The sequence below is a fragment of the Paenibacillus sp. YYML68 genome, from assembly GCF_027923405.1.
Lineage (GTDB): Bacteria > Bacillota > Bacilli > Paenibacillales > NBRC-103111 > Paenibacillus_G.
Genome location: NZ_BQYI01000001.1, coordinates 3,879,193 through 3,994,535 on the forward strand (window position 1 = coordinate 3,879,193; position 115,343 = coordinate 3,994,535).

95 protein-coding genes and 1 other annotated feature (2 of these 96 only partly in view) are annotated in these 115,343 nt (G+C 55.9%); of the genes, 17 read left to right on the plus strand and 78 right to left on the minus strand.

Annotation, left to right across the window (positions count from 1 at the left end; all coding sequences use genetic code 11):
• Nucleotides 1-294, minus strand: the 5' end (the start) of a protein-coding gene (locus PAE68_RS17440; RefSeq protein ID WP_281889060.1) for a Maf family protein. The gene continues 321 nt to the left of window position 1, outside the view; 294 of the gene's 615 nt are visible here — the first part of the coding sequence; it begins with the start codon at nucleotides 292-294; its stop codon lies off the left edge, out of view.
• A 30-nt stretch (nucleotides 295-324) separates the two neighbouring features.
• Nucleotides 325-567 (minus strand): DUF4321 domain-containing protein, encoded by a 243-nt coding sequence (locus PAE68_RS17445; RefSeq protein WP_281889062.1) that lies wholly within the window; start codon nucleotides 565-567, stop codon nucleotides 325-327.
• Between the two features lie 325 nt (nucleotides 568-892).
• On the opposite strand from PAE68_RS17445, the gene PAE68_RS17450 reads away from it, so the two are divergent.
• Nucleotides 893-2,278, plus strand: a complete 1,386-nt coding sequence (locus PAE68_RS17450) for an N-acetylmuramoyl-L-alanine amidase (protein ID WP_281889064.1) — start codon at nucleotides 893-895, stop codon at nucleotides 2,276-2,278.
• A gap of 92 nt (nucleotides 2,279-2,370) precedes the next feature.
• Here the strand turns inward: PAE68_RS17450 and PAE68_RS17455 are convergent, their stop codons facing one another.
• Entirely contained in the window at nucleotides 2,371-3,708 is a 1,338-nt protein-coding gene (locus tag PAE68_RS17455) for a hypothetical protein (protein WP_281889066.1), read from the minus strand.
• Between the two features lie 189 nt (nucleotides 3,709-3,897).
• Here PAE68_RS17455 and PAE68_RS17460 point away from each other — a divergent pair, with 189 nt between their 5' ends.
• Entirely contained in the window at nucleotides 3,898-4,533 is a 636-nt protein-coding gene (locus PAE68_RS17460) for a bifunctional 4-hydroxy-2-oxoglutarate aldolase/2-dehydro-3-deoxy-phosphogluconate aldolase (protein WP_281889068.1), read from the plus strand.
• An 83-nt stretch (nucleotides 4,534-4,616) separates the two neighbouring features.
• On the opposite strand, the gene murC is transcribed toward PAE68_RS17460, so the two are convergent.
• The 6 genes from murC to PAE68_RS17490 all read right to left on the minus strand — a co-directional run bounded on the left by murC (nucleotide 4,617) and on the right by PAE68_RS17490 (nucleotide 12,890).
• On the minus strand, nucleotides 4,617-6,002 hold the full coding sequence (gene murC / locus PAE68_RS17465) for a UDP-N-acetylmuramate--L-alanine ligase (RefSeq protein WP_281889070.1): 1,386 nt from the start codon (nucleotides 6,000-6,002) through the stop codon (nucleotides 4,617-4,619).
• 7 nt (nucleotides 6,003-6,009) lie between these two features.
• Nucleotides 6,010-7,389 carry a bifunctional folylpolyglutamate synthase/dihydrofolate synthase gene (locus PAE68_RS17470; RefSeq protein WP_281889072.1) on the minus strand — a complete coding sequence of 460 codons (1,380 nt, stop codon included), beginning with the start codon at nucleotides 7,387-7,389 and terminating at the stop codon, nucleotides 6,010-6,012.
• Between the two features lie 6 nt (nucleotides 7,390-7,395).
• On the minus strand, nucleotides 7,396-10,068 hold the full coding sequence (locus PAE68_RS17475; RefSeq protein ID WP_281889073.1) for a valine--tRNA ligase: 2,673 nt from the start codon (nucleotides 10,066-10,068) through the stop codon (nucleotides 7,396-7,398).
• 141 nt (nucleotides 10,069-10,209) lie between these two features.
• Nucleotides 10,210-10,478 (minus strand) — a binding site (T-box leader).
• Nucleotides 10,479-10,611: 133 nt separating this feature from the next.
• Nucleotides 10,612-11,739: a LysM peptidoglycan-binding domain-containing protein gene (locus PAE68_RS17480; protein WP_281889075.1), complete on the minus strand. Its 1,128-nt coding sequence runs from the start codon at nucleotides 11,737-11,739 to the stop codon at nucleotides 10,612-10,614.
• A gap of 102 nt (nucleotides 11,740-11,841) precedes the next feature.
• A complete protein-coding gene (locus PAE68_RS17485) occupies nucleotides 11,842-12,735 on the minus strand; it encodes an RluA family pseudouridine synthase (RefSeq protein ID WP_281889077.1) in 894 nt (297 codons plus the stop codon).
• Nucleotides 12,732-12,890, minus strand: coding sequence for a hypothetical protein (locus tag PAE68_RS17490; RefSeq protein ID WP_281889079.1), 159 nt, complete (start codon nucleotides 12,888-12,890; stop codon nucleotides 12,732-12,734). The genes PAE68_RS17485 and PAE68_RS17490 overlap by 4 nt, the downstream gene beginning before the upstream one ends.
• A 204-nt stretch (nucleotides 12,891-13,094) precedes the next feature.
• On the opposite strand from PAE68_RS17490, the gene PAE68_RS17495 reads away from it, so the two are divergent.
• Complete coding sequence (locus PAE68_RS17495) at nucleotides 13,095-14,798, plus strand: phosphodiester glycosidase family protein (RefSeq protein WP_281889081.1); 1,704 nt, start codon at nucleotides 13,095-13,097, stop codon at nucleotides 14,796-14,798.
• A 134-nt stretch (nucleotides 14,799-14,932) separates the two neighbouring features.
• On the opposite strand, the gene PAE68_RS17500 is transcribed toward PAE68_RS17495, so the two are convergent.
• Entirely contained in the window at nucleotides 14,933-15,763 is an 831-nt protein-coding gene (locus PAE68_RS17500) for a hypothetical protein (protein WP_281889083.1), read from the minus strand.
• Nucleotides 15,764-16,020: 257 nt separating this feature from the next.
• Nucleotides 16,021-17,322, minus strand: a complete 1,302-nt coding sequence (gene hemL / locus PAE68_RS17505; RefSeq protein WP_281889084.1) for a glutamate-1-semialdehyde 2,1-aminomutase — start codon at nucleotides 17,320-17,322, stop codon at nucleotides 16,021-16,023.
• Nucleotides 17,323-17,456: 134 nt separating this feature from the next.
• Here hemL and PAE68_RS17510 point away from each other — a divergent pair, with 134 nt between their 5' ends.
• Nucleotides 17,457-18,119 carry a Crp/Fnr family transcriptional regulator gene (locus PAE68_RS17510; RefSeq protein ID WP_281889086.1) on the plus strand — a complete coding sequence of 221 codons (663 nt, stop codon included), beginning with the start codon at nucleotides 17,457-17,459 and terminating at the stop codon, nucleotides 18,117-18,119.
• Nucleotides 18,120-18,189: 70 nt separating this feature from the next.
• Here PAE68_RS17510 and hemG read toward each other — a convergent pair whose 3' ends face one another.
• The 14 genes from hemG to lonB form a co-directional block, all read right to left on the minus strand.
• Nucleotides 18,190-19,704, minus strand: a complete 1,515-nt coding sequence (gene hemG, locus PAE68_RS17515) for a protoporphyrinogen oxidase (RefSeq protein WP_281889088.1) — start codon at nucleotides 19,702-19,704, stop codon at nucleotides 18,190-18,192.
• Complete coding sequence (gene hemH / locus PAE68_RS17520; protein ID WP_281889090.1) at nucleotides 19,704-20,657, minus strand: ferrochelatase; 954 nt, start codon at nucleotides 20,655-20,657, stop codon at nucleotides 19,704-19,706. The genes hemG and hemH overlap by 1 nt, the downstream gene beginning before the upstream one ends.
• Before the next feature lies 1 nt (nucleotide 20,658).
• Nucleotides 20,659-21,741, minus strand: coding sequence for a uroporphyrinogen decarboxylase (hemE, locus tag PAE68_RS17525; RefSeq protein WP_281889092.1), 1,083 nt, complete (start codon nucleotides 21,739-21,741; stop codon nucleotides 20,659-20,661).
• A gap of 183 nt (nucleotides 21,742-21,924) precedes the next feature.
• A complete protein-coding gene (gene hemB, locus PAE68_RS17530) occupies nucleotides 21,925-22,926 on the minus strand; it encodes a porphobilinogen synthase (protein ID WP_281889094.1) in 1,002 nt (333 codons plus the stop codon).
• Nucleotides 22,927-22,984: 58 nt separating this feature from the next.
• Entirely contained in the window at nucleotides 22,985-24,520 is a 1,536-nt protein-coding gene (cobA, locus tag PAE68_RS17535) for a uroporphyrinogen-III C-methyltransferase (protein WP_281889096.1), read from the minus strand.
• 141 nt (nucleotides 24,521-24,661) lie between these two features.
• A complete protein-coding gene (hemC, locus tag PAE68_RS17540) occupies nucleotides 24,662-25,609 on the minus strand; it encodes a hydroxymethylbilane synthase (RefSeq protein ID WP_281889098.1) in 948 nt (315 codons plus the stop codon).
• Between the two features lie 51 nt (nucleotides 25,610-25,660).
• Nucleotides 25,661-26,407 (minus strand): precorrin-2 dehydrogenase/sirohydrochlorin ferrochelatase family protein, encoded by a 747-nt coding sequence (locus PAE68_RS17545; RefSeq protein ID WP_281889100.1) that lies wholly within the window; start codon nucleotides 26,405-26,407, stop codon nucleotides 25,661-25,663.
• Between the two features lie 14 nt (nucleotides 26,408-26,421).
• Nucleotides 26,422-27,081 (minus strand): cytochrome c biogenesis protein CcsA, encoded by a 660-nt coding sequence (ccsA, locus tag PAE68_RS17550; RefSeq protein ID WP_281891119.1) that lies wholly within the window; start codon nucleotides 27,079-27,081, stop codon nucleotides 26,422-26,424.
• A 183-nt stretch (nucleotides 27,082-27,264) separates the two neighbouring features.
• Nucleotides 27,265-28,665, minus strand: a complete 1,401-nt coding sequence (gene hemA, locus PAE68_RS17555; protein ID WP_281889102.1) for a glutamyl-tRNA reductase — start codon at nucleotides 28,663-28,665, stop codon at nucleotides 27,265-27,267.
• 648 nt (nucleotides 28,666-29,313) lie between these two features.
• A complete protein-coding gene (gene speD / locus PAE68_RS17560; protein WP_281889104.1) occupies nucleotides 29,314-29,715 on the minus strand; it encodes an adenosylmethionine decarboxylase in 402 nt (133 codons plus the stop codon).
• A gap of 357 nt (nucleotides 29,716-30,072) precedes the next feature.
• Complete coding sequence (locus PAE68_RS17565) at nucleotides 30,073-30,660, minus strand: non-ribosomal peptide synthetase module (RefSeq protein ID WP_281889106.1); 588 nt, start codon at nucleotides 30,658-30,660, stop codon at nucleotides 30,073-30,075.
• 307 nt (nucleotides 30,661-30,967) lie between these two features.
• A complete protein-coding gene (gene yihA / locus PAE68_RS17570) occupies nucleotides 30,968-31,690 on the minus strand; it encodes a ribosome biogenesis GTP-binding protein YihA/YsxC (RefSeq protein WP_281889108.1) in 723 nt (240 codons plus the stop codon).
• 42 nt (nucleotides 31,691-31,732) lie between these two features.
• Nucleotides 31,733-34,066, minus strand: a complete 2,334-nt coding sequence (lon, locus tag PAE68_RS17575; protein ID WP_281889110.1) for an endopeptidase La — start codon at nucleotides 34,064-34,066, stop codon at nucleotides 31,733-31,735.
• A gap of 182 nt (nucleotides 34,067-34,248) precedes the next feature.
• Nucleotides 34,249-35,955, minus strand: a complete 1,707-nt coding sequence (gene lonB, locus PAE68_RS17580; RefSeq protein ID WP_281889112.1) for an ATP-dependent protease LonB — start codon at nucleotides 35,953-35,955, stop codon at nucleotides 34,249-34,251.
• 154 nt (nucleotides 35,956-36,109) lie between these two features.
• On the opposite strand from lonB, the gene PAE68_RS17585 reads away from it, so the two are divergent.
• A complete protein-coding gene (locus PAE68_RS17585; protein WP_281889114.1) occupies nucleotides 36,110-36,871 on the plus strand; it encodes an N-acetylmuramoyl-L-alanine amidase family protein in 762 nt (253 codons plus the stop codon).
• Nucleotides 36,872-36,908: 37 nt separating this feature from the next.
• Here PAE68_RS17585 and PAE68_RS17590 read toward each other — a convergent pair whose 3' ends face one another.
• The 9 genes from PAE68_RS17590 to PAE68_RS17630 form a co-directional block, all read right to left on the minus strand.
• On the minus strand, nucleotides 36,909-37,709 hold the full coding sequence (locus PAE68_RS17590; protein WP_281889116.1) for a divergent polysaccharide deacetylase family protein: 801 nt from the start codon (nucleotides 37,707-37,709) through the stop codon (nucleotides 36,909-36,911).
• 275 nt (nucleotides 37,710-37,984) lie between these two features.
• Nucleotides 37,985-38,848: a manganese catalase gene (locus tag PAE68_RS17595; RefSeq protein WP_281889117.1), complete on the minus strand. Its 864-nt coding sequence runs from the start codon at nucleotides 38,846-38,848 to the stop codon at nucleotides 37,985-37,987.
• A 135-nt stretch (nucleotides 38,849-38,983) separates the two neighbouring features.
• Nucleotides 38,984-39,406, minus strand: a complete 423-nt coding sequence (locus PAE68_RS17600) for a hypothetical protein (RefSeq protein ID WP_281889119.1) — start codon at nucleotides 39,404-39,406, stop codon at nucleotides 38,984-38,986.
• A 170-nt stretch (nucleotides 39,407-39,576) separates the two neighbouring features.
• Nucleotides 39,577-40,686, minus strand: coding sequence for a flavodoxin-dependent (E)-4-hydroxy-3-methylbut-2-enyl-diphosphate synthase (gene ispG / locus PAE68_RS17605; protein WP_281889121.1), 1,110 nt, complete (start codon nucleotides 40,684-40,686; stop codon nucleotides 39,577-39,579).
• A 116-nt stretch (nucleotides 40,687-40,802) separates the two neighbouring features.
• Entirely contained in the window at nucleotides 40,803-42,068 is a 1,266-nt protein-coding gene (gene clpX / locus PAE68_RS17610) for an ATP-dependent protease ATP-binding subunit ClpX (RefSeq protein ID WP_281889123.1), read from the minus strand.
• Between the two features lie 15 nt (nucleotides 42,069-42,083).
• Entirely contained in the window at nucleotides 42,084-42,674 is a 591-nt protein-coding gene (gene clpP / locus PAE68_RS17615; RefSeq protein WP_281889125.1) for an ATP-dependent Clp endopeptidase proteolytic subunit ClpP, read from the minus strand.
• Between the two features lie 294 nt (nucleotides 42,675-42,968).
• Nucleotides 42,969-44,258, minus strand: a complete 1,290-nt coding sequence (gene tig / locus PAE68_RS17620) for a trigger factor (protein ID WP_281889127.1) — start codon at nucleotides 44,256-44,258, stop codon at nucleotides 42,969-42,971.
• A gap of 152 nt (nucleotides 44,259-44,410) precedes the next feature.
• Complete coding sequence (locus PAE68_RS17625; RefSeq protein ID WP_281889129.1) at nucleotides 44,411-45,331, minus strand: hypothetical protein; 921 nt, start codon at nucleotides 45,329-45,331, stop codon at nucleotides 44,411-44,413.
• Nucleotides 45,332-45,415: 84 nt separating this feature from the next.
• Nucleotides 45,416-45,757, minus strand: a complete 342-nt coding sequence (locus PAE68_RS17630; RefSeq protein WP_281889131.1) for a hypothetical protein — start codon at nucleotides 45,755-45,757, stop codon at nucleotides 45,416-45,418.
• Between the two features lie 306 nt (nucleotides 45,758-46,063).
• On the opposite strand from PAE68_RS17630, the gene asnB reads away from it, so the two are divergent.
• The gene (asnB, locus tag PAE68_RS17635) at nucleotides 46,064-47,908 is read left to right on the plus strand and encodes an asparagine synthase (glutamine-hydrolyzing) (protein WP_281891121.1); all 1,845 of its coding nucleotides are present in this window, start codon (nucleotides 46,064-46,066) and stop codon (nucleotides 47,906-47,908) included.
• A gap of 96 nt (nucleotides 47,909-48,004) precedes the next feature.
• Here the strand turns inward: asnB and PAE68_RS17640 are convergent, their stop codons facing one another.
• From PAE68_RS17640 to PAE68_RS17650, 3 genes are all read right to left on the minus strand, one after another.
• On the minus strand, nucleotides 48,005-48,631 hold the full coding sequence (locus PAE68_RS17640) for an XTP/dITP diphosphatase (RefSeq protein WP_281889133.1): 627 nt from the start codon (nucleotides 48,629-48,631) through the stop codon (nucleotides 48,005-48,007).
• Entirely contained in the window at nucleotides 48,612-49,373 is a 762-nt protein-coding gene (gene rph / locus PAE68_RS17645) for a ribonuclease PH (protein ID WP_281889135.1), read from the minus strand. The genes PAE68_RS17640 and rph overlap by 20 nt, the downstream gene beginning before the upstream one ends.
• Nucleotides 49,374-49,581: 208 nt before the next feature.
• Nucleotides 49,582-50,622: a GerMN domain-containing protein gene (locus tag PAE68_RS17650; RefSeq protein ID WP_281889136.1), complete on the minus strand. Its 1,041-nt coding sequence runs from the start codon at nucleotides 50,620-50,622 to the stop codon at nucleotides 49,582-49,584.
• Between the two features lie 193 nt (nucleotides 50,623-50,815).
• Between PAE68_RS17650 and PAE68_RS17655 the strand changes: the two genes are divergently transcribed.
• On the plus strand, nucleotides 50,816-51,712 hold the full coding sequence (locus tag PAE68_RS17655; RefSeq protein WP_281889137.1) for a GGDEF domain-containing protein: 897 nt from the start codon (nucleotides 50,816-50,818) through the stop codon (nucleotides 51,710-51,712).
• A gap of 51 nt (nucleotides 51,713-51,763) precedes the next feature.
• Here PAE68_RS17655 and PAE68_RS17660 read toward each other — a convergent pair whose 3' ends face one another.
• The 3 genes from PAE68_RS17660 to PAE68_RS17670 all read right to left on the minus strand — a co-directional run bounded on the left by PAE68_RS17660 (nucleotide 51,764) and on the right by PAE68_RS17670 (nucleotide 54,533).
• Entirely contained in the window at nucleotides 51,764-52,567 is an 804-nt protein-coding gene (locus PAE68_RS17660; protein ID WP_281889139.1) for an HAD family hydrolase, read from the minus strand.
• A gap of 234 nt (nucleotides 52,568-52,801) precedes the next feature.
• Nucleotides 52,802-53,794 carry an MBL fold metallo-hydrolase gene (locus PAE68_RS17665; protein WP_281889141.1) on the minus strand — a complete coding sequence of 331 codons (993 nt, stop codon included), beginning with the start codon at nucleotides 53,792-53,794 and terminating at the stop codon, nucleotides 52,802-52,804.
• A 4-nt stretch (nucleotides 53,795-53,798) separates the two neighbouring features.
• Nucleotides 53,799-54,533, minus strand: a complete 735-nt coding sequence (locus tag PAE68_RS17670; RefSeq protein ID WP_281889142.1) for a class I SAM-dependent methyltransferase — start codon at nucleotides 54,531-54,533, stop codon at nucleotides 53,799-53,801.
• A 166-nt stretch (nucleotides 54,534-54,699) separates the two neighbouring features.
• Between PAE68_RS17670 and PAE68_RS17675 the strand changes: the two genes are divergently transcribed.
• The gene (locus tag PAE68_RS17675) at nucleotides 54,700-55,911 is read left to right on the plus strand and encodes an ROK family protein (RefSeq protein ID WP_281889144.1); all 1,212 of its coding nucleotides are present in this window, start codon (nucleotides 54,700-54,702) and stop codon (nucleotides 55,909-55,911) included.
• A 212-nt stretch (nucleotides 55,912-56,123) separates the two neighbouring features.
• Here PAE68_RS17675 and PAE68_RS17680 read toward each other — a convergent pair whose 3' ends face one another.
• The 3 genes from PAE68_RS17680 to PAE68_RS17690 all read right to left on the minus strand — a co-directional run bounded on the left by PAE68_RS17680 (nucleotide 56,124) and on the right by PAE68_RS17690 (nucleotide 59,411).
• Complete coding sequence (locus PAE68_RS17680) at nucleotides 56,124-57,296, minus strand: DNA sulfur modification protein DndB (protein WP_281889146.1); 1,173 nt, start codon at nucleotides 57,294-57,296, stop codon at nucleotides 56,124-56,126.
• Nucleotides 57,296-58,471, minus strand: a complete 1,176-nt coding sequence (locus PAE68_RS17685; protein ID WP_281889147.1) for a DNA sulfur modification protein DndB — start codon at nucleotides 58,469-58,471, stop codon at nucleotides 57,296-57,298. Before PAE68_RS17685 ends, PAE68_RS17680 begins: the two co-directional genes overlap by 1 nt.
• A gap of 166 nt (nucleotides 58,472-58,637) precedes the next feature.
• Entirely contained in the window at nucleotides 58,638-59,411 is a 774-nt protein-coding gene (locus PAE68_RS17690; protein ID WP_281889148.1) for a YqjF family protein, read from the minus strand.
• 364 nt (nucleotides 59,412-59,775) lie between these two features.
• Between PAE68_RS17690 and PAE68_RS17695 the strand changes: the two genes are divergently transcribed.
• Nucleotides 59,776-60,033 carry a cold-inducible protein YdjO-related protein gene (locus PAE68_RS17695; RefSeq protein ID WP_281889149.1) on the plus strand — a complete coding sequence of 86 codons (258 nt, stop codon included), beginning with the start codon at nucleotides 59,776-59,778 and terminating at the stop codon, nucleotides 60,031-60,033.
• A 123-nt stretch (nucleotides 60,034-60,156) separates the two neighbouring features.
• Here the strand turns inward: PAE68_RS17695 and PAE68_RS17700 are convergent, their stop codons facing one another.
• Together PAE68_RS17700 and PAE68_RS17705 are read right to left on the minus strand one after the other, a co-directional pair.
• Nucleotides 60,157-62,064, minus strand: a complete 1,908-nt coding sequence (locus PAE68_RS17700) for a copper amine oxidase N-terminal domain-containing protein (RefSeq protein WP_281889151.1) — start codon at nucleotides 62,062-62,064, stop codon at nucleotides 60,157-60,159.
• Between the two features lie 34 nt (nucleotides 62,065-62,098).
• On the minus strand, nucleotides 62,099-63,232 hold the full coding sequence (locus PAE68_RS17705) for a S1C family serine protease (protein ID WP_281889154.1): 1,134 nt from the start codon (nucleotides 63,230-63,232) through the stop codon (nucleotides 62,099-62,101).
• Between the two features lie 273 nt (nucleotides 63,233-63,505).
• Here PAE68_RS17705 and PAE68_RS17710 point away from each other — a divergent pair, with 273 nt between their 5' ends.
• Both PAE68_RS17710 and PAE68_RS17715 read left to right on the plus strand, forming a co-directional pair.
• Nucleotides 63,506-63,763 (plus strand): hypothetical protein, encoded by a 258-nt coding sequence (locus PAE68_RS17710; protein WP_281889155.1) that lies wholly within the window; start codon nucleotides 63,506-63,508, stop codon nucleotides 63,761-63,763.
• Nucleotides 63,763-64,149 (plus strand): pepsin/retropepsin-like aspartic protease family protein, encoded by a 387-nt coding sequence (locus PAE68_RS17715; protein WP_281889156.1) that lies wholly within the window; start codon nucleotides 63,763-63,765, stop codon nucleotides 64,147-64,149. Before PAE68_RS17710 ends, PAE68_RS17715 begins: the two co-directional genes overlap by 1 nt.
• Before the next feature lie 95 nt (nucleotides 64,150-64,244).
• Here PAE68_RS17715 and PAE68_RS17720 read toward each other — a convergent pair whose 3' ends face one another.
• The 10 genes from PAE68_RS17720 to PAE68_RS17765 all read right to left on the minus strand — a co-directional run bounded on the left by PAE68_RS17720 (nucleotide 64,245) and on the right by PAE68_RS17765 (nucleotide 75,691).
• Complete coding sequence (locus tag PAE68_RS17720; protein WP_281889158.1) at nucleotides 64,245-64,469, minus strand: helix-turn-helix domain-containing protein; 225 nt, start codon at nucleotides 64,467-64,469, stop codon at nucleotides 64,245-64,247.
• Nucleotides 64,470-64,720: 251 nt separating this feature from the next.
• Nucleotides 64,721-65,191, minus strand: a complete 471-nt coding sequence (gene mscL, locus PAE68_RS17725) for a large-conductance mechanosensitive channel protein MscL (RefSeq protein ID WP_281889160.1) — start codon at nucleotides 65,189-65,191, stop codon at nucleotides 64,721-64,723.
• A 124-nt stretch (nucleotides 65,192-65,315) separates the two neighbouring features.
• Entirely contained in the window at nucleotides 65,316-68,096 is a 2,781-nt protein-coding gene (locus tag PAE68_RS17730; protein ID WP_281889162.1) for a chemotaxis protein CheW, read from the minus strand.
• Nucleotides 68,097-68,147: 51 nt separating this feature from the next.
• On the minus strand, nucleotides 68,148-68,588 hold the full coding sequence (locus tag PAE68_RS17735; protein WP_281889164.1) for a chemotaxis protein CheW: 441 nt from the start codon (nucleotides 68,586-68,588) through the stop codon (nucleotides 68,148-68,150).
• A 14-nt stretch (nucleotides 68,589-68,602) separates the two neighbouring features.
• Entirely contained in the window at nucleotides 68,603-70,174 is a 1,572-nt protein-coding gene (locus PAE68_RS17740) for a methyl-accepting chemotaxis protein (RefSeq protein ID WP_281889165.1), read from the minus strand.
• Nucleotides 70,175-70,448: 274 nt separating this feature from the next.
• Complete coding sequence (locus tag PAE68_RS17745) at nucleotides 70,449-71,255, minus strand: CAP domain-containing protein (RefSeq protein ID WP_281889167.1); 807 nt, start codon at nucleotides 71,253-71,255, stop codon at nucleotides 70,449-70,451.
• 306 nt (nucleotides 71,256-71,561) lie between these two features.
• The gene (locus PAE68_RS17750) at nucleotides 71,562-72,203 is read right to left on the minus strand and encodes a YcnI family copper-binding membrane protein (RefSeq protein WP_281889169.1); all 642 of its coding nucleotides are present in this window, start codon (nucleotides 72,201-72,203) and stop codon (nucleotides 71,562-71,564) included.
• Between the two features lie 89 nt (nucleotides 72,204-72,292).
• A complete protein-coding gene (locus tag PAE68_RS17755) occupies nucleotides 72,293-72,964 on the minus strand; it encodes a response regulator (protein WP_281889171.1) in 672 nt (223 codons plus the stop codon).
• Nucleotides 72,961-73,779 carry a sensor histidine kinase gene (locus PAE68_RS17760; RefSeq protein ID WP_281889173.1) on the minus strand — a complete coding sequence of 273 codons (819 nt, stop codon included), beginning with the start codon at nucleotides 73,777-73,779 and terminating at the stop codon, nucleotides 72,961-72,963. Before PAE68_RS17760 ends, PAE68_RS17755 begins: the two co-directional genes overlap by 4 nt.
• A 55-nt stretch (nucleotides 73,780-73,834) precedes the next feature.
• A complete protein-coding gene (locus PAE68_RS17765; protein ID WP_281889176.1) occupies nucleotides 73,835-75,691 on the minus strand; it encodes an adenylate/guanylate cyclase domain-containing protein in 1,857 nt (618 codons plus the stop codon).
• Between the two features lie 238 nt (nucleotides 75,692-75,929).
• Between PAE68_RS17765 and PAE68_RS17770 the strand changes: the two genes are divergently transcribed.
• Nucleotides 75,930-77,687: an MASE4 domain-containing protein gene (locus tag PAE68_RS17770; RefSeq protein WP_281889178.1), complete on the plus strand. Its 1,758-nt coding sequence runs from the start codon at nucleotides 75,930-75,932 to the stop codon at nucleotides 77,685-77,687.
• A 265-nt stretch (nucleotides 77,688-77,952) separates the two neighbouring features.
• The gene (locus PAE68_RS17775) at nucleotides 77,953-78,927 is read left to right on the plus strand and encodes a ketoacyl-ACP synthase III (RefSeq protein ID WP_397379508.1); all 975 of its coding nucleotides are present in this window, start codon (nucleotides 77,953-77,955) and stop codon (nucleotides 78,925-78,927) included.
• A gap of 173 nt (nucleotides 78,928-79,100) precedes the next feature.
• Here PAE68_RS17775 and PAE68_RS17780 read toward each other — a convergent pair whose 3' ends face one another.
• From PAE68_RS17780 to PAE68_RS17880, 21 genes are all read right to left on the minus strand, one after another.
• Nucleotides 79,101-79,430, minus strand: coding sequence for a hypothetical protein (locus PAE68_RS17780; RefSeq protein WP_281889181.1), 330 nt, complete (start codon nucleotides 79,428-79,430; stop codon nucleotides 79,101-79,103).
• Nucleotides 79,427-79,771 carry an alpha-helical endospore appendage domain-containing protein gene (locus tag PAE68_RS17785; protein WP_281889184.1) on the minus strand — a complete coding sequence of 115 codons (345 nt, stop codon included), beginning with the start codon at nucleotides 79,769-79,771 and terminating at the stop codon, nucleotides 79,427-79,429. Before PAE68_RS17785 ends, PAE68_RS17780 begins: the two co-directional genes overlap by 4 nt.
• Before the next feature lie 70 nt (nucleotides 79,772-79,841).
• Nucleotides 79,842-80,132 (minus strand): nucleoside-diphosphate sugar epimerase, encoded by a 291-nt coding sequence (locus PAE68_RS17790; protein ID WP_281889187.1) that lies wholly within the window; start codon nucleotides 80,130-80,132, stop codon nucleotides 79,842-79,844.
• A 111-nt stretch (nucleotides 80,133-80,243) separates the two neighbouring features.
• Nucleotides 80,244-80,972, minus strand: a complete 729-nt coding sequence (locus PAE68_RS17795) for a glycosyltransferase family 2 protein (protein ID WP_281889190.1) — start codon at nucleotides 80,970-80,972, stop codon at nucleotides 80,244-80,246.
• The gene (locus PAE68_RS17800; RefSeq protein ID WP_281889193.1) at nucleotides 80,969-82,369 is read right to left on the minus strand and encodes a glycosyltransferase family 2 protein; all 1,401 of its coding nucleotides are present in this window, start codon (nucleotides 82,367-82,369) and stop codon (nucleotides 80,969-80,971) included. The genes PAE68_RS17795 and PAE68_RS17800 overlap by 4 nt, the downstream gene beginning before the upstream one ends.
• Before the next feature lie 7 nt (nucleotides 82,370-82,376).
• A complete protein-coding gene (locus tag PAE68_RS17805; RefSeq protein WP_281889197.1) occupies nucleotides 82,377-83,174 on the minus strand; it encodes a glycosyltransferase family 2 protein in 798 nt (265 codons plus the stop codon).
• 236 nt (nucleotides 83,175-83,410) lie between these two features.
• A complete protein-coding gene (locus tag PAE68_RS17810; RefSeq protein WP_281889200.1) occupies nucleotides 83,411-84,127 on the minus strand; it encodes a glycosyltransferase in 717 nt (238 codons plus the stop codon).
• A gap of 49 nt (nucleotides 84,128-84,176) precedes the next feature.
• Nucleotides 84,177-85,157: an NAD-dependent epimerase/dehydratase family protein gene (locus PAE68_RS17815; RefSeq protein WP_281889203.1), complete on the minus strand. Its 981-nt coding sequence runs from the start codon at nucleotides 85,155-85,157 to the stop codon at nucleotides 84,177-84,179.
• On the minus strand, nucleotides 85,154-86,002 hold the full coding sequence (locus tag PAE68_RS17820) for a dTDP-4-dehydrorhamnose reductase family protein (protein WP_281889204.1): 849 nt from the start codon (nucleotides 86,000-86,002) through the stop codon (nucleotides 85,154-85,156). The genes PAE68_RS17815 and PAE68_RS17820 overlap by 4 nt, the downstream gene beginning before the upstream one ends.
• Nucleotides 85,999-86,985, minus strand: a complete 987-nt coding sequence (locus tag PAE68_RS17825) for an SDR family NAD(P)-dependent oxidoreductase (RefSeq protein ID WP_281889205.1) — start codon at nucleotides 86,983-86,985, stop codon at nucleotides 85,999-86,001. The genes PAE68_RS17820 and PAE68_RS17825 overlap by 4 nt, the downstream gene beginning before the upstream one ends.
• Nucleotides 86,978-88,069: a non-hydrolyzing UDP-N-acetylglucosamine 2-epimerase gene (gene wecB, locus PAE68_RS17830; RefSeq protein ID WP_281889206.1), complete on the minus strand. Its 1,092-nt coding sequence runs from the start codon at nucleotides 88,067-88,069 to the stop codon at nucleotides 86,978-86,980. Before wecB ends, PAE68_RS17825 begins: the two co-directional genes overlap by 8 nt.
• A gap of 54 nt (nucleotides 88,070-88,123) precedes the next feature.
• The gene (locus PAE68_RS17835; protein WP_281889207.1) at nucleotides 88,124-90,022 is read right to left on the minus strand and encodes a glycosyltransferase family 4 protein; all 1,899 of its coding nucleotides are present in this window, start codon (nucleotides 90,020-90,022) and stop codon (nucleotides 88,124-88,126) included.
• A 122-nt stretch (nucleotides 90,023-90,144) separates the two neighbouring features.
• Nucleotides 90,145-90,513, minus strand: coding sequence for a hypothetical protein (locus PAE68_RS17840; RefSeq protein ID WP_281889208.1), 369 nt, complete (start codon nucleotides 90,511-90,513; stop codon nucleotides 90,145-90,147).
• Between the two features lie 27 nt (nucleotides 90,514-90,540).
• The gene (locus tag PAE68_RS17845) at nucleotides 90,541-91,668 is read right to left on the minus strand and encodes a CgeB family protein (RefSeq protein ID WP_281889210.1); all 1,128 of its coding nucleotides are present in this window, start codon (nucleotides 91,666-91,668) and stop codon (nucleotides 90,541-90,543) included.
• Nucleotides 91,669-91,712: 44 nt separating this feature from the next.
• Complete coding sequence (locus PAE68_RS17850) at nucleotides 91,713-92,828, minus strand: glycosyltransferase family protein (protein WP_281889212.1); 1,116 nt, start codon at nucleotides 92,826-92,828, stop codon at nucleotides 91,713-91,715.
• Nucleotides 92,829-92,852: 24 nt separating this feature from the next.
• Nucleotides 92,853-93,311 carry a dTDP-4-dehydrorhamnose 3,5-epimerase family protein gene (locus PAE68_RS17855; RefSeq protein ID WP_281889214.1) on the minus strand — a complete coding sequence of 153 codons (459 nt, stop codon included), beginning with the start codon at nucleotides 93,309-93,311 and terminating at the stop codon, nucleotides 92,853-92,855.
• The gene (rfbD, locus tag PAE68_RS17860; RefSeq protein WP_281889215.1) at nucleotides 93,308-94,180 is read right to left on the minus strand and encodes a dTDP-4-dehydrorhamnose reductase; all 873 of its coding nucleotides are present in this window, start codon (nucleotides 94,178-94,180) and stop codon (nucleotides 93,308-93,310) included. Before rfbD ends, PAE68_RS17855 begins: the two co-directional genes overlap by 4 nt.
• A gap of 67 nt (nucleotides 94,181-94,247) precedes the next feature.
• Nucleotides 94,248-95,234, minus strand: a complete 987-nt coding sequence (gene rfbB / locus PAE68_RS17865; protein WP_281889217.1) for a dTDP-glucose 4,6-dehydratase — start codon at nucleotides 95,232-95,234, stop codon at nucleotides 94,248-94,250.
• Nucleotides 95,231-95,953, minus strand: a complete 723-nt coding sequence (locus PAE68_RS17870) for a sugar phosphate nucleotidyltransferase (RefSeq protein ID WP_281889219.1) — start codon at nucleotides 95,951-95,953, stop codon at nucleotides 95,231-95,233. Before PAE68_RS17870 ends, rfbB begins: the two co-directional genes overlap by 4 nt.
• A gap of 865 nt (nucleotides 95,954-96,818) precedes the next feature.
• Entirely contained in the window at nucleotides 96,819-100,493 is a 3,675-nt protein-coding gene (locus PAE68_RS17875; RefSeq protein WP_281889220.1) for a WIAG-tail domain, read from the minus strand.
• Between the two features lie 121 nt (nucleotides 100,494-100,614).
• Complete coding sequence (locus PAE68_RS17880; protein WP_281889222.1) at nucleotides 100,615-101,769, minus strand: glycosyltransferase family 4 protein; 1,155 nt, start codon at nucleotides 101,767-101,769, stop codon at nucleotides 100,615-100,617.
• 171 nt (nucleotides 101,770-101,940) lie between these two features.
• On the opposite strand from PAE68_RS17880, the gene PAE68_RS17885 reads away from it, so the two are divergent.
• The 4 genes from PAE68_RS17885 to PAE68_RS17900 all read left to right on the plus strand — a co-directional run bounded on the left by PAE68_RS17885 (nucleotide 101,941) and on the right by PAE68_RS17900 (nucleotide 105,517).
• Nucleotides 101,941-102,699, plus strand: coding sequence for an EcsC family protein (locus tag PAE68_RS17885; RefSeq protein WP_281889224.1), 759 nt, complete (start codon nucleotides 101,941-101,943; stop codon nucleotides 102,697-102,699).
• Between the two features lie 124 nt (nucleotides 102,700-102,823).
• Nucleotides 102,824-103,273: a MarR family winged helix-turn-helix transcriptional regulator gene (locus PAE68_RS17890; protein ID WP_281889226.1), complete on the plus strand. Its 450-nt coding sequence runs from the start codon at nucleotides 102,824-102,826 to the stop codon at nucleotides 103,271-103,273.
• 123 nt (nucleotides 103,274-103,396) lie between these two features.
• Nucleotides 103,397-104,194 carry an archaetidylserine decarboxylase gene (gene asd, locus PAE68_RS17895; RefSeq protein ID WP_281889227.1) on the plus strand — a complete coding sequence of 266 codons (798 nt, stop codon included), beginning with the start codon at nucleotides 103,397-103,399 and terminating at the stop codon, nucleotides 104,192-104,194.
• Between the two features lie 123 nt (nucleotides 104,195-104,317).
• On the plus strand, nucleotides 104,318-105,517 hold the full coding sequence (locus PAE68_RS17900; RefSeq protein WP_281891125.1) for an MFS transporter: 1,200 nt from the start codon (nucleotides 104,318-104,320) through the stop codon (nucleotides 105,515-105,517).
• A gap of 342 nt (nucleotides 105,518-105,859) precedes the next feature.
• On the opposite strand, the gene PAE68_RS17905 is transcribed toward PAE68_RS17900, so the two are convergent.
• Nucleotides 105,860-113,941 (minus strand): 5'-nucleotidase C-terminal domain-containing protein, encoded by an 8,082-nt coding sequence (locus tag PAE68_RS17905; protein ID WP_281889228.1) that lies wholly within the window; start codon nucleotides 113,939-113,941, stop codon nucleotides 105,860-105,862.
• Between the two features lie 247 nt (nucleotides 113,942-114,188).
• Nucleotides 114,189-115,343: the 3' portion of an ABC transporter substrate-binding protein gene (locus PAE68_RS17910; RefSeq protein ID WP_281889229.1), read on the minus strand. 204 nt of this gene lie beyond the right edge of the window; only the last 1,155 of its 1,359 coding nucleotides appear in the window; its start codon lies beyond the right edge, outside the window — the gene reads right to left on this strand; the stop codon is at nucleotides 114,189-114,191.

The window sequence follows — 115,343 nt, forward strand, 5'->3', positions numbered from 1 at the left end:
CTCATCCTTGGGCTTGCCCAGCACGTGGCCGTCCTGCACAACAATCGTGTCGGAGCCAATAATGACGGCGTCCGACTCCAGTGTGCCGCTTGCCCGGCCCTGCTCGAGCACCGCCCGCGCCTTGCGCTCGGCGAGCTGCTCGACGATCTGGTGCGGGTCTAATCCTTCCTCGGTCGACTCATCCGCGTCGCTCGACTGTACCCGGAACGGCAAGCCGATTAGGGCGAGCAGCTCCTGTCGCCGCGGCGAGGAGGAGGCGAGAATGATTCGAACTTTTTGCTCCGAAATCGACATAAATCTTCTCTCTCCTATCGAATAGTGTAGTTAGAGCTTGCGGAATAGCCAGAAGCCTGCAGCAAGCCCGGCAAGACTGATCAGATTCAAGCGAATGAGCAGGTCCAGGTCGTACTTGAGCACGAGCAGGTCTGCCTTAGGCTGCCACGTGAGCTCAACGGTTTTCGTTAGGAAGGATAAGGCCGAATACGACGCAAGCAGCTGACCGATGAGCGTTCCAGCGACAAGACCGATCAGCAGCATGAAGACGAGGGTGATCGTATTTTTTTTCAATGGATAGCTTACCTCTTTCAGGAAAATATGATTCCAGCTACCGACTGTACATCGGCTCTGTCCGTTGTTCATCCACAAAAAAATGATGCGATAAAGCCACTCGTTATTATACCACATTTGAGAAAAGTCACATCTTTTTTCATGCGAGGAGATCAGTTCGGAGCCGCAAAGGCGGCCGCATCGGATAAGCGAATCCGAGGCAGTGAGAGTAACGCTGTTACCGTGATGGATTGGAGTGTGGCCGCGGGCTGCATAGCTGGTGCATGTTACCGGCTTACAGCGATGCGCAGAGCTTGTACAATGTTAACCGAAAGGGGTGAACCGGATGGCTGCACGTCGATTGCTCGCTTCTCTGCTCGCGCTTAGTCTGTGGGTCATGCCCGGACAAGCGGTCGCCGCAACGGTTATTCTCGACGCTGGTCATGGCGGCAAGGACCCGGGCGCTGTCTCGGCAACGAAGCTGCAGGAGAAGGACGTCAATCTGGACATTACTAGACGCGTCGCAGACCTGCTCATCAAGAGCGGCTACTCGGTTGCGATGACTAGAGATACCGATGTATATTTATCGCTCAGCGAGCGTGTCGCTTATGCGAGAAATACCGATGCCGATATATTCGTTTCGATCCATGCGAATGCGCACACAAGTCATTCCGTCCGAGGCGCATTGGTCCTATACTACGATCACGCATATCCCCAGGATAAATATCCGGCCAGCAGCGAGATGAAGCTGCTCACCCCGGAAAGTCGCGAGCTGGCGCGGCTTGTGCAAGACGGTATGGTCGAGCAGACCGGTATACCCGACCGCGGCCTCGTGCCAAGCTCGGTGTATGTGGTGCGCATGGGCAACATGCCGAGCATCCTAGTCGAGACGGCGTTCCTCTCGAACAGTACGGATGCGGCGCTGCTCGCTTCGACCACGTTCAGACAACAAATCTCGCAAGGTATTGCCCAAGGAATTCAAGCATACTTGCCGCTCCACGTGACGTTCCCGGATACGCGCAGCCACTGGGCTCGCGAGTCGATTCTGCGACTGAACGAGCTCGGCATCGTGACCGGCTCTGGCGACAACAAGTACGAGCCGGACCGCGCCGTCACCCGCGCCGAGCTCGCCACGCTGCTAGGCCGCATATTCCCGCTGGACAAGCTCGCGGCTGAGGCAGCAGTCGCGATGAAAGCGCCGTCAAGCAGCGCTTGCGCACCAAAAGGTGCAGCTGGCAGCGGTGCGTCGGGCAGTGGTGATGGCGCGACAGAAAGCAGGGCGGCGACTGACGGGGCAGTAAACAGCGGTAGCACGCCAAGCGGCGCGACGGACAAGTGCAAGGAAGCGCAGCACATATCGGCGCCGAAGAACGCGTCCGATTTCAAGGACGTGTTGTCGGCACACTGGGCATACGCACAGCTTGATCTGGCCGTCAAGAGCGGCCTTCTGAGCGGCTACGAGGATGGTACACTCCGACCGGATGCGGTCGTAAGCCGTGCAGAGGCAGCCGTTATGCTCAACCGTCTCGTGAAGCCGCCTACGACGGAGCTGACATTCGCTTCATTCAGCGATGTACCTAGGGAGCATTGGGCCTTCGATGCGGTCTCAGCGCTAGTGAGCAGCGGCCTTGTTCAAGGCATCACTGATCAGACGTTCGCTCTTGACCGTAAGCTAACGCGTGCGGAAGCAGCTGTCCTGATGGATCGGCATCTTCATCCGAGCAAGCCGTAACGAATGAAATGGGGTGTCCCGTAGACTGAAAATCGGCTGCGAGACACCCCTTTTACCGTATGAGCAAGTAACGATAAGATGGAAACGTAAGCTTAGGACACCGTAACCGTCTTCAGCAGCTCCTTCTCCGCCACCAGATATTGCATTAACGCCGTCTGAGCTTGCCAGATCAAGGATGACGACGGGTTCTTCCGGTATTCCTCTAGCGATACGACTGCTGTATTCAGCGCGCTGTTCATCTTCGGCAATGCTGTCTTGCCAGCCTCTCCGAGACCTTCGCCGACGGTAGAGGCAGACTTCGCCCAAGCTTGATGCGTCGACTTAATCGTCTGGAGCGCCTTCTCGTCGATCGGAGTTGCTTCCGTCTCTGCCGCGTGCACGACAGTCTGAGCTGCGATCTGCTGCACGAGCTTGCTGCCCTGATCCATGTAGCTGACGAACTGCTCCGGCTGCTTGCCGCTCCAGCGAATGCTCGACACCGCAGGGATTTCATACGGCTTCAGCATCACATCAATACTCTGGTTCTCATAAAATTGCGACAGCCCGAGCGCCTCATCGCGGCTCGATGCCATACCGACGAACAGTGTATACTTGTCGCCGGCCTCGCTGACAGCAGCCAGTCCCTTCTTGCGGAAGGCAGCCGCCTCCGACTCCGAGCTCTGCGCCGTGCTGAACACGCCGCCCTGCAGGAACGTATAGCTGCGCATCGGCAAGTTAACGGCGACAGCGTCGCCTGCTTCAAGCCCCGACACAGCCGCGCCAGACTGACCTGCCTTCGCCTCGGCTGCACTCCCTTGAGCAGCGGCGCCAGCATCGCTGCCTGCGGCCGTCTTCCCCTGCTGCGCCGTTGAGCCTGTCTGAATGGCAGGCTTCAGCGGATCGCCCTCTTCACCGCCGGCGAACATCGACAGCACGAGGAAGCCGAAGGCGACGCCCGTCACGACTGCCCCCGCAACAGACGCTGTTATTTTCAAAAACGATCCTCCGCCCGGCGGTCTTGAATAATGCAGCTGTTCATCTACGATGACCTCACGCTCGCTATACCCATAGCCGCCGCGTCCAGTTCGCGTCTCCCTCTGATATAGACCGGTCTCCGGGTTAACGTCTGCTCCGCCCGTCGAGCGAATCGCTTGCTCCACCCGCTCCACCTCTAGGTCGAACGAGCTCTGCCACCCGCCGAAGTCTGTATGGAAGTCGTTAAGCGGCTTAATGACCGTCCCCTTCTGTGCTGGCGGTGTAAACTCCGAAGCTTCTGCTTCTACTTCTGTACGCTGGTCTGCCGAGCTTGGAGCGGCTTCTATGGATGAATCCTCATACAGGCGATATTCATCTGGACGCAGAGGAATCACATTAGACTTGTGATCACGAACCTCCTGCCCTTGTCCCGACGAGAAGCGAAACGTCATTTTCGACTTATCAGCTTTGTTCATTGCTTCAACTCTCCCTTGTCCCTATATTGTGTTACTAGACTATGAGAGTCGATCTGCAATTAGAACTCGATTCGTACATAATTAAGGCTGAGCACTACCTTCTTCCAAACGCCACATGTATAATGGAAACGTACATAGTGTCCGGCTGCACAACCATCAGCAGCAAATTATCGAACAGGCGGTGTTCCTATGAAACGGGAAGAAGGCTTAAGATTAGTTGAGCAAACGAAAATTATCGCGATCGTACGCGGTGTTGAGAAGCTGCACATTCGAGGCTTGGCCGAAGCGCTATTGGAGGGCGGCATTCCAGTCATGGAGGTGACCTTGAATACACCGGGCGCACTTGAGATGATTACCGAGCTGCAGGCTGCGCTTGGTGACCGGATGTATATCGGAGCAGGCACGGTGCTCGATCTGGACGATGCGCGCAATGCGCTATCCGCAGGGGCTTCGTATCTCGTCACGCCGAACATGGATGAAGATGTGATTCGCTTCGCGGCAGAGCAGAACGTCCCGATCTATCCGGGGGCGATGACACCGACAGAGATCGTGAAGGCTTGGAGGGCCGGAGCGACTGCGGTCAAGGTGTTCCCAAGTGCAAGCCTCGGGCTGCCATTCCTGAAGGAGCTGATGGGACCGCTGAGCAGCATTCCGATGATTGCGGTAGGCGGTGTAACCGAGGACAACATTGCCGAGTTCGTGAAGCTTGGCTGCTACGGCGTCGGCATCGGCGGCTCCCTCGTCAATCTGAAGGAGATCAGCGCCGGCAACTACGACTGGGTGCGGGACAAGGCATCGCGTCTGTCCGCTCGCATTAAGGCGTAGCCATCTACGTACAAAAGGCTGACTACGTTCCATCTCGGAACATAATCAGCCTTTTTACATTCTGCATTCGCTGAGAAACAAAGCTACTTCTGCCCCGCTCGCGCTTCCAGCGCCTGTGCAAGCCCGTAGGCCGCCTTCCAGATGTCTCCTGCGCCCATCGTAATGACCAGGTCGCCTGAGCGGATCGTGTCTAGCAGGTAGGCCTGCACTTCTTCCTTCGTCGGCACATACTTCACATTCGGGTTGCTGTTCTGCTTGATCAGCTCGACCAGCTTGGCGGACGTAATGCCCTCGATCTGCTTCTCTCCCGCAGGCGAGTAGATGTCGGTAATGATTACCTCGTCCGCATCCGGGAACGCGCGGCTGAACTGCTCGAACAAGAAGAACGTACGCGTGTACCGCTGCGGCTGGAAGACGGCAATAATGCGCTTGCCCGTCGCCCTCGCCGCCTGAATCGTCGCTTCGATCTCGGTCGGATGGTGCGCATAATCGTCTATGACGAGCATGTCATCGACCTCACCGAGCACCTGGAAGCGCCGCTTCGCGCCGCGGAACTCCGTGATCGCCTCAGCTACCTGCTCGAACGTCAGGCCTGCCTCCATACACGTAATCAGCGTAGCCATCGCATTGTACACGTTATGACGTCCTGGTACGGACAGTCGCATCGTGCCGAGCGTTTGCCCGTCCCGAACGACCTCGAACGACACCTTGCGGTCGCCCAGCACGATGCTGCGCGCCATCACATCCGCTTCCGTATCGATTCCGTACGTAATGACCTCGCTCTGAATCGACGGCATCATCTCGCGCAAGTACGCATCGTCCTTGCAGATGACCGCCTTCCCCTCCGGCTTCACCTGGCTCAGGAACTGGGCGTACGCCTTCTTCAAGTTATCGAAGCTGCCATCATAATTCTCAAGGTGATCCGCTTCCACGTTGTTCACGAGCGCAATGAGCGGATTATACTGCAGGAACGAGCCATCGCTCTCATCGGCCTCGGCGACGACATAGGCGCCCTTGCCTGCCTTCGCATTGCTGCCGACGTTGAGCAGCTCGCCGCCGATAATGAACGTCGGGTCCTGTCCGCAATGCTCCAGCACAAGCGCGATCATCGAGGACGTCGTCGTCTTGCCGTGCGCGCCGGCTACCGCAATGCCCTTCTTCGCGTTCATTAATTTCGCCAGCATTTGGGACCGATGCAGAATCGGTATGTTCAGCTCCTCCGCTGCCACCATCTCCACGTTGTCCTTGGACAATGCCGTAGAATAGACGACGACGTCGGCGCCTGATACGTTGCTCGCCTCGTGTCCTATGAACACACGCGCGCCCTTCGCCGCCAGCTTTTCGGTCAGCTCGGCCTGCGCGAGGTCAGAACCCGATACGTTATAGCCCATTTCAAGCATCACCTTGGCGATGGCGCTCATGCCGTAACCGCCGATACCGATAAAATGGATGTGCTCCGAAGTATTCACGCTCGTTTCACCAGCCTTTTTCAGAATCGGATTGATGCTTGACCCAGGAGCGTACATCCCCGATGACATAAAGACTTCCGGATACGACGGCCAAATCGTCCTGCGCCGTCAGCGACGTTAAGCGCTCCAGCGCTGCCTTCCAGTCCGGTTCGATAATAATTTCCACTTGCCCGCGGCCGAGCTCGTGCGCCAGCTCCTTCGCCATATCGGCAAGAGCAGACGCAGCAGCCTTCTTCAGCCAATCCGGCTCGGTCACGATAAGCGTATCCACTATTGGCAGTATATGCCTCAGATAGCCCGAATGATTCTTATTTGTGACCATCCCCATCATAAAATGAAGCTTATTATACGTGTACGTGCTCTTCAGTGTAGCCGCAAGCGCAGCAGCGCCCTCCGGATTGTGAGCACCGTCCAGCAGCAAGCGAGGCTCTCTCGACACCAGCTCCATACGACCCGGCCAGCTCGTCTCCCTCATCCCCTTGTACAGCGCTTCGTCGTCAACGATGAGCGCGTAGTACTGTCTGAGCACCTCAATAGCCATAATCGCCGCCGCTGCATTATGCACCTGATGCTCGCCGTTCATCCGAATCGTAACGTCATCGATACGACGGAACAAGCCGTCGAAGTGGAACGCTTGCTCGTCCTCCCGCGCTGAGACAAGCTCCACGCGGTACTCCGCCCCGAGCTTATACAGCTTGCTCTGCTTCCGCTGTGCCGCCGCTTCGATGACCGCAAGCGCCTCGGGATCGGTCACCGCTGTCACGACTGGGACGCCAGCCTTGATAATACCCGCTTTATGAGCCGCGATCTCTGCGATCGACTCGCCCAGCAGGTCCATATGATCGTGTCCGATGTTCGTAATGATCGAGACGATCGGCGTCACAATAGTGGTCGCGTCCAGCGTGCCGCCAAGACCAGTCTCCCAGACGACGAAGTCCGGATAAGCGACTCGAGCGAAATATTCAATCGCCATGACCGTCGAGATCTCGAACATCGTCGGCTGCCCGTGCAGCTCGGACACCTCGTCGACGATCGGCTTTATTTTATTAACGACATGAAGTAAATCCTCCTCGGAGATGTTCACGCCGTTCATTCGAATGCGCTCCGTGTACGTCTCGATATAAGGGGACGTGAACGTCCCCACCTCATAGCCACACTGTCGAATCGTCTCGGACAAGTAGGCGCATACAGAGCCCTTGCCGTTCGTACCTGCGACATGAATGAACTTCAGTCTCCGGTGCGGATTGTCAAGTCGCTCCATCAGCAGCTCCATCCGCTCAAGTCCAAGCTTAATACCCGTCACCGGCATGAACCGGACGATCCAATCTATCGCCTCACGCGCAGTCGCAAAAGGGGCCGCGCCCGGCATACTCACCTCACCGCTCATCTATGCTCACCCCTTCAGCTCGCCGATTCGAGCGATAACTTTATCTCGCTTATCAGCATAATCAGCCAGCTTCGCCTTCTCTTCTTCGATTACCTTCGCAGGCGCCTTCGCTACGAAGCCTTCGTTCGACAGCTTGCGCTCGATTCGCTCCACTTCGCCATGAAGCGTCTGCAGCTCCTTCTCGAGGCGCGATATTTCCTGGGCAATGTCGATTAAGCCCGCCAGCGGCAAGAATAGCTCCGCTCCGGTGACAATTCCCGTCATCGCCTTATCCGGCGCGCTGATCGCGCTGTCGATCACGAGCTCCGACGTGTTGCAGAAGCGACGCACATACTCTTGATTGCGCTGCAAAATGTCGAGCGTCTCCGCGCTCGTCGGCTTCAGCTGCAGCTCGATCTTCTTGCTCATCGGCACGTTCACCTCCGCGCGAATGTTGCGGACCGAGCGAATGACGTCCATGAGCAGCTCCATCTCCTTGACCGCCTCCGGCGCTTCGAACGCAGAGTCGACCACCGGCCAAGCTGCGAGTGTAATCGACTCGCCCTCATGCGGCAGATGCTGCCAGATCTCCTCGCTGATGAATGGCATGAACGGATGAAGCAGCCGCTGCGTCTGGTCAAGCACGTAAGCAAGCACCGACTTCGTCGTCTTCTTCGCCTCTTCGTCTGTGCCGTACAGCGACAGCTTGCTGAACTCGATGTACCAATCGCACAGATCGTCCCAGATGAAGTTGTAGAGCAGTCTTCCCGTTTCACCGAACTCATAGACATCGATCAGGCGCGTTACATCGCGAACCGTCTCGTTCAAGCGGTGCAGAATCCAACGGTCCGCCGTACCGAGCTTGCCGCTAAGGTCAATATCGCTCACCGCGAAGTCTCCCAGATTCATGAGGGCGAAGCGGGATGCGTTCCATATTTTATTGGCAAAATTACGCGCCTGCTCAACCTTCTCCCAACGGAAGCGAAGGTCCTGACCTGGCGTCGAAGAGGTCGATAGCATGAAGCGCATCGCATCCGCGCCATACTTCTCGATGACCTCGATCGGATCAACCCCGTTGCCGAGCGACTTCGACATCTTCCGTCCCTCCGCGTCGCGGACAAGACCGTGCACCAGCACGTCCTGGAACGGAATGCGGTCTGTAAACTCTAGGGAGCTGAACACCATGCGCGCTACCCAGAAATAGATGATGTCATAGCCGGTTACGAGCAGGCTGTTCGGGAAAAAGCGCTTGAAGTCAGCCGCTTCCTCATCCGGCCAGCCCATCGTCGAGAACGGCCACAGCGCCGAGCTGAACCATGTGTCGAGCACGTCCTCGTCCTGCTTCATATGGGTGCCGCCGCAGGATGGACATACAGACGTCTCCTCGCGAGCGACGACCATCTCGTTGCAATCCTGACAATACCAAGCCGGAATACGGTGTCCCCACCACAGCTGGCGGGAGATGCACCAGTCGCGCACATTCTCGATCCAGTGCAAATATATTTTCTCGAAGCGATCCGGTACGAAGTTAACGCCTTCGCCTGACTTCTGCGCATCGACAGCGCGGTCGGCGAGCGGCTTCATCTTCACGAACCATTGCGTCGACAAATACGGCTCGATCACCGCACCGCTGCGCTCGCTATGGCCGACCTGGTGCGTATGCTCCTCGATCTTCACAAGAACGCCGAGCTCCAACATGTCTGCGACAATCTGCTTGCGGCACTCGAAGCGGTCGAGTCCTTGATATTTGCCTGCATTCGCATTCATCTTGCCCGATTCGTCCATGACGAGCACCTGAGGCAAACTGTGGCGATTGCCGACCTCGAAGTCGTTCGGATCGTGCGCTGGCGTAATCTTCACCGCACCGCTCCCGAACTCCTTCTCCACGTACTCGTCGCCGATGATCGGAATTTCGCGTTCGACAATCGGGAGCACGAGCGTCTTGCCGATCAGATGCTTATAGCGCTCATCCTCCGGATGGACAGCTACCGCTGTATCGCCCAGCATCGTCTCCGGACGGGTCGTCGCCACGATGATCGATTCGCTGCTGTCCTTCACCGTATACTTCAGATGATACAGCGCGCCTTGAACCTCTTTATATTCGACCTCAATATCCGACAGCGCCGTGCGGGCGGCCGGGTCCCAGTTAATAATATATTTGCCGCGATAAATAAGTCCCTTCTCATACAGACGAACGAACACCTCGCGAACCGCCTTCGACAGCCCCTCATCGAGGGTGAAGCGCTCCCGCGAATAGTCGAGGGAGAAGCCCATCTTCGCCCACTGCTCGTGAATCGTGTTCGCGTACAGCTCCTTCCACTCCCACACCTTCTCGAGAAACTTCTCGCGTCCGAGGTCGTAGCGCGTCACGCCTTCCTCACGCAGCTTCTGCTCCACCTTCGTCTGCGTCGCGATGCCCGCGTGGTCGGTGCCCGGCATCCAGAGTGCGTCATAGCCCTGCATCCGCTTCGCGCGGATCATAATGTCCTGCAGCGTGCAATCGAGCGCATGCCCGATATGGAGCATCCCGGTCACGTTCGGCGGCGGGATGACGATGCTGTACGGCTTCGCCTCCGGACGCTGTCCTGCCTTGAAATATTGGCCCTCGAGCCAATAATCGTACCATTTCTTCTCGCTTACCTTCGGGTCGTACGTCGTCGGCATTGCCGTCTCCGGCGCCGCTTGCTTGTTCTGTTCCATGCATCTTCTCTCCTTGTCACAAGTTGTCATACACTAGACCTGCACCTGCGTAGCAGGCTCCGAAGCAGCTCGGACCGTACTGCAGGTGTTTGATTAATACCATTAACTATTCGTATGTTGAACAAAAAAAGCCCGCCGCCCGTAAAGGACGAAGGCTTTCGCATCCGTGGTACCACCTTTATTCCGCAGTCTATGCCGCCTTAGACCTGTCCATGTGACAACAAGCAGGCTAGGCGCATCCATTGCGGCGCTCGAACAGATAACGGCTGTGACCGGCCGAATCTAAGCATCGCTTCAATTCGGCAACTCCGGGGCGACTTCGACAGGTACATCCTGCAGAACCTCTCAGCTGGTGCCGGCTCCGCTCTCTGAAGGGCTCGCTGCCTACTATTCCCTTTCCACGTTATTACAGCATCTTCATGCGTATTATCATAAACAATCGAGGCGTCAGAGTCAACATGTCGAGCACTCGACTTCGCGCGAATACGAATAACCCGGAAAGCCTCAGAGGCCGTCCGGGTGCTCGTGCACAAGTATGAAGTCTTATCTCGGAATACGAACGATTTGACCGACTGCAATGTCATTATCGCCAAGACGGTTGTAGAGCACGATTTCTCTCGCGTTCACGTTGTATTTCTTCGCGATTGACTCCAGCGTGTCGTCCTTCTGCACGATAACCATACGCAGCTTGCGGAATTGCTGCTGCTCGTCGCTTGTGCTAAGCAGCATGCTCTTCCACTCCACACGCTCTGCGGCTGTCGTCGCAGGTGCGGCTACAGCTTGCTGCTGCGCGGCAGGCTGATCTCCTTGCGACTTCGCACCGCTGAAGCTCATGAGCGAGGCGATGCCGCCTGGTGCCTTGGCAGCTGGTGCTGCGTCCACGGCAGGCTTCTTCGCGCCGAATGCGACCTTGAGCTCCTTCTTCTCCTCGACTGCTGCGATCGGCTGCTCCGCTTGCACCGGAACAGGCACAGCAGACGCCTCCGCGTTCATCGCTGCCTCAGATGCTTGCTCGACAGCCTCAAGTGCAGCTGGTGCTGCTGGTGCCGCTTGCGGCTCTGCGGCGCTTACCGGCTCGACGCGCTCGGCATCGCTGCTGGCAGCAGTCGCATCCTGAGGAGCTTCCTCCTCGCTAGCGGCTGAACGCATCGCAGGCTGCGCTTGCTCAGACTGCTGTGCCCATTGCTGCCAATCGGAGCGAGCTGGCGCTGCATCGCTGGCGCTCTCCGAGCGCTGCGGCTGCGTCTCCAGCGGTGTCGCGCTGTCCTGACGGCGGCTGTCCGGCTCCCAGCTCTGCTCATCGTTAGCTGGCAGCTCCAGACCGTTCAGCGAGAGCACACCGGTGATGTTCAAGCTGCGGGACGTCAGCAGATCGACATCGAAGTTGTCGATTTCAACGGAGATGTCCTCAACGCGCGCTACGCGGCTCATCGGCAACGTAATTTCAACCGGAATCAGATGCTCCAGCGTCTGTCCCTCCTGCTGCTGCTCATCCGTATACGTTCCGCTCAGAAGTAGGTTGCCCCGCAGTACAGCTTGTTCCCCTTGCGAGATGACCTGAATATGAGGAACCAGCTCCACGCCCTCCAGCGCCTGGATGCCGAGCACTCCCTCATGAAGATGAACACGCTCATAAATATCGAATCGCAGTCCGTTTTGTTCTGTAGCCAATGTGTAATCCTCCCTTTCGTATTTCTACCTTTTCTCGCGAAAAGAAATACTAGTGCCGTCGTCTATCTCATTTATATGGCACTGCCGAGAGGAGCATGACTACTATTTTTTCAACCGTTGCAGCAGCGCGTGGAAATCGTCCGGCCACGGCGCCTCTACCTCGATAAGCTCGCTCGTAAGTGGATGCGGGAACGCAAGATGTTCGCCGTGCAGCGCCTGACGCCCGATGGCATCCGGCTTCCCTCCATATAATAGGTCGCCGTACAGCGGGTGTCCGGCATCGCTCAGATGCACCCGAATCTGATGCGTCCGCCCCGTCTCCAGCCGCAGTCGGACGAGCGAAGCGTCTCGGTACGTCTCTAGCCGTTCGAACCGTGTGACCGCATGCTCCCCCCGCGGCGACACGCGGCGCCTCGTCGGATGGTGACGATCCCGCCCGATCGGCGCATCGATGCGTCCCGCTGCCTTAGCCAGTCTGCCTTGCACGACCGCTATGTACGTACGGCCGATCGCCTTCTCCCGCATCGCAGCGTCCAGCACCGTCTGCACCCAGGCGTGCTTAGCGAACAACACCGGGCCTGTCGTATCCTCGTCAAGCCGATGAATGTGCCGCGCTCTCACACGCTGTCCATCCGATGCCAGCAAGTAATCGACCGCCTGCAGCAGTGTACCCCGTTCACCCGCCTCCGTCGGATGCACCTTCATACCCGCAGGCTTGCTCACCACGAGCGCGAAGTCGTCCTCATACAGGATCGCGACATCGCCGCGTCCTCCAGCCTCTGCGTCGAGCTCGCAGACCGTGTCCGCTGGCTCATCAGGAAACAGCTTCAACAGAAGCCTCCTGCCCTTCCACTGCAGCCCCTCCTGCCGCAGAAGCGTGCGGCTCCACTTCTCCCCGATGATTGCTGCGGCTTGCTTCGCCGCTTGTTCAACTGATTCCAGCGTATCTGCCACCTCAAGCTCAAGCCATTCGCCCTTGCGCCGCCAATGCATCATCGAGCTTCCTCCTCCAGACGCCCGCCGGCGTGCTTGCTCTCTTGGCGCACCTTCAGCCATTGATACGCGACCAGCATGACAAGTGCGGCTGCGAACAAGCCGAATACGACATACAGCTCGAACGGAATTCCATAAAAACTATATTTTTTTAACACATAAGCCGCCCCTGTCCTTGATATATGTGAATGAACACGTTCCTCACATTTTACCAAAGCAGATCCATTCCGCAAAGCGGTTACACTGCCAGGTACACCTTTACTTACAATTCGGGTGATCTATTAAATAGGTGGTAATTATGATAGAATGTGAGAAGAATTGTCGATAAAAGAAAGCAAATATTTGCTTGGGAGTGGAGAATATTGAAGGGCCAATTGCTAGCTGTTCGAAAATGGGGCTGGCTGAAGAAGATTTTATTTGCGATCGCTCTGCTTACCTTTATGACATCGAGCTTTTTGTACTTAACGCCTCCAGGTGGAGATATGCGAATGTGGATGGCCGAGACGGTCATTACGACGCAGCATCGCAGCTGGGCATGGATATTCGTCGGCGCCGAGCGGCGCGACCAGATGGTGCAGAAGATGCACAATGACATCGAGGATGCGGCGAAGGAGAAGCAGGACCTGAATCTGGTCAAAATTCGCAAAAACGGCGAAAAGGCGCGATCCATCGATGAGCTCATCAAGGTCGAGGATATTTCCGGACAGTTCTGGAAGGGCAAAAAAATGTACGTGTACGACCCGACCACGATCAAAATTATGACGCCTCACAAGCCGGGTGAGGGTGAACGGATCAGCTCCATGGTGACGCGCACCGGAGCGGTCGCCGGCGTGAACGGCGGCGCCTTCGACGACCCTGAGGGACTCGGCAACGGCTTCGCGGCAATCGGGTTTATTATCTCGGACGGCGAAATCATTTTTACCGACAAGGACGGCTCGATCCCGCAGCACATCGTCGGCTTCACCCGCGAGGGCCAGCTCGTCGTCGGTAAGTACGATGCGTTCCAGCTTCGCGACATGGGCGTATCCGAGGCGGTCTCGTTCTACCCTCGTCTCATCGCTAACGGCAAGCCGCTCATTACGAACGGCGACGGCGGCTGGGGACGCGCACCACGGACAGCGGTCGGACAGAAGGCGGACGGAACGGTCATCTTCCTCGTCATCGACGGTCGCCAATCGCATAGCGTCGGCGCTACGCTGAAGGAGCTGCAGGATCTGTTCCTCGAGGAAGGTGTCGTGAATGCGGGCAACCTCGACGGCGGCGCCTCCTCCGAGCTTGTCGTAGACGGCGAGCTGCTGACGAAGCCATCGAGCCGTTACGGCGAACGACGACTGCCTTCCGCCTTCCTCGTCTACGATGATCCGTCATCGGTGAAGGCAACGCGAGTATGGGACGGCGTCGACAAGATCGATGCGGGCGGCTCGCACGACCATCCGGATTTTCTGCGCGAGCAGGCTGAGAAGAAGGCCCGGCAGCAGCAAGGGCAGACGACGCCGAAGACGACAGATCCGAAGGACGGCGCTCAAGGCACACAAGAAGGCAAGACCAGCACGCCGCAGACAGGCGCTGCGGGCGACGGTAATGCCTCAGGCGGCACAGCGAGCAAGGGCAAGGACGCTACGAACGGAACTGGCAGCACGAGCTCAGGCACAGGCGCGAATGGCAAAGCGACCTCGCCAGCGGCTCCGAACGGGACTGGCGCATCTTCATCGGGTACGTCGAAGCAGCCGACGAACGGCGGAGCAGATGATGAAGGCTCCAGCAGCACGACCGGCAATGGTGGTAGCGGTAGTCATGACGCTTCGGCAGGCAGTACGAGGTCGCCGAATGATGCATCAGGTGCAAGCTCTGGAGCGAATACGGGAGCCGGAACATCCGGCTCCTCACAGTCAGCCGGCACGCCAGCAACGCAGGACAAGCAGGACGACACAGCAGGCAAGACTGCTCCGAGCAATACTGGTGCCAGTGGGACAAGCTCCGGCAGCTCTGCAGGCTCTACGTCCAGCTCATCCGTTCAGTCGCAGGACGTGAAGGTCGCTCCGTCTATGAAGCTCGACGCGCAATAGATTACATACGAGTATGTACAGTTTTATTGAACACGGACTGACTCACGCTGTGCTGCGAGCTCACAACGCAAGTCAATCCGCATCGCCCTGACAATTGATTGTCAGGGATTTTTTTACTACCATCACATTTTGAGCTACGTGTTCATTTCCGCACCTGTCAGCGTTCCACGGTTAATCATGATCGTCTGATTACCGCTAAGGCTATTACCAGTTGCAACCAGTCTGTACGTACGCATACCGACAATCGGAGCGTCATCGCAGCCGATCATCGCTGTCGTAATTGGACTGTTCGCTGATACAGGCGTGTCACTGGCAGACTCAATTAAGGTGTTATCATCACGGAAGAACTGGAACGTAATTGTCGGGTTCGCCGAGCTCGGCAGCCATGTGATCGAGGTCGTCAGCCAAACCACATTATTCGCCTCATCCACGTTCAACGTCACAGACCCGAGATTCGCCATCGGAACTTCTGCTGTCAGTAAGTTATTCGCAAACTTCACACATTCAAACTCAATGAGGACACCTGGTGTCCCTGCAGGTCCTTGTGGTCCTTGTGGTCCTTGTGGTCCTTGTGGTCCTTGTGGTCCTTGTGGTCCTTGTGGTCCTTGAGCACCTTGAGGTCCTTGAGCGCCTTGAGGGCCTTGAGGGCCTTCAGGTCCTTGTGGCCCTGCTGCTCCAGCTGGCCCCTGTGGTCCTGCAGGACCCTGTGCCCCTGTTAAGCCCTGCGGACCTGTCATCCCTTGCGGACCAATCGGTCCTGCCGGGCCTTGTGGTCCTTGAGGACCTTGAGCACCTGCAGGTCCTGCTGGACCGGACCGTCCCTGCGGTCCTACGGGTGCGAATATTTTGACCTTCGTCGGACAGCATTTCAATACTTTACTGCGCTTCACATGAGTACTTTTTTTGCCCGGACACAATGGTTTCTTCTTGACCGGGTTAACTGGCTTCCTACACTTCGACTTCATATTCCATCCACCTCCTGGTATTTGTACACGATAGCATATGTACATCTACTGGAAATCGTTTGGATAAGCACCTATAAGTCCGGGTATAAGCGCCTCAATTATGAATGCTAATTGAATGATGGTTGTCCATAGGGCGATCGATCGGCTAGTTCGTCGCCACTCGTGCGTGGCGGACAAATAAAGGACCTGAACGGTTGAGTCGTTCAGGTCCTTCAATATAGCCAAGTTCGGATGATACTTCACGTTGAAGCTTAAGTCTACAGTCGCTGCAACGCCCGGCGCTGAGCTTCGATCGTCGCCTCAACGACATCGTCCCCATGCGCGGTAGAGACGAACATGCCCTCGAACTGCGACGGCGGCAAGCTGACTCCCTCGTCCAGCATCGCGGCAAAATAACGATTGAACCGCTGAAGGTCCGAGCGCTTCGCGGACTCATAGTCCGTCACCGGCTCTGCCGTGAAGAACGGACATACCATCGACCCGACCCGATTGATCGTCAGCTCAATGCCCAGCTCCTTGGCATTCGCAAGGAAGCCCTCCTCGATACGCGCAGAGCGGCGCTCAAGCTGCTCGTATACGCCCGGCTCACCGAGCAGCTTCAGTGTCGTATAGCCTGCTGCCATGGCGAGCGGATTGCCCGACAGCGTCCCCGCCTGGTAGATCGGCCCAACTGGCGCAATATGCTCCATAATCTCCCGCTTGCCGCCGTAAGCACCGACCGGAAGCCCGCCGCCGATCACTTTGCCTAGACACGTCAAGTCTGGTGTAATGCCATACAGCCCTTGTGCGCTGTGCAGACCGACGCGGAAGCCGGTCATCACCTCATCGAAGATGAGCACGCTACCGTATTGCAGCGTAATGTCCCGCAACCCTTGCAAATACCCTTCCGCAGGAGGTACGACTCCCATGTTGCCAGCTATCGGCTCTACAATAACTGCCGCGATGTCATCCCCGTACCGCTCGAACGCCACCTTCACCGATTCCATATCGTTATAAGGCACCGTAATCGTATTGACGGCAATGCTCTCCGGCACGCCAGGGCTGTCGGGCAAGCCCAGCGTCGCGACACCAGAGCCAGCCTTAATCAGCAGCGAGTCGGCATGGCCGTGGTAGCAGCCCTCGAACTTCAAGATCTTGCTGCGACCTGTATAACCTCTCGCGAGGCGCAAGGCGCTCATCGTCGCCTCCGTACCGGAGCTGACCATCCGCACTAGCTCCATCGACGGCACGCGTTCCAGCACGAGCTTCGCCATCTCCGTCTCTAGCTCGGTAGGAGCGCCGAAGCTCGTCCCATGCTCCGCCGCCTGCTTGATCGCCTCTATTACCTGCGGGTGGGCGTGACCGAGGATAAGCGGTCCCCACGAGCCGATATAGTCAATGAACTCATTGCCGTCTATATCCTTCACATAAGCGCCTGCTCCGCTTTTCATGAACAACGGGGTCAAGCCGACCGACTTGAACGCTCGTACAGGGCTGTTCACCCCTCCTGGTATGTACTGCTTCGCCTCGGCAAATGCTTGCGCAGACCGTGCATCCGTCCGTTTGTGCATCTCGTTCATCGTTAAGCTCCTTTACGAAGATATCACTTGAAAACACCGATCAAGCCATATATAATTATCCGCAAAATCATCCCCTGGCTGCGGCTCTAAGCCGTCCGTGTCCAGCACCATTCCCCCTGAAACGAGAGGATCGCATGATCGACATATTATCCAAGGTACCTTTATTTCAAGGCATGAACCCGCATCAGCTCGTCGCCATCTCCAATATTTGTCAGAAGAAGACGTTCAAGGCGTACACGACTCTGTTTCAAGAGAAGGACGTAGGCTCCATCTTCTATATCGTACATACCGGCTCGGTCAAAATATATACAAGCTCGAACACAGGTGAAGAAAAAATATTATCCGTCATTCAAGCCGGAGAAAGCTTCGGAGAGCTGTCCTTGATCGACGGCAAGCCGCGCTCAGCCTCCGCCCAGACGCTGGAGGAAAGCAGTCTGATCGCCATTAGCGCCCAGAACTTCCTCGCGCTGCTGCGCTCCAACTTCGATATGAGCCTGATCATCATGCAGGAGCTGTGCAGCCGTCTGCGGGATACGAATCAGCATGTATACGACCTGACGTTCCTCGATGCGCGTAGCCGTGTTATTAAGAGCCTAATTAAGCTGGCCAATAAGAACGGGAGCCGAAGCGGCAGTCTCATCACGATCCGCATGACGCTCAATTATGACGAGGTGTCGCAGATGGCCGGTGTCAACAAGCCCATCTTAATGCAGGTCATACGCGATTTTCAGGACAAGCAGATCATTACGTTCCGTGGTTCAGACATCGTGCTTGATCTGGCGAAGCTGCGAGGGTAGGAGACACAGTAGCGGCTCGCATAATAGCGGCAGCTCTTGCTCAGCATAACACAGCCACAAGCCCGGCGACTTACACCGGGCTTGTCTCAGCATCAGCCTCGGACTTAGCCTCCACTAGGCGCTTGACCAGCTCAGCGCCCGCCTCCCTGCCTTGTCTCACACAATCGGGAAGCCCGACTCCATGGAACGCCGCCCCGGTTACGAGCACATGCGGCATCGCCGTCCGTATACTCTCTCTCACCTTGCGAACACGCTCAAGATGACCGACCGGATATTGCGGCATTGACCGCATTAGCGGTGTCAGCTCGGTGAATAACGGCTCAGCCGATATGCCCATCGTCTCCAACAGATCGCGCTTGACTGCGCGAATGACCTCATCTGCAGACATGTGGAGCCATCTGTCGTCCCCAGCACGCCCGACGTAGCAGCGCAGCAGTACCTTGCCGGCTGGAGCCGTGTGCAGCCATTTTTTCGACGTCCATGTGCACGCCGTAATGAATCTGCCTTCCCTGCGCGGCACGACGAAGCCCGAGCCGTCCAGACGATGCGCGATGTCACTCTCGTCATAAGCAAGCACGACGTTCGCCACCGATACATACTCCATCTCCCGAAGCTGTCGCGCCACTGGAATCGTCTTCTCCAGCAGCTCTGCCGCACCGTAAGAGGGCAGTGTGACGATGACGCCGCCCGCTTCCTCCAGCTCGCCGTCCGTACGAACGAGCCTATAGGCTGATGGCGAAGCCTCTGACGCCGGTTCGGCCTCTTGGACGACCTCCACCTTCTCTATCGAACGAATGCCGCAATCCTTCACGAAGCGCACGTTGTCGAGCGAATCGATCAAGCCGTTCACCACCGTATCCAGCCCATCCTTGAACGTCAGGAACGTCGTGTTGCGGGCGTATTCAGGCAAGCTGCGGCTCTCCTCGCCACCAGCCTTCCGATTGTGCATCATACCGAGAATGAGACTCCGGTGCTTCTGCTCAATCGAATGAAATTGCGGGAAGGTCGCTCTTAAGCTTAAGGCGTACGTATCGCCTGCGTAGATGCCAGCGAGGAGCGGCTCAGCGATCTGCGTCAGTACCTCACGGCCAAGACGCCGCTCCAGGAAGCTGCCCAGCGACTCATCCGCTTGGTCCTCTCGCCTTGGCAGCAACAGGTCCAGCATCGCTCTTGCTTTGCCTGCTGGCGATAGCAGACTCGTACGCGCGAACGGCAACAGCTGCGTCGGAATACCGAGCATCAAGCCTGGTGGCATCCGGTGCAGCTTCCCGCGCGTCAGAATGTACGTCTTCTTCGCCTCGGGATTCGTGCCGGTCAGCTGATCCTCGAGCCCCAGCTCCTTCGCCAGGTCCGCCATCGCGAGCTTGCGGGCCAGGAACGAATCTGGCCCACGTTCAATAATGAAGCCGTCCCGCCGTAGCGTGTTGATCTTACCGCCGAACTTGTCGCTCTTCTCGTATACAGTTATGCGATGAGCACGTCCGCTCTGCTCGAGCTGCTTCTTCGCCTCGTAAGCCGCAGTAAGACCGGTTATGCCACCGCCGATGATGACCAGATGAAGCGGCTTCCCTGCCCTGTCGCTCATTAGCCCTTCACCGCATTCGTCAGCAGAGCATGGACCACTTCGCCGAGCGTCTCCATATACAGTGGATCTGTATTGAGCGAGCGCGTCCGCTCGAAGCGAAGACCCAGCTCCTCGGCCGTCCGCTTCGCTTCAATATCCAGATCATACAGTACCTCCAGATGATCCGATACGAAGCCGATTGGACAGACGAGCACGCATTCGGCCTTGTTCTCGTCCTTAACCGTCTGCAGGACGTCCAGAATGTCCGGTCCGAGCCACGGCACGCCAGTCTGTCCCGCGCTCTGCCAGCCGAACTGCCAACGGGTAACGCCCGTCTTCTCCACGATTGCCCGCGACGTCTCCAGCAGCTGCTCCGGATACGGGTCCTTCATCTCGAGAATACGCTCAGGCAAGCTGTGCGCCGTGAACATAACGAGCACCTCGTCCTTGCTCACGCCCTCGAATCTAGCTAGCGCCTCCTCCACACGGATGGACAGCGCCTCAATCAGCTTCGGATGCAGATGATAGCTGCGTACGAAGCTGATCGACAGTCCGAGCTGGTCCGCCTTCTCCTGCGCCCGCTTGATGTAGCTGCCGACGCTCATTACCGAATAGTGCGGTGCAAGTACAACGCCAACCGCTTCCGTAATGCCGTCCTTCACCATCTGCTCCACACCGTCCTCGATGAACGGAGATGCGTGCTTCAGCCCTTGATAGCAGACGAATTCGATGTCCGGATAAGCCTCATTCAGCTTCTCCTCGAGCGCCTTCACCTGATTGTCCGTATGTTGTCTTAATGGAAAAAATCCACCCACAATCGCCTCATACCGGTCGGTCAGCTCCTTCAGCTGCTCCGGCGAAGGGGGCGAGCCGCGGCGAATATGCGTATAATAAGCCTCGACCTGATCGAGACTTTCTGGAGTGCCATAGGACATCACAAGTACGCCGACTTTACGGCTGCGAGCTTGGCTCATGCTATACACCGCTTTCCTGTTTGGATGTAGCGTTAGCAGACTGCGCTGCAATCGCTTGACGCGAATAGTCGTGAATGAAATCGGTTAGCTCCTTCAGCTTCTCCAGCGACGCCTCCGGGAACAGCCCATGCCCCAGGTTGAATACATAGCCCGGCTCCCGAATACCGTCATCGATAATCGCCTTCGCCTGCTCCTGAATGACTGACAGCGGCGCAGTCAGCACGTACGGATCGAGGTTGCCCTGCACCGCGAACTTGCCAGCGAGACGATTGCGTCCCTCTGAGATTCGCACACGCCAATCCAGACCGATAACATCTGCCTTCACGTTGTGCAAATACGGAAGAAGCTCCCCCGAGCTGACGCCTGGGAAATAAATCTTAGGCACGTCGAGATGACTCAGCTCGTTGAAGATGCGCTCGATTGTAGGCAGCACATACACTTGGAAGTCGGCCGGAGACAATGCGCCCACCCAGCTGTCGAACAGCTGGAACGCCTTCGCACCGGACGCCACATGCGCCTTCAAGTAGGCGATGACCATGTCGCCGAGCTTATCCATCAGCTGGAACCAGACCGCAGGCTCCCCGTACATGAGCGCCTTCGTGCGGATGTAGCTCTTGGACGGCTTGCCCTCGATCAAGTAGCTCGCAATCGTGAACGGTGCGCCTGCGAACGTGATGAGCGGCACCTCCAGCTGCTCGACGAGCAGCTCAATCGTACGCAGAATGTGGGGCAGATGCTCCTCCACCTGAATTGGACGAAGACGCTCCACATCGGCGGCCGAACGAATCGGGTTGTCGATGACCGGTCCGACGTTCTTCACAATATCGAAATCAATCCCGATCGAGGCGACCGGATTCATAATATCTGAATACAGAATCGCTGCATCGACGCCGAGCTTCTTAATCGGCATCAGCGTTACCTCAGCAGCGAGCTCTGGCTGCTTGCAGATCTCGAGCAGACTGTATTTCTCCTTAATCTTACGGTAGTCCGGGTCGTATCGGCCCGCCTGCCTCATATACCATACCGGCAACCGATCCACCGGCTGCTGCTTACATGCGCGAATAAACAAATCGTTGTAGCTCATCGGCTTACCCTCTTTCCCGCTAGCTTCCATAGTCTACCTTCCATTATGCCCGAATTGAAGCGCCGTAACAACGCAATAACGGGAATGCTTTCCGACAAAAGTATGACAGCGCCTTCGCCTCTGCAAAAAAAGTCCTAGCCTCCAGATCGGAAGCAGGACGTTGGTTCATCGAACGTTCGTTCGTTAGCTGCGAGGGCCGTTCAACCAGCTCGCAATATCTTTCGCAAAATACGTAATGATCAAATCGGCTCCGGCCCGCTTGAAGCTGACCATCGTCTCCAGCACGATCGAACGCTCGTCGATCCAGCCTTGTGCAGCAGCCGCCTTCACCATCGAATATTCCGCGCTCACATTGTATACAACGATCGGCAGCTCGTACCGCTCGCGCAGTCTGTATACAATATCCATATACGCCAGCCCCGGCTTCACCATGAGAAAATCAGCACCCTCCGCGACGTCGCTGTCCGCCTCGCGAATCGCCTCGCGCGCATTCGCCGGATCCATCTGGTACGTCTTGCGGTCACCGAACTGTGGCGCGGAGTGAGCCGCATCGCGGAACGGACCGTAGAAGGACGACGCATACTTCACCGCGTACGACATGATCGGCACGTCCTGGTAGCCCGCCTCATCCAGACCTTGGCGAATGGCGGCGACGAAGCCGTCCATCATATTGGATGGAGCAATAATATCCGCACCTGCCTCAGCCTGAGACACCGCCGTCTTCGCCAGCAGCTCTAGGGACGGATCGTTCAGCACATCCGCCCGCTTCTTCGCTTCATCATATTGCACAACACCGCAATGACCGTGCTCGGTGAACTGGCACAAGCACGTATCCGCGATGACGAGCAGTTGAGGCGCCCATTGCTTGATCAGCCGAGTCGCCTGCTGAACGATGCCATTCGGGTCCGACGCCGGGCCTCCGTGTGCATCCTTCTCATGTGGTATGCCGAAGAGCAGCACCGACTGAATACCGAGTGCGACAATCTCTTGAATCTCGACTTCAAGTCGATCTAGCGACCAGTGAAACACGCCAGGCATAGACGGAATCTCATGCTTCACATTGCTCTCATGCGTCACGAAAATCGGATAAATCAAATCGTTGACCGTTACCGCATGCTCTCGCACCATATTGCGGAGAGCTGCCGACGTGCGCAATCTACGGTTGCGTACGGTTGGATAAGCCATGGTGTCCCTCCTTGCTTCTCATTCGCACATTCATTCTGCTTCTATATTACAGGCTCAACTATGCCTGTTCCTCGATCAGACTGCGCACCAGCGCGTCTACTGTCGCTTCCTTGGCCAGATGATGCACCTGAAGCCCCGCCTTCTCGGCTGTCTTCACTGTCATCGGACCGATACAAGCGATGCGGCATGGCGCCAGCAGCTCAAGCGGCTTCTCCACGCCAAGCTTCTCAAGCGCGAGAATTAGATTCGTGACCGTCGACGAGCTCGTGAACGTCACCGTATGAATAGCGCCCTGCTGCAGCAGCTCGACGACATGCTCGCCGCCTTCCGTATCGAGCACATTCTCATAGATGTCGATCTTCGTGACGTCGAGTCCGAGCTCCCGCAGCTTGACTGGCATGTCTGTCCGTGCAATGTCAGCAGTGGCGAGCAGCACCCGTTGACCGGCTTCCAGCTCAGGTGCGATCGTCTCCAGCAGCGCATCGCCCTGGAACACAGGTGGGATGACATCGACGAGCAGGCCGCGACGCTCCAGCGCTTCAGCTGTCTTCGGTCCGACCGCGACGAGTCTTGCCTTGCCCATCAGTCTAATGTCTAGGCGCAGCTCCTTCATACGGTCGAAGAACGCGTCCACCCCGTTGACGCTGGTGAAGACGATCCAGTCGAACGTATCGAGTCGACGCAGCGCCTCATCGCGCTTCTGCTGAGCTTCCACAGGTGTCGGCGGCTGTGTGCGGATCACCGGGAACTCGACCGCTTCCCCACCCAGCTCATCGATCTGATTGACCAGATCGCTTGCCTGACTGCGCGCCCGTGTTACCAGAATGCGGCGACCGAACAGCTTCTTCTTCTCGAACCACGCCAGCTTCTCCCGAAGCTGCACAACCTTGCCTACAATCGTCACAGCTGGGGACTGGAAGCCAGCCTCACGTACCTTTTGCACAATATCGGTCAGCGTACCTGTCAGCGTCTCCTGCTCCATCCACGTTCCCCAGCGGATGAGCGCAACCGGCGTGTCGGGCGACTTGCCGCCATCGATCAACGATTCACAGATCGTCTCCAGATTGGCAACACCCATCAGGAAGATCAGCGTACCGGACGCCTGCGCTAGGTTCGTCCAGTTGACATTCGAATACGTCTTATTCTTATATTCATGACCCGTCACAATTGAGAACGAGGACGTGAAATCCCGATGCGTCACCGGAATGCCGGCATATGCCGGAACGGCGATGGAGGACGTAATGCCCGGCACGATTTCGAAGGCAATGTCGTTCTCCGCCAGCAGCTCCGCCTCCTCGCCGACACGGCCGAACACGCTAGGATCTCCGCCCTTTAATCTTGTGACCGTCTTGCCCTGGAGCGCAAGATCGACGAGCAGCTGGTTGATCTCCTCCTGCTTCATCATGTGCTTGTCTGGCAGCTTCCCTACGAATATTTTCTCCGCTCCTGGCTTCATATGCTTCAGCAGCCTTGGACTTGCCAATCGATCATAGACGACGACGTCAGCACGCTGGATCGCCTCCAGCCCGCGCAGCGTAATGAGCTTCGGGTCACCAGGACCTGCACCAACCAAATATACGACACCCTTACGCATCCTGCTTCTCCCCTCACCTTACCATTCAATATGCATTCGTGCGCCCCATGTCATGTCGAACTGCTTATCTCTCTATGTATATATTCAATCTGCATTCTCTCTAAAGAAAGCTGCGGCAAGCAAGCGAGTACCGTCTATTCGTTACCCTCTTGCCGCCTCCAGCAGCTCCGCCGCTCCTTGCGCAATAAGCTGCTCGGCTACAGCGTCTCCAAGCTGGATCGGATCATCTCCGGTCTGCGAGGCCTTCAGGATCGTCTTGCCGTCCGGCGAGCCGACCATACCCGTCAGCTGCATGAGCGGCTTCCCTGTGCTGGACTGCTCGCCTGTCAGCTTCGCATAGGCGCCGATCGGCACCTGGCAACCGCCGTTCAGCTTACCGAGGAACGTTCGCTCTGCCGCGACCGTAACTGCCGTCTCCTCATGCTGATAATGGTTCAGCAGCTCCAGCATGAAGCTGTCGTCCTCCCGGCATTCGACGCACAGTGCCCCTTGCCCTACTGCAGGCAAGCACAGCCCCGGCTCGAGGTACGCGGTGATGCGGTCGTTCCAGCCAACCCGATGCAGCCCCGCTCCCGCCAAAATGATAGCGTGAAAGCCTTCCGTCTCCAGCTTGCGAAGCCGGGAATCAATGTTGCCACGGATCGGCTCAATAACCAGATCCGGTCTATAGTTCTGCAGCTGACTCGATCTGCGCAGCGAGCTTGTGCCGACCTTTGCCCCTTGCGGCAAGTCATCCACGCCTTGACCGTCACGCATAATAATGCAGTCCCGCGGGTCCTCCCGCTCGGGTACAGCACCGATCGTCAGACCTTCCGGCAGCTCGAACGGCATATCCTTCATGCTGTGTACCGCCATATCAATATCGCCGTTCAACAGCGCTTGCTCGATCTCCTTGACGAACAGGCCTTTACCCCCGACCTTGGACAGCGTAACGTCGAGAATAATGTCACCCTTGGTCACAATTTTGACTAGCTCGAACTCGGCCTCTATGCCGTGCTGCTCGCACAGCTGCCGCAAATGCTCGACGACATGACCCGTTTGCGTTAAGGCCAGCTGGCTTTGTCTTGTACCTACTTTAATTGTGCGCATCTGATTACTCCTAACCGTATGTATAGTTTCAACAGCTCACTTCAATATCCACTACAATCCAGCTTGCCCATCATGCGGAGTGATCAGACGAAGCCACTCCCCGATCGCTAGCACTCCTTCTATCGTCGGGTTGGCATACAACCGTTGCGATAGCTCTACCCTCAGCTTCTCCAAGTCCATACTGCCGCCCCGCCCCAAGTGTGGAGCAAGCTCCCAGCGCAGCATATGCCGGAACATCTCTTGCCGTACGCTACTATCCGACACCAGCTGCTGCACCTCTTGACGCAGTCCATACAGTAGCTCGAGATATAGCTCGTAATGTTCAGCCTGCAGCCACCGACTAACTTGATCACGGACGTGCAGCGCCATCCCCGGACTCGCCCCGGAGGTCGATACAGCGACCGTCAAGCGCCCCTGTCTCAGCACGGCAGGCAGCAAGAAGCTTCCGTGATCAGCCTCATCGGCCGCATTGACCCAGATGCCCAGCTGCTCCGCTTCCACACGGACGGCAGCATTCACTTCAGGAGCATCCGTAGCGGCGAACAGCAGCCTCGCCTCTCGCACCTCTGGCATACCGGGCGCATAGCAGCTGCGGAGCCAGCGAATCGAGCCGTCCGCAGCCAGCCCCTCCAGCTCGCTCGTCACATGCGGGCTAATGACGGTGACGGCAGCCTCGGCCTGCAGCAGTCCTCGAACCTTGCGAGCTGCCACCTGTCCGCCGCCGATGACGACGCATGGCTCATTATGAATGATCAGCATAACTGGATACGTCGATGCCATCTGCTTACCACCCTTCATTTCCTTCGTGCCTTCTATGTCCACTGGTGAAAGGAGGAGTAATAATTAGACAGCAGCACATTCACAACCGTAATGGCAAACGCCGCCAAATTCCACAAAGCAAGACGGTTGCCTGGTGCTTTCAGCAACAGCCGCTGCACGAGATAGAAGATATAGGCTAGCAGCACAAACCAGGAATTGAGCACCTTCGGATCGTACAGCAGCCGCACGTCGCCGTGCAGCGTAATCCAGACGATACCTAGCGAGGTCGTCATCAGTAGCAGCGGGGTACCGATCATCACCGCGATGAAGGCGAAGTGGTCTGTTTTCTCCAGCGACGGAAGACGCTGCATACGCTGCGACCATTGCTTCTCCTTCAGCTTCCGGTGCAAAAACAAATACATGCCCGAGAACACGGCCGACACGACGAACGCAGCATAGCCTGCAACAGCGAGCGTAATATGGATGAATAAGAGCTCATCGTTAATGTTCCAGCGTGAAAGCGCAGGCGCAAGGCCCGGCTTGCCGAATACGTTCAACGCCAATATCGCAAAGCCAATTAAATTGACGAAAAACATGAACAGGTCTAATCGGAAAAAGCGACTGATTACGAATGAAACCGTGATGAGCAGCCAGCTGAATATAAATAGCGTCTCAAACTTCGAGAAGCCGACGCTGCTCTCATAGGTGACCATACTATACACGAAATAGCCTGTTTGTAAAACCCATACAAAAAGAAGCAACCCTGTCCCCATCCGTTTAGCACTTCGATTCGGATTACTAAAATCCGCGAAGTAAAACAGCAGGCTCAGGGCATAAATATAAAGTATCGCGTCGTATAACCAGGTTTCCGTCACCATGGTCTATTTCCTTTCCGGCTAGGCCTTGGCCCAAGCTTCGCTGGGCGCGTTGCTCGACCGAACCTTGGCGAGAAGCTCATCCTTCATCCGCTCCTGTGCCGCCTCCGCCTCCCGCTGCCGCTGCTCCTGCTCTGCCCGTTTTTGCCCTTCCAACTGTTCTTCTAAAGCAAAAATTTTCGCAAATAGGTCTACCGCTTCGTCTCCGTTACGTTCTGCGGCCATTTCCTTAATGCGGACAATCGGATCACGGAGCATCTGGTTCACAATGCTCTTCGTCAGCTTGCGGATCACCTTGAGCTCACGCTCATCGAGCTCCGGCAGCTTGTTCATCAAGCTGTCCATCGTCTCTTCATGAATGGCGGAAGCCTTCGCCTGCAGCGCCTGAATGACCGGCGCGATACCAAGCGTCTTCGACCATTGCTCGAACGCTACGATCTCGGCTTGAATCATTTCCTCAATCTTCACAGCAGCCTTCTGGCGCTCCTCGAGGTGGGCGCTGACGATCGACTGCAGGTTATCAATATCGTATAAATAGACGTTCGGCATATCGCCAAGACGCGGGTCGAGATCGCGAGGGACGGCAATATCGATCATGAACAGTGGTCTGGATCTGCGACGCTGCAGTACGCTCGACACCATCTCCGCCGTTAGAACGTAGCCTGTCGACCCTGTGGAGCTGATGACAATATCAGCCTCCTCCAGGTGAAGCATCAGCTTGTCCATGGTGCTCGCCACGCCGCGGAACCGTTCCGCGAGCTCTTGGGCGCGGCCAAGCGTACGATTCACTACGGTCACCTTATTCGCACCGCTTGCAGTCAGATGCTTCGCCGTCAGCTCGCTCATCTTGCCTGCCCCGATAATAAGCACCTTCTTGTTCTCATACGAGCCGAAGATGCGCTTGCCGAGCTCGACCGCTGCATAGCTGACCGATACCGGATTCTCGTTAATGCCCGTATCCGTATGTGCCCGCTTCGCCATCGTCACCGCCTGCTTGAACAGCGTATTGAACAACACGCCGGTTGTCTTGTGCTCCTGTGCTAGGAAGAACGCATCGCGCACCTGACCCAAAATCTGCGTCTCACCGAGGATCATCGAATCGAGACCGCTCGTGACACGGAACAGATGGTTGATGGCCGCCTGATTCTCATATATATATAAGTGCTCGCTGAACTGCTCCTTCGGCACCTTAAACCACTTCTCGATAAATGTACGCAAATGGTGCGCACACATGTTCTGCGTATCTACAGCGACGTACAGCTCCGTCCGATTACAGGTGCCCACGATGACACATTCCATTACGCACTTGGTTGACTTCAGCTCTTGCAGAGCCAGAGGCAACTCCCCTTGTGCGAATGCGAACTTTTCACGGATAGACACTGGTGCTGTACGATAGTTGAGACCCGCTACGACAATATGCATCTGGTTCACCTGCCTCCTTCTCTTTTCATTTCAGTTTATTATAGCACAAGCCCTAATGTTCTTCGACAAAATTTATGAACATTTTATAAACGCTCGGAGTGGTGCTCTTTTCTCGCTAGGTTGCGCTGCGCGCAAAGACGCTTGAAAAGAGCACCACCTCGCTGGAGTAAAGACCTGGGCTAGCCGCGCGCTTCGCTGGACGCTGGCTCGATCGGTTTCGCTCGCACTGCTTGTCGCGCTCGCGTGAGTTAACTGCGTGCGCGCTGCGGGCCCTTGTGCTCGATCTCGCTCCGTTGCGCACAGCGCAAAAGTCGCTCGATTCGAGGGTGCCACGGGGCTTGCTGTTCGCATCGCAACAGCTTGAAGAGCGGGCGGTGCTCGCTCGCTAACGCTTCGCACAGCCATTTAAGAGCGTAGCGTGCTCGCTAGCGCATCGCTACCGTCTTAGGCTCGCTAGCGCATCGCCGACTTTTAGCTTGCTAGCGCATCGCGCCTTTTGGCTCGCTATCGCATCGCGACAACCTTAATACCTTAGCTCGCTAGCGCATCGCAACTGCTTGAACACCTTGCGCGCTTCGCGGCAACATAAAAGAAATAACCTCGGGCATGTTCCCCGAGGTTATATTATGTGTAATCGTCAAAATATTATTATTTTACCAATTGCGCTTGCTTCAGTACAGGTGTTTCGACTTGCAGCTCGCCCATGCCGCGAACGAGCTTCTTCGCGTGCGATGTGGTTGGCTTCAATACGGACAGCATGTGCTCAATCGCAAGCTGAGGATCTACTGTTTCACCGCAAGTGTAGCAGTCCAGTGCGGCAAAACCTCTCTCAGGATACGTATGAATGGAGAGATGGCTTTCTGAGAGCAATACGAGAACAGTTGCTCCTTGTGGTTCGAATTGCTTGGATTGTACAGACAATACTGTTGCTCCGCATACCTCAGCTGCTTCTACCATTTGTGCCTGTAACCATTCCGAGTTGTTGAGAAGATCAAAATCGACCCCCCAAGTGTCTACAGCTACATGTCTTCCGAAAGTTGAGTATTCCATCTTCCGGTTCCCCCTTCCTAGGAATAAAATGTTGTACTAATTTCATCCGCTAGGACCTACGTCATTCACTTCCCGAGGGAGTAATCTCTCGCAACATTCAATGTCCTGAGTGAATCCTGGTTCCTATTTTGTTTTCAACGAGAATAAAAATAACATCTATTGAACAGAAATGCAATAGTTTTTTTTAGACGCGCCATCCAAACCTTACCATCGCACAACAATACTGTATGTATTCGGCTTGTATGGTGTGATGCCGGGAGCAGCCTTCACACGGCCCAACCTGCATGAGCCTGTTCCACAAAAACAAGAACCCGGAAGCGGCACAAGGCGAGCTTTCGGGTTCTCTATACATGTATATTAAGCTTCGAGTACGAACAATCGATGTGTAAGACGCTGCAGTCGCTCGTCAATATGCTCGCGAATGCCTGCTTCCGCAATATCATTGCGCAGGTCAAGCAGCTCATTAATTTGAGCACGCACCGATTGAATTTCGGCTTCAACTTCATTCTTCTGGAACAATTGCTGCAGCATGCCGATCGTATCACGGTATTCGTATACGATTTTTTCAGACGTTGCCGTATTTTCCGTTATTTTCACCACTGCGCCTTGCTTGTACGTGTAGACCATTGTGTAGGTTGGGTAATTTCGGTGTACGATCGCATCGCCCTTGAATTCTGAGACGGCTTTGCGCATCGCGTTCACAAGACTTCGATTGTGAATACGGCACGTTCCCTGACAAACGTACAAATTCATTTTGCGCTCGAACGACAGGACAATTTCTTCGTCCCGGTCATCCTGCAGTACCACCTCTTGATTTCCGTTTTCGAGTACCTTCACTTGCATGGATGCTCCGTGATCTTTGAACATTCGGATAAACTGGGAAAACTCAGCTTCAGATAACTGTAGGCAGGTTTTGACATATTCAGTCGCTAACCTATTTGCCATAAAAATCCCTCGATTCATTTTTTTCGAACCATGAAGCGTAGTCTTTTCTTTAGTTGTTCTATATACATTATACTACACATTATTTTAATATTCCTGCTGACAAAGGCATTGTTTTTCGCCGGAATTCAGAAAATTTCGCTTTTACCTCGATTCAGCCCAGAAGAAGCGCATAATAACTCCTAAATCCTCTGCAAGTCAGCAGGTTCCCTGCCTGATCCGAAAGGCATAATTGCAAAAGAGCCTTCCGCACAGCTTCTGCGGAAAGCTCTTATGTAGCAAGGCTCCTTACCTGTGGAGCCCGGCCTATCTAGTCGTTCTTAGACCGCTCTGCAGTCCCAGACACCTGCTCAGACGTCGTCTCAGCAAGCTCAGCTTGCTCAGCAGCTTCACCTTCAGGCAACGCGGCGGTCGTCTGTACGAGCTCCTCCGAGGCGCTAGCAGTCTCGTAGCCGATCCGCTCCTCGATCAAGCGCCACAGCTCGTCCTTGCCGTACCCCGTCTCCGAGGAGAACAGGACGAGGGGATCGTTCTTGTCTGCTCCTAGCGTGTCGCGAATGATCTTGATATGCTTCTGCCACTTGCCCTTCGGAATTTTGTCCGCCTTCGTTGCTACGATGCACAGACTTGCGCCGTTATGCTTCAACCAAGTGTACATCGCTTGATCATCCTTCGACGGCGCATGCCGAATATCGATGATGTGCAGGACGAGCTTCAGCTCCTCCCGCTTCAGCAAGTACGCCTCGATGAACTTGCCCCACTTCTCGCGCTCGCTCTTGGATACCTTGGCATAGCCATAGCCGGGCAGATCGACGAAGTATAAATCTTGATTAATTCGATAATAGTTCAACTGCTGCGTCTTGCCCGGCTTGGAGCTCGTTCTTGCTAGATTTCTACGGTTGATCATCCGATTGATCAGTGACGACTTGCCGACGTTAGAACGCCCTGCCAGAGCGATCTCCGGCAAGGCGTCGACAGGATACTGACTCGGACCAACCGCGCTGATAATGAACTCAGCTTGATTGACCTTCATGCGACTTCACTCATTTCAACTTAATAATTTACTGCACATCGATTACACCCGCGCAGGCTTCACCAGCGCATGCTCGAGCACTTCATCCATATGAGACACGGGAATGAACGTAAGCTCGCTGCGCACGCTCTCCGGAATATCATCGATATCCTTCGTATTGTCCTTCGGTAAAATAACAGTGCGTATGCCGGCACGATGCGCAGCCAGACTCTTTTCCTTCAGACCGCCGATCGGCAGCACGCGCCCGCGCAGCGTAATTTCGCCGGTCATCGCGACATGCTTCGATACTGGAATGTTGGTCAGCGCCGAGATCAGCGCCGTCCCCATCGTAATACCAGCCGAAGGACCGTCCTTCGGAATCGCACCTTCCGGAATGTGAATATGAATATCGAACTTCTCATGGAAGTCCGACTGAATCTGCAGCTGCTGGGCTCGCGAGCGTGTGTAGCTGAAGGCGGCCTGCGCCGATTCCTTCATCACATCGCCGAGCTTGCCTGTCAGCGTCAGCTTGCCGTTACCCGGCATAATCGTAACCTCGATCACCAGCGTATCGCCGCCAACCTCGGTCCACGCAAGTCCGGTAACCGCGCCCACCTGATCCTGCTCCTCGGCAACGCCGAAGCGGAACTTCGCCGGTCCGAGCAAATCCTTAAGTCCCGTCTCGGTCAGCACGACACGCTCAGCACCGTCTACAATTTTCTTCGCAGCCTTCCGACATATGGAAGAAATTTGCTGCTCCAGATTACGAACACCAGCCTCACGCGTATACTCTCGAACGGTCCGCATGAGCGCCGGCTCCTCAACAACCAGTTGAGCATCCTGCAGACCGTGATCGCGCTGCTGCTTCGGCAGCAAGTAGTTGCGCGCGATATGCAGCTTCTCGATCTCGGTGTAGCCCGGGATGTAGAGCACCTCCATCCGGTCCAGCAGCGGGCGCGGAATGTTATGGAGCGCATTGGCCGTTGTGACGAACATGACGTTCGACAGATCGAACGGCATCTCGATGAAGTGATCGCTGAACGTATTGTTCTGCTCCGGATCGAGCACCTCAAGCAGCGCAGACGCCGGGTCACCGCGGAAATCCATCGCCATCTTGTCAATCTCATCGAGCAGGAACACAGGGTTGCTCGTACCCGCGGTCTTCATTCCCTGGATGATACGTCCCGGCATCGCGCCAACGTACGTACGACGGTGGCCGCGAATCTCAGCTTCATCGCGTACGCCGCCAAGCGAGATGCGCACGAACTCGCGGTCAAGCGAGCGGGCGATGGAGCGGGCGATCGATGTCTTACCGACACCCGGAGGCCCGACGAGGCACAGAATCGGCCCCTTCATCTTCTTGACCAGCTTCTGCACGGCCAAGTACTCCAGCACGCGCTCCTTCGGCTTCTCGAGACCGTAGTGATCCTCGTTCAATATGTCCTCAGCACGGCGAATATCAATATCCTTCTCGTCAGCCGTATGCGTCCACGGAAGAACGAGCAGCCAATCGATATAGTTGCGGATGACCGAGCCCTCGGCTGAGGTGGCAGGCATCTTCTCGAGTCGCTCGATCTCCTTCTCGATCTTCTCCCGCACCTTCTCCGGCACGGAGCTCTCGCTCAGCTGGCTGCGCAGCTCATCCGCTTCACCGGCGCGTCCTTCCTTGTCGCCAAGCTCCTTCTGAATCGCCTTCATCTGCTCACGTAAGTAATATTCCTTCTGCGTCTTCTCCATCTGCTTCTTGACGCGCTGGCTAATCTTGCGCTCCAGCTCGAGCACCTCGCGCTCGTTGTTCAGAATAGAGAGCAGCTTCTCGAGCCGCTGACGCACATCTACCGTTTCGAGAATGTCCTGCTTATCTTTAATTTTCAATGATAAATGACTGCAGATGACGTCCGCGAGCCTTCCTGGCTCATCGATGTCAGACACGGCCGCGAGCGTTTCCGGCGTCACTTTTTTCGATAAATTAATATAATGCTCGAATTGATTCAGGACGGTTCGCATGAGTGCATCGATCTCAGGATCGTTCGTCTCCTGCTCCGGCAGCTCCCGAACGTTCACCTCATAATAGTCCTCATTCGTGAGAAACTCCGTAATTTCCGCACGAAGCATGCCTTCTACAAGAACACGGATCGTCCCGTTCGGCAGCTTCAGCATTTGGCGGACCTTCGCAATCGTACCTGTGCGGTATATATCCTCTGTCTTCGGCTCCTCAATGTTCACCTCGGACTGCGTGCACAGCAAGATCATGCTATCCTCTACCATCGCCTTCTCGAGCGCGCGAACCGACTTCTCCCTGCCCACATCCAAGTGCAGAACCATGCTAGGGTATACAAGCAGCCCCCGCAGCGGCAATAGCGGCAAGCGGCGCATCCTATGTTTGCTCGGTCCCATCCGCGAGCACCTCCAGACTATACTGACTTGCTGTGAATTACATTCTAACAAAATTAAATTCAAAACACCAACGGCGCGGCAGCTGTGCACCTAATCCTTATACGAGTGTTTCCAAACGTGAAGCAATCCATCAATCGAATTTTTAAACGCTCATGAGCGTATAGCGGCAAACAAAATGCGCTCTATTCGAGCGCATCAGCGTGAAGAATCGTGACCGAGGCTGGCGCTGCCGCATCGGCCGCAGCCGTGTCCAGCTCGGACGTCTTGACCAGATCAAGACCTAATGTATGGTGAAGCGCCTCTTCGACCGATTCAATCGCCACAACCTGAAGCTCTCCGCTTAGCTCGGCGAATATTTCTTGCCAGTTCTCCTTCGGAATGAGCACCTTCGTCGCGCCCGCCTGAAACGCCGCCTCCACCTTGGCGATAACGCCTCCCACCGGCTTCACCTTGCCGCGAATGCTCATCTCGCCTGTTATGGCGATATGGTTGTCGACAGGCACTCGCTTCAAGGCCGACGCGATCGCAACAGCCATCGCGACACCAGCGGAAGGGCCGTCGATCGGTACGCCGCCCGGGAAGTTAATGTGCAGATCGTAATCATACGGCCGGAAGCCAAGCCGACGCAGCACCGTCAGCACGTTGTCGAGCGAGCCGCGCGCCATACTTTTACGCCTGAGCGTGCGAGAGCCGCCGCCCATCTCTTCCTCATCGACGACACCTGTTATCGTCAATTGACCCGTGCCCGGCTCAACAACCGGAATGGCGGTCACCTCAATATCGAGCAGCATGCCAAGGTTCGGCCCGTAGACGGCAAGTCCGTTCACAAGACCGATTTCTGGTCTTAGGTGAATCTTCTTCTCCGGTCGGGGTGAGATCTGCGAGCTGTTCACGACCCATTCAACGTCGGCCACGGTCAGCTCGCGCCGATTCTCGGTGAGGGCCATCCCTGCTGCCAGCTGGATAACATTAACAGCTTCTCGACCGTTCGTCGCATACTTCATTACGACCTCGATCGCCTCGGCATTGTCTGGGAGCCCGATCTTCTTAAGCGCCTTCGTCGCGATCGTGCCGATCTCATCAGGCAGCAGCGGGCGGAAGTAGATCTCCATACAACGTGAACGAATCGCAGGTGGAAGCTCCTGCGGACTGCGCGTCGTCGCGCCCACTAACCGGAAATCGGCCGGCAGGCCGTTCTGGAACACGTCATGGATGTAGCTCGGAACGTTAGTATCCTCGGAATTGTAGTAGGCGCTCTCAAGGAATACCTTGCGGTCCTCCAGCACCTTTAACAATTTATTCATCTGATGCGGATGCAATTCACCGATCTCGTCGATGAACAGCAGGCCGCCGTGCGCCTTCGTCACCGCCCCTGGCTTCGGCTGTGGTATGCCGGCTACCCCCATCGCTCCAGCGCCTTGGTAGATCGGATCGTGTACCGAGCCAATGAGCGGATCGGCGATGCCCCGTTCGTCGAACCGTGCCGTCGTCGCGTCGATCTCCGTGAATTTGGCATCCGGGCGAAAAGGCGATTCCGCGTTCTTCTTCGCTTCCTCGAGCACGACCCGTGCAGCGGCCGTCTTGCCGACCCCCGGCGGTCCGTAAATAATGACGTGCTGCGGATTAGCGCCGCACAGCGCCGCCTTGAGCGCCTTCAGGCCCTCCTTCTGCCCGATGATGTCCTCCATCGCTTGCGGCCTCGTTTTTTCAGCCAACGGCTTATTTAATGATATCGTTCTAAGCCGGCGAAGCTTCTCCAGCTCCTTCTTCGACTCCTTGTCCATCGCCGTTCGATTGCTCTGCTGGTTGCGTAGCATGTTCCAAAAGTACAAGCCGATGACGACAGCAAAAAAAAGTTGTACGATCATGACGATCACGCTGATTCCCATCGTTCCTCAACCTCCCGTTGTTGCGAGTATACTTGGTAGTATTGCCCTTAGCTGGTAGCATTAATCCGCGCAAAGTCCATTCTTTTCGGAAATGCTAGTACTGCTGCTGTATAGGCAAGGCTTATCATTCCGTACGAAAGGAAAGCGAATCGATATGAATGCTGCGATCCGTACCATTAAATACCTGATATTGATAGCTAGTCTCATGCTCGGGCTGCGTGTGCCTCCGTCCGCCCAGGCGATGCCTGACTCGTTCCTGTTGCCTGAAATCAAGACAGACCACCCGGCCATGTCTAACGTTGATATTCTAATCGATGTCGGGCACGGCGGAATCGATGGCGGTACCTCCCACGGTAACCTTCTTGAGAAAGATATTAATCTGGCTGTCGCCAAAAAAACGTACGATCAGCTTCGACAGAGCGGGTACACGGTGCTCATCAACCGTATGGACGATTATGCATTAAGCGGAGAGAATAAGTGGCTCCATACGCGCTCGAGGCATATTAAAGATCTCGCTCAGCGCGCCCATCTGGCCAATGAGGTAAGTGCGAAGGCAGTCATCAGCATCCACGTTAACTCGGCCAAGCGTCCCGCTAAGCGTGGTGCGATCATGCTGCATCAACAAAACGAGCGCAGCCAAACACTGGCCAACGCGCTGCAGCAAAGCATGAATGCGATGTACGAGATTGAGAATGAACCGGTGCTCGGCAAAACGTATTACTTGCTCAAGCACATCAAATCGCCTGCCGTTATCGTCGAAATGGGCTTTATTACGAATGGTGAGGATCGGGAGCTGATGCGCAGTGAGGAAGGTCAGCAGAAGCTGGCTGCTGCGATCGCGGCTGGCACGGAGGCATACTTGAAGGACGTCCCGCCATCGAGTGAGGAGAGCGAGCCGCCTCGCAGCGGCTCTTGATCGGATCTTACAGCTAGATCATTAAACCCGAATACCATTACTTCATCACCTGAGACACAGGTACGAAGCTGGCTCCCAGCTTCTCGAGCTGTGGAATCGTCTCCTTCATGACAGCTGCCGTATGCTTGCCCGGTGGGCCGACGTGGCCAATGACGATCGTATCGGACTGCTTCTTTACGAGCTTCTGCAGCAACACCGCTTGCTTCGCAATATGAGCGCGGGTGTACACATCGTCCATGAAGATATGATTCTCCGCTGTCTTCACGCCGAGCTCCTTGGATAGCTTGCCAATTACGCTCTTATCTGTTGTCCGACTGTCCAGGAAAAATAGTCCGCGCTCCTTGCACACCTCGAGGATGATGCGCATCACACGCTCATCTGCAGTCGCCTTGGAGCCCATATGGTTGTTAATGCCGATCGCATGCGGTACATCATCGATCGCCTTCGTCACCCGTTCCCGAATCTCGTCATCGGTCAGCTTCGTCGTAATGGCGCCGGGACCGAGCCATTCTGGCTTCCCCTTGCGAGGCTCGAGCGGCATATGCACAAGCACCTCCTTGCCGAGCCGATGCGCCCATTCCGCATCGCGCTTCGTCGTCGGCAGGAACGGCATGACCGCGGCGCCGAACGGAATGGAGAGCTCCATCATCTGCTCGGTGCCCTGCATATCGTTACCGAAGTCGTCGATCACGAGGGCAACGCGCTTGGCTGTAGCTTCAGCTACCTCTGGGGGCAGGCCAGTCGGCTGCGGTGCCGTCCATGCTTGTCCAGCAGCTGGAGCTGTACATGCCCAAGCGAGCACCAGGCATAGTATCAAGCGAATTCCATGTTTTCTCATATACGCAGCCTTCTTTCTCTAGGTATGGTATATGTTGTTGTTCTCTAAATGGGTTCGAACTATACGCATACGTTGACGTTAACCAAAGAATGAGGTGATGAAGCATGCAGTATCGTAGCCTATGGTATTCCCGCATCATTGCCACTGCAATAGGCATTGTAGCAGCGGCGTCTATGCCCTTTTACTTTGCAACACGTGCAAAATAAAACAATTGCAATAAACGCAAGAAGGCCTGTGCGTAAAAGCACAGGCCTATTGATGCAGTATTGATCGCTCTAAGCGATTGGCGGTACATGAGGAGCGTTAGTGTTGCCGTGCAGCACCGCCGGCGGCGTATCGTATATGTAGCTAGGCGCAGGGGCGAGCACCGGCTTCGAGCCGAACGGCACTGGCTGCTGAACGTATTGAAATTGGCCGTAGCCGTCCATGCTTGGGCCGTGCGCCCACCGTCCTGCAGCACTCTCATCGCCTCTCGACAAGTTGTAGAGTGTGTAGGCTACGGACGATTTCTCCAGCTCGCGAGGGAATGTGCTCGGCACGACCAGACCTTCCTTCGCCTCCAGCTCAGCGATCGCGGCCGCCCACTGGTTCTGATGCATCGTATCACGGGCGATCAGGAACGAGAGCATGTCGCGCACACCGCGGTCCGACGTCTGCTCATACAATCTCGCTACTTGAAGTCGTCCCTGCGATTCCGCAGTCAAGTTCGCGCGGAAGTCAGCCAGCAGGTTGCCGCTCGCGGCTACATATTTGGCGCTCCACGGCAGACCTACACAATCAGCCGGCATCGCACCAAGTCCGGACACGATCATATGCTGTGGATTCATGCCGCCGAGTATCGCCGCGATGAGCGGGTTCTGCGCAGCCTCCTCCAGCTGAGCGACCGGCGCCCCCTCAAGCAGTCTAGCGATCATCGTCGCCAGCATCTCAACGTGCGCCAGCTCCTCCGCACCTGTATCGAACAGCAGATCCCGATATTTACCGTCTCCGCGTGTATTCCAGCCTTGGAACAAATATTGAATCGCAACTGTAATCTCTCCGAATTGTCCGCCCAGCACCTCCTGCAGCTTTCGTGCGAACACCGGATCTGGCCGTTCAGGTCTTGCCTCGTACTGAAGCTCCTTCACATGATAGAACATGGATGTCATTCCTCCCGCAAGCTCGTTTGCAATTCGACATGCTATCTCATGCAACAGCTCTATCCTATTCGGTACGAAGAATGTCCTATGACCTGACAACAAGTGTTGCGATAGCGCCAAATTATCTCATCAGTGCTACTCAAGCTTGAAGTTAGCTTTTTCGTCATTTAGATACAGCTCAATTTTGTTAGGTTGAGTGTTTAAAGTTATGATTGCTAGAGACTCTTTTTTTACATAATGATCGTTAGATGCCATTTTATCATTCAAATATATACTCAAAGTCCCATCTTTGTATTTTGATTTCGTTATTCTGTAATCGTAGCTAAGTTCTTTTCTTGAATAGACCAGGTAGCTTATATCCTCTGTTTGAACATGATCTCCAGTTATTTTTTTTACATATATACCGACTTCATTCGAATTGTTTTCTATCCATGTTTGTAGGCTTTGATCTAGGTCAGAAACGTTCACATTCTTTGTTTTTACGGTAGCTTGTTCATTTGAACAAGCAACTAATATAATCATACATATTGTAATCATAATTTTTTTTGAAATCGTCATATACTCTCCTTGATTCAAGCTATAACCTTGAGTCTTTTGAATATAAACTTCCAGTTTAATCCAAAAAGAGCAGGCTATCTTTTCGATAACCGCTCTTTTTGTGTTGCAGGCCCAACGTCATAACTGACATTGCCCTACAGGGTACTCCCTACTGCTATGTCTACTTCCAGCTACACATTCGCGTGCTTGTCCCGACCCGGTATTTCGCCGGTCCGTTCGAAATGCTCGACGATAATGTCGATTTCCTTCTTCAGCTCGGAAAGCAGCTCTGCCTCAGGCACCTTGCGGATCATCTCTCCGTAGCGGAACAGCATTCCCTCGCCGCGGGCGCCAGCGATGCCGATATCGGCCTCACGCGCCTCGCCTGGGCCGTTCACTGCGCAGCCCAGCACCGACACCTTGATCGGCACCTTCAGCTTGGAGATGTACTCCTCCACCTCATTAGCGATGGAGAACAGATCGATATCCAGACGACCGCATGTCGGACACGAGACGAGAGTCGCCGCGTTCGTAATAAGACCGAATGATTTCAACAGCTCGCGGCATACCTTCACTTCCTCGACCGGATCCGCGCTTAGCGAGATGCGGATCGTCGAGCCGAGGCCCATGCTGAGCAGAGCGCCGAGGCCTGCTGCGCTTTTCACCGTACCGGAGAATAGCGTACCAGCTTCCGTGATGCCCAGATGCAGTGGGTAGCGGAAAGCAGAAGCCGCCTGCGTATATGCAGCGATCGCCATTGGAACGTCGGAAGCCTTAAGCGAGACGATGATATCTTTGAAATCGAGCTCCTCTAGAATGCCAATGTGGAAGAGCGCGCTCTCCACCATCGCCTCCGGCGTCGGATAGCCGTACTTCTCCAGCAGGTGATTCTCCAGCGAGCCTGCGTTCACACCGATCCGGATCGGAATGCCGCGTTCCTTACACGCCTTCACTACCGCTTCGACCTTCTCGCGGCGGCCAATGTTGCCCGGATTGATCCGAACCTTGTCAATACCGTTCTCAATGGCCATGAGCGCGAGACGATGATCGAAGTGAATGTCAGCTACGAGCGGAATCGAGATTTGGCGCTTAATTTCTTTAATCGCCTCCGCTGCTTCCTTGTTATTCACCGTCACTCGAACGATTTGGCAGCCTGCCTCCTCGAGACGATGGATCTCGGCTACCGTCGCCTTCACATCTGCTGTTTTCGTCGTGCACATGCTTTGAATAATAACATCGTTACTGCCGCCAATCGTGAGATTGCCGACCTTGACCGGTATGGTTTCTGTTCTGTGGAACATTGGATTCTCTCCCCATGAACCGAAACATCCTCCGCTCTATTGAGAGCTTCGCCGCAGCCATCAGCGGCCGCTTCTCGTCAATAGATTGGAGGTGTCGGATTGCATAATATGAACGCTTACGCGCTTTCTTCCTTCTTCTTGATCGATACACCGTCGACAGCCGTAATCTGTGGCACCATCTTCGCCTGTACCGCATCCTTCGTGACTACGCACTTCGAGGACTCAGTACGGGAAGGCGCCTCGTACATCACATCGAGCATAATGCCTTCGATGATCGCACGCAGTCCGCGGGCACCCGTATTACGCTTGATCGCTTCCTTCGCGATCTCCTCAAGCGCCTCTTGCTCGAATTCGAGCGTTACGTTATCCATCTCCAGCAGCTTCTGATACTGCTTCACAAGCGCGTTCTTCGGCTCGCTCAGAATGCGCACGAGTGCACCCTCGTCAAGCGGCTCCAGCGTCGATACGACGGGAAGACGACCAACGAACTCCGGAATGAGACCGAACTTCAACAGATCCTCAGGTAAGACGAGGGACAAATATTCACCTGGCTTCAGATCAACCTTATGTCCATCCGTGCCGAAGCCGATGACCTTCTTACCGATCCGGCGCTTAATAATTTGCTCCAGTCCGTCGAACGCACCACCGCAGATGAACAAGATGTTCGTCGTATCAATCTGGATGAACTCCTGATGCGGATGCTTACGACCGCCCTGCGGAGGAACAGAAGCAACCGTACCCTCCAGAATCTTGAGGAGCGCCTGCTGTACACCTTCGCCCGAGACGTCACGAGTGATCGATGGGTTCTCCGACTTGCGCGCTACTTTATCGATCTCATCGATATAAATAATGCCGCGTTCGGCCTTCTCCACATCGTAATCGGCAGCCTGAATCAGCTTGAGCAAAATGTTCTCAACGTCCTCGCCCACATAGCCAGCCTCTGTCAAAGAAGTAGCGTCTGCGATCGCAAAAGGAACGTTTAAAATTTTAGCAAGCGTTTGCGCGAGTAGTGTCTTACCGCTACCTGTAGGTCCTACAAGGATGATGTTGGACTTCTGAAGCTCAACCTCTTCCTGCTTGCCAGCCTGCGAATTAATACGCTTATAGTGGTTATATACCGCTACGGACAGCGACTTCTTCGCCTGCTCTTGACCGATTACATACGAATCAAGAATGGCCCGGATCTCCATCGGCTTCGGAACGTCCTTCAGGTCAAGCTCTTCCTCGTGACCCAATTCTTCCTCAACGATTTCGGTACAAAGCTCGATGCATTCGTCGCATATATAAACGCCTGGCCCAGCGACCAGCTTACGCACTTGCTCCTGCGACTTGCCGCAGAAGGAGCATTTCAGCTGACCCTTCTCATCGTTAAATTTAAACATGGGATCACTCCTATTCTAAGTCAAATCACTGCGAGTGATAACCGAATCAATGAGACCGTAAGCCTTCGCTTCCTCGGCGCTCATGAAATTATCGCGGTCGGTATCGCGTTCAATCTTCTCGTAAGGCTGACCGGTACGATCTACATAGATCTGATTCAGCTTCTGCTTCGTCTTGATGATCCAATCGGCGTGAATCTTGATGTCAGAGGCCTGACCCCGCACACCGCCAAGTGGCTGATGAATCATGATCTCGCTGTTCGGCAGAGCAAAGCGCTTGCCCGGCGCTCCCGCTGTCAGCAGCAAAGAACCCATGCTTGCCGCCATACCGACGCAAATCGTCGAAACATCCGGCTTGATGAACTGCATTGTATCATAAATACCCATTCCGGCTGTTACCGAACCACCAGGTGAGTTAATGTACAAGCTGATATCCTTATCGGAATCTTGAGCAGCCAAAAAGAGCAGCTGCGCAATAACCAGGTTGGCGACGTCATCATCAATCGCGCTTCCCAGAAAAATAATGCGATCCTTCAGCAAACGGGAATAAATATCGTAAGAGCGTTCGCCGCGGCCTTCCTGTTCCACAACCATAGGTACCAGAGTCATCGAGATCCAACCCCTTTACTTCATATTACATAGCCTAAAACTAACGCCTTGCCCATCATTGTAACACGTTTAAAGCTCAAAGTCATATCGCCCGCCCGGAGGGCAGACATGCAGGCTTACAGGAATTTGACCGTTGCGGCTATAGTGAAATATCAGGCTCCGACAAATTAACGGATTGGCAAATAAGTATGTAACAGCTTCATTTTTATGTATGTAATCGTTAAGAAGGTAAAACAAAGGCACGCATCCATTGTACACGTGCCTTTGGTTGAATATGTTGCGTATAGGTTACGCTTAAGCTGTCTTGCTCTGTTCGACAAGAAGCTTCACGGTTTTGCGAACAATGATGTCATGCGCCAGCGCGTTCAGCGTTCCGTTCGCCGCGAAGATGCTGCGAATTTCGTCTGCCGAGCGGCCGTACATCTTGGACAGGTTCTCAAGCTCCGCTTGAAGCTCCTCATCCGATACTTCGACGTTCTCAGCCTTCGCTACAGCCTCAAGAACCAGGTTGTTACGTACGCGTGTTACCGCGTCGTTATTCATCTGTGCCTTGAGATCGTCTGCAGTCTGACCCGTGAACTGGTAGTACATGTCGATGTTCATACCTTGCGAGCGAAGACGGTTTTCGAATTCCTTAATCATCTGCTCGATCTCTTCATCGACCATAACTTGCGGAATTTCAACCTGGGAAGCTGCGGCTACCTTCTCAACAACCTCGGCTTCCTTCTTGCTAGCTGCTTCTTGCTCCTTGCGAGCCTTCAGCTTGTCCGTCAAGTCTGCCTTGTACTCATCCAGCGTCTCGAACTCGCTTACGTCCTTCGCGAACTCGTCGTCAAGAGCAGGCAGGTTCTTGCGCTTAATCTCATGCAGCTTGATCTTGAACACAGCTTCCTTGCCCTTCAGCTCTTCGGAATGATAGTCTTCCGGGAACGATACCGTAATATCCTTCTCGCCGTCCTTCGCCAGACCGACTACCTGCTCCTCGAAGCCTGGGATGAAGCTGCCCGAGCCGAGCTCGAGCGAGTAACGCTCAGCCTTGCCGCCGTCGAACGCTACGCCGTCTACGAAGCCTTCGAAGTCGATGACCACGATGTCGCCGTTCTGGGCTTCGCCTTCCTCAACAGGAGCAAGCTCCGCATGGCGCTGCTGCAGCTTCTCAAGCTCAGCCTGCACTTCCTCTTCCGATACGCTGACATCGCCAGCTGCAAGCTCGATGCCCTTGTATTCGCCAAGCTCAACCTCAGGCTTCACGACTACCTTCGCCTTGAACTTCAGCACTTGGCCCTTGCCGAATTGCTCAACGTCCACCTCTGGACGATCAACCGGTACGATTCCTGTTTCCTGCACAGCCGCCATGTAAGCGTTCGGCACGATAATGTCAAGTGCGTCTTGATACAAGCTTTCCACACCGAATTTGGATTCGAAAATAGCCCGTGGCACCTTGCCCTTACGGAAGCCCGGTACGGCTACCTTCTGTGATACTTTCTTAAAAGCTTTGTCCAAAGCGTCCGCTACCTGCTCCGCGTCCACTTCAATATCAAGAACGCCTACGTTCTTCTCTATTTTTTCCCAGCTTGCTTTCATTTTATGCCTTCCCCTCCAAAAATGTTCCATTCCCATATTTTCACGTCCTGGCAGGGACGACCGTTAACGGACAAGCCCGCCAATATAACCACTCTATTATAACCATAATAGAACCTGTTTTCAAGGTGTCAACCGTGTGCTTACTGGTAAGCCTACTTACTCCTGGTAAATACCGCTGAAGCAAACTGCTGCATCATGCGGTACGCCTGCTCCCATTGGAACGTCAGCTCGTCCGTAACTCCGTACAGCTCCAGCAGCTCGGCCTTGTCTCCACCTTCGAATACGCGCTCGAGCAGCGTCAAGTGAAGAGCCGCAGCCCATACATCGACGCACTCCGGCTCTTGACGAAGCATCTGTCGATACGTGGACGTTCCGTATATGTAAGCAAGAAATTCATTCCACGTCTCCGCGGCAAAGTAAGCAAGCGCAGGATGCTTCATCTCGCTGATTTGCTGAACGCGTACGACAATCTCTTGGATCTGGGACGGGAATCGCTCGTAATCGGGCGGCGTATCCTCAATATCCAGCACAAGCTGCTCATCGTGTCTTGGCACTGTGATCGAGCCTGTGCAGCCCCGCCTCCTCAGCGTCTGCAGCGTCTTGAATTGCAGCAGCGGATGGAGCGGCTGCTCCTCCAACCAGGCACGCAGCTCGTCCGAGATTGGCGGATGCTCGATGAAGGCGAGCTGCTCCAGAGCTAGCAGCACCTTGCCGGCCTCGCTTCCGGTTCGGACCGCGTCAAGCAGACGGTTGGCATACGCCTCGCTCTGCTTGCCCGTCAGCTCCAGATGCTCGCGGAGCAGCTCGGATTCGGTTACGTCTTCGATCTCGGAGCGAGCGCCAAGCGCTTCATCGCCTAAGCTCCCTTCGGGAAACATCAGCTGCAGCCAATCAAGCAGTGATTGCCACTCCTCACGGGCTGTAACATCATCCATGCGGAAGCCAAGCAAGAAGCGCAGCAGCTTCATCGCTTCGTCATACCGTTCATTTTCCAGCAGCTTCGTCAGCTCGTACTGATAGTATTCGACCGTTTTCGGAAAAAGTATGACATTCTCTTCGGGCAGCGAGCTCAATATCACCACCGCCTTTCCAATTAAAGCATGATCGTCATGCAAAAACAGCCGGGGATCGCCCCCGGCTTCATACTATATGAGCAGCTATTCCATCTTCATGGCGGCTTGAATCAGCTGTGCCTTGATTTTAGGATTTTGGTCGATGAACGCGTACATTTTGTCAACAGCATCCTTGTTCTTCAAGTAATCGCGCTCGTTGCGGATCATCTCGTGCGACCACTCCAGCAACGCCTTCTCGGCAGCCCCCAGCTTGTTCAAGGCTGTATGAAGACCTGTATCCTCGATCAGACGCTCCATAACCTGTTGATCAACCTTGCCGAGCTTCTTCGTAGCGGCAAGCTTTTTCTCAAACTCGCTGTTGATGCTTTCGAATTGCTCCTTTGCTTCCTTATATGCCTTCTGTTCTTCAGACATTGTCTTTTTCAATGATGACGACCACCTTTCGAGTTGGATCCATTCCTCATCCCAGCCGCGCCTTATGCTTAGTATGGGGACAATTCGAGTATGTTCTATTCACGCGGACGGGAACAATGCTTTCCAATTGATTTATATTCTATATAGTGTAGCTTGTCCGAGCACATTTGTCCAATTTTTGGACCTGTCTCAGGAGCTTACGTTTCTTCCTTGGACAGACATGATCCGCGCAAGCTCTGCATAACTTTTATCATCTTGCTGTTGCGCACGACGCGAGAAGGACTGCTCACACTTTGGAGACAAGAGAGGATGAGACGTATGTGTGGCATAACAGGATGGATCGATTGGAGCCGAGATTTAACCCAGTGTCCGTCCATTCTTGAAAATATGACGGATACGCTGACCAATCGCGGACCCGACGCCGCCGGCACGTGGATCTCGCCGCGCTGTGCGCTCGGTCACCGCCGACTCAGCGTGATGGACCCCGAGAACGGCGCACAGCCGATGACCCGCAAGCAAGGGGATACAACGTACACTATTGTGTATAACGGAGAGCTATACAATGCACCCGAGCTAAAAAAAGAGCTGGAGACGAAAGGCCACCGTTTCACGACAACGTGCGACACGGAGGTTCTTCTCGTCTCATTTATCGAATGGGGACGCGCTTGCGTCGATCGACTGAACGGCATCTTCGCCTTCGGCATCTGGAACGATGAGGAGCAGAGCCTGTACCTCGTGCGCGACCGCCTAGGCGTCAAGCCGCTGTTCTACTCCTATCAGTCAGGCCGGCTGCTCTTCGGCTCGGAGCCTAAGGCGATATTGGCGCATCCGGATTTCCCCGCGGAAATTACTGGCGAAGGTCTTGCCGAAATATTCGCAGTCAGTCCAGCGCGCACGCCAGGGCACGGCATATACCGCAACATGAACGAGCTGAAGCCAGGCCATGCTGCAGTGATGGATGCGAACGGCCTCCACATCCGCACGTACTGGAAGCTTGAGAGCAAGCCGCACGAGGACGATGTCGAGGCAACGGCCGCCCGCATTCAGGAGCTGCTGCGCGACACCGTCATCCGTCAGCTCGCCTCCGACGTGCCGATCTGCACACTACTGTCCGGCGGCCTTGACTCCAGCGCGCTCACGGCTCTCGCCTCCGCGTACTACAAGGAGCAGGGCGCAGGACCGCTGCATACGTACTCGATCGATTATGTAGATAACGACAAGCACTTCAAGGCCAATGCATTCCAGCCGAATGCTGACGCTCCTTGGATCAAGAGAATGACAGAGTTCCTCGGCACGATCCACCACTACAAGGAATTTGATACGCCGGAGCTTGTCGATTCGTTGAAGACGGTCGTCTTCGCCCGCGATACGCCGGGCATGGCCGACGTAGACGGCTCCCTGTACTTATTCTGCCGCGAAATCAAGAAGGATGCCACCGTAGCGGTATCCGGCGAAGCGGCGGATGAAATATTCGGCGGCTACCCTTGGTTCCATCGCGAGGAGGCGCTGAATGCTGACACGTTCCCTTGGGCGCTCGCCACACCGGAGCGCGCCGGCCTGTTGTCACCAGAGTTCGTCGATTGGGTGAAGCCGGAGCAGTATGTGAAGAACCGTTACCGCGAAGCGCTGTCCGAGGTGCCGCGTCTGTCCGGTGAAGACCAGAAGCAGAACCGAATGCGCGAGATGTCGTACCTGAACATTACGCGCTTCATGCCGACGCTGCTCGATCGCAAGGACCGGATGAGCATGTCGGTCGGCCTCGAGGTGCGCGTCCCGTTCTGCGACCATCGTCTTGTTGAATACGTCTGGAACGTCCCTTGGGAGATCAAGACGTCCGGCGACCGCGAGAAGGGCATTCTGCGCAAGGCGCTGCAGGGCGTGCTGCCAGACGACGTGCTGACGCGTAAGAAGAGCCCGTATCCGAAGACGCACAACCCGAACTATATGGCCGCCGTGCGCACGTGGGTGCTAGACATCCTGAACGATCCGAGCTCTCCGCTCCTCCAATTCATCGATGTGAAGAAGATTCGCGAGCTCGCAGAGCATGACAACGGTCAATTCAACCTGCCATGGTTCGGGCAGCTGATGACCGGACCGCAGCTGTTCGCTTACTTGGCACAGGTTGATACTTGGCTGAGACATTACAAGGTATCGGTTCGCTAACAGCACTTGATCGCATGATAGATAAAAAGGAGCTCCGGCCACTCGTCTGCACGACGAGTGGCTGGGGCTCCTTTCGTTCGAGGATGTATGATGCTGCTAGAGCACTGCGGCCAGCAGCTTGCGCAGCGCCTGTCCGCGGTGGCTGATCCCGTTCTTCTCCTCCATCGACAGCTCCGCCATCGTACGACCCAGCTGCGGCACATAGAAGTGCGGATCGTAGCCGAAGCCGCCCTGTCCCTTCGCCTCAGCCACAATGATGCCGGGGCACTCTCCCTCCACGAGCGCGATCGTCTCGCCGTCCGGTCCTACAAGCGCCATCGCCGAGATGAACTGTGCTGCACTCAATGCTCCTTCAGGCGTGGCGGGTCGCCCATCTACGTCAAGCTTCAGGAGCTCCTCCACGAGCTTGCGGTTGTTCGCCTCATCATCGCCATGCTTGCCTGCGTAGCGGGCAGAGTATACGCCGGGTGCACCGTTCAGCCGATCGACGGACAAGCCCGAATCGTCGGCGGCTACAGGCAGCTGCAGCACCTTGGCAACAGCTCTCGCCTTAATGAGCGCATTGTCAGCGAACGTCTCGCCATCCTCGACGATGTCGGGAATGTCCGGATAGTCCTTCAAGCTTCGGACCGTAATGCCATGCTCGACAAGCAGCGCCGCCAGCTCCTTCACCTTGCCGGCGTTCGTCGTGGCGAGAACGAGCTCAGAGCCTAGCAGCCGCATGTGTATTCCCCCTGATCTTCTCGGCGATCGGACCAAGAGCCGCCGCCTGCTCGGCGATCAAGGCGCGAATGCCCCCTTCAGCCAGCTCCAGCAGCGCGTTCAGCTCTTCTCTTGTGAAGGGCGCCTCCTCGCCAGTGCCCTGCACCTCGACGAACTTGCCTTGTCCAGTCATGACGACGTTCATGTCGACCTTCGCCTTCGAATCCTCCTCATAGTTCAGATCGAGGCAAGCGGTCTCCTGAATCACACCTACACTGGTGGAGGCGAGGAAGTCTGTGATCGGGAACGTGCTCAGGTTACGCTCGCGGCAAATTTTGTCCATCGCAATGGCCATCGCGACGAAGGCACCTGTAATCGACGTTGTACGCGTTCCGCCGTCCGCCTGAATGACGTCGCAGTCGAGTGTAATCGTGCGCTCGCCCATCGCCTCCTGCTTAACGACCGAGCGAAGCGCTCTGCCGATCAGACGCTGAATCTCCATCGTTCTGCCGCCGAGCTTGCCCCTTGCCGCCTCCCGCTGATTGCGCACCGAAGTCGCGCGCGGCAGCATCGAATATTCGGCTGTCACCCAGCCCTTGCCTTGTCCCTTCATGAACGGCGGCACGCGCTCCTCAACCGATGCCGTGCAGATCACCTTCGTGTCGCCGATCTCGATCAGAACAGAGCCTTCCGCATGTTTATTGTAATGGGGCGTTATTTTAATCGCTCTTGCTTCGTTTACTTTTCTTCCGTCAGCTCTCATGTGAATCGACTTTCCTCCTTTAGGTTGAACCTATACATTGTACCAAAGGGTGCCAGGAAAGCCAACCGAGCCCCTCTCCCTCCTGAAACAAAGCGGCATCGTTGTCAAATTGCAAAAAACGCCCGAATGCTCCGCACGATGCGCATACATTCGGACGCGTGATTATGTTAGATTGTATTACTGCAACATATGAGCCTTATCCAAAAAACTAGAGCTCTGTTGCGTTCACAAGACTCGGACGAAGAATCGGCTTCGCGTAGCTCTGGTTATCTGTCGCGCTTACCTTCGCATCACCGTTCACGAGAATTTGCACCTTCTTCGACGCGCCAGCATGCTCAGTGAGCGATAGAACGACGGCCTGCAGCGCCTCAGCAGGTGCCAACAGATCCGGACCGAGCAGCTTATCGGAGAAATTGACCGTGATGACGTCGCTAGCCTGCGTAACATTCAGAAGCTCTGCTCCGGCATTCATGACAGCGGCCAGGCCCTTATTGTCGCTAGGTCCTGTAATGAGCTCCTGCACGATCGCCTCGGATACCTGATCGGTCCGTTTAATTAAGCGCGTAACGGGTACATAATACTTATACTCTTCTTGGTTCTGGCTTAAAAAATAGAGCGTGACCGGCGTGGACTGACCGAACTCCACGTTATCTGACCGCTCGAGGTTGATGCCCATCGCACGCGACAACGGCTCGTCAAGCGGCGTCCCGCCGACCGGCATCTCCTTGACCGCGACGCCTTCTACGCGGAGCTGCACCTTGTCTACCGTTGGGAAGCTGGTCATCGTCCAAGTAACGGCCTCGAGCATCTTGCGCTCGTCCTGAAGGTTGTAATCGGTGAACTGCTTGGAGAAATCAACGACCGCCAGCTTCTGGTCCGGGATAATGTTGATTCCCTTAACCTCGGTACCCTTCGGCAGCAAGCTAGTAAAGCCAGCTGGCATGCGTCCTTCCGCAGGACCACCGTCTACCATGTATTCAAGCGCGCGCTTGGCTGTGCTCTCGGTCTTCTCAACACGCAGCGTAATCGGCGCTACAAGGCCGCGCTCATCCTTCGCGTATACGGTCAGATGCATGGGACTCGCGATTGCGCTCGATGGCTGTGCGCCCGTCGCCTGCGCCTCGATGCCGCTTGGAGGAGGATCGATCGCCTTGGACTGCTCCTTCGTCTCCAGCACCTGGCAGCCTGTTGTCATCACCATGACGAGGCCGGTAACGGCGGCCATCCGGAACCACTTATCCTGTTTCATTGTTCGTGTCCTCCCTTAAGAACTGAGTGTTGTCCGTTTACTTTATGTATACGGGTGGAAGACAAGTTTATGACAACCGTTTGTCCATAATTAAAGACAATCTTACTGAACGAGAGAACCGCGCTTTGCCACTTGCGCGACGCTTTCACGGAGCCTATAATGAAATTGTTGTTTCCATATTGAGGTGATTCGGATGGAAAACAGGAAAGACCTATCGTGTCCCGATAGTCTGTATCCAAGCATCGTTCTGCACTCGCCGGACTGGCTCTGGATATTAGACGCTTCGGGAACGCCAATCGGCGCAACGCCCGCGCACAACCGTGGTCAATCGTTGTACCGACTCGTGTATGACGGTGATTTGAAACCGCTTCAAGAGGCTTGCGTCAGCTTGCTTGAGCAAGCTCAGCCTTTCTCGCTCGTATTTCGCGCTACACTTCCGAACGGCTCGCTGGCTTGGCTTGAGGCGAAGGGCTATCCGCTTACGGGCGAAGCGGACCTGGACCGGTATGCCGCCATTGCCGCCCGTGATATTACAGCGTATAAGCACCAGGAAGAGAAGCTGACCCGTCTTGCCTATTACGATGCGCTGACACAGCTTCCGAACCGACATCTGTTTCAGGACCGCTTCACCCAAGCGCTTCACACGTGCAAAAGATACAACCAGAAGCTTGCTCTCTTGTACCTCGACTTGGATGACTTCAAGCAGGTGAACGACAGGCACGGTCACGCCGTCGGCGATGAGCTGCTGCGCACCGTCGCCTCCCGTCTGTCGCATTCCATACGCGAGCCCGATACGGCTTCCCGCATCGGGGGAGACGAGTTCGTCGTGCTGCTGCAGAAGTTCGAGCAGCGGGAGGACGTCGCCAAGGTCGCTGCGCGAATTGCGCATTCAATCAGCCAGCCCTACGAGCTGAACGGCTTGCACCTGACGATTACGAGCAGCATCGGAGGCGCCTTCTGCCCGGACGACAGCAGTGACCGCGATACGCTGCTGCAGCTGGCTGACATCGCGATGTATGCCTCGAAGAGCAAGGGCAAAAACGGATTTCAATTTTACACGGACGCTTCTCAAGCGGAGGAAAGAGAATAAGCCAAGGCGCAGGTAGCCTTGGCTTCGTTCGTATTCGGGGGCATAGCTCGCCTACAGCGGTGTGTAATCCCAAGCAGCCGTCTCGACATCACGGTACGGCAGCTTGCCACGGTCTTCATCCGCCTCACGAGTGAGCAAGTACGTGTAGATGGCTCCCGGAACCTCCTTGAGCGTATCCAGCGTCATGTACGCAGCCTTCGGCTCGATCGTAATGTCGAGCACATTGTATTGCCATTCCGATTCCGCAGGAATGTAGATCGTGTTGACCCCGAGCTCAAGACCCGGAATGATGTCAGTGCGTACCGAGTTGCCAACCATCCACGTATTGCGTATGTCGGGCTGGATCGAATCGAGCATTTTGCGGAGCGCCTCGGTATCCTTGTGTAAGGACACGAAGATCCGGGTCTCGAAGTAGACGCCTAGCTCGAGCTGGGCGATCTTACGCAGTTGGTTACGCTCATCTCCCCCCGTATGTACATATAAGTCGTGCCCCTCGTGCTTCAGACGCTCCAGCGTCAAGTACAGGTCCGGCAGCGGCTCCACCGGCGTCTCGAACACACTGTAACCGAGCTCAGTCAGCTGCTTGATTCTGTCCGCTTCAGGCTCCTGCCCCCGCTCCTTGGCGTAATACCGGTACACATCGACGAACGACTGCGGGAAATGCTCGATCGTGAGGCCGTTCTTCTGAACCGAGATCAGGTCGAGCTCGAGCTGCTTCTCCTTCGCCGCATACACAGTAACGCCGTCGAACCATTCGCTCATCCGCTCAGCGAACTGTGCGATCGCAGCGTTGAAGTATTTGTTGCAATGAATGAGCGTGTCATCCAGATTGAATATAATGGTCTGCTTGTCCATGCACCCACCCCCTTGAATTCCTACTATTTCCCACTCCTTCGCTTCGTATGCAGCTCTGCCCAGCTCTATCCATATAGCAGCTCGTTCGACCTTCCTCCCATGTGAAAAAGACCGTCTCTCAAGCTCCGCCTATCAGCTATAAAGCTGCACAGCGGAGCCCGAATACGGTCTCTATTCGTTGTTCGCCTTCCCTCACGGACACGAAGCCAAGGCATCTCTCGTCGAGCCTATCTCTTACCGCTCATACAGCAGCACTCCGGCACGCTCTTGTGCCGTGACCCGGCCCTCCACCTGCAGCCAAATCATGTGCGCGATCGTCTCGGCCAGCGCGAAGCGGAGCTGGTGATAGCTCAGCTCGAAGCCGAACGAGGCGCGGCATATGTCGTAGGCTGTAGCAGGCTGCACAACTGCGGCCTCCATCGCGGCGAGCCGATCCTCATGGTGCGCGAGCAGCTCGCGTGCGCGATCACCGAATCGGTGGAATGGCTCCCGGTGCCCGGGGTAGGCGATGGACACCTCAAGCGTGCTAACCGCTGCTAGACTTGCCAAATAGCTGGCCAGCGGATTCTCGTCGATGCCGCCAGGCAAATAGCTGACGTTCGGCGATATTTGCGGCAGCACGTGATCCCCGCAGAACATCGCCTTCGTCTCCTCCTGATAGAAGCAGAGATGTCCAGCCGCATGACCAGGGGTCAATATCGGCTTGTACCAGCCATCCCCGAGCCGGAACGGCTCCTCGAGCGGGATGAACGACAGCTCCGGCTGCGGCGATACCATCGGCACGAAGCTCACCATATGCTCGAGCATCGGCGCCTCCAGCTCGCTGGGCAGCCCATGGGCGCGGAATACGTCCAGCAGCTGCTCGTTCATCGGTGTGCCTTCTCCCCACAGCTTGCTGACGAGCTCTGCCCCTGTGCGAGATATGAACACCTTAGCGTCCGAGCGCTGCTGAAGCCACCCCGCAAGGCCGTAATGATCGGGGTGATGATGCGTCAGCACGATGCGCTCGAGCTGCTTGAAGGACAGGCCCAGCTCGTCCAGCGCGGCCTCCCATACTTGTTCTGCATCGGGCGTGCGCAAGCCGGGATCGATCAGCGTCCAGCCTGCCTCGCCCGGCAGCAGGTAGCCGTTCACCCATCTCAACGGGAACGGCAGCGGCACCCGCACTTGCCAGACGTCGCCATGGCGGGTGAGGGTAGATTGACTTTTGACCATACGACTGCTCATGACGCTATTCCCTCCTCCCGACGAAGATCATTCGGCGCGACGCTTGCGGCTCATACGCCGAGGCATCATAGCCGCCATACACGTGATCGACCGTAAGACCGGACGCAGCCAGCATACGCTGGAACGACTCCAGCCCGATCAGCTTCACGCGCTCCTCATACCGTCGCCGTTCCTCGGAGCCATCCTCCTGGAGCACGATCGTCTTGCACACGTAGCCGTTCTCAATGCGGCGCGTCTCCTCGATGTGGAGCGTTCCCTCCATCCGGGACGATTGCGGTACGAGCTGCTCCTTCACATACTCCGGGTTCAAGAAGTCGATAATGAACTTCCCGCCCGGCGCGAGCACTCGGTATATTTCACGAAGCACCTGCTCATGCTCGGCATCGTCGTCGAAGTAGCCGAAGGAGGTGAACAGGTTGACGACAGCATCGTACGGGCCATCTAGCGGCACGTGGCGCATATCGCCCTGTACCCAGCGCACCTCCTCCTTCGTATCGAGCTTGCGCGCCTCGCGCAGCAGCACCTCGGACAGATCGACGCCAGTCACACGAAAGCCGAAGCCGGTCAGCGCCAGCGCGTGCCGCCCCATGCCGCAGCACAGATCGAGCACCTCCGAGCTCTCGGGCAGCTCCAGCCACTCCATCATGCGTCGAACCTCTTCATAGGCGCCCTGCATGTCTCGATGCTTATATACAATTAAGTAATCATCTCCGAAGCTTTTCTCATACCATTGTGCCATCTCTGCTAACTCCTCCCCTGGAATAACGGGCTCCGACGTATCTCGGAATAATTCATTGTACCAGAATTCGCGTACCTAATGCTATTAGGCTATGTGCAGCGCGAGGAGTCTATAGTATAATGGAAGCTTGAAGTAAGGTCTTAACATAGAGTGAGGAACGATAACGATGAGCCGTATTCCAATAGAGCAGATCATTAACGGGCGCAAGGCCAAAGATATATATGAGCACATTCGCCGCAAGGGCGTCGTATCGAAGCTGGAGCTTCTCGACAAGAGCGGTCTGACCGGAAGCACACTCACGCGCACGCTGGAGGAGCTGACGAGCCAGCAGCTGATTCGTGAGGCCGGCTTCGGCGAGTCGACTGGCGGTCGACGACCTATCCTGTATACGATCAATTCCGACTATGCCTATGTGTTCGGAATGGATATATCCCGCATGCACACGAAGCTGATGCTGTTCGATCTGGAGATGAAGCAGTTGGAAGCCCGTGTCTGGTCGATGAACGAGCGTATGACCCCTGATGTGCTCCTCGGTGAGGTGGCAGCCGAAGCCGAAGCTATGCTTACACGACGCGGACTCCATAGCGAGCAAGTGCTCGGCATGGGCATCGGCGCCGTCGGACCGCTCGACCGTCAGCACGGCGTCCTGCTGGAGCCGCTTCATTTTCCCGCTGGGGGCTGGTCGCAGGTGTACGTCGTCGAGGAGCTCAAGAGCCGGCTCGGCTTCGAGATTATGCTGGACAACGGAGCGAACACGGCGCTGATCGGCGAATCGTGGTCCGACCGCGATCGCGACTACAGACATCTGCTGTATGTACACGTAGGGGTCGGCCTGCGCTCTGCGATGATGACAAGTGGTCAAGTCGTCTACGGCGCTGTCGATATGGAGGGCTCGATCGGACAAATGATTATTCAGACCGACGGCCCCCGTCTATGGGGTCAGGGCAATTACGGCGCACTCGAATCGTACGTGTCGGTCCATGCGCTCGAGGAGCAGGCGAAGTCCCGATTGAAGCAAGGCCGTGACAGCCTGCTGCTGAAGCTCGCGGCTAGTCCGGAAGATGTCCAGTTCACCCATCTGCTGCAGGCACTCCGGCAGAGCGACCCGCTCACCGTCGAGCTGTTCTCTCAAGCGGCCACGTATCTGGGCATCGGGCTTGCGAACTTACTGAACATCCTCCACCCGGAGAAGGTCATTCTCGGAGGGGCGCTCGTGACCAGTCACGCCAGCTTCTTCCATCAAGCGACGCGGGCGGCCATACAGCGCACGTATCATTATCCGAGCTACCAGGTCGTGTTCAGTCAAGGAGCGCTAGGCGAGGATGCACTGGCAGCCGGTGCCGCCTTGATGGTCATCAATCAGCTGACCGCCAATTAACGAGCAGCTATCTTTGAGCACCTGCAGCCTACCATTACAAACCGTTAACCTACCTCTGTATGACAAAAAGGCTCTGCGCACATGCCGCTTGAACCGGATTCGATTCCGTTCAAGCGACGGCGCAGAGCCTTATTTTTTTATCGTGACCACCATATGAAGGCAGCTTCTTTACTGTGGCCTGAGGCCGTAGCAGGAAGCTCTCGCGCTAGACCTTAAGCCGTCGCTTCGTCCTCAGCTACCTCGCCGCCAAGAAGCTCCTCGAACAGCTGCACGAGACGTCCGTGCTTACGCAGCGACTTCTCGTGAATGAGATTCAGCTTGCCGTTATCCTGCAGGCCGAACCGCTCGATCAGCAGCTCGTTCTCATGACTCCAGTCGAAGCCCTCGAAGATGCGCAGACAAGAGGTCCAGTTCTTCACATATTGACCGTCTGCGAACAAGTAGCGATGTGCGAACAACGCAATGCTTTCCTGCATCGCTCTTGAAGACGAGCTGTATGCGGGCAGACCCGGCTGCTCTGGCATGAGCGGGATCAAGGCGCTGTAGAACTGATGCAGCATTTCCGTATACGCGCTCGGGTCCTTCTTGATTTTACGAGCGAGCTCGTAGGACGGCTGCATTTTACCTGTGAACAGCATCGTAGCCGTCGAATAGAGCCAGCTGAACGAGGTGAAGTTTTTGTTATACGCGGTCAAGTTCGCTCTCCGCTCGACACCGGCACCCTTCAGGAACATGTTGTGATCGACGACCTGCTGAATGATGAGGTTCAGCGGATCGATCGAATCGAACGAATGACCAAGCTCCTTGCTCACGAGCTGTACCTTGGAGTTAATGTCGCCGAACAGCTGCTTCTCCTCCTCTTCGCTGAGGCCGATATAGATCTGAACCGCGAGCTCACTCTCCATCAATTCGAGACGGCGACGCTCCAGCTGCTCCAGCTGACCACCCACGAGCTCCAGCTCCGTAGCGGTCTCGGAGTCCTCCGGCGCCTTGCGGAGCTTCACCTTCAGTGAGGCGAGCTTCTTCTCGAGTCGGCGCGTCTCCTTGAGCATCTGCTCGTTCACATAGCCCAGTGCCAGAATACGGTGCTGTCCGTCCAGAATGCTGAGCTTCGAGCCGGGACGCAGGCTGAGCCCGTCGCCCGTCTTGGCGAGGCTCGCCACGTCGCGCAGCGACAATGTGACCGGTCCGAAGAAGACGCGGTCCAACTCCCGCTCCTGCAAGTAATTGGCAATCTTGCGTCGCTGACCGCTGCTCAGCTTACGCTGTACCATCGGATCAATCGTCGTATAGTTCAACAGGTCCTGCACCTGAATCGGCACGGTTGCCAGTCCGTAGCGGTCGCAGAACGGATGGATCGTCATTCTTAACTGCAAGCCTTCCATTAGCCCACTTCCTCCTTCTCATCCTGCTCATCGGCATACGCTTCCGGAATGTCCGACTCCCGAATCAGGAACAGGTGATGCTCCTCGTAGAAGCTCTTCACGTACGTATACGCCTTCATGATGCGCGAGCGTCTTGGCAGACGATCCTTCTCATCGCCTACGTAGATCGCATTCCAATCCAGATGCGGCAAGATGTTCATCGCGTATTCCAGCGCATACTTGTTGAAGCTGCCGCTCTTCGACGCTTCGCCATGGAAGAACATCGCAAGAGCAATCTGTAGATTCTCCGACCAGCACAGCTCACCCTTCTCGGGTTGAGGCAGATGACGAAGCAGACCTGCGAAGTATTGCTCCGCCAGCTTCATGCCGTCCTCGATTTCTTTATCGTTGAAATAATAGCCGTTATTACGCGCCGCCGACTTCAATCTGCCCTCGAATACGCCGATCAATATTTCAATGAGCAGATGGTACGAGAACATATATTCCGGTCCCTTACCGCGCTCGGTGAACATATCGACCGGAATGCTGCGCATCACGCTCGACTCTTCAACAAGACGCGAGGCGAGCACATGATAGAACCGACGCTGCTCGCGCAGCACGGCAAGATTGCCGCCAATTTTACGAGGAAGCTTATTAATGTCAGAGAACAGCTGACGCTCCTGACGCGCGTTAATGTCAAGGTAAATCATCGTCGACATCGGGAACGTATACAGCTTGCTCAGCTTCTTGCCGATCTCCTCCATCCGGTCGTACTCCCGGCGGTCCTTGGCGCGCGCCATCGCGCTCTGGAGCGTCTCCATCAGGCGACGGAACGCCGCAAGACGATGCTGTCCGTCCACAACGTACAGCTTCTCAATCGCCTGCAGCCGATACACGCCCGCCGCGTGATCGTATTCCCCAGCCCCTCTAGCGGATAAGATGAGTCCTGGGAAATAGATGCCTTGACCATGATCCAGATATAGCATGATGTAATCCATCATACGAGATAAGTTTAACGGAACGATCGAACGCTGCACCTCAAGGTCGACCTCGTAAATAGCAAACAGCTTGCTCATCGGCAGCGTTGTAGAAATTGTCGTTTGACCGAACGTTTGTGATTGCGAGCCCGGAATTTCGATGAAGGACGAAGCCTTCTGAACCGCGATCAGCTCGGATAAGGATGAAATTTGATCCAAGTGGATTCCTCCCAGCATTCATAATTCAGACAAGTATACCCTATTTCGAAACAATAGGTTCATATACTCCCATTATACACCTAATAATCGAGAAACATTCAACGACAGCAGGCCGTGGGCACGAATTATTTGACCATCATACACCGATGGCAACGCTCTAGCACTCTCAGACATGTACGAGCGGCCAGATTAACACATCAAGGCTGGAAGCATAATGCAGGAGCGGAGGGTGAAGCTCTAGGTCATTCGAGCATTCATCGGGCATCGTCTCCCCGCCCAGTACAAGCGGATGCCCAGCCAGCATCGTATTGCTCGACAGCTGTGCCTCGGCCAGCTGCAGCGGCCATCGATCATGATGTATATCGCAGCGCAGCAGCTGTCCCCGCGCATTCTCGGTATACAGACAGTAGCGCTCCGTCAACCAATGTGCCAGCGAGCCGGGCGCTGCCCGGAATACAGCTGACACCGGACGGTAAGTCCCCGCGAACTGTACAGACCCGTCCCGCCGCCTGCTCGTATATACGATCGTCTCCCCTTCCCTCTCTAGCTTCATCGCCGCATGGTAATAAGGTAGATGAAAAAAACGTCTAGCCCCAAGCACCGCCAGCATACTCGATGCATCAAGACTGAAAAAATAAACGCCAGGCTTGCCGTCAAGCGTGACGTATGTACGCACGTTAAGCTCGGGAAAGCGGCTTGTGCCCGGGATCGGCGGCAGCCCCCGCCCCCGTATGCCGCACATGCCGAACGGGACAACCGCAATCCAGGCCGTACCCTCATACGTGTCTATCGGCAGACGGCCCGGCACATAGCGCGCAAGCGTCTCCATTGAGATCGGCCAATGCGCGAATAATAAGTCGTGCCACGTCTGCTTCATGATCCAAGGCAGCTCAGGCAGAGGCCATGGTCGATGCGACGAGCGACGTAGTAACGGATGCATCAGGCGAAAGCGCTCCCTTCAGCTCTACAAGCTTCCATTCTCGTAACGGATTCGATTCTTGCATGATGCACCATTAGCTTAACATTTATTATAAATTTTTCGACACGAACTTTCCACACTATTTACCCGGTATTTCATACATTCGAAACGTAATGGTCACAGCTTTGTTGAATAATTTACGCTGTAACGGTCAACCATGGTTATGATATTGACAAAACATTTCCTCAGGCGGTAACATCGTACAGGTTGCGATACTATTCTCTCTTCACGGCAGCATGCCGGATGAAGCGAGGTAAGAAGCCTAACGGGCATACCCGCCACAGCCTAGGACTATCGTCACAGAAGAACAGAAGAGGTGCCTTGAATGGATGTTGAGAAGCAGGTATTAAATGAAGAGTTGACTCAAGAGGGGAAGACGGAATCGACTGCGGCTGAGGTCAAGCCGGAATTGAAGCCAACCGTCATCTGGCGCTGCAAGGACGCCGAATGCAAAGCATGGGTTCGCGAGGAATTCGCTCCCGATCCGTATCCGCCCTGTCCACTGTGCAAGGGCCCGACCCTGCGCAGCTTCAAGCATTTGCCCGCCATGCCGAAGAAGGCGAAGCGAGGCAAGAAGAAATAGCAGCAGCGATCGACACGCGCGATCACGCTCTCTTTCATGCGATTATATGGATGCTACAAGCGAAAGAGCCTGCTCCTTCCAGCCAGATTGGCTGAAGGGACAGGCTCTTTTGCTAGAGCTGAGTTAGTTGGTGATCTTAAAGGATTTAATCGTGTCGTCAACGAGCTTCTTCATGAACTCGGTGTCAACAGCCTTCACGTGCGAGTCACCGATGTAATACAATACACCGTCTTTTTCGAACACACACATCGTCGTGATCAGGTTCTGATGCTCGATTTGAAGCCATTTAGCCTGTTGACCGGCAACCGTCTCATTACGGTCCTCCAACACTGTTAGGTCACTAGGCTTTCCATTTTCGTTCATTTTTTTCTTTAGCTTGTCCGCCAATTCCGACGGGGTCTCATCTGGATCCTCATCGGCGATTACAAAAAATCCACCCCCAAAATAAGAGTAGCTAAAGGAACTCTTGTCTCGGGTTGTCTCCGACTTCCAGTATTCCGGAACAGAGAGGGAATAATTGTACAGCTTGTTAGTCACGGTCGTACGCTTGCTTCGATCTTTATGCTCCTCATTGTCTTGGATCGTGCCCAAGGTGCTTGAAGGTGTTCCGAACTTTAACGATTGAAGTACTTCTTTAATGAGAGATTCCGACAGCTCTTCCTTCTTAGTGAAATTGATGACCACTGTATATTTGTAGTCACCCTTGATCGCAAATACGTTCTCTGTCGCATACCAGCTTTTCAAATCAAACGTATTGCTCGACCGCAGAACGATTGTCTCCACTCCATCAATCGTCTGTTTCTTGATAGGCCCGCTCGATCTATATTCAGGTAAGTACAACTCCTCATATCTCTTACCCATACCATCTACCCATGCTTGAAGGGACTCGCCTTCCTTCTTCGAGCGAAGATTAATTTCAATCATTGCGGTTTCCTTCTCGTTCTCGAACACAACGGTTTCGCCGGAATCGTCATTTATATCCCAGTCCGCCGGCACCTTCAGCGAGAAGCCGTACGTCTCGTCCTCGTACTCGCGCCAGCCGTCCTTCACCGTCGATAGATCCTTGTACTCTGAGCTCTTCGCATCGAACGACATTGTGAAGCTGTCCAGCAAGTCCTTATACCCGCTGTACTTCGAAGGATTCTTGTAATCCGCTTCCTTCTCAACTGTGAAATATAGGATGAACACATTCTCGCCCTTCTGGTAGGCGCGGTATTCATACATGCTGCCACGTTCCGTGGACACGATCTTCGCATACGAGGTGCCGCCTTCGCGAACCATCTTCTTCTCTAATACTTTCTCCTCCACCTCATCGGTCAGCAGACTGATCAGCGAGTCGTCTGACATGTCGGATGACATATCCGTCATGACCCATACCCCTAAGGAGTACTCGCCATTCGCATCCTCGAAGCTAACGTAATCCTCCTTAAAGCTCTGGTAGCTCTTCACAAGGCCAGAAGGGTACTTCATCGACCAGCCGAAATGGCTGTTGCCGATCTGGGTCTTACCTACGTCCGAATCTATGCCGGTACCAGCCGAAGCAGCCGAGTCGCCTGCCTCACCGCTGATCTCGATCGTAGAAGTCGCTTCATCGAATGCTACCTTCGCACCGAATTGCTCCGCGATGAAGCGAAGCGGTACCATTGTCGTTCCATTGACGAGCTGCGGTGCTGCCTCAAGCGTCACGCTTGCGTCGTTCACAGTCGCAGTCGTGCTGCCGATCTGGAGCGAAAGACGGATGATTCCCTGCTTCAGACCGACCGTCTGTGTAGCCGAATCCCAGTTCAGCTGCGCGCCGAACGCGGTTGTAATGACGCGCAGCGGTACGAGCGTCGAGCCGTTCGAGACAAACGGCTTCTCTACCGTCATGTTCTCTGCATTAACCTGAAGGGAGGACTCACCGAGCTTCAGCTTGATGCTTACACCCTTCTCATCGCTTGCTGCATAGCTATCCGCTACGGTGAACGGGGATATTGCTCCGAGCAGCAGAGAGGCTGCCAGGCACGTTTGAAGCCATTTACTTGTTCGCATGCTACACACTCCGATTATGTATTAGATTCTAATGTTACCTCGACTCAGACAATGCAAGCTTCTTCTGCACGATGTCGCCGCTCGATTGCAGCGTCAGCGTCACCTGATCGCCAGGCAAGTACGCCTTCAAGTGCTCATTCAGATCGACAAGTGAACGAAGGTTCACATCGTCGACGGAGTACAAGATGTCCCCAGCCTTAATGCCCGCCTTGTCAGCCAGCGATCCGGATGTCACACGTACGACCTTAAGCGGCTCGTCCGTCGGCAGCCCGATAATGGCCGCCCAGCTCTCCTCCAGATCGAAGCCGAGTGAAGGATGCTTGACCTTGCCGTAGGTGACAAAATGATGAAGCACGTACTCCACCGTATCGGCCGGAATGGCAAAGCCAAGTCCGTCAACGCCTGCCGCTGCGAGCTTCAATGAATTGATGCCGATCACCTCGCCCTTCAGGTTGACCAGTGCGCCTCCGCTGTTACCCGGATTAATCGCCGCATCCGTCTGCAAGAGACGGTACGTCGAATGGATCGAGCGGTCCATGCCGCTGACGACACCGACCGTTACCGAATTGCGAAGCGCGAACGACATCGGTGTGCCGATCGCAACGACAGTCTCACCGACCTCGACCTGCGTACTATCAGCAAGCGCAGCGACAGGTAGGCCCGTCGCCTCGATCTTCACAAGGGCAAGATCACTCTCCTCGTCCATATGTGTCGTCTTGCCCACATATTGCTTGCCGTCTGCGAGTACGACGACGAGCTGCTTCATATCCTTCACTACGTGAGCGTTCGTCACGATCAGTCCGTTCGCCCCGATCACGATGCCTGTGCCGTGCCCGAGATTGTATCTGTTATCTGCCGCCGAGCCCCGGTCGTTCTTCGGCTTGCCGATGATGCCGACGATTGACGGCGATACGCTCTTCACCACCTCGGTAATCGGCGACGATGGCGTGTATTGATAGTGGCCTGTGCCGGAATTGTAATGTCCGGTCCCGCCGAGTGTCTTCACGATATCAGAGGCCTTCACATAGACCTCGCCGTTCAGCTCCTTCGTCTGCCACTGAACAGGCTGTACCGCCGTGCTGTCTGTCAGCTGCGCTGCGGCGCTCGTGCCGGCGAGCATGGAGACCACGCATAGAGCAAGAGCTGCTTTCGTTGGGCTAGCTTTCAATTGAATGTCTTCCCTTCATCGAGTTGTAGTTGGCCTTTGCCCTGTTGTATGAAATCAACGTTGTCCATTATACATAAGGAATTATGAGAAATTTGTAGAAGCTTGTCGACTAAATGTCGAACCAACCTAAAATTTATCTAAAGTTTAGGACTGTGAACGGATTGTAAAGGAAAGGTATGATGCGATAACAAAACCAAAGTGCCTTCGTCCTGCACTCCGATGGACAAGTGTTTGTGGTATAATCAATATATCTTAGAACACGAGGTGAGCGTTATGAAATGGAGCGACATCACCAGAATATATCCTAACCGCCTAGTCTTGATCGAAGCCTTAAAAGCAACGTCTCAAAATCGTATAAGAACAATCGAGGAGATGTCCGTCGTTCAGGAATATTCCGACTCCAAGGAAGCTTGGGAAGGATACAAAGCCTACCACAAAGACGACCCCAGCCGCGAATTGTACATCTTCCATACGAGCCGAGAAATCGTCGAGGTAGTAGAGGAGTTTTTCTCGGGGGTTAGACAGCACTAATGCAGATACAGATGAAAGATGGGCTTCCTATTGTCTCATTGAACGTTTCTTATGAAGGTAAGACAATTTGTTTGGAAAATGTACTCTTTGATACAGGCTGTGCAGCCACGGTTTTTGATACGGATTTAATGGCATCAATCGATCTTCATATTGATTTTATTAACGGAACAGCTAAGCGAATGTATGGCATAGGCGGCACCAGCGAGGCTTGTTACGAACAACTAATACCAAACCTAATCATTGATGGCCTTCACTTTGAAACATTCAGAATGCAGCTCGGGTCCATACAGGAGCCTTATGGATTCGAAGGTATTCTGGGCATCGACTACATGCAACGAACGGGCTTGAAAGTAGATTTTGAGAAAATGAATATTCGATACCGTTAGCGCATCCAAAGCAACAAAACCAAAGAGCCCTCGTCCTGCACTCCAGTAGATTTGGAGTGAAGGCGAAGGCTGGGTGTGGTTTATTCGGTAAAGCCTCAGATTTGCAGTTCCCCAAGCTTAATCAGCTCGACTACTGCTTGCGAACGCCCTTTGACGTTGAGCTTTTGCATGACGTTGGAAATATGATTTCGCACCGTCTTCTCGCTGATAAACAGCTGCTGTGCGATGTCCTTAGTCGTTTTGTCCTGCACGAGCAGCTCGAATACTTCGCGTTCGCGGTTGGTGAGCAGAAACTTGCTATTGTGGTCGTGGCCCTTCAATGTCACCCCTCCTTGCCCGGGTTTTTGTATCATTACAAGGTCTAGGGATACAGTCAAATTCAGTTTATGAAAGGCATACTGAACTGGTGCGGTTGCAAGGAAAAATGGGCACACGACGTCTGAAGCGGGAATTAACAGCTCATCCACAACAAAAAGACAGCCTCTCCTGCGGGCACCCGGCTAACGACTGGGCACCGATCAGAAGGGGCTGTCCTTCTACTTATACAAGCTCTGTCTGCCGCAAACAACGGCTACGAAATGTTCGTCTGCACAATAACGGCCGTACAATATTTACACCGGGACGCCTTCTTCGGAATCTCTGACAAGCATTGCGGACATTCCTTCGTCTCGGCCTTCGAAGAAGCGGGCTTCTCCTCTTCCTTCTTGCGGAATCGCTGGAACTGTTTCACGACAATGAAGATCACCATCGCTACAATCATAAAGTCGATCAGCGTGCTGAGGAACATGCCGTAGTTCAACGTCGGCGCCGAAGCCTTCTTCGCTTCCTCCAGCGAGCTGTATGTAACCCCGTTCAGACTGATGAACAGATCCTTGAAATTGACCCGTCCCGCCAATAAGCCGACAAGCGGCATAATGAGATCGTTGACGATCGACGTCACGACCTTACCGAACGCTCCGCCGATAATGACACCAACGGCCAGCTCAATCATGTTACCCTTCATGGCAAACTGCTTGAATTCTTTCCAGAACGACGACTTCATCCTTGCACTGCTCCTTCCTTCCAACGGCAGGTGCCGGTTGATCGTGTCCATTGTACTAGAACAAAGAAGCCTGAAGCAAATCCGTTCGATCTGCTCCAAGCTCCCATTGTAAGTTCCCTACCGTCTAAATGGTCCTTGCACAAGTCTCCCCCAGCACCTTCTCCATGTCAAGCAGCTGGATGAGCCCTTCGCTCGTCTTGCCGATACCCTGCAGCAGTCCCGGAATGAGTGCGGCGTGCTGATCGACCGGCTCGATGTCGTCCTCAGCCAGGCTGACGACCGACCGCACCTCGTCGACCATAACACCGACGTCTTGCCTACTCGTCTCAAGTATCAATATGCGGCTCGCAGAGGTCGGCTCCGCGCAATCGAGGCACAGCTGTCGACGAAGGTCATAGACAGGCAGCAGGCTGCCACGCAAGTTTACCATCCCGAGTATGGAAGGCGACGACATCGCCACATGACTAAGCGTCGGCAGTGTAATGATCTCCTTCACACTAGCGATCGTCACTCCGAACGTATCCGTAGCAAGCCGGAAGGTGACGACATGACGCGCTCTCTTGCCCGCTGCAACGCCGACCTCCGCAACATCCGATGCTCTGCTGCTCGCCCCCTGCTCGCGGACGACCGCCCCGACATCGAGAATAAGCGCAACATTGCCTCCGCCTAGTATTGTGGAGCCAGATACGAATGGAACGTGTCCAACGAACGCGCCGAGGCTCTTGATCACGATCTCTTGATTACCAATAGTCCGATCGACAAGCAGGCATAGACGCTTCTCAGCAATGCCGACAATGACGATCGACAAGCTCTGGTCAGCCGTGGACGGCTCCGTGCACTCTTCGCCCTTGCTCAGCTTAAGCAGCTCCGTCAGTCGGACGAGCGGTAGCACCTCGCCGCGGACGAGCACGACCTCCCGCCCTTGCACCGTACGCAGCGCGCTCGATTGAATGCGCATAATTTCCACGACATTCGTTAGCGGAACGGCATACGTCGCAGCGCCCAGCTTCACGAGCAGCGAACGAATGATCGCGAGCGTCAGCGGCAGCTTAATCGTGAAGACAGTGCCTTGCCCGACCTTCGTATCAATATCGATCAAGCCATTCAGCTTCTCGATATGGGAACGGACGATATCCATCCCGACGCCGCGACCGGACAAGTTCGTAACCTCTTGAGCCGTCGACAAGCCGGAGTGAAAAATAAGCGACACGAGCTCCTTGCGACTCATGCGCTCGCCCTCCTCGGCCGTAATGAAGCCTTTGCGAATGGAAGCCTGCTTGATGCGCTCCGGGTCGATCCCTCTGCCGTCGTCTGCGATCGTAATGACGATCTGGTTCGCCTTATGCTCAGCGCGCAGCAGGAGGCGGCCCTTGCGCGGCTTACCGGCTGCGATACGCTCCTCAGGCGTCTCCAGACCGTGGTCGCCGGCATTGCGAATAATATGTATGATCGGATCGCTGATCTCCTCGATCAACGTTCGGTCCAGCTCAGTCTCTCTGCCTTCGATAACCAGCTCGATCTCCTTGCTCGTCTTGTCAGCCAGATCGCGCACCATGCGCGGAAATCGGTTGAACAGCTGATCGATCGGCAGCATGCGCGTCTTCATCATCCCCTCCTGCAGCTCGCTGATGACGCGGCTGAGGTGGTGGCTAATATCGTGCAGCCCGTTGACGTGAGACATGTCCATCTCGCTGCACTTCAGCTGATCGTGCAGCCGCTTCTTCGTCTCGTGCAGCCTCGTATTGTCGATCAGCAGCTCGCCGACCAGGTTGAGCAGATGCTCCAGTCGGCTGACGTCGACGCGGACAGTCGCAGCCTGCTTCGGCAGCTTCGCCTCCGATGCACCATCCCCGCCGGGCTTCGGCCGCGCTTCAGCAGCCGCAGAGGATGCTTGCTCCACCTCGGAGCTGGAGCTTCGGAATATGGATGCTGCGGCCCCGACAGCACCTGTTGACCCCTCATGCTGGCAGCCGCTGTTAGCCTCATCGCCAAGCAAGACTGCCGCACCCGCTTCATCAGCCATGTTCGTCTGCGGCTTATCGCCCCTGTTCTCCAGACGCTTATCACCTAGAATATACGGAGACAGCTCGTAATGCTTAATATGCGACAGCTGCTTGAGCGTCTCCTCGATACGCTCGCCAGGCTCCGAGGTCACAAGCACCATGCTGAAGCGGCCGCCGAACGTCCGCTCATCCTCAATTCTCTCGACCTCGGGCGCCGTCGCGACGATCTCTCCGTCTTCCCCGACCCGATTGAAGATCAGCAGAGCGCGAACAGATTTCATCGGCGTCTCATCTTCAAGCTGTACCGTAATGACGAAGGCCCGCAGGCCGTTGCCGAGTGCATGCTCGAGCACCGCACGCTGACTGTCACTGCTTAACAAGTCGTGCCCGCCCAAGCCGTCTCCAGCACCTGGCGCCTCCCCTCTCTCGGGCTGAGTCGACGCACTTCCGTCGCTCAAGCCGCTTCCGTCGCATCCGCCCTGCACCTTCGGCACGGCGGACGGGGTAGAAGCCCCGGGGTCACCGGTATACAGCCCTTCTAATCGACTCACGCAAGCCGATGCGTCGACACTCCCGAGACACTCCTCCACAATCGCCTGACGCATCAGACGGAGCATATCCACACTTTCGAATACAACACGCATCAGCTCGCCGCTCAGCTCCAGCTTGCCAGAGCGCAGCAGGTCAAAGACGCTTTCCAGTCTATGCGTCAGCTGCTCAATCGGGACATAACCCATCATCCCAGCTGAGCCCTTCAGCGTATGTGCTGCCCGGAATATCGAGCTGATCGTTGCCGCATCTTGACCTTGCTCCAGCTCGAGCAGCTTCTCATCGAGCACCTGCAGCTGCTCCTCCATCTCATCGAGGAACAAGCCAGCGTAGGAGGACAAATGTGCATCCATATCGTCGTGCCTCCTTTCTACTCTCCATCAAGTGATATACGGCTGCTCCTGTCAAAAATCGGTCAGCATCGCCTCAAGCTCCAGCAGTCCGACCAAGCTATCACCCGTTCGTCCAATGCCGAGCACGCCCGCTCGATGACCCGCTAGTCCATTGTCCGAGGATGACTGCAGCAGCTCCATCTCTACGACCTGATGCACACTGTCGACGATCAGACCGACATCCTCGCCCTTAAACGACACGATGACGATACGGGTAGCTGAGGAGAACGGAGAAGCAGTAACGTGCAGTCTCTCTGATATATCAATAACAGGCACGATCGTCCCGCGTAAGTTGATGACGCCGAGCAGGCCCGCTCTTGCGTGCGGAACCTCTGTAATTTCTTGCAGCCGTATAATCTCGCGAACTTCATGGATCGGCAACGCGAACTGCTCGCTACCGATACCGACTGATATAAAGGGCATATCCATGCGGCCGAATGGCTGGTTCGTCATACGCGCCCTCCTTGCTATACTTTAAAATGCGACACAGAATCATTAAGCTGCTCCGCCAGCTGCGCAAGCGACGAGGAAGCGTTCGCCGTCTCCTCCGATGCAGCTGCTGCCTGCTCCGTTGCACTAGCGATCATTTCAACAGCACGCAGCACCTCGAGCGACTGAGCGGACTGCTCCTCACTTGCCGCTGCGATCTCAGACGCCTGCTGACTCGTCTCGTTCACACGAGAAATTATATGATCGAATGCAGTTCCGGTCTGCAGCGACAAGCCGACCGCGTTCTGAACAGCAGACACGCTGTCCAGCGTATTGTTTTGCATCGCCTTGATGATTTGAGCGATTTGCTTCGTCGCATCGCCGCTACGCTCGGCCAGCTTGCGAACCTCATCGGCAACGACCGCGAAGCCGCGCCCTTGATCGCCTGCACGAGCCGCCTCGATCGCCGCATTAAGCGCGAGTAGATTCGTCTGTTCCGCAATTTCGTTAATGACCGCGATAATTTCTCCAATCTTGGAGGAATCCTCCTGCAGACGCTCCATCTTCACACTCAATTGGTTCATGCTCTCGATCGCAGAGCCGACCACCTTGCCGCCATCCATTGCTTCCTTCAGCGTCATGCTGCTTAGCTCCGCCGACGCCTCGGCATTCGTGGCAACGGAGGAGATCGCACGAGACAGCTCCTTCAGCAGCTCGTTGATCGTCTGTGCCGAGGTCGATTGCTGACTGGTGCCGCTCGCGATTTCTTGAGTGCTCGCAGATATTTCCTGAGAGGCTGCGGCCAAGCTTTGGGCTGAGGCTGAAGTACGCCCGATCAACGCTCTCAGATTGTCCACCATCGCATTGGCCAGCTCTGCCATTACACCGAGCTCATCACGGTTAGACACCTGAAGTCGGTCACGAAGATCACCCTCTGCAATATGCGTCAGCATCGACTGCAGCTGCACCACAGGCTTCGAGATCGTCTGAGCGATCCAGACGGCCAGCAGTACCGCTAGGGCAAGCGCAATACAGATGAACACGATGACATAAGTGCGGGACTGCTCGTAGACGGCAATGGAATGCTTCGTTGTATAGTCAGAGCCGTCCTTGCTGAGCTTGCCGAGCACATCGAGCTGCTTTGTCGCCTCCATGAAGTACGGATGGGCCTCATCATGCAGCGCATCTGCCTTCTGATCGTTATTCGCATCCGCCTCCTTGAATACAGCAGGCAGCAGCTTCGTATATGTATCGTACGCCTTGGAGAACGCCTCATAAGCTGTGCGCTCTTCACTCGTCTTTATCAGCTTGTTGTAATCGTCGCGATACGTTTGAATCGCTTTCATATTATCTCTGACCTTTCCCTGAAGCCGTTCGATTTCGGACTTTTCCTCCTCCATAATAACCCGCAGCACGAGCCTTTGTGTATCGACGACATCCTCGGATATTTTGCCAAGATCATACACACCCGGCATCCATCGCTGCTCGATCGCCTTGGCGTTGTCACCCATATCATTCATTTTCACAATAGCGAACCACCCTGTCGCCAGCATCAGCAGTGCAATCGCGCCGAAGCCTGCGAGCAGCTTAATACGAATGGACATTCTCATCTTCGATTCCCCCTGTTTGCTGATTGTCTGGAATGCCCAAACCACCCTGTTGCGAAGTAAAGGCCGGTTTCACTACGCTTCCAGCTCTATCATATATGATATTTCGACATTTTACGACATTATTATTATAGTTTCCACCCTTATATGTTGAAAAATTAAACCAAAGCTACGTGGACCTATGAAGAACAAAAAAAGCCGCACATGGCGGCTTTACAGCTTCATAGGTAATAGCTTAACAGCTCTATACAGCTACATGGTAGCCTTCACAAAGGAACTACTTGCCGATAAACATCTGGGTGAACATCTTGCCACACGGTCCGCCGTTGACGATCCCGATCCCGATGTGCGTGAAGTCCTTGCTCATGATGTTGGCACGATGACCTGGCGAGTTCAGCAATGCTTGATGAGCTGCTGCAACTCCTTGGTTACACGCAATGTTCTCGCCTCCGGTGCGATACGAGATGCCGAACTGCTTCATCATATCGAACGGAGAGCCGTACGTCGGAGACTGGTGGGAGAAGTAGTTGTTGTCCACCATATCCTTGCTCTTCAGCCGGGCTACGCTCGACAGCTTCGTATCGACAGCCAGCGGCGCCAAGCCTTGCTCGGCCCGCGCCTTGTTCACGAGGTCCACCATTTGCTGCTCTTCCGCGCTAAGCTGCCCTGTTGAAGGAGGCTTCGGATTCGGTGCTGGCGTCGGGGTCGGGGCAGGCGTCGGAGCGGGCATCGGAGCGGGCATCGGAGCGGGCGTCGGAGCGGGCGTCGGAGCGGGCTTTCTCGGAATTTTCAAATTACCGTATGCCCACAAAATAGACTCCAGCGTCTTCCCGTCCACCGCACCGGTCTGCGGCAGTCCGTACGCCTTCTGGAACAGCTTGACGCCGTTCTCGGTGACCGAGCCGTAATAGCCGGTAATGCTGCCGCTGTAATAGCCAAGCGACTTCAGCATTCCTTGTACGGCGTACACATCCGGACCTTGAGCGCCCTTGCCGAAGGCAAGCACCGTGCCGGACGCGGTGAAGCTGAGCAGAAGGACGAGCAGCAGCAGCAGTGACTTCTTCGTGCGTAATCGATTCCACATGAGTTGGTAATTCCTCCTGAGCTAGGTGTGTTGTAATCTAATCCAAGCATCCCCTATTCAAGAAAAAAATATGAACGAGTCTAAGATGAATTTTGGACTCATTCGTCACATGATATGTCCGCTCGGGACTGCGACGTTGTGTGCGGCAGTACGGGTGTGCGCGGGGCCGACGCAGGCGGGCGCACACTAGGCCACCGCAGCTGTTGCGATGTAAAGCATCGCTACAGCTCGGTCACTCGCCCGCGCGCCAAGGGCCGACGCAGCACAAAAAAACGCCGCTCCCCGATGGAGCGGCGTTACAATCATTTATGCTCGTCTGCGCATCAGCGTAACGAGCAGTGAAATAGCGCTCAGTACGACCGCGGCGATGGATAAGTACAGCGGCGTACTGCTTCCGCCTGCGGCAGCAGGCTCAGCAGCGTCAGCTCCATGGCCAGCCGCAGCTCCTGCCGTGTGCCCGTGGCTGTCGTGACCGGAGCCAGCCGGCTTCGGGTTCACCTTCGTCACCGACGCAGGCTTGTCCGCGCCTTCAGCGCCTACCCACTCGACGACACTGCCGTCTTGATACGTCTGATACGCCTTCCAGACGATTGACGTTGCCGAGTCGGCCACCTTGCCCTGCATGTAGAACTCGCCGAACTCCGTTGCACCGAAGCCGCCTGCAGTAGCTGTCCAGATGACTCCGGAGATTTTGTCCCCGTCCTTCGTCAGCTCATACGTCCAGCCCGGCTTCGGCTCGAAGCGGGAGATCGTAACCGCATCTAGCGGAAACTTCACCTCGACCTTCACTGTCGGGATCGTCTTCTCCGTCGGCACGCGCACTGCAAACTTCTCATAGCTGCCCTGCGTCGTCACCGACGGCTGCACCGTCACGTGCGCGCTTGCCGCTCCGGTCATCAAAAAGGCGCCCAACAGCGCCAATATTCCAATATGCTTCCACTTCAACATAAACCAAGTACCCCTTTCCAAACTATACGTCATTATATCCATGTGTAATGTACCGCAAACGGTCACGCTCCGAATATGACCCGATCGGGCTATTTGTGCGACTGTTTTTGTATATTTCGTGTCATGCCGTGCCTCACCGCATAGGCGGTCAGCTGAACCCGGTTGTCAAGCGACAGCTTCGCAAGCATATTTTTGATGTGGTTTTTCACCGTGTTCTCGGCGATGACGAGCATGTCCGCAATTTGACGGTTACTGAACCCGGCCGCGACATAGCCAACAATTTCACTCTCACGCGTTGAGAGCACATGAGGGGACACATCGACGCCATCGCGCCCTTCAGGAGCACGGAACGATTGCAGCAGACGATCCGCCATACCTTGCGAGATCTCTCCCGAATCCTCAAGCAGACCTCGCAAGTAATGGATCCAATCGTCCGGATTCATGTTCTTGAGTAAATACCCTTGCGCCCCGTATCGGATCGCCGTGAACAAATCCGACGCATCGTCGGATACGGTGAGCATGACGATGCGCGTGTACGGGTACAGCTGCTTAATCCGCTTCGTCGCCTCCAACCCGCCGCCCTGCGGCATACGGATGTCCATCAGCACAAGGTCCGGCAGCAGCTCGCCGCACTTCTCCACAGCTTCAGCGGCATCCGCGGCCTCTCCAATCCACTCGAAGCCAGGCTCGCCTTCCAGTAACGATCGAATCGCCTGACGTGCAAGCCGGTGGTCGTCTGCAACTAACACCCGATAATTCATAGCACACTTCCTTCCTTCATCGGTCCGATCAGCACTAGCTCAAGCCCTTGCCCAGGCTCAGAAGCTATCAACAGCTCCGCGCCAAGGTCCTGCGACCGCTTGCCGAGCAGCGACAAGCCCAGACTGTTCAGCGGCCGGGGTTCTTCCAGTATGCAGCCTGTGCCATTATCTGCGATGCGCAAGCGCCAGCGCGTCCCATCCTCGATAGGTCCAAGCTCCAGATAGGCATGATCCGCTTCGGAATGCTTGCGAATGTTCGTGAACGCCTCCCGCACGATCGAGAACAGCGCCACCTCGCGCGAGGGGGTCACCTCAATGCCATCCAGCTTCACAGACTGCTCGACCGCAATACCTGTCATGCCGCTCCACTCCTGCAGCCAGGCGGCCAGTCGCGCCTCGAAGGTAGCACCCTCCTCCGGTGCCGTCCGCAGATTGAAGATCGCCTGCCTCACATGCTGGTCGATCTCGGACACCGCTTCTCTCGCCTCCTGCACTTGACCCTTGGCCAGCTGCACATTCAAGAAAAACAGCACCTGCGCAATGTTATCGTGAAGCTCCTGAGCGACACGCTCCCGCTCCTCGTACACCGCATGCTTCGCCCGCTCCGCGGCGAGCTTCTCATTCATTTGCTCGATGCGGCGAAACATCCAGGTAGCGAACAAGTAAGACAGCAGCAGCGTCAGCAGCGTCATGTACAGATTGCCCGTCTCCATCGACAGCGTGTGCAGCAGGAAGTCGTGGCGAATGTATTCGAAGCCGCCCAGAATGAGCGGCGGCAGCAGGATGGTGCACCATTTGAGCGTACGCATCGACATCACGGTCTTCTACTCCCTCCAACTTTCCATTACAATTCGAAATCAAGCCTATGAATCAGCGCAGACGAATGCGCGCCAGCTCCGCCAGCCCTTCAATCCCCTTAAGCCGTTCGGTGAAATAATCGATCTCCGCTCCGCAGTCCGCGAGCTGCTGCCTGACGCCTAGACGCAGGGTGCATTCTCGACTCACAACGATGTCGTCACCAGCGCTGAGTCCTTGCGTACGCGCAGCGAGGTTCACCGTCCGCCCGAAATAATCGAGCACGCCGTCCGTATTGACGGCAATCGCCGGGCCATGGTAGAAGCCCAGCTTAATGACGACCGACGCCTCATGCAGCTCCAGACCGTTCATATGTCTTGCATCCGCTTGAATAGCGAGCGCCGCCTTCATCGCATTCTCTGGATATTCGAATACGGCCATGACCGCATCGCCGATCGTCTTGACGACTGCACCGCCATTCGCCCGAATGTGCTGCAGCAAAAACTCGAAGTGCCCCCGCACCTGACTGTACGCATGGGCGTCTCCGACCTTCTCGTAATAGGCTGTGGAGCCGCGCAAGTCGCTGAACAGCACCGTTACGTTCTCGATGCCAATCTGCTGCCCCGGCGCCAGCACCTCGGAGGAGAACAGCGTGCGGAATTGCTGCATCGTCGACACCTTGGCCGCCGTAACCGTATCATCGCTCCAATCCGCCCGCTCTAGCGCGACGTGGATGATGCTCTCGCTCTCGTTGGTCAGACTCAAGACTGAGCCGGGCGCAGACAGAGCAAGTTCACGCCGCGACCACCCTCCATCTGCTCGATACGCAAGCTGCGCATCCACGAGACTTGAGCCTTGTTCACCCTCGTTACGCATAAGCGGCACTGTCTCGTTCGTGCGAAGCACGCGCAGACGCATTGGCCCCTTCACATCCGGATATATGACCGATGCCGTCTCACCCGGCGCTACGGCCAGCTGCGTATGAATATGCGGGGTAATGAGCGGACCGCCGACACAGAATACCTGTTTAACCGCATGACGAATCAACGGGTGGACACTGAACGTCAGCTCCACATAGCGGTCGAAGCTAGCGGCATATTCAATGCCGCAGAAGTCGCAGTGAAACTGCGGCGTAATATCGGACAGCTTGCCCGCCCCCGCCTTGGACACGCGGCAGTTCGGACAGAGCAGCTGCCAGCTCAGATTAAGGATGCCCGCCTTCGTCGCATGAAGGAACAGCTGCAGCACCGCTTCGCGGTCCGCCTGCCATCGGTCCGCGAGCGTATAAGGTCGCATGTCGACCACCTCATCGTCTCCTGTGCGCAGCAGATGCTCGCGCAGAAGCTTAACGGCGTGCCGCTGATCGTCGGTCAAGTCCGCAAGCTTCGCCAGCAGACGGTCAAGCTCCGATACGTTAAGTTGGTACATCGTCTTCGTCTGCGGGTCCATATAGCTCTTCTGCTCAGCCGCCAGCCGAACGCTCTGCTCTAGAAACGTAAGCGTCTTGCGCATCGACTGTACGCCCACGATCGGAATCGCGAGCATGCCGAGCGCTCCGTTCGGTGTGAATTCTGCGAACAGCCGCACCTTGGTCGCAGGCTGTCCGTCCGGCAGCCGCTCCTCTGCGTCGCTCAGCTCGATGCCGCCGTAGAAGCGGCGCAGAGGACCCGAATGGTACTCGCGGACTACAGCGTACGACTGCTCCTTCACCCACGTGAACGGATGCTCCGTCCACTGCAGCGGAATGATACCGAACACCATGGCCTGCAGATCCTGCACGAATTGCGTCCCGTTCGTTCGAAGCGTTCTTTTGCGCAGCGGGAATAGACCGATCACTCGGTTCAAATGGTCCGTTCGGCTCAGCAGCTCCCACACCTTGTCGCGGGGCAGCGTATATACGCGATCATAGACATACCGTTGCGGCTTCATCATCCTCTGACTCCCCTGCTGTCGTGTTGGTATTGTATGTGTATAGCTCCTATTATACGTCTATATCGGCGTCTCCGGTCTACTCCATGAAAGCATCAACGGCTCTTACGTTCCAATCTATCATAATTTGATGAATTTTTGATAGTTTCCGTAACGAAATTACGCTATAGTATAAACAGAGATGTCGAATTATGTCGTTATAAGTTTGCGTAAAAATAAAAATGTATTGGAGCAATCTACTATGTCTCTTCCGCTACGCAGTCAAGCCGATACCAGTCTCAGTATTACCAACTATGCCTCGACTCGTAAAAATAAATGGACCGCTCTCATCGTCTGCGCCCTGCTCAGCCTATCAGTAGGCGCTCTGCTGCCATTCGCCAAGCTGGCAGGTCCTGAAATTCAGCCGTTCCTGCCGCTGTTCATCTCAGCGGTGCTCGTCTTCGAGCTCATTACGGCGTATCTGGTGTACAGCGAATTCTTAGTCACCCGCGCAGCTCCGCTCGTCGTGCTCGGCTCTGCCTACTTGTTCACCGGATTGATCACAGTGCCTCATCTGCTCGTATTCCCAGGTGTGTTCTCCTCGAGCGGTCTGTTAGGGGCGACGTCTCAATCTGCGACGTGGCTATGGGTGTTCTGGCACGGCGGCTACCCGTTATTTACGATCGCTTACATATTCGCAGAGAAGCAGCTAAGCCGCGTTCGGCTCAGCTCGAAGCAAGCGGAGCTCGCGCTTGTCGGGGCAGTCGGCGGCGTGCTCGTCATCGTCGCAGCGCTGACGCTGACTGCCCTATACGCGACGGACTATTTGCCCGTCATCATCATGAAGGGCAACTTCAACATCTTGATTACATCCGGCGTCGGACCGCTCGTCTGGCTGCTGAACGCAGCAGCGCTTGTACTGCTCGTCGCCACGTTCCGTGGCAGGACGATTCTACAGCTGTGGCTGACCGTAGCCATGCTCGCTTCCCTGCTCGATGTGACGCTTACGCTATTCTCGGGAAGCCGCTACAGCATCGGCTGGTACGCGGCAAGAATGAACAGCCTGCTCTCAGCCGGGTTCGTGCTCTCCACGCTGCTGTTCGAGATCCGCTCGCTGTATGAACGGATTGTGCAGCAGGAGCGCATCTTCCGAACCGTATTCGAATTCGCCGCAGTCGGCATTGCCCGCCTCGATCTGTCAGGTCGTCCGATCGAAACGAACGTCGCCTTCCAGCAGATGACCGGCTATAGCGAGGATGCGCTTAAGAAGAAGCCGCTCACGGAGCTGATACTGGCCGAGGATCACCGCAAGGATGAGCAGCAATGGCAGGAGCTGCTGAGCGGCGAGCTGCAGAACTACTCGGTCGAGAAGCGCTTCCTGCATCAGGAAGGCCGCATCGTGTGGGGCAATTCGATCCTATCCATCGTTCGCGGACTGGACGATAAGCCGGAATTTCTGATCGGAATGGTCGAGGATATTACGAAGCGCAAGCAATATGAGGAGCAGATGGCGTACCAGGCGTACCACGATGCGCTCACCGGACTGCCGAATCGGGTCATGTTCACTGACCGCCTTAATATGGCCCTTATTCATGCGAAGCGCAACAGCGAACGGCTAGCGGTCTGCTTCCTCGATCTGGACGGCTTCAAGCAGGTGAACGATACTCTTGGTCACGATGTCGGGGATGAGCTGCTGAAGCAGGTCGCGACGCGACTGAAGAGCGTGACTCGTGCTGGCGATACAGTGGCCCGGATGGGCGGGGATGAGTTCACGATTATATTGCCCGAGCTGCTGGATAAGAACGATGCCTTGACCGTCATTCACAAAATATTGCCACTCTTCGCCAATCCGTTCGAAATCGGCGGCACGTCCGTGACCGTAACCACGAGCATCGGGCTCAGCCTGTATCCGTACCACGGCAACGATGTGCAGACCTTGATGAAGAACGCCGATATTGCGATGTACCGGGCGAAGGAAGCTGGCAAAAATCGATTCGTCGTCTATGCCGAGCAGCAATAGCAATAGCAGCTGGAACAAACAAGCCTGACTGTGATGCAGTCAGGCTTGCTTGTATGCGCGTACACACACGCTTGCTGGCAGCCAGCCGTGCGACAGCGTTGACAAAATGAAAGGCAGCGTATAAAGTTTATTTAGTACTAGGTACTATAACTTGATAATAGTATTAGGTGTACAATATTTCTGTGCAGGGGTGATTGAGTTGAAGAGTTCATCGAAGTCGAGTCAATCGAACCAATCCGTAAGTGACCGTCTGTTCCATTCCCGCATGACTGCGATCGGCAGCTACACGCCGGAGCGAAGGCTGACCAATGCTGGTCTGGAGGGCATGGTGGAGACGAGCGACGAGTGGATCGTGCAGCGCACTGGCATTCGTGAGCGACGTATCGCGGCACCTGAGCAATTCACGAGCCATCTGGCGATTGAAGCGGTGCGAGCGTTGCAGGAGCGGTATCCTGTTGAGCTGGCGGATGTGGATGCCATTCTCGTCTGCACGAGCACGCCTGATTTCTCATTCCCCTCGACAGCATGTCTCGTTCAGGCACACTTCGGTATTCGGGCACCTCTTGCCATGGACCTCGCCGCCGCCTGCGCCGGGTTCGTGCACGGCCTGCAGGTCGCGGACAGCTTGATCGCCTCGGGCGCGAACCGGAGGGTGCTCGTCATCGGGGCGGAGGCGCTGTCCAAGATCGCAGACTATACAGACCGCACCACGTGCATCCTGTTCGGCGATGCGGCGGCGGCTGTCCTGCTGGAGCGCGATGATGCGCCTGACGCGGAGCCGGCCTTCCTTGCACGCAGCGCAGGCAGCGACGGCACCGGCGGCGGTCATCTGTACCGCTCCTGCACAGCGAACGCGCTGAACGGACTTGCACTGCGTGACGACGGCAAGCTCGTCCAGAACGGACGCGAGGTGTATCGCTTCGCCGTTCAGACCGTGCCGATCGGCGTCGCCGAGCTGCTGGAGCAGGCGGGCTTGTCCGCCTCAGATGTCAGCTGGTTCGTGCCGCACAGCGCGAACCTCCGCATCATCGAATCCGTCTGCGAGAAGACAGGGATTCCGCTCGCGAAGACGCTCCATACGATCGAGCAGTACGGCAATACGTCGGCGGCGACCATTCCGCTCGCGCTTGATTACGCAATACGGGACGGTCTGCTGCGCAAGGACGACGTACTCGTGCTCTTCGGCTTCGGAGGCGGCTTCACCTACAGCGGCCTCGTCATGAAGTGGAAGCCATTGTAGGCTGTCTGAACGACTGAATGGACCGTACCGTGCGGGGAGACCTTATAGCCATACCGGCCGTACCTGGCGTAACGGCCCCACCTGACGTTCGGGCGAACCAGGTGTCCGATCTGGCTCACACAATACTCCAGCCTCCAAGGCTGCTATTCCGATGCGCACGAACGCCGGCTGCTTCATCTGGAAGTCAGCCGGCGCTTATCACAGCTGCGCTTGTCACGGCGCAGGTCACGGCGCAGGTCACGACGCAGCCAGGGCTTTTGCGGTATGCCCATACGCAGCTTGCGAATCGTAAGCAGATCGAATTTCCGGGCGATTTGCTGCTGGTAGCGGGACAGCAGGCTGATTTCGGCCAGCAGCTCACGCTGTCCTGCATCTGGCACCGCTGCGCTCCTCTGCATCGCTTCGCCCACATGCTCCAGCATACCGGCTAGCGCCCGCTGACTGCGAGCCAGCGACTGCATCAGGTCCAGCGTTAGTTGATTGTACTCCGCGGGCCTGTTCATTTGGACGAACCGCCTCCGAACGAGAATAGATCGCCTAGCTCGCCGCCCTGCTCCCCTCCGTCGCCGTCTTCCTGCTCGCCGAGCAGAATGGTCATATGCTTCGCCAGCGCACGCTCCATCTTGGTCATGCCGTCAATGACCTCCAGCAGCTGGTCATGCACGTCGAGCGAGCTCTTCAGCTGCTCCGTATGGTCCTCATATTGCGCTCCGCCCATATGCGCGCAAATCCATTGACACGAACGCTGCGCCTCCACCGCCTTCGCCTCCAGCAGAAGCGCGATGTTGTGCTGCATTTTCGCTGCTGCGGCGAGCATCTTATGATACGAATCCGTTCTGTTCACCGTCTAACCCTCATTCCTGTATGTGAATTCCGAGCTATGTTCAAGCTCGCGGTGTCCTCTCCAACGTCGTCTATTCCTCATCCGAAGGCGTCTCCAGCTCCTTCAGCACGTAAGCCAAATTATCGGCAAGCGCATCGGATAAGTCGGACAATCCGTTCAAGTAAGCGGCAATGCTCTTCGACACGTTCATCGCGTTATACGTCAGCGTCTCGACATCCTCGAAGGCCGGCTGCTCCGGCGGAATATCGTGCACCTGCTGTGCCATGCGTACCGCAACCTGACGCTTCGCTTCTAATATATTGGCGATCTCCTGCTGGGAAGTGGCCATATGCGCCAATATTTCCGTAACCTTCTGCTGCATGCTGTCCCTCCTCCTTCTCCTGTAGCTGCTGTCTGTGCATACGATTGTGACTGCTGTACCTTAGCAATTTATGCAAGTGATGCCAGAGGAAGCAGGGCGCGTGCCTATCGTTTATATAAAAGTATGCGGATCGACGCCCCACTTCTCGATAAACCGCGCCCGATTCGTCGCGAGCAGCTGCTGCACCCGCTCCGCAGCCTCGCGATTAAAGCTGGCGCTCCCGTGATGGAAGACGAAGGCGTCACCGGCCAGCATGAGCCGATAGCCTGCCTGCCGGGCGCGATAGCAATAATCGTCGTCCTCATAATGGCCGGGCGAGAACACTTCGTCCATGAGCCCGATCCGCTCGTACAGCTCTCTCCGGAACAGGAAGCAGATGCCGACGATCCGCTCCACCTCTCGCCATTTGCCGGGATCCTTCACATTCAGCCGAGCCGCCATATCGTCCACATTCGTAAAAGGCTCCTCCAGCTGCTGCTTGCCGCTCGCATAGTTGCACATCGGCCCAACGATGCCAATATGTGCGCTGCTGTGCAAGCAATCGAGCATATGCTCAAGCGCCCTCGGCGTCATGAGCGTGTCGTTGTTGAGCAGCAGAAGGGTACTGCCAGTCGCCAGCCGCAGTCCGATATTGCAGGCCGCCGGGAAGCCGCGATTATCCGGAAGCGAGGCGACGGTAACGCCAAGCTTCCGACTTATGTCAAGCGACGCATCCTTCGAGCCGTTGTCGACGACGATGATCTCATGCGGTACACGGACGTGAGTCCGGATTGATCGCAGACACGGCTCCAGCACATGTGCACCGTTGTAATTCGGAATAATGATGCTGACCTGCGTCATGCCTCTCCACCTCCTGCAGCATCGCGCCGCCGAATCGAGTCCTCGTAGCGCAGCCGCTCGCCCAGCCTGTCTCCGGCCAGCTTCAGCGCCTCTACATGATCGCCGATAATGAGCTCCGCCACTTGATTCATGCGCCCGCTGTTGTTCGCTCTCCGCTTGTTGCGTCGGATGACATTCACGCTGCCGGCGACGCCGACCGCAAGTCCCTGCAGCAGCGCGGATGCCTGCGCCTTCGGCGGCACCGCGAGCAGCTCGGCGCCGATCGTCTCGACTGCCTTACGCGAGAGCGCATGCGGAATGGCCGTCATCGAATTCGCTTCGAGATCACGCCGTCCGAGTGACCAATTGAGCATCTGCTTCATGTGCGTCACCTGATCCCTTTGCTTGAAGGTACCGAGGAAAGGTGTAATGTCATTGAGCGCAACGTCCATTCCCGTCGCTATGGCCCGTATGAACGGCACGAGCCGTTCTGCCGCAATCGGAATATCACCGTCTACGAACAGCATAATGTCGGTGCCGACCAGCCTCGCTCCGATGGCACGGCCGACATCGTGACCGAGCGGCTCCGGGTACGACAGCACGACAGCTCCCGGAAATTGCCGGGCCGCTTGGAATGTACGGTCTGTCGAGCCGTTCACAATGACGTACAGCGCATCCGCCGTAAGACGGCCAAGCTGATGCAGCACGCGTGTAATGGTCGACTCCTCGTTCATGGCGGTGACGATAATGCCAACCGACGACTTCACTGGAAGCAGCACCCAGCCTGGGTCCGATCTGCCGAGCGCCTTGAACACAGCTGCTGCATAGCCTGCAGACGCTTCGTGATAGGAGCGCCAGGACGACTCCAGCAGCCGATGCTCCTCTACTCGCTCCGCCCATCTGCGATTGATCGCTGCGCGCAAATCAGGAGCCGCCCCGAGCATCGGCGCATCCTCAGCGCCCAGCCTGCGGCCCAGCAGCTGCATCGCGCTGCGGCGCGACGTACGCGGCCCGCGCGGAGCTGTATGCCGCGCGTAGAGAAGCGGCTTCGCCGCGCGCTTGCGCGCGCCTGCGCCTGTGCGCGCGCTGCCGCCCGTGCGCGCGCCTGCGCCTGTGCGCGCGCCACCGCCCTTGCGCGCGCCGCCGCCCTTGCGCGCGCCTACGCCCTTGCGCGCGCCGCCGCCCGTGCGCGCGCCACCGCACGTGCGCGCGCTACCGCCCGTGCGCGCGCCACCGCCCTTGCGCGCGCCGCCGCCCTTGCGCGCGCCAACGCCCTTGCGCGCGCTGCCGCCCGTGCGCGCAGCACTGGTCGCCACCGCCTTGCCGCTATCGGAAGGCGAGGCGGCAGCCTTTTGGACCAACCGCCGCTTCACGCTCGGTCTGCTATTCAGCTGCATATGGTTCCCTTCATGCTCCATTCTCATCTCACCTCGCTGCATCGCGGTTTCGTGTTAAATCGGTATGCCCTCCCCGCTCCCCGGCTGTCTGAATGAGCACACGCATCGCCTCCAAATGGTCCCCTACGATAAGCGAGCCGAGAACGTCCATCCCTTCGCTCGACTTCGGGCGGTTGCGGGCCTTGTTCAGCTTGCCGACGCCGACCAGATGAACGGCTCTCACCTTCAAGCCGCTTAAGATCGCAAGCACCTGCGCCTTCGGCGGCACCGTGAGCGCTTCCGCGCCGATCGTCATGAGCGCCCGCCTGCTGATCGCATGCGGTACCGTCGTCATCGACGCTCCAGCGAGGTCCGGCCGCTTCAGCGCCGCATTAAGTGCATGCTTCGCTAGAACGACCGGATGGGTACGCTTCGCCCCTATGGGACCTAAATATCGGTTCAGTGCTACGTCGCAGCCGCTCTGTACCGCACGGATGAACGGCTTAAGCTTCCGCGCAGCAATGACCATATCACCGTCGAGAAACAGCAGCACATCGCCCGTCGCATGACGCGCCCCGACGCTTCGTCCGACGTCGTGACCGAGCGGCTCGGCAATTGAAATAACTCGGGCTCCTAGCGACTCGGCTAATGAGCCCGATCCGTCCGTCGAGCCGTTCGCCACGACGATAATTTCATGAGGCGACACCTTCTTCGCCTCTCTCAGCACAGCCGCAAGCGTACGACGCTCGTTCATCACAGGAATGATGATGGAGACGCGAGCGGCCGACCCATGCCGGCGCGGACGCTTGCGCTTGACCGAGCATATGAACGCACTGCAACGTTCCATCGTTCCTCAGCTCCTTTTGTCATATATAGACCTGCACATCTTCTCTTTATCGTATGCTCGTATCCCGAGCGAGCGAGGGCTATGGTGGATGCCCGGATAAAAAATCGACAGTCCGCTTGTCCGGTCCTGCAGCTCGACAATCCTTCCACGCACGATGCAGTCGATTCAAGCTATGACGCATATAAGCAAGAAGCCCTCGGCCCAAGAGCCGAGAGCTTCCCTTTCCCAAGGACAGGCTAGCCGCCCAATTGACGTGCATACGAGTCGAGCAGATGGCCATATGTCGAGCGTACGAGCTGAATCTCCTGCTCAATGGCTGGCTTGTGCCGCATCGTGCCCATGCCGTTATGCCAGCGGTATTGGGTGAGCGGCAAATCATGATAAACGAACGGTATTCCGCATAGTACGATGCGAATCCACAGGTCGTAATCCTGCGTGTAGCGAAGCGCCTCATTGAACAAGCCCGCCTGCTGCAGCAAGTCTCTGCGGGCGACAACGGTACACCCGTTAATCGGATTCGAATACATGAGCGAGCGCACGAATGCGGCATAGCCCGGAAAGCGAACACCAGCATGCGCCTGAGTCACGCGTCCGTGCTGGTCGATATAATCGAACGAGGTGAAGCAGATCGCCGCCTGCACACGAAGCATGTACTGCAGCTGTGCCGTCAGCTTATGCGGGTAGAACATATCATCCGAGCTTAGCCAAGCGATATAATCGCCCGAAGTGATGCGAATGCCGTGATTCAATGCGCTCGCCGTTCCGCCGTTTGATTTGCCAATATAATGAACACGGCTGCGGAACGGCTCGATGAGCTCGGTATGCTGCGTCGAGCCGTCATCAATAACGATGATCTCCAGATTCGGATACGTCTGGTTCACCGCGCTCGTTAGCGCCTGCGAAATATATGGATCGTTATAGAACGGGATAATAATCGAAACCTTCGGATACAAGAGCTACGTCACTCCTTTCCGTATCAATTCCAGCATGATGAAACGTTACCTAATCAAGGCGTTGATGTCTGTGATAAGCGATGATGTCGGCAACCGACTGCTTGAACGCGATGGATGGTGTCCAGCCGAGCTGCTGCATGGGAAGCGGGTCAATCTCAGACGGAGCTGGCTTCGGAACGTTCAACGTAGTGTCGTCGCCTGCACAGGTCAGTCGGACGGGAGTGGCATCGGCTGCTCCGACTCGCCACCATAATGGAACGGTCGCCTCCTGCTCGAAGCAGCGTGCCGCTTCCCCGAGTGACCGCCGCAAGCCCGAGCCGATCGGATACGTGCGGCCGCATTCTCCATGCTCCAACAGGAGCGCATACGCACGCACCGCATCGCGGACGTCGAGGAAATCACGATACGCCGTCGTGGAGGACAGATAGAACGGCTCCACCGGTTCACCTGCTTCCACCTGAGCCGCATAGGCTCCGATGAGTCCGCATAGACCATTCGACTCCCCCGGCCCGATCAAGTTAGACGGCTTCGCAATAAGCACCGACAGTCCGAACATCGAGCTCCACGCCAGACTGAGCATCGATTGGAGCGACTTGCTAAGGCCATAAGGATGGTCGGGCGCAGGCCGCCGCTCATCATCCGTTAGCCGGGAGCTGAGCATGGAGCCTGCGACCAGCACCCGGCTGCCAGTCAATCCTGACCTGCGCACCCCCTCCAGCAGATGCAGCGTCGAGAGCACATTCACCTGCATATACGCGAGAGGCTCCACCCACGAATCCGCTACCGCGTTGAGGCCAGCCAGATGCAGCACATAGTGCGGCTGCTCCTCGGCGATGAGCTGCTGGACATCATCCTGCTTCGTCAAGTCGCATACTCGGAGCCTAAGCGATTCCGAACCATCAAGAGACCGGGACGGCAGCTGGCGGACGATACCCGTGACGTGACAGCCGAGGCTCGCGAAGTACGAGCATGCATGCCGTCCCGTGAAGCCTGCCGCACCCGTGATAAGGATGCGCGATCCTTTCCTCATGGGAGCTTCATCATCCGGTCGCGCAGCTCCGCCAGCATGTCATCATACGACGGCACCGTGTAGCTCAGATCGCTGCGCGTCGAGATCAGCGTTCGGTCCAGCACAATCACATCGTCAGGGACGATCGTCACATCCTGTTTATTGAACGCGCGCTGGAACTTGAGCAGCAGCTCGTATTTGCTGACCGTCTCTGGAGCTGTCAGATGAACAAGTCCACTCAGCGCTCCTCCGCTCTCGCACACATGCTGGATGAACTTGGCAAGCTCCAGCGTCGTCACGCCGTTCCACGGAACCCGCGTATAGCCCTTGATCTCACCCTGCTGAAGCAAAAACCAGCGCAACAAGCCGATCCCATCCTTACGCAGCTCCGGCCCGATTATCGAGGTGCGGATCGTCATATGCTGACCGAAGGTCACCTCGCCGAGCGCCTTCGTTCTGGCGTATACAGTCGTGCCATCCGGCACATGACGCTCCGTATAGCCGCCCCGTTTCCCTTCGAATACACAGTCCGTGCTGATATGAATGACCTTCGCTCTGATCCGATCAGCTATAGCTGCAAGTCGATGCGGGAGAAGGCCGTTGATCGTATACGCATCGACCTCATGCTGGCGTGCCAGATCGTTCAGCAATCCGACCGCGTTGACGATGACATCAGGACGAACCGCCAGCAGCAGCTGCTCGATTCGATTCGCATCGCGCACATCTGCGTACAGCCCCGCCCCGGGCAGCGTATACAGAGCTCGCTCACGAAGCGTGTAGAACAGCTCATAGGATCGGTCATTGGCCAAATGATGGAGCAGCATATGACCGGCCATGCCGTTTCCGCCGATCACTAGCATTCTCATGATAAAAACCCGCCTTTATCCAGCATCTCCCGAATTTCCTCATTCGACATTAAGGAGTAAGCGGACGAGTACTCGGATACCTCGACCTTCGGGCAGTTGGTGTAAGCTTCGTTCAGACCCGGAATTGGCAGCGTAGGCAGAATGACCAAGTAATCCTCGTCATACAGCACCGTGCTTTGTGCCTCATATTCCGAGTACAAAATTTCATGAATTTTTTCGCCGGGACGAATGCCAAGCTCCCGGATGTTGAGACTCGGGGTGCCCATTTGCTCCGCCAGCACTTGTGCGAGGTCAATAATTTTGCAGGTCGGCATCTTCATAACGAATATTTCGCCGCCCCTGCCCTCCACTGTCGCCTTCAGCAGCAGCGAGATCGCCTCCTGCTGGGTCAGGAAGAAGCGGGTCATATCCCGGTGAGTCAAGCCGATCGTGCCACGCTCGCGAATTTGCTTCTTGAACAGATGTATGACGCTGCCGTTCGTGCCGAGCACGTTGCCGCCCCGCACGCAGACGAACTTCGTGCCTGAATCGAGCAGATTGGCATGAATAATCAGCTTCTCGCCGATCGCCTTCGTCATGCCGTAGAAGTTGGACGGGTTCGCCGCCTTATCTGTGGAGATGTTAATGACCTTCTTCACCTTGTTCTCGATCGCCGCCTCGATGATGTGCTGCGTGCCGTGCACATTCGTCTTCAGCGCCTCGTACGGCTGGTCCTCACAGACGGGCACGTGCTTCAAGGCTGCCAGATGGAACACATAGTCGACGCCCTTGCATGCGGCTGTGACCGCTTCTCTGTCGCGAATGTCGCCGATACAAAACTTCAGACGATCATCCTCGAACGCCCGCTTCATTGCGACCTGCGTCGATTCGTTGCGGGAGAAGACGATCACTTCCTTCGGGTCGCACGTCAGCAGCTGCGTGACCAGCTCGTGGCCCCAAGAACCCGTACCCCCGGTAACTAAGATCGTGCTTCCATTAAACATGCTTCTTTCCCCCCAGCACATATTTAACTACCTTGTAGGACACGTCGGTATCCATATAGCCTGCTGGCATATCCCAATGACTCGGCATGGCAGCCATCAGCTCGGCGGCCGACGCAATTTGCTCCGCTTGTAAGCCCGATACAACGTTACTGCCGCAATCGACCGTCTCCGGACGTTCCGTCGTATTACGCATCGTCACCGTTGGCACCCCGAATATGCAGCATTCCTCCTGCACCGTTCCGCTGTCGGTCAGCACACAGAGCGCCTCCTTCTCCAGCTTCACAAAATCGAAGAACCCGAACGGCTCATGGAACTCGACGAGCGGGCTCATCGCCAAGGACTCCCCCTGCTCGATCCGCGAGCGCGTGCGCGGATGAATGCTGCATACGATGCGCAGCCCGAAGCGTTCGGCGACCAGGTTCAGACCGTTCATAATACCGCTCAGATGAACCGGATCGTCAACATTTTCCGCCCGGTGCGCCGTCACGAGGAAGTAATGCTTGGGCGACAGCGCAAGACGCTCCAGCACCGTGCTTGCCTCGATCTGCTGCTCGTAAGCGGTCAATACTTCGTAGATCGGATTGCCCGTCAGCACGATGCGCTGACTCGGTACACCCTCGCGTATGAGATTCTGCTTGCTCTGCGGCGTGTAGGGCATATTGATCGTCGATACGGCGTCAATCACCTTGCGGTTCTTCTCCTCCGGCACCGTCAGGTCGAAGCAGCGGTTGCCCGCTTCCATATGAATGACCGGAATACCCATACGCTCTGCGACGATGGCGCACAGCGCGCTATTCGTATCGCCTAGCAGCAGCACCTTATCCGGACGCTCCAGCTTCAGGATGCGTTCGATTTCAGCGAACATCGTGGACAGCTGTCCACCGAGCGAATGGTGCTGATGGTGCATCCGATAGTCGGGCTCGCGAAGTCCCATTTCCTGAAAAAAAACATCGCTCAAGCTGTGCGTAAAGTTTTGGCCCGTATGCACGAGGATGTGCTTCTCGGCCCGTTCATCCAGCTTGCGAATAATGAGGCTGAGCCGAATAATTTCCGGTCTCGTGCCCAATATTGTCATAACCTTCATCTTCCACACCTTCCTCTGCCTATAATGTGCCTTCCTTGATGCGTATATCAGAGGCTATCTTCTTCGGGCGGTGCGCCCGGTCCCCTTGCGCCTTACGCGCAGCCCGAGCCGACGCCGGTGCCTGCGATGACCGGCCTTGCTTCGGACGAGGCGCTTCGTAAGCCTCCGGCTGCGACTGGTCAATCGAGCGCTGTGACCGGATACGCGACGCAAGCGCCGTCCCTTGCGCAAGCGGATGCGCTTGCCCAGCAGTCTCAATCGCTTGAGATGGCGGGCTCTTGGCTTACGACGTCTGCCTCGCTGCTTCAGCCGGATTCGTCGTACGCGCAGACGGTTCCGACGCGCTCTATACGCTGAGCGCTCGGCGAAGATCGCATCGCCCAGCGGAAGCTGCTGCAGCTCCTCCTCGGGCAGCTCGATGACCTGACTCATCGCGTAGCCCCGCTGCTGAACCGCTGCAGGCGAGGAGAACGGATGCTTGCGCCCGTTCGCGATCAGGTAGACCGACTTGCCCGAGCCCCGCGCGAGCATGATCGGCGGTCGATGGGCCCATCCGCCGTCCATACGTATTGGAGCACCAGATGGAACGCCGTACAGCGCACGGTCCGACACCTTCCGCACATCTTGCCATGCATATTTATAGAAGCGGAATGTCTCTTGGGAGACGAACGGACGCTTCTGTCCATACTCGACCAAGTAGACGGACGGATCGTGCTCGCCGACATACAGCCCGCTCGCCTGCGCGACCGCTGCCGCCTCTTGAGGCCGATGAGCGCGGGCCACCTCCTGTCTCGAGTGAAACAGCCCGATCAGCCCGCCAAGACGATGACGATAGGCGGCGATGCCGAATGCGGCTTCGACCGCACTGCGGCTCGCCTGCCCGAGCTGGGGTAGAGGAGCATCGAGTAGCTGGGTAACTCGCTCGATCAGTCCGATCGTATCCCCCTGCTCGGCGATCCACTCGGCGTTGCCGGTCGCTCTCATAATTTCCTCCAGACCTCCCGAGCGGTACGTCACGACTCCCTTGCCGAACAGCATCCCTTCGATCGCCGTGAGTCCGAAGCCCTCGTCAATCAAGCTCGGTACGACCACGACATCCATCGCAGGCACGATGCTCTCGATGTTCGAGTCGAACTGAATATGCTGAACGCGTGAACGATGTCCCGACGCTTGCAGGACACGCATACACCGCTCGAACAGCTCAGGGTCTGTCGCTCTGCCAACCATGAGGAACCGGGTGCCGGGCTTGCGCCGGGCCACCTCGGCAGCCATTACGGCGAAGTGCTCCGTCCCCTTCAGCGCGGTGAAGCCGGAAGAAATGAAGCCGACCACCTGCTCCTGCGGCCGGATGCCCAGCGACCAACGCTTCGCCTCCCGTAGCGTCGACCAGGCGTCGGGATGAAGCTCCTCCGGATTCCAGGTCGGCATCAGAAGCTGCAGCTTCGACGCTACGGGCGGCTTCTGTCGGAACGGACGCAGCGTCGTCTCCGATATGCCGATAATCCAATCGGCATATCGGTCAATGACCTCGACCGCATGCAGCGTAGCCGCATGCTCGGATATTTTCTCATTCATGAACCAGGCGACCGGTATGCCGAGCTGGCGGGCAGCGACTGCCGGCAGGACATTCACACACGTGTTCACGATAACTAGATCAGGCTGCAGCGACTGCAGGAGAGCGATGATCGAGCCGTGCTCGCGCTGCTGCAGCCTCGTCTCCAACCTCTCGATGAGATCCAGCCCTGGCTCTGTCATCATCCACACGTTGTCATAGTCTTGAATGTGTGTGCGCAGTCCATAACGCTGTGCCTCCTGCCGCAGCAAGCCATCCTGAGGGACGACCAGCGTGCAATCCGCCCAGCGGGTAAGCTCCCTTGCGAGCGTGAGTACGTATTTTTCGGCACCGGTAATCATGTCCTTGCCGCATAGATGCGAGAACAGTACAATATTCATCCTTAGCCGTCCGCTGTGCACCTGATCTCGACGCGATGCTGCGGATTACGGCATTCACCTCCGTGCTCAGCTTCAATCTTGGTACAGTCCGTCTCGGTAATCTGTGGCGTTCATACGATGAATTACGAGGTCAATCGCTGAGCTAGCTCCTCCTTCAAGCCTTGCTCGAAGCCCTCGGTAAAGCCGACGTTGTACGCTTGATCGAACGCCTGATTGTAGGCGGCGGCATAGCCGGCCCCGAGCGGACGGCGGCGTACCGACTTGGTGCGCCTTGCGCCCGACTTACGGCTTAGCTTGTAGCTCGACTTGCGGCCTAGCTTCCGTCTTACCACGGACGTCTTGCGCTTAAGCTTGATTGAAGACGTCTTACGCATGCCTGTCGACCGCTTCTTGCGCACAGCAGACACCTTACTGGCTATCGCCGATCGTACTTGGCCTCGCTTCTTCTGACCACGGACCGAACGTCGTACACGCTTCCTCCGTTGCTGCATCGTCCTCCACTCCTTCCCGTCGTTAGATTAACCGAACAAGATGCGCAGCATCTGCGCCATCCGAGTTGCGTACGTATGCTCGGTCATCGTACGCTTGAGTGCGTTCAGCGCAATCCGCCTCCGCTCCTCCTCGTGGTGCAAGTAGTAGTCCAGCTTCTGAAGGAGCTCCTCGGCCGAGCCATAGGTGACGATTTCTTCCCCCGGCTTATAGAAGCGGGCGATATCGTGACGAATGTCGGTCAGCTGGAGCGTGCCGCAGGCGGCAATCTCGAACGTTCTCGGATTCGGGGATACGGCGCTGATCAGCCGTGAATTGTGATTAAATGTATCGTCATCCGTTGCCCGGTGCAGGTTAATGACAATTTTTGTTCCATTGTAATAGAGTGACGTCTCCTCAGCGGACATCCACTTGTTCAGTGCGATAGAGGACGACAGCTGTGAGTAAGCTTTAAGACGGTCCCACCAAATGCCGCATATATACGACCTTCGTCTTGCCAAATATGGAGCGAGCTGATCGAAGATGGCGACACGATTCCAATAGGCCGAGCCGATGAAGCTGACCTCATAACGATGTGAAGCTAAGGCTGGCTTCGGCCGAAATATAGCCGGGTTCGCCGCGAACGGCAAGTAATGAACGTCCCGGCTGCCGTGTCTCCGGTAAAAATCAACGCAGCTGAGCTCCAGCGTAAACACCGTATCGAAGTGCAGCACGAGCGGCAGCGTCAAGTCCGTGTAATACGGATCGTCGGTCAGCCATACCGCCGTACGTATACCGTGCGATCGAATCGTATCCATATGCCCGGTATCGATATTCAAGCCATCCAGGACGAGCACGACATCCGGCTTCGTCTGTATCGCATATTCAACGTAAGGCTCACTCGGAGTCATCACATCCAGCTGCCGCACAAGTGCCCTCAGCGCGACGATGATCGAATCATCCAGAGGGGAGTACGGATAGCCCTTGCCTGAAGTAATGTACAACAGGCGGACGTCCCACCAGGCGAGCTGGCTCGGGGGCAGCTTGCGCATAACCGCCTCACATCGTCCCAAGTGATAGCCGCATTCACTGCCGGAACGGTAACCATCGTCCCAGCCCTTGCGCCATGCGGCAGGCCGAGCGCTTAGGGCGCGCCGATTTACAGCTTTTCCGGCCATTCCTTACCTCCTCCTTTGCACGAAAGTGTAGTCAAGAAGTCAAGTCAGCCGCTGTATCCGAGCAGGGTGAACAGCTGATCTACCCTGTGGACGAAGGTATGCTCCTGCAGCGTTCGCTTCAAGCCGTTCAGAGCAATCCGCTGACGAGCCTCCTCATGCTTCAAGTAATAATCAAGCTTAGCGATTAGGTCTTCGGGAGAATGATAGACGTCGAGCTCGACGCCGGGTGTATAATAGCGGGTCAAGTCGCTGCGCACATCGGTCAGCTGCAGCGTACCGCAGGCGGAAATTTCGTAAGTGCGTGGATTGATGGAGAAAGGGGGGATGTGTCGCTGATTTCGATTGTCCGTCTGATGATCATGACCCCGGTGCATGTTGATGACGATCTTCGCACCGCTGTAATAGCGAACGGTTTCCTCTACGGGTATCCAGCCGTCACGAATGTACGGCTTCAGCAGCTTGTAGCTGGTCATACGGTCCCAATGACCGCCGCCTATGAAGACACGCTTGCCAGCCAAGTACGGCGCAAGCCGATCGAACCATTCTACTCGGTTCCAGAACGCGTTGCCGATGAAGCATATATCGCTTCGGTAGGACATGGCTGCCGGCTGCGGACGGAATCGGTCCGTATCGACGGCGAGCGGCAAGTAGTGCACCTGCTTACAGCCGAGCGACGCGTAGAACGGCACGCAGCTCATCTCATGCGTAACGATGCAATCGTAGTGCGGAGCAATGGTGACCGTGTGGTCGGTAAAGTACGGATCATCTGCAAACCAGATGGCGGTCTTGATGCCAAGCTCCGAGCGAATGCGGTCGACCTGCTCCAGATGATCCGCGGGAAATATGTGCAGACCGTTCATGACGAGCACCAGATCAGGTCGATGCTCGGCCGCCTTCGTGAACATTTCTGTCGCATGCGCGATTATTGTAGTGGCAACGGTTCTGCGCAAGGCCGCCTCGAGCCCTTGGTCGAGTCCGTCGAACCCTTGCGGGACGAACAGGACCTTCAGCCTCCGAACCGATGGCGCTGGAACGCTCACACGCTGCCGCACAGCCTCGCAGCGGCCGTAATGCCGGCCATGCTCCCATCCGGTGTCATAGCCCTCATCCCAGCCTGCCTCACGGCCTGCCGCAGCTCCGCTTGAATGGGTTCTGGACATAACAGAGCGAAGCCTCCTCTCGAGTTAACGGAACTTGGTCGACCAATCGAACCCGATCGCAGGATCGTCATACGCGATCCGGTATTCATCCGGCTGCTTCGGGTCGTAAGCCATGTTCGTGAAGTACACGATCGTCGCTGGCGTCTGTCCGAGTACCCGGTAGCCATGGGCAACGCCGCGCGGAATGAATAACAGATACGGGACGTCCTCGCCCATATAATAGACGTCTGTCTTGCCATAGGACGCGGAGTCCGAACGCATATCGTGCAGAACGACCTGCGCATGCCCGCTAGGGAAAAACCATATGTCATCCTGCAGCTTATGGTAATGGAACGCCTTGATGACGCCGGGGTAAGACGTGGACATCGACGCCTGGCCGAACCGTCCGTAGATCGAATCGTCCTCCCGCAGCAGCTCCATGAAGAAGCCTCTGTCGTCGCAGTGCTTCACCAGCGGTTTTTTGTTCACACCGATAATGCTCATTCCTGCTCCCCCTTGCTGTTCATAATCTGTACATCGTCTTGAATATAGGCGGCCAGCGCCTCTCTCCAGCCCCGCATCGGCGGAAAACCAGCCTTACGCAGCGCCTCATGAGCGAAGGCAGAATGCGCTGGACGATGCGCGGGCGTTACGAACTGGTCGGATGTAACGGGACGCAGCTCGACATGCGCAAGGCCAGCCTCCTGCACAATCGCCTCGGCGAACGCGAACCGCGAGCAGTAGCCGCCGTTGGATACGTGATACAGCCCGTAATGCTCCGTCTCGACGAGACGACCGATGCACTCGGCCAAATCTCTCGTGTACGTCGGCGAGCCGAACTGGTCGTCAACGACCTGCAGCGGCTGACCCGCTTGTGCCTTGGACAGCACCTTGGTGACGAAGTTGTCGCCGCCTTGCCCGTACAGCCAAGACGTACGGACGATATAGTGCCGCGCACATGTCGTCTCGACCAGCTGCTCGCCCAGACGCTTCGTGACGCCATAGACGCTGAGCGGGCGAACAGGATCGTCCTCGCTGTACGGCGCTCCCTTGCTACCGTCGAACACATAGTCGGTGCTGACATAGACGACCTTGGCCTTCACAGCGTCGGCCGCAAGTGCGACGTACCCGGTTCCGAGCGTGTTGATGCGATAAGCCTCGGCTGTCTCAGTCTCTGCCAGATCCACCTTCGTGTAAGCCGCCGCATGAATGACGGCATCCGGCCGCACATCCGCGAGCGCCTCCCGCACCACTTTCTCATCGACGATATCGAGCTGTTGCCTCGTCATGGGCACGACCTCGTGCTGCTCTGACAGCACCCGGGTTAGGTCACGACCGAGCTGCCCGCCAGCTCCTGTAATGAGCAGCTTCATCCGCGCTCACCTCTCGCCTGAAGCTTCGACTTGTACTCGTAACGCTTAATCCCAGTAATGAGCAACTTCATCCGCGATCACCTCGCGTCAGCAGCTCGCGCCACCAGGCCTCGTTGTGCTGGTACCACTCGATGGTGGCGGTCAGACCGTCGTCGAGCTTATACTTCGGCTTCCAGCCAAGCTCTGTCGTCATCTTGGACGGATCGATCGCATAACGGCGGTCGTGTCCGAGTCGGTCCTGCACGTACTGAATGAGCGTCTCCGGCTTGCCGAGCTGCTGCAGTACCGTACGGACGATGTCGAGGTTGCGCCGCTCGTTATGGCCGCCGATGTTATAGACCTCGCCCGGCTTGCCATTCAACAGGACGAGCGCGATCGCCGCGCAATGATCCTCGACGTGCAGCCAATCCCGCACATTCGTTCCGTCGCCGTATACCGGGATCAATTGATCCTGCAGCGCACGCGTTATAATAGTAGGAATTAATTTCTCCGGATGCTGGTACGGCCCGTAGTTGTTCGAGCAGCGCGTCGTCATGACCGGGAGCCCGTACGTCTCGAAGTAAGCTCTCGCCATCAAGTCCGAGCCTGCCTTGCTCGCAGAATACGGGCTGTTCGGCGCAAGCGGCGTCTCCTCGGTGAACAGACCCTCGTCGCCCAGCGAGCCGTACACCTCGTCCGTCGACACATGCACGAAGCGAGCTACTTGGTGCCGACGAGCCTCCTCGAGCAGGCACAGCGTGCCCATCACGTTCGTCCGGACGAACGCCCCCGCATCCCGGATGCTCCGATCCACATGTGATTCCGCTGCAAAATGGACGACCGCAGCCAGCTTCTCCTCATCGAACAGACGCGCTACCGCCTCAGCGTCGGCTATGTCTGCCTTGACGAATCGGTACTGCTCGCTGCCCTCAAGCTCAGCCACGTTGTTCGGGTTGCCCGCATACGTGAGCAGGTCCAGATTGACAATCCGATCGTGCGGATGGTGGCTCGCCCAATATTTAATGAAATTACTGCCAATGAAGCCGCAGCCTCCTGTTACAAGTATCGTTCTCATGCTTCCTCTTCCCCCAGCAATCGGATGCCTGCGTCAAGCAGTGAACGATGCGTTCCAGCATCAGTCCACCATCCGCGAAGCTCGCTGTACGTGAGCTGTCCGAGTCGGGCGTACTCATTGTTGACGTCCGTAATCTCCAGCTCCCCTCGCGCAGATGGCTTCAGGCTCCGAACAATTTGGAATACATTAGAATCGTACAAGTACATGCCCGTCACCGCAAGATCGGAATGAGGCTCCTGCGGCTTTTCTACTATACGAGTAATAACGCCGTTCTCGACTTCAGCCACGCCGTAGCGCTCAGGGTCAGGCACCCGCTTCACGAACACATGAGCACCATGCTCGCGCTGCTTGAATGCCGCAACCGCCTCGGCGAGCGAATCCTCGTACAAGTTATCGCCGAGCAGCAGGAGCACCTTATCATCAGCCTCCACGAACGGCTCCGCCAACCCTAGAGCTTGAGCGATGCCCCCCGCCTCCTCCTGCAGCAAGTAGGCGACACGCACACCCCAGCACGCTCCGCTGCCGACATACTCCGCGTACAGCCCCATCGAATGCTTGCCCGTAATGAGCAGCACATCCTTGATACCGGCCTCCGCCATCTTGGCGATGGCGTAATGGATCATCGGATATTTGCCGACCGGTAGCAGATGCTTATTCACAATACGGGTCATCGGACGCAACCGTGTACCGTTGCCACCGGCCAATAGTATTCCTTTCATCGCAGTTACTCCCTCCTAGCGCCACGCGCATTTGATGATGTTCGCTGCCATGCTGTTATGGTATGCACCTGCCGCAGTCGTCTAGTGGACGATTACCACGCATACGGAAAAATTGGCTGTTGTCCGTCGTTCGCTGCCGTTGCGAGGCCGAAGTGGACGGGCACTCCGTAAGTCTCCAGCAGGGGATGATTTCTGCTAGGGAACGGCCTCTGCCGATCGGGCACGTCCTCTACTGGGGGCACACTGGCTTGTCCTGGGACTCGACTTCTGGACCCGCTCGGTTTCTGGTCACGCTCGGCTTTTGCTAGGACTCGACTTCAGCCGAGGTCGACTTCTGCTCGTGCTCGACTTCTCCCGAGGTCGCTCTGGCTTGTCCAACCGTCGTGAAGCCTCTGTCACTCGAGCGAAGGGACACGAATGACCTTATTTCGAAGTATTAGTCGTTTTGCACAGTCTAACGGACTCAGAAGACTCTATTGCTCCTCTTTTACTCGTTATACCGCACTCTACCGCGTAATAAGGCTTTATGTGTCCGCAACTATTGTTCGATCAACGACTTTTGCTAGTTAGCGTCTCCTGTGTCCGTTACTCTGTCGGGAGCGTGTGGTGTCAGTGAGGTGTGCTACCATGCGGCTACGTTGAGCTACATAGTGTACGGACCCCGTTCGACGTAGTTTAGCAACAACCGAGCAGCGCTTAGCAAAAAAACTTTGATGTAAGCAACAAACGGACGTCCAGCAATATGCCGGACGTCCGCCTATGCCGCGGCGAGTTACGTTACAGGCCGCTCGCCGCCATGCAAGCTGCAGCTGCTCGCAGTTCTACTCTCACTGCTCACTGCTCACTGCTCACTGCTCACTAAGCCTTACGCTCGCTTGCCCATCGCGATCCAGTTCACCATACCAACAACAGCCGACGATGGCTGACTCCGCACGATACGCAGTGTCGCGCCATCCTGCCGCTTCTCGCAGATCGAAGCGTAGCAGCCCGACTCACTAAGTGTAGCGACCAGCGCGTAGTGCACATCGGAGAACGGCTCCTCGTAGCCGATCGTTACCAGCACTTCCTCGCACTCGTCTGCGAGCTGGAACATCTCGATGCCGTACTGCTGCACAGAAGCCGGCTTAGCGATAGCCGATGCAGGTGCTGCTGTTGCCTCAGCAGGAGCTACTTCCTGCTCTGCTGCAGGCTCCGCTCCAGCAAGCTCAACGAGCTCGGCTGTTCCATCCGCTCCCTCGACCGAGTCGCTTCCGTCCGCTGCTTCGACCGCGGCACTACCATCCGTTTCCTCGACCACACCTGCTCCGTCCACAGCCTCTACCTCGGCGACCGCTCCTTCCGCCGCCTCAACGGCAGCGCTCGAGCTTTCCCAGCCTTCGGCATCCAGCTCGAACTCAGCGGCGAACTCAGCCGCGTAGGCTTCGCTCGCTTCAGCTGCACACTCGCCTGTAGCACGCAGCGTATCAGTCTCCTGAGATGCAACAGCACCGTCCAGCGCCTCTGCGCCGATTCCTTGCACCGCTTGATCAAGCACGCCATCCGCGTCGGTTGCAGCCACACTCGCATCAAGAGCAGCTCCAGCTTCCAACGATTCAGCTCCTGCCCCGGACACCGCAGATCCCACATCCGACTGACGCTGCGCCTGCTGAGCGGCCTGCGCTTCTGTGACCAGCTGGAGCACCAGCTCCTGGAACGAAGCATCGAGGTGGCTCGCCGAGATGCTGCCCGGACGCAGGTGATAGCCCGAGATCGCCTCTGCCTTAATATGCAGGCTGTCAATCGTATCGTTGCATATATGGTCAGCCTGCACCGAGCCTCGCGCCAGCTTCTCCCAGCTCACAGCGCCATCGGCCAGTTTCGAGCCATCCACCGAGCCCTCCGACAGCTTCTCGCCCGTCACGGAGCCTTCGGCCAGCTTCTCGGTCGTTACAGCTCCGTCCGCCAGCTTCCAGCTGACTACCGCCCAGTCCGCTAGCTTCGACGTCTCGACCGAGCATTCCGCCAGCTTCACGCTCGTAATTGAGCGCTCTGCCACCTTCTCTGCTGTGACCGCGCCGTCCGCCAGCTTCTCGCCCGTTACTGCGCCATTGGCGAGCTTCTCGAAGACGACCGAGTGATCGGCCAGCTTCTCGGTGACGACCGACGCAGCTGCAAGCTTCGAAGACTCCACCGCACCGTCTGCTAGCTTATCAGCTACGACCGCTCCATCGCTCAGCTTCTCCGTACGGACCGCACCGTCGCTCAGCTTCTCCGTACCGACCACGCCATAGGCCAGCTTCTCCGATACAACGGAGCCATCCGCCAGCTTCTCAGCGCTTACGGCACCAGCTGCGAGCTTGGCGCCGGTCACTGCGCCCTCCGACAGCTTCTCACCCGTTACAGCGAAAGCACCGAGGTGCACCGTGTGCACCGCCGCTTCCGACAGCTGCAGCGCGCCGATGGCGCCTTCCTGAAGGTGCATCGAGGCTACGGAGCCTGCTGCCAGATGCACGCTGTCTACAGCGCCTGCCGACAGCTGAGTCGATGTCACCGCACCTTCGGCCAGCTTATCGGTCGTGATCGAGCCGCTCTCGATTTTGTCACGCGTCACGGCGCCAGTAGCGAGCTGCTGTGCCTTAATAACCGCAGAACCGAGGTGCAGGTTCTGAATAATGCCGGGCGACAGATGATCGGTCAGCACTGACGCGCGGGCGAGCTTATCGCTCGTCACGCTGCCCTGTGCCAGCTTCGCACTCGTTACCGCCAAGTTCGTCAGCTTGTCGGTCGAGACCGACTCGACGGACAGCTTCGACGTCGTAATGCAATGGTTGGCAAGGTGAGCATTCTGGACCGACGACTCCTGCAGATGCTGCGTCTGCACCGCACCCGGTGCTAGCTTCTCAGACGTCACTGCCCGTTCAGCCAGCTTATCGGCGCCAATGGCACGCTCCATCACATGCTCCGATCCGATCAGCCTGGCGCCAAGATGGACGGACTGCACACTTTTTTCCGCCAAATGTCCGGATTGAATGGAGCCTCCTGCTACATGCTCGCTGAGCACCGAATGCTTCGCCAGCTTCTTCGACGTGATCGCCTGATCGGCCAGCTTCTCGCTTGTTACCGACAGATGAACGAGCTGCTCCGTATCGATGATGCCGGACGCCAGCTTCTCCGATGTAATCGAACGCGGCTGCAGCTGCTCCGTACCGACGGACTTCGGAGCCAGATGAACGCCCTGCACGCTGCTCTCAGCCAGGTGCTTGGAGCCGATCACACCTTCTGCCACATGCTCGCCAAGCACGACTTGCTTCCCAAGCTTCTTGGATGTGACCGACTGATCCTCAAGCTTCTCTGCAGTAACGGCCTTATCGGTAAGGTGGCTTGCGCTAACGCTCTGGGCAGCGAGCTTGTCGCCGTTTACCGACCGAGCAGCCAGATGGTGGGCATCCACGACACCCGGTGCTAGATGCTTACCTTCGATCGTATGGTCCTGTAGATGCGCACTCTGTACCGAACCCTTCCCCAGCTTCGAGGCCGTGACCGCACCGTCCTTCAGATGCGACTGCTGCACGGATAGGTCCGTCAGGTGCATGCTCTCGATCTGCTTGGCGGCAATATGGCCGCTGTATATGCATGAATCGGTCAGATGCTCTGTCACGACGGAGCTCGGCTTCAAGTGCTCCGATGTGACGCTCCAAACGGCCAGCTTCTCCTCCGTTACGGCTCCCGCTGCAAGCTTCTCCGTACTCACACTGCCTTCTGCGAGCTTGGAAGCGGTGACCGTCTGGTCGCGAAGCTTCTCATGCGTGACCGACATGTCTGCGAGCTTTGACGTATTGACGGCACCATTCGCCAGATTGATCGTATGGACCGCACCGCTTCTGATTTTATCTGTCGTAATCGACTGGCTTTGAATCAATTCGCCGGTAATGGCTTCCTCCGCCAGATGCTTCGTATGAATGGAATGATCAGCCAGCTTCATGGCGTCGATCGTTTTGTCAGCAAGCTTCTCCGATGTGATACTGTTGTCTTGGATTTTGTCTCCGGTAATGGTATGGGCGTGGAGCTTATCTCCCGTAATGGAGCCTGTAACAAGATGCTCGCTCGAGATCGAGCGAGGCGCAATTTTTTGTCCGGTTACGCTGTGATCGGCCAGCTTACTTGTATCTACTGCATAGTCTGATAAATTATCACGTGTAACGCTGCCTCGCTTCAGCCTTGTACCATCGACCGCATATCTAGCAATCTTCTCTGTTGTAACCGCTTCGTCAGATATATCGTCCGTGTACACATTCGAGTCGCGACGTACGAATGTTGTTTGCTGCGGTGCAACGAATACTTCCTTCTTCGTTACAGGCACTGGCGGCTTCGCTTTAGGCTCGCTTCGCAGCTCCTCGGTTACCGGAGCGGCACTAACTACGGCATTTTCTTGACGCTTTGGGCTGCCGGCCTTCTTCGACAGCTCCTCATCGAGCCAACGCAGCTCGTTGATTTGGGGACGCATCCGCTTTGGATATTGCGTGCTGGGCTTGCGGGATTCCCGGCGGCTCTCCTTCTTCATGGGGGTTCCTCCTAGATGGCAGATAATGTTATCCAGTCATGGTAACATATGCACATCGCCCATCCATGGTCCTTGTGTCCATACAAAATTAGGCGACTGCCCCTGCACAGCCGCCCCGTCTTCACTTCTCCTGAACCATGCTCACCCATCGATCGGCCGTGCACGACCACGTAAAATGCTCTCTGACCCGCTGTACCGAGCATTCTCCAAGCTGCCTGGCCAAAGGCTCATCGAGCAGCAGGCGGCTCACCCGTTCCACGATACCCGGTACGATCAGCTCCGGCTCCACGGTGAAGCCCGTTACACCCTCGGCAATAATTTCCGGCATCCCTCCAGCCCTCGAGGCGACAACAGGAACGCCCGCGGCCATCGCCTCCACATTGACAAGTCCGAACGCCTCATTGCGCGAGGAAGGCACGACGAGCACATCCCCGAGTCGAAACCAATCATCCACCTCGTCGTGCGGCACGTAAGGGATGAACCTGACGTTCGCCTTGAAGCCCGCTGCCATCTGCTGCAGTCGTCGTACATACGGAGTTACTCGGCTTGAGCCATAGTAGGCGCTGCCAACGACGAGCAGCATCGCATTCGGAACCCGGGCTACTATTTCCGGCATCGCCTCCAGCAGATGATGAACACCCTTAATTGGAATGAGGCGGCCAACATACACAATTATTTTTTTACCCGTTAAGCCTTGCTTCTCCAGAAACTGCTCCCGCTTTACCGCCCCCTCCTCTGTCCAGCGGGATACGAAGCGGTCGGGATCGACACCGAGATAGTTGACTTTAATTTTACCCCTTGCCTCCGGTACTCTCCGGGCGATCTCATTGCCTAGAAATTGGCTGTTCACAATGATGCGGTCCACAGCCGCCAGACATCGGCGCAGCTCCTTGCGCCCCATATGTGGCCTTGAGACGAACGTAATCGAATGGAGCGACAGCCAGATCCGTGACTTCGGATGCTTGCGACGCAGCAGCCGTGCGAAGCGAGGCCTATTCTCCACCTGTATGAGTCTCGGACGCATCGGCTTCAGCAGCCTGCTCACCGACTGGATATATACGCGCGGCGACGGGGCAGGTACACGTCGATAATGAACCCCGTTACAGCGCTCCTTCGCAGGCCGCAGCCTGCTCTTGCGACCGACAACGACAAGCTTCAGCCGGTTACCGAGACGCCGTGACACCTGCTCGACGACGATCTCTACCGAGCTGCTCTTCTTCGACGGAATGACGAATGAGCCGGGGGTTACGACAGCTGCATCTAATTTGCGCTTCATAGCACACTCACTCCTTTGTAACCGTAATCCGCTTGCACCTATCTTATTCAAGATCGGCAGGCTACGGATGGGCCCCCATGCAGGAATAGGCGCTACATGCATACTTTTCACCTATGACGCGTATGAACTAGTGGCAGGCTGACTGTAATCTATCTACGGATGTGATTCGATATGAACGAACGATACACGATCTATGAAAGGCAGACAGCAAGAGCATTGCAGCGGTGGGAGAAGGAGCTGCTGAAGGCACCGGGAATGCTCGAGCGAACGTCGCGATCCGTTCAGCATCGAGTGAACCGTGTCATTCCAGAGAAAGTACACGAAGCGATCACCGTATCAGTCAAAAGCATCGTGCAAACCGCGCTCTTCACAATGGAATATATGCCTAAGGGAAAGCCTCTCACCGGACTCTCTCTCGCTGCCCGGGACCAACGTGCGGAGGAGCTGCTCAGCCTGTATAAGAAGGTTGCCGCGGCAGAGGGCGCCGGGACCGGAGCCGGAGGCCTGCTGCTCGGACTCGCCGACTTCCCAATTCTGATTGGTATTAAAATGAAGTTTCTATTCGAGCTCGCCCACGTGTACGGCTTCTCCACTCTCGACTACCGCGAGCGCCTGTACATTCTGTATGTGTTCCAGCTCGCCTTCTGCTCGCAGGTGAAGAAGCATGGTCAATTCCGCATACTTGCCGATTGGCCCCAGCTTGCTCGTCAGCTCCCACCTGCAGAAGCATTCGCCACACAAATCAATTGGCGGCAGCTGCAGCAGGAGTATCGTGATACGATCGATTTTCGCAAAATGCTACAGCTCGTCCCCGGCATCGGAGCGATCATTGGGGCTTGGGCTAATTACGGGCTACTGGAGGAGCTCGGTCAGACGGCCATGCATGCTTATCGCCTTCGATGGCTGCAGCAAAAAGACATCGACGGCTAGCCGCAGCTGTGCAGCAAGCAAGCTCGCCTCTTGTGTCATGAACGTTTACTGTCTTGACACCTACCTGACATTGTACTATCTTCAATTAAAGATTGATGTACTGAACAGAAAGGTGATGCCAGTCATGCCGAACGATCAAGACGAATCGCTGCACTTGTTTGTTGTTCTGGCACGTGCGTATGAATGGGTAGCTGCACATGCGGAGCGCGACATCAAGCGCCATGGACTGAATACAACCGAGTATGGCGTGCTGGAGCTGCTGTATCATAAGGGTCCCCATCCACTTCAGCAAATTGGTGAAAAAATATTAATGTCAAGCGGCAACATTACGTACGTCGTTGACAAGCTGGAGCGTAAAGGTCTTGTCGTTCGCAAGCCTTGTCACGCCGACCGTCGCGTCAGCTATGCAGACATTACAGAGACCGGCATCGCATTCTTGAACGATGCGTTCCCGTATCACAGGCAAGTCGTCGCGACAGCTGTTGCCGGTCTGACTGCCGATGAGAAGCAGCAGGCGATCGCTCTCCTGAAGAAGCTCGGATACAGCGCCAAGGAAAGCTATAAGCAAGCCTAGCTCCATCCCGTACCACCTATCAGCTATGAAGTCGGGATATGTATTGCGTTGCAAGGCTTCTTGTGTCAAGATAATCGTGAGCTGCAATTAGACTTATAAGAAAACAGGTGAACTTGAATCCCCATGAAAAAGACGATATTTCGGCTGTTAACCGAGCTTTCCTCGCGCAAGTCTATATCCCGGCTGACAGGGGCCATTGCCAAGTCCAAGGCGAGCCGCTCCTTCATCCCCCGCTTCGCCAAAACGTACGGCATTCGCATTGAGGACGCCGAGAAGCAGCTGCATGAATACGGTTCGTTGAACGATTTCTTTACACGTCGGCTGAAGCCCGGACTACGCCCCATCGATACGACCGAGCATGCTGTCGTCAGCCCCGTTGATGCGCTCATTACCGGAATGGGCGTCATTCAGGATGGCACGATGCTGCAGGTGAAGGGGCAGGATTACACGATCGCCGAGCTGCTGAACAACAGCCCGCGGCAAGTGAATTACAAGCACGGCTTCTTCTACGTATTGTACTTGAGCCCGACTGATTACCATCGCATACACACCCCGACATCGGGCAAGATTGTGGAGAAGGAGCACGTCCCAGGCAAGGTGTATCCGGTCAACGAATTCGGTCTCCGTCACATGCGACGGGTGCTGAGCCGTAACGAACGACTGATCACGTACATCCAGCACGGCTCCGGTGAGGTCGCGGTCGTCAAGGTCGGAGCACTCAATGTCAGCTCGATCCAGTACGTCTCTCCGCTTCCTGATCAAGTGCAAGCTGGCGATGAGCTCGCTTACTTCGAGTTCGGCTCTACCGTCGTGCTGCTTATGGAGAATGGTACGTATTCAAGCCGTCCAGAGCTCCAGGTCGGTTCACGAGTCCGAATGGGCGAAGCGCTGGGCTCGCTTAAGCCTTCTTCGACCAATTAAGAGAGACTTGCCACTCTATGGCAGAAAAAGAGGTGCAGTGCTGTGAGTGCGCATACAGAGATCGTCAAGCAAGACCGAGGAGCTTCCGCGGCTCAATCGTCACACCAGCCTCAACAGGCCGACGTGAAGCCTACGGTCTTCCGGATCTTATTCGCAATTAGTCTCGTCCACTTGTTCAACGACACGATTCAGTCGATCATTCCCGCCATCCTGCCGATCTTGAAGGATACGATGAAGCTGACGTACACACAGTCAGGCATCATCGTATTCATGCTTAACATGACAGCCTCTGTCATGCAGCCTCTGATCGGCCTGTATGCAGACCGAAGACCGATGCCCTATATGTTGCCGATCGGTATGGGCTTCACGTTCTTCGGTGTACTCGGTATCGCGCTCGCTCCGAATTACGGCATGGTGCTGCTGTCGGTCATATTGATCGGTCTTGGCTCCGCCGTCTTCCATCCCGAAGGCTCCAGAGTCGCCTTCATGGCTGGAGGCTCGCGCCGCGGGCTTGCGCAGTCGATCTTCCAGGTCGGCGGCAATTCCGGACAATCGCTCGCATCGGTCATGACCGCGATCATATTCGCCCCTCTCGGACAGCTCGGGGCTATCTGGTTCACTGCGATCGCAGCCATCGCCATCGTCGTCCAGCTCTATATTGCACGCTGGTATGACCGATATTTGACGCTCAATCCTCCCTCGCAGCGTAAGAGTGGCTCGCGAGGCATGAGCTTGCAGCGCAAACGCCAGATTAAGCTGGCGATCGGACTGCTGCTGTTTCTCATTTTTGCACGTTCGTGGTACCACGCAGGAATTACCATTTATTATCCATTTCAACTCATGGACCAATTCGCCATTACGCTAGAGCAAGCCCAAATTTATATCTTCTTATTCGCCGCAGCTGGTGCGGTCGGTACGTTCTTCGGCGGTCCGCTCTCCGATCGGTTCGGCCGACGCAACATGATCTTCTTCTCGATGCTAGGCTCAGCACCGCTCGCGCTGCTGCTGCCTTACGCTTCATCCGGCTGGGCCTATGTCATTATGCTGGTTAACGGCTTCATCATCTTATCCAGCTTCTCGGTTACGGTCGTATACGCTCAGGAGCTCATTCCAGGCAAGGTGGGTACGGTGTCTGGTCTCACGATCGGCTTCGCCTTCGGTCTTGGCGCCCTCGGCGCACTCGCCCTCGGACGTCTCGCCGACGTCTATGAGCTGGAGGCCGTCATGCTTGCGGTCAGCTTCCTGCCGCTGCTCGGCCTGCTCACCTTATTCCTGCCGAGCGACAAGACGCTTAAGGCATGGACGCAGGAGGCAGAGCAGTAGAGCTTTTAACAAAAATGGTTCCTTGCCGATAGGCAGGAACCATTTTTTTACAACAAATGTCTACAACAGGCTCCGGGTTATGTGTCGGGATGAGGGGTGCTGCTCCCTCAGCGCTTCCTTGGAACGTTATCCCCTTTGCTCAGGATGGGACTAGTGGGTGAGAGAGGCTTGTCAGGCTTGTCAGTCTCCTCGTATACATAAAGCAGCCTTGTCGCTGACTTGGCACAGACCTAACGCTGACCTGTTCGTTGGACCTAGATCAACATAGCAAAGAGGGAGCTGCCACTCAGGCAGCTCCCTCTCTATTGCTGTTATCATGCTTATACGATTCTAGAACAGATATTAGTTGATGAACCCTACGTGCTGCAGCAATCGCTTCAGCATAACCGTCGCTTCAGCGCGGGAAGCTTGCTTCTCCGGCTGGAACTGGTTCGACTCGTTGCCTTGAACGATGCCAGCAGTCGCATTGACAGCAACCGCCTCGACCGCCCAGCTCTGAATCTTACCGCCATCTGCGAACTTAGCAGCTACCGTAGCATCGCCTGCTGCGCGCTTGCCCGCTGCAGTGATCGCTCTACTGATCATGACAGCCATCTGCTCACGTGTAATCGTAGCATTCGGACGGAACGTACCGTCCTCGAAGCCATCGACGAGACCCGCCTTCATCGCTGCGCCAAGCGCACCAGCAAACCACTCGTTGCCCGTCACATCGTTCAGACCAGACAACGTAGCCTTGCTCTCCTTAAGACCCAGCGCACGGACGAGCAGCGCCGCGAATTCAGCGCGAGTGATGCTGCTGTCTGGAGCGAATGTCGTCTCTGTCTGCCCCTTCACGACCAGCTTGGAGGCTAACAGCTCCACATCTGTCTGCGACCAGTGACCGTTCAGATCACTGAACGTTTTATTTGCTTTTACAACCGTGTACGTACTGTTCGAGTTACGCTTCATCTGCACGACCGTCTTGCCGTCCACGACCTCGAATACAGCTGGAACGAAGCTGAACTCCTGCGTTGCCGGGTCGAAGACGACTGCTGTTGCTTCGGAGCCGTTCACCGGCTTCTGAATCGTGAGCGAGCGTGTCACATAGATGTTGCCGAAGTCATTCACTTCCGTTGTGCTGCTGCCAGCTTCCGCTGTAATCGTGAAGCTTACGGCTTCGGCCAATAGCTCAACACCCGTTTGTGAAGCGGACGATTGCACCTGCTGTGCTTCTGCGCCCGTTACTTCTTCGATCTTCACACTGATCGTCACTTGATCCGCAGTTGTGCCTAGTGCTGCCGCAAGCGTATCGACCTTCAGAATGCTGAGTGGAAGATCATACGACTTGCCGTCCGCGTTGATCTGAATCACAGCACCAGCAGTGCTAGCGGCCGCGCTCTTGAGTGCATCAGCAGGAAGCGCAACCTTCGCAGCACCTTCAACATTGCTGAGCTGAATGACTGCTATCTTGCCTGCATTGCTGCTGCTCAGCTGCTCGAATGCCTTCGTCAGCGTAGCCGCGTCAACCTCCAACTTCGTCACCACTTGACCGTTCGCCTCTGTTTCCTTCTTCACCGACTTCTCGTCGAACTTCAGCTCTACGCCCTTAGAGGTCACTTCAGTCGGAACTTCAGGCGTCGTGCTCGGTTGACCACTTGTACCACCCGAAGTATTCGTGTTCGGCGTGCTCTCGCTATCGCTGTCCGTCGTTACCGTTATAGTAGGACCGTCAGTCGTTACGTGTCCCGCAGCATCTACCGCTTGTACAGTGAACTTGTACGTTGTAGACGAAGATAGGTTGTCCACTGTTACACTGTATACAGAACCTGCTACGGTCTTGATCAGATTCGTGCCATTGAATACTTTGTAATCTGTAACTGCGACGTTATCTGTTGCCTTCGACCAAGTCAGCTGCAAGCTGGAGGTCGAAATGTTCGAAGCCGTTAGCGACTTGTTGCTCGGCCATACTGGCGGAGTCAAGTCTTGACCCTTCAAGTCTACGATGCGCCCTTCGACTTGCGGGCTCACCGAACTAAATTTCGCCAAGTAATCGACGAATACTTGATAATCGACCTCGAACAATTCGTAGAAGCGGCCTTCGCTCTTCGCCTGCTTCATCATCGTGTAGCCGTCACCGCCGTCAGCCAGGAAGGCGTTTGTAGCGACGATGTAATAAGCGTTTGGATCAATATTCGTGTAGCCGGTATCGGTCTTCACTTGAACACTTACAATACGCTCTCCTGCAGGCTTCGATGAATCATAGGTGAACTTCATGCCGGATACTTGCGGGAAGCGTCCTTCCTTCAGCTCCACCTTAGCTACACCGTGCTCCAGTGCATCAATCACTTCTTGACCAGTCATCTTCAGACCGACCAGCAGATTGCCGAACGGCATCACAGTCATTACTTGACCGAGATTGATATCGCCTGCTGGAATCGACTCACGGATTCCGCCGCCATTCTGAATCGCAAGGGTCGCCGGAACGCCCATCTCACGTGCCCTAGACACCATACCGTCTGTGATCAGGTTGCCGAGGTTCGTTTCACGGACACGTACATTGTCTCGCACACCATCGAGCACGACACTCGTTTTACCTACGATCTCCTTGCGTAGCTGCTCGAGCTCAGCTGCGTATACCGCCAGCTTCGCCTTAGCTACTGCATCTTCAGCGAATGGCTTCGCCGCCGACTTACCCAAGTCAACCAGCTTGCCATTCCACGACTTCAGCACGCCATCAGGAGTGAATACGACATCAAGCAGTCCGAGATATTTGTTATAATCCTCGCCCTGTACAATCAGCACAGGCTCCGTCTTCTGAATAACGACTGGCACATTAAGCTTCGTATGGCTGTGACCGCCTACGATGACGTCAATGCCTGTAACGGTGTTCGCAAGTACCTTATCGAACTCATAGCCAAGGTGCGTGACCGCGATAATTTTGTTAATACCTGCTGCCTGAAGCTGCTGCACAGTCTGTTGCGCCTTATCCAAATAATTCTCGAACGTGATGTTCGCGCCCGGAGACGACAGGAACGCGGTATCCTCCGTCGTTAAGCCGAATACGCCGACCTTATGTCCATAGACATCCAGAATGATCGATGAATAAATATGTCCATCCTTCGCCGGCTTGCCGATTTCGTTGCGGACGTATCCACTTAGCAGCGGCTCTTGTCCGAAGTCAACGTTCGAGCTGACGAATGGGAACTTCGCACCTTTGACGAAGTCTGCCAGCACCTGCGGCCCCTTGTCAAACTCATGGTTACCAAACGTCATTGCGTCGTAGTCGAGCATATTCATAAATTCGAGGTCAGCCTGACCCAAGAACTTATTGAAGTACAGTGTACCCGAGAATACGTCACCCGCATCAAGCAATACAGAATTACGTGTCTCTTGACGCAGCTCGCGAACAGCCGTTACTTTACGCGGTACATTGTCCAGGTTCGCATGCGTGTCGTTGGAGTACATGATACGCAGCGATGCGTCGCCATTCGGGTCCTCCACTTGACGAATACGGCCTTCAGCCACGTAGCTAACCGGACCGTTATAATTTTTCACAAAGTTCACCGTTGCTTGCAGATCCTCTGGACCTTGAACAGGATTTTGGCCCAGCGTATGAATCCGTACATATCGGTCCGATGTATTCGTGAACATGAAGCTGTTGACCACTACCGTATAGGTTGCATTCGGGTCAAGCGGTGTACCGTCTGGAAGCGTCAGGTCAATGACCTTGCGTGTATTCCCTACCACTGCCCAAGTATAACGGAAGCCGCCAATGTGCGAGTCTGGTCCGAATACCGGATTCGTTCCAAGCAGAGGCTCTACAATCTCCTTCATCTGAGCCCCCGTCACCTCTACCTTAATGAGCGTATTGTTGAATGGCTGAATCTTGTACAGCTCTTCCCACGTAATGTCCCCGACATTCAGCGTATCGCGTACGCCTCCGCCGTTCATGAGCGCAAAGTCTGCATTCATCTCCGCTCTCATCGCGTCAGCAATCAAGTTACCGAGCGGCTTATCGCCATACACACCGATCCCAAGTCCCGGATAATCCTTGCCCATATCCTTCGCATTGTAACCAACCACCTGCTGAAGCTGAGAACCTGCCAGTTGGTGGTAATGATCGATAATGCCCTGTACATGGACATCTGCATCTACGGTGCGGAGGTTGTACAGAATCTCCGCTGTCTTCGACACGACGTCGCCCGTTTCCCGGCTAATCTCAAGATCTACGTCCATCAGCGCCTTGCTGTATTCCCATGCGGAAACAACTAGCTTGCCGTCAACCTCGCCCTTCACTTCCTTATGGTTGTGTGCGGCGAAGATAACGTCTACCTCATCGTCGATCTTATTGGCCAGATCAACCGCTTCACCGGTCAATGTATTGTGCGCATCCGCATCAGCAGCCATATGTGCGAGCACGATGATCGCCTTCACACCTTGGTCCTTCAGCTCGCTAACCGCGAGATTGACTTCTTCGACAGCGTCCGTAAATACGAGGTCCTGTATGCCTGTTGGAATGACGATATGAGGCGTGCTCTCGGTGACGACACCGATGAAGCCGACCTTCACACCTTCAACTTCCTTCACGACATACGGCTTGAACGCATGCTTATTCGTTGACTTGTAGCGTACGTTCGCTCCAAGAATCGGGAATTCCATTCCCTTATACGTCGGGGAGCCCTTCCCATCCGGATGAGCGCCGCCCTCAGCAAGACGAATCAGCTCATTGGTGCCTTCGTCAAATTCATGGTTGCCGACCGCGCCGATATCGAAGCCGATCTGGTTCAGCACTTCGATGGTAGGCTCGTCCTGGAACAGTGCGGATAATGGCGGGCTTGCCCCTACCATATCGCCGGAATGGACTAACAGCGTGTTCGGGTTCGTCGCTCTCTTCGCTGCGATATGTGTAGCCAGGAACTGCATACCGCCGAGGTCTTTATCCTTATGACCATCGCCGTCCAAGTCTTTATTAATACCGGAGTCCTTCTCGTTGAACTTGACGTCAATATAACCGTGTAAGTCGTTCACGCCAAGAATTTGTAGCTTGATATGACCTTGCGGCGGCGTTGTACCTAGCAGATCAATCTGCGCCACGATCGGATCGTGATCGGATACGCGCCCCTTGGACGGCGAGAAGTCTGCGTTCAGGTGAACGATGTCGACTTCCGATTTGGCCGTCAAGTTTTTGCTGACTAGGATATGATCCAGCGCCTGTGAATTACCGTCGAACGTATACGTGTAGCGCTCGCCCTGCGGCAGCGTATCGATCAGGTTATCCAGCTCATTGCCCTTCAAGATCGTTACCGTCTGGGTGAACTGGAAGTCATTCAAGTCACCCACTACGACGATGTTCGCCTTCGGGTTCGCTGTCATGACATTTTTCACAAAGCCATTCACAACTGTAGCGATCTGATGACGCTGTACCTCGCTGGAGAGCACCGGAGGCTGTACCTTGCCGAATGGACCGTTGTCTCCGCCCTTGGAATTGAAGTGAGCCGCAACGACGATAACCTTCTCACCGCGGAATTCGAACTGTGCCGCTACAGGCTTACGCGAGCTATTGTAGGCACTGTTCGTCGGATCGATGCGTCCTGGATTGTAGGTCAGCTGACCTGTAGCAGCATCGTAGGCAACCGCAGTCGTCGCATTGCCCCTCGCATTGCTCACGCTGCCCGACAGTGTGACACGAGCCGGATTGTACAGGAAGCCTACGCGGATGTTACCGCCAGGTGCGCCGCCGTCCTTCTTGTTCTCAGGGGCCACATCCGTGTAGAGGTAATCTGGACCTCCCTTTGCTTTGATCGCGTCGATCAAGGCCTTGGCACCTAGGTCGGCTTCGACCGTGCCATCATCCGTTTCTCCGTTGTTATCCTGCATCTCGACGACGCCGATAATGTCCGGTGCCTTCAGGCTATTCACGAACGAGTCCGCAAGCTTGTTAATCTTGACATCCCCAACGCCAGGATAGAAGTTCTCAATGTTATAGGTTGCAACCGTAAGCTTGTTGTCATCCTTCGTGATGGTGGACGTCTCTTGCTGTACCGTACTGCTCTGAATGGCTGGCAGACTGTTCTGAGCCGGAATAACCTTGTAATTACCGAAGTTATAACCGATCACACCTGTAATCGGTGCAGCGAATGTATCGCCTGTGCTTACCTCTTGACCTGGATTGCCATAGGCGAGTAGCAAGCGCTGTGGATTGAAGTGACCCGCTTCCTTCAGTACGAGGCCGCCTGCAGGCGTCAACACTTCGTTGCCGTCATTCTCCACGCGAGTCGGAATGTTGTACAGCATCGAGCTATCTGTGCCGCTGGTCCAATACGGGCTCAGAATCGTCGCATTCTGAAGCTCCACACGCATCCCTTCGAGCGATTCGTAGAAATCGATCGCATCCTCCTCCGGCTCGAACAGCGTCATCGCATCGTTGTCGATGATCGAGGAAGGAATCATTCTGCCGTTTTTGCCGAGCACCACTGGCGCTGGAAGATCATTGCCAGATGATACCTTCGTGATGGTGGACAACGTAATTTGCGTCGAGGTCAAGTTGCTGCTGCTGCCCTCGTTGTACTCGCTGACCGTACCGCTGACCAACACCTTGTCGCCGACAGCCGGCTTCAGTGCTTCATTCGTGCTGAATACATAGATCGCTTCGGACGTGTTCACCTTGTTGTCCGGAGTCGGGTCTTGAATATAGAAGCCCTTGTACGCTCCAGTCGCAAACGTGTAGCCGAGCTGCGTTACAATTCCTTCGATCTCTTCAACCTTCTGACCGACGTACTCGGATGTATGAGTCTCGCCTTGAATGTCGTGAATACGAGGCTGCTCGGTTGCCGTATACTCGAACGTATAGACCGGGCTTTCCTCTGCATCCTTGACTGCTATTGCCTTGATCGTAACATTCTCATTCACTTGAATGGATGATTTATACAAAATGCTGTTCTTCGTTGGAGTCGAGCCATCTAACGTGTAATAGATGCTCGTTCCTGCTGTTGGGCTAGTAAGAGTAACTCCCTTGCCCTTAATAATTTTACCTGCGCCTGGAACAGCCGTTACCGAGAATACATTCTCGACCAGCGCATGGTCGCCAAGCGGAATGAGCTGATAGCTCGAATCGAATTGCTTAATTACACCTGTCACTTTCTCAAAAGTCTTGCCTTCAACGAGCTTGGACAGGCTGGAATAGATCGTGAAGGTCGTTCCGCCCTGACTCGCCGTTACGACGCTTCCGCTCTTGCTGTCGATCTTCACGTCCTCAAGATAGACAAGCTGCGCCTCGTGCTGGGCGCCGTTCGCTTCGGATAAATCCGAGGCGGTAATCAGCTTCGCTGCAGGGACGCCTGCATTCTCCTGTACGACCGTGTAGGAGAGACCGTTCACCGGCTTAATCTCCTCAAGGTTGCGATAGATATCCATCGTACCTGCGACTTCGATCTCATCGCCTACTTCCGCGAAGCTCGGGAAGCTGTACAGCACAATGCCAGCCTCACCATCCTGAATGTACATTTCTTGACCATCAATATGAGTCACGATGCCTCGTGTCCATACATTGCGGGACTTAGGTGCTGTCCGTGTCTCAGCAATGCTCTTCTTCTCCAGAACAGCATAATCCAGCGTCGTCTCGGCACTGTTCGCATGACCTGGAGCAGACGCATAAGTCTGGAGTGCCATACTGTCTGTAAGCACAATTGGACCTGTATAGAGGTTATATCCAGCGCCTGTGTTGACATAGACGGAAGCGCCTACCGTGGAGGAGCTCAGCATAATCTCCGTTCCGACCAGCCATGCGTTCGGAGCAGGGCTGGCCACTACAGCAGAGGTGCTCGGAGCTCCCATCGGAACGCCCCATACTTCGATATTCGAGATACGGCTGTTGCCGGTGTTGGCTACCGTACCGTTATTAATGGATACGTTGCTCGTATTGACCCAGCGAATGTACAGCTCAGACTGATCCGACGCAGCGCTTGGCAGTGGAACATTGTCCACAACCTTGCTGTTCGTCGTTGTCAGCGTGTAGGAGCTGTTCGGGACATCTTGGAAGGTAGATCCGTCCGTGCTGTATTGGAGCTTGAATTCCTTCGGTGACGTGTTCGTACCGTAGTTCATCGAGGATAGCGCAAGCTGAGAGTAGCCTGTCGAATTCAGCTTGATCTGCCAATAACTGTTCGGCGTATCCCAGCTGTTCGTATAGATCGTAGTGCTCGAGCCTGTATAGCTCGCTGTTCGGTTACCACTAATGGAGAACAAGCTGATACCATTGTTCAATCCGTTGCCACTGTTCGCTGTGAAGGACGTCTCGGACGTAAATACCCATCCTGCGACCTTCTCTGCTGCGGCTTCAGCAGATGCGGTGTTGATCCATCCGCCAGGCGTTATTAACGTGAAGAGCATCATGATGACAAGAAGCCAATGAAGCGACTTATTCGCGCTTCGATTCATTCCCGGCATGCCTAGTACCTCCCATATTCAAATAGAATGATAGTTATCGACTGAAGATTATCACTCCAATGTTATCGGAAGTATATGCACACGTTAAGATATCGTAAATCGTCAACTAAAGTCGAATACTTCTGTAAAAAAAAGGAGAAGCGAACGACGCCTGCAGCGTGCTCCTTCTCCAAATGACCTATATATAAGCGACCAACCTCATCCTACAGGACCGCCGCTCTACCTATTCCTTTAACCACTGTTCAAACTACTTCCCTGCAGCCGCCTTCGCCTTCTGCAGCTCCTCGTTGCCTGCCTTCTCCGCATCCTCCAGCGCTTGATGCACGAACTTCTTGCCGAGGAAGACGTTCTCGACTTCCTTCATCACGATGTTCTTTACCGCTGACGAGCCGAGCAGACGAGTATAGAAGAAGCCGTCCTTCAGCTGGGTTGCCGCTACGCCTTGCTTCGGATTCAGCGCGAGGTACTCCTTGTAGGCCGGGGACTCCTCAGCCGACTTCCGTACAGGCAGATAGCCCGTCTTCATCGCCCAGTAAGCCGTATTGTCCGTGTTGATCAAGAACTTGATATATTCCCACGCCGCCAGCTTCTGCTCCTCGGTCGCAATGTCGAAGACAGACACGTTCGTTCCCTGGATGACGGCAGCCGCCGCCTTACCCTTCACCAGCGGAGCAACGCCCCACTCGAACTTGCCGGCAACACCCTTGTCGACGAACGTCATGCCAGCAGAAGAGCCGACATACATCGCGACGTCACCGCGTCCGAACGGCTCGGACATGAACTTGTCTTCTCCAGCTGTGCGACCAGTGCCGTCCTTAATGAAGCTGTGCAGGAACGTCAGCGCTTCGTTCGCCTCCGGCTTCGTCAGCTGCAGCTTGAGCTCGTGCTCCAGAATGTAATGACCACCCGCCTGCAGCACATAGGCATGCAGGTCCATGCCAATCGAGTTCTCGAAGCCCATCCCGATGATGCGCCCTTGGCCGTCCGGCTTCGGCTGTGTCAGCTTCGCCGCCGCTTCCTTCAGCTCGTCCCAAGTAGTCGGCACCTTCACGCCCGCCTTGTCCAGCAATGTCTTATTGTAGAACAGCACATTCGTTGATTTGTTAAAAGGCATGGAGTAATAGCGCTCATCCCACATATTGTTGTCGCGGAACACCTTGGCGATGTCCTCAAGCTCTTCCTTCTTCCAGCCATACTTCGGATCGTTCACATATGGTGTCAGATCAGCGACGATGTCGTTGGCAATGAACTCCGTGTTCCAGTCCTCATACGTCTGCGACAGCGTCGGCGACGTCTTCGCCTTCGCTGCGGCCGTCAGCTTCTGCTGCAGGTCGGTATAGTTGCCTTGCGCGACCAGCTTCACCTTAATATTGGAATGCTTGGCTGTGAAATCATCCGTAAT

What these genes read in the sequence shown, in the direction of transcription:
- PAE68_RS17450 (WP_281889064.1), top strand. Translation starts at nt 893, where the DNA reads ATGGCTGCACGTCGATTGCTCGCTTCTCTGCTCGCGCTTAGTCTGTGG.
- PAE68_RS17455 (WP_281889066.1), bottom strand. Translation starts at nt 3,708, where the DNA reads ATGAACAAAGCTGATAAGTCGAAAATGACGTTTCGCTTCTCGTCGGGA.
- PAE68_RS17460 (WP_281889068.1), top strand. Translation starts at nt 3,898, where the DNA reads ATGAAACGGGAAGAAGGCTTAAGATTAGTTGAGCAAACGAAAATTATC.
- PAE68_RS17470 (WP_281889072.1), bottom strand. Translation starts at nt 7,389, where the DNA reads ATGAGCGGTGAGGTGAGTATGCCGGGCGCGGCCCCTTTTGCGACTGCG.
- PAE68_RS17475 (WP_281889073.1), bottom strand. Translation starts at nt 10,068, where the DNA reads ATGGAACAGAACAAGCAAGCGGCGCCGGAGACGGCAATGCCGACGACG.
- PAE68_RS17485 (WP_281889077.1), bottom strand. Translation starts at nt 12,735, where the DNA reads ATGATGCATTGGCGGCGCAAGGGCGAATGGCTTGAGCTTGAGGTGGCA.
- PAE68_RS17500 (WP_281889083.1), bottom strand. Translation starts at nt 15,763, where the DNA reads ATGAAGTCGAAGTGTAGGAAGCCAGTTAACCCGGTCAAGAAGAAACCA.
- hemL (WP_281889084.1), bottom strand. Translation starts at nt 17,322, where the DNA reads ATGAACGAGATGCACAAACGGACGGATGCACGGTCTGCGCAAGCATTT.
- PAE68_RS17510 (WP_281889086.1), top strand. Translation starts at nt 17,457, where the DNA reads ATGATCGACATATTATCCAAGGTACCTTTATTTCAAGGCATGAACCCG.
- hemG (WP_281889088.1), bottom strand. Translation starts at nt 19,704, where the DNA reads ATGAGCGACAGGGCAGGGAAGCCGCTTCATCTGGTCATCATCGGCGGT.
- hemH (WP_281889090.1), bottom strand. Translation starts at nt 20,657, where the DNA reads ATGAGCCAAGCTCGCAGCCGTAAAGTCGGCGTACTTGTGATGTCCTAT.
- hemE (WP_281889092.1), bottom strand. Translation starts at nt 21,741, where the DNA reads ATGAGCTACAACGATTTGTTTATTCGCGCATGTAAGCAGCAGCCGGTG.
- hemB (WP_281889094.1), bottom strand. Translation starts at nt 22,926, where the DNA reads ATGGCTTATCCAACCGTACGCAACCGTAGATTGCGCACGTCGGCAGCT.
- cobA (WP_281889096.1), bottom strand. Translation starts at nt 24,520, where the DNA reads ATGCGTAAGGGTGTCGTATATTTGGTTGGTGCAGGTCCTGGTGACCCG.
- hemC (WP_281889098.1), bottom strand. Translation starts at nt 25,609, where the DNA reads ATGCGCACAATTAAAGTAGGTACAAGACAAAGCCAGCTGGCCTTAACG.
- PAE68_RS17545 (WP_281889100.1), bottom strand. Translation starts at nt 26,407, where the DNA reads ATGAAGGGTGGTAAGCAGATGGCATCGACGTATCCAGTTATGCTGATC.
- ccsA (WP_281891119.1), bottom strand. Translation starts at nt 27,081, where the DNA reads ATGGTCACCTATGAGAGCAGCGTCGGCTTCTCGAAGTTTGAGACGCTA.
- hemA (WP_281889102.1), bottom strand. Translation starts at nt 28,665, where the DNA reads ATGCATATTGTCGTAGCGGGTCTCAACTATCGTACAGCACCAGTGTCT.
- speD (WP_281889104.1), bottom strand. Translation starts at nt 29,715, where the DNA reads ATGGAATACTCAACTTTCGGAAGACATGTAGCTGTAGACACTTGGGGG.
- PAE68_RS17565 (WP_281889106.1), bottom strand. Translation starts at nt 30,660, where the DNA reads ATGGCAAATAGGTTAGCGACTGAATATGTCAAAACCTGCCTACAGTTA.
- yihA (WP_281889108.1), bottom strand. Translation starts at nt 31,690, where the DNA reads ATGAAGGTCAATCAAGCTGAGTTCATTATCAGCGCGGTTGGTCCGAGT.
- lon (WP_281889110.1), bottom strand. Translation starts at nt 34,066, where the DNA reads ATGGGACCGAGCAAACATAGGATGCGCCGCTTGCCGCTATTGCCGCTG.
- lonB (WP_281889112.1), bottom strand. Translation starts at nt 35,955, where the DNA reads ATGGGAATCAGCGTGATCGTCATGATCGTACAACTTTTTTTTGCTGTC.
- PAE68_RS17585 (WP_281889114.1), top strand. Translation starts at nt 36,110, where the DNA reads ATGAATGCTGCGATCCGTACCATTAAATACCTGATATTGATAGCTAGT.
- PAE68_RS17590 (WP_281889116.1), bottom strand. Translation starts at nt 37,709, where the DNA reads ATGAGAAAACATGGAATTCGCTTGATACTATGCCTGGTGCTCGCTTGG.
- PAE68_RS17595 (WP_281889117.1), bottom strand. Translation starts at nt 38,848, where the DNA reads ATGTTCTATCATGTGAAGGAGCTTCAGTACGAGGCAAGACCTGAACGG.
- PAE68_RS17600 (WP_281889119.1), bottom strand. Translation starts at nt 39,406, where the DNA reads ATGACGATTTCAAAAAAAATTATGATTACAATATGTATGATTATATTA.
- ispG (WP_281889121.1), bottom strand. Translation starts at nt 40,686, where the DNA reads ATGTTCCACAGAACAGAAACCATACCGGTCAAGGTCGGCAATCTCACG.
- clpX (WP_281889123.1), bottom strand. Translation starts at nt 42,068, where the DNA reads ATGTTTAAATTTAACGATGAGAAGGGTCAGCTGAAATGCTCCTTCTGC.
- clpP (WP_281889125.1), bottom strand. Translation starts at nt 42,674, where the DNA reads ATGACTCTGGTACCTATGGTTGTGGAACAGGAAGGCCGCGGCGAACGC.
- tig (WP_281889127.1), bottom strand. Translation starts at nt 44,258, where the DNA reads ATGAAAGCAAGCTGGGAAAAAATAGAGAAGAACGTAGGCGTTCTTGAT.
- asnB (WP_281891121.1), top strand. Translation starts at nt 46,064, where the DNA reads ATGTGTGGCATAACAGGATGGATCGATTGGAGCCGAGATTTAACCCAG.
- PAE68_RS17640 (WP_281889133.1), bottom strand. Translation starts at nt 48,631, where the DNA reads ATGCGGCTGCTAGGCTCTGAGCTCGTTCTCGCCACGACGAACGCCGGC.
- rph (WP_281889135.1), bottom strand. Translation starts at nt 49,373, where the DNA reads ATGAGAGCTGACGGAAGAAAAGTAAACGAAGCAAGAGCGATTAAAATA.
- PAE68_RS17650 (WP_281889136.1), bottom strand. Translation starts at nt 50,622, where the DNA reads ATGAAACAGGATAAGTGGTTCCGGATGGCCGCCGTTACCGGCCTCGTC.
- PAE68_RS17655 (WP_281889137.1), top strand. Translation starts at nt 50,816, where the DNA reads ATGGAAAACAGGAAAGACCTATCGTGTCCCGATAGTCTGTATCCAAGC.
- PAE68_RS17660 (WP_281889139.1), bottom strand. Translation starts at nt 52,567, where the DNA reads ATGGACAAGCAGACCATTATATTCAATCTGGATGACACGCTCATTCAT.
- PAE68_RS17665 (WP_281889141.1), bottom strand. Translation starts at nt 53,794, where the DNA reads ATGAGCAGTCGTATGGTCAAAAGTCAATCTACCCTCACCCGCCATGGC.
- PAE68_RS17670 (WP_281889142.1), bottom strand. Translation starts at nt 54,533, where the DNA reads ATGGCACAATGGTATGAGAAAAGCTTCGGAGATGATTACTTAATTGTA.
- PAE68_RS17675 (WP_281889144.1), top strand. Translation starts at nt 54,700, where the DNA reads ATGAGCCGTATTCCAATAGAGCAGATCATTAACGGGCGCAAGGCCAAA.
- PAE68_RS17680 (WP_281889146.1), bottom strand. Translation starts at nt 57,296, where the DNA reads ATGGAAGGCTTGCAGTTAAGAATGACGATCCATCCGTTCTGCGACCGC.
- PAE68_RS17690 (WP_281889148.1), bottom strand. Translation starts at nt 59,411, where the DNA reads ATGCATCCGTTACTACGTCGCTCGTCGCATCGACCATGGCCTCTGCCT.
- PAE68_RS17695 (WP_281889149.1), top strand. Translation starts at nt 59,776, where the DNA reads ATGGATGTTGAGAAGCAGGTATTAAATGAAGAGTTGACTCAAGAGGGG.
- PAE68_RS17700 (WP_281889151.1), bottom strand. Translation starts at nt 62,064, where the DNA reads ATGCGAACAAGTAAATGGCTTCAAACGTGCCTGGCAGCCTCTCTGCTG.
- PAE68_RS17710 (WP_281889155.1), top strand. Translation starts at nt 63,506, where the DNA reads ATGAAATGGAGCGACATCACCAGAATATATCCTAACCGCCTAGTCTTG.
- PAE68_RS17715 (WP_281889156.1), top strand. Translation starts at nt 63,763, where the DNA reads ATGCAGATACAGATGAAAGATGGGCTTCCTATTGTCTCATTGAACGTT.
- mscL (WP_281889160.1), bottom strand. Translation starts at nt 65,191, where the DNA reads ATGAAGTCGTCGTTCTGGAAAGAATTCAAGCAGTTTGCCATGAAGGGT.
- PAE68_RS17730 (WP_281889162.1), bottom strand. Translation starts at nt 68,096, where the DNA reads ATGGATGCACATTTGTCCTCCTACGCTGGCTTGTTCCTCGATGAGATG.
- PAE68_RS17735 (WP_281889164.1), bottom strand. Translation starts at nt 68,588, where the DNA reads ATGACGAACCAGCCATTCGGCCGCATGGATATGCCCTTTATATCAGTC.
- PAE68_RS17740 (WP_281889165.1), bottom strand. Translation starts at nt 70,174, where the DNA reads ATGAGAATGTCCATTCGTATTAAGCTGCTCGCAGGCTTCGGCGCGATT.
- PAE68_RS17745 (WP_281889167.1), bottom strand. Translation starts at nt 71,255, where the DNA reads ATGTGGAATCGATTACGCACGAAGAAGTCACTGCTGCTGCTGCTCGTC.
- PAE68_RS17750 (WP_281889169.1), bottom strand. Translation starts at nt 72,203, where the DNA reads ATGTTGAAGTGGAAGCATATTGGAATATTGGCGCTGTTGGGCGCCTTT.
- PAE68_RS17755 (WP_281889171.1), bottom strand. Translation starts at nt 72,964, where the DNA reads ATGAATTATCGGGTGTTAGTTGCAGACGACCACCGGCTTGCACGTCAG.
- PAE68_RS17760 (WP_281889173.1), bottom strand. Translation starts at nt 73,779, where the DNA reads ATGTCGATGCGTACGCTCAAATGGTGCACCATCCTGCTGCCGCCGCTC.
- PAE68_RS17765 (WP_281889176.1), bottom strand. Translation starts at nt 75,691, where the DNA reads ATGATGAAGCCGCAACGGTATGTCTATGATCGCGTATATACGCTGCCC.
- PAE68_RS17770 (WP_281889178.1), top strand. Translation starts at nt 75,930, where the DNA reads ATGTCTCTTCCGCTACGCAGTCAAGCCGATACCAGTCTCAGTATTACC.
- PAE68_RS17775 (WP_397379508.1), top strand. Translation starts at nt 77,953, where the DNA reads ATGACTGCGATCGGCAGCTACACGCCGGAGCGAAGGCTGACCAATGCT.
- PAE68_RS17780 (WP_281889181.1), bottom strand. Translation starts at nt 79,430, where the DNA reads ATGAACAGGCCCGCGGAGTACAATCAACTAACGCTGGACCTGATGCAG.
- PAE68_RS17790 (WP_281889187.1), bottom strand. Translation starts at nt 80,132, where the DNA reads ATGCAGCAGAAGGTTACGGAAATATTGGCGCATATGGCCACTTCCCAG.
- PAE68_RS17795 (WP_281889190.1), bottom strand. Translation starts at nt 80,972, where the DNA reads ATGACGCAGGTCAGCATCATTATTCCGAATTACAACGGTGCACATGTG.
- PAE68_RS17800 (WP_281889193.1), bottom strand. Translation starts at nt 82,369, where the DNA reads ATGGAGCATGAAGGGAACCATATGCAGCTGAATAGCAGACCGAGCGTG.
- PAE68_RS17805 (WP_281889197.1), bottom strand. Translation starts at nt 83,174, where the DNA reads ATGGAACGTTGCAGTGCGTTCATATGCTCGGTCAAGCGCAAGCGTCCG.
- PAE68_RS17815 (WP_281889203.1), bottom strand. Translation starts at nt 85,157, where the DNA reads ATGAGGAAAGGATCGCGCATCCTTATCACGGGTGCGGCAGGCTTCACG.
- PAE68_RS17820 (WP_281889204.1), bottom strand. Translation starts at nt 86,002, where the DNA reads ATGAGAATGCTAGTGATCGGCGGAAACGGCATGGCCGGTCATATGCTG.
- PAE68_RS17825 (WP_281889205.1), bottom strand. Translation starts at nt 86,985, where the DNA reads ATGTTTAATGGAAGCACGATCTTAGTTACCGGGGGTACGGGTTCTTGG.
- wecB (WP_281889206.1), bottom strand. Translation starts at nt 88,069, where the DNA reads ATGAAGGTTATGACAATATTGGGCACGAGACCGGAAATTATTCGGCTC.
- PAE68_RS17835 (WP_281889207.1), bottom strand. Translation starts at nt 90,022, where the DNA reads ATGAATATTGTACTGTTCTCGCATCTATGCGGCAAGGACATGATTACC.
- PAE68_RS17840 (WP_281889208.1), bottom strand. Translation starts at nt 90,513, where the DNA reads ATGCAGCAACGGAGGAAGCGTGTACGACGTTCGGTCCGTGGTCAGAAG.
- PAE68_RS17845 (WP_281889210.1), bottom strand. Translation starts at nt 91,668, where the DNA reads ATGGCCGGAAAAGCTGTAAATCGGCGCGCCCTAAGCGCTCGGCCTGCC.
- PAE68_RS17850 (WP_281889212.1), bottom strand. Translation starts at nt 92,828, where the DNA reads ATGTCCAGAACCCATTCAAGCGGAGCTGCGGCAGGCCGTGAGGCAGGC.
- PAE68_RS17855 (WP_281889214.1), bottom strand. Translation starts at nt 93,311, where the DNA reads ATGAGCATTATCGGTGTGAACAAAAAACCGCTGGTGAAGCACTGCGAC.
- rfbD (WP_281889215.1), bottom strand. Translation starts at nt 94,180, where the DNA reads ATGAAGCTGCTCATTACAGGAGCTGGCGGGCAGCTCGGTCGTGACCTA.
- rfbB (WP_281889217.1), bottom strand. Translation starts at nt 95,234, where the DNA reads ATGAGAACGATACTTGTAACAGGAGGCTGCGGCTTCATTGGCAGTAAT.
- PAE68_RS17870 (WP_281889219.1), bottom strand. Translation starts at nt 95,953, where the DNA reads ATGAAAGGAATACTATTGGCCGGTGGCAACGGTACACGGTTGCGTCCG.
- PAE68_RS17875 (WP_281889220.1), bottom strand. Translation starts at nt 100,493, where the DNA reads ATGAAGAAGGAGAGCCGCCGGGAATCCCGCAAGCCCAGCACGCAATAT.
- PAE68_RS17880 (WP_281889222.1), bottom strand. Translation starts at nt 101,769, where the DNA reads ATGAAGCGCAAATTAGATGCAGCTGTCGTAACCCCCGGCTCATTCGTC.
- PAE68_RS17885 (WP_281889224.1), top strand. Translation starts at nt 101,941, where the DNA reads ATGAACGAACGATACACGATCTATGAAAGGCAGACAGCAAGAGCATTG.
- PAE68_RS17890 (WP_281889226.1), top strand. Translation starts at nt 102,824, where the DNA reads ATGCCGAACGATCAAGACGAATCGCTGCACTTGTTTGTTGTTCTGGCA.
- asd (WP_281889227.1), top strand. Translation starts at nt 103,397, where the DNA reads ATGAAAAAGACGATATTTCGGCTGTTAACCGAGCTTTCCTCGCGCAAG.
- PAE68_RS17905 (WP_281889228.1), bottom strand. Translation starts at nt 113,941, where the DNA reads ATGCCGGGAATGAATCGAAGCGCGAATAAGTCGCTTCATTGGCTTCTT.